The organism is Micromonospora cremea (genome assembly GCF_900143515.1).
Taxonomy (GTDB): domain Bacteria; phylum Actinomycetota; class Actinomycetes; order Mycobacteriales; family Micromonosporaceae; genus Micromonospora; species Micromonospora cremea.
Map to the genome: position 1 here is coordinate 1941405 of NZ_FSQT01000002.1, position 112443 is coordinate 2053847.

At 71.2% G+C, this 112443-nt stretch carries 110 protein-coding genes, 3 tRNA genes and 1 pseudogene (2 of these 114 running past the window's edge); 69 read left to right on the forward strand and 45 right to left on the reverse strand.

The window, feature by feature from the left end; translation table 11 throughout:
* The 4 genes from ltrA to BUS84_RS41320 form a co-directional block, all read left to right on the forward strand.
* Positions 1-1350 carry the 3' portion of a group II intron reverse transcriptase/maturase gene (gene ltrA / locus BUS84_RS22420; RefSeq protein WP_074315318.1) on the forward strand. It extends 108 nt beyond the left edge of the window, so the window shows 1350 of its 1458 coding nt (coding positions 109-1458); its start codon lies off the left edge, out of view; its stop codon occupies positions 1348-1350.
* 449 nt (positions 1351-1799) lie between these two features.
* On the forward strand, positions 1800-3167 hold the full coding sequence (locus BUS84_RS22425) for an FAD-dependent monooxygenase (RefSeq protein WP_074315320.1): 1368 nt from the start codon (positions 1800-1802) through the stop codon (positions 3165-3167).
* 199 nt (positions 3168-3366) lie between these two features.
* Positions 3367-3540 carry a tyrosine-type recombinase/integrase gene (locus BUS84_RS38695; protein WP_167627060.1) on the forward strand — a complete coding sequence of 58 codons (174 nt, stop codon included), beginning with the start codon at positions 3367-3369 and terminating at the stop codon, positions 3538-3540.
* Positions 3537-4166: a tyrosine-type recombinase/integrase gene (locus BUS84_RS41320; protein WP_074315322.1), complete on the forward strand. Its 630-nt coding sequence runs from the start codon at positions 3537-3539 to the stop codon at positions 4164-4166. Before BUS84_RS38695 ends, BUS84_RS41320 begins: the two co-directional genes overlap by 4 nt.
* A 222-nt stretch (positions 4167-4388) precedes the next feature.
* On the opposite strand, the gene BUS84_RS22440 is transcribed toward BUS84_RS41320, so the two are convergent.
* From BUS84_RS22440 to BUS84_RS22450, 3 genes are all read right to left on the reverse strand, one after another.
* The gene (locus BUS84_RS22440; RefSeq protein WP_074315324.1) at positions 4389-4664 is read right to left on the reverse strand and encodes a LuxR C-terminal-related transcriptional regulator; all 276 of its coding nucleotides are present in this window, start codon (positions 4662-4664) and stop codon (positions 4389-4391) included.
* 400 nt (positions 4665-5064) lie between these two features.
* Complete coding sequence (locus BUS84_RS22445) at positions 5065-5940, reverse strand: hypothetical protein (protein WP_143728482.1); 876 nt, start codon at positions 5938-5940, stop codon at positions 5065-5067.
* A 488-nt stretch (positions 5941-6428) separates the two neighbouring features.
* Positions 6429-6908, reverse strand: coding sequence for an LPXTG cell wall anchor domain-containing protein (locus BUS84_RS22450; protein ID WP_074315328.1), 480 nt, complete (start codon positions 6906-6908; stop codon positions 6429-6431).
* 658 nt (positions 6909-7566) lie between these two features.
* Here BUS84_RS22450 and BUS84_RS22455 point away from each other — a divergent pair.
* Together BUS84_RS22455 and BUS84_RS22460 are read left to right on the forward strand one after the other, a co-directional pair.
* A complete protein-coding gene (locus tag BUS84_RS22455) occupies positions 7567-11583 on the forward strand; it encodes a CHAT domain-containing protein (RefSeq protein WP_074315330.1) in 4017 nt (1338 codons plus the stop codon).
* Positions 11576-12049, forward strand: coding sequence for a hypothetical protein (locus BUS84_RS22460; protein ID WP_074315332.1), 474 nt, complete (start codon positions 11576-11578; stop codon positions 12047-12049). Before BUS84_RS22455 ends, BUS84_RS22460 begins: the two co-directional genes overlap by 8 nt.
* 269 nt (positions 12050-12318) lie before the next feature.
* On the opposite strand, the gene BUS84_RS22465 is transcribed toward BUS84_RS22460, so the two are convergent.
* Positions 12319-13416: an EVE domain-containing protein gene (locus tag BUS84_RS22465; RefSeq protein ID WP_074315334.1), complete on the reverse strand. Its 1098-nt coding sequence runs from the start codon at positions 13414-13416 to the stop codon at positions 12319-12321.
* A 427-nt stretch (positions 13417-13843) separates the two neighbouring features.
* Complete coding sequence (locus BUS84_RS22470; RefSeq protein WP_074315335.1) at positions 13844-14596, reverse strand: DUF4839 domain-containing protein; 753 nt, start codon at positions 14594-14596, stop codon at positions 13844-13846.
* A gap of 277 nt (positions 14597-14873) precedes the next feature.
* Here BUS84_RS22470 and BUS84_RS22475 point away from each other — a divergent pair, with 277 nt between their 5' ends.
* From BUS84_RS22475 to BUS84_RS22495, 4 genes are all read left to right on the forward strand, one after another.
* On the forward strand, positions 14874-17636 hold the full coding sequence (locus tag BUS84_RS22475) for a type I restriction endonuclease subunit R (protein ID WP_143728484.1): 2763 nt from the start codon (positions 14874-14876) through the stop codon (positions 17634-17636).
* Positions 17633-18901: a restriction endonuclease subunit S gene (locus BUS84_RS22485; RefSeq protein WP_074315339.1), complete on the forward strand. Its 1269-nt coding sequence runs from the start codon at positions 17633-17635 to the stop codon at positions 18899-18901. The genes BUS84_RS22475 and BUS84_RS22485 overlap by 4 nt, the downstream gene beginning before the upstream one ends.
* On the forward strand, positions 18894-20399 hold the full coding sequence (locus BUS84_RS22490; RefSeq protein ID WP_074315341.1) for a class I SAM-dependent DNA methyltransferase: 1506 nt from the start codon (positions 18894-18896) through the stop codon (positions 20397-20399). Before BUS84_RS22485 ends, BUS84_RS22490 begins: the two co-directional genes overlap by 8 nt.
* Before the next feature lie 978 nt (positions 20400-21377).
* Positions 21378-21779 carry a hypothetical protein gene (locus BUS84_RS22495; protein WP_143728485.1) on the forward strand — a complete coding sequence of 134 codons (402 nt, stop codon included), beginning with the start codon at positions 21378-21380 and terminating at the stop codon, positions 21777-21779.
* Between the two features lie 126 nt (positions 21780-21905).
* Here the strand turns inward: BUS84_RS22495 and BUS84_RS22500 are convergent, their stop codons facing one another.
* The 3 genes from BUS84_RS22500 to BUS84_RS22510 form a co-directional block, all read right to left on the reverse strand.
* Positions 21906-23051 (reverse strand): hypothetical protein, encoded by a 1146-nt coding sequence (locus tag BUS84_RS22500; protein ID WP_208869720.1) that lies wholly within the window; start codon positions 23049-23051, stop codon positions 21906-21908.
* Positions 23048-23353 carry a hypothetical protein gene (locus tag BUS84_RS22505; protein WP_143728486.1) on the reverse strand — a complete coding sequence of 102 codons (306 nt, stop codon included), beginning with the start codon at positions 23351-23353 and terminating at the stop codon, positions 23048-23050. Before BUS84_RS22505 ends, BUS84_RS22500 begins: the two co-directional genes overlap by 4 nt.
* An 87-nt stretch (positions 23354-23440) precedes the next feature.
* On the reverse strand, positions 23441-23644 hold the full coding sequence (locus tag BUS84_RS22510; RefSeq protein ID WP_074315346.1) for a helix-turn-helix domain-containing protein: 204 nt from the start codon (positions 23642-23644) through the stop codon (positions 23441-23443).
* A 160-nt stretch (positions 23645-23804) separates the two neighbouring features.
* Between BUS84_RS22510 and BUS84_RS22515 the strand changes: the two genes are divergently transcribed.
* On the forward strand, positions 23805-24404 hold the full coding sequence (locus tag BUS84_RS22515; protein WP_143728487.1) for a hypothetical protein: 600 nt from the start codon (positions 23805-23807) through the stop codon (positions 24402-24404).
* A complete protein-coding gene (locus BUS84_RS22520; protein ID WP_074315349.1) occupies positions 24401-25609 on the forward strand; it encodes a tyrosine-type recombinase/integrase in 1209 nt (402 codons plus the stop codon). Before BUS84_RS22515 ends, BUS84_RS22520 begins: the two co-directional genes overlap by 4 nt.
* Positions 25610-25711: 102 nt before the next feature.
* Here the strand turns inward: BUS84_RS22520 and BUS84_RS22525 are convergent.
* Both BUS84_RS22525 and BUS84_RS22530 read right to left on the reverse strand, forming a co-directional pair.
* A tRNA-Arg gene (locus BUS84_RS22525) sits at positions 25712-25784 on the reverse strand.
* 35 nt (positions 25785-25819) lie between these two features.
* A tRNA-Ser gene (locus BUS84_RS22530) sits at positions 25820-25910 on the reverse strand.
* 144 nt (positions 25911-26054) lie between these two features.
* On the opposite strand from BUS84_RS22530, the gene BUS84_RS22535 reads away from it, so the two are divergent.
* Positions 26055-27572: a hypothetical protein gene (locus BUS84_RS22535; protein WP_244298685.1), complete on the forward strand. Its 1518-nt coding sequence runs from the start codon at positions 26055-26057 to the stop codon at positions 27570-27572.
* On the opposite strand, the gene BUS84_RS22540 is transcribed toward BUS84_RS22535, so the two are convergent.
* Complete coding sequence (locus tag BUS84_RS22540) at positions 27559-28329, reverse strand: CPBP family intramembrane glutamic endopeptidase (RefSeq protein ID WP_074319016.1); 771 nt, start codon at positions 28327-28329, stop codon at positions 27559-27561. The two genes, BUS84_RS22535 and BUS84_RS22540, sit on opposite strands and share 14 nt — an antisense overlap.
* Positions 28330-28475: 146 nt before the next feature.
* On the opposite strand from BUS84_RS22540, the gene BUS84_RS22545 reads away from it, so the two are divergent.
* A complete protein-coding gene (locus BUS84_RS22545) occupies positions 28476-29591 on the forward strand; it encodes a globin domain-containing protein (RefSeq protein ID WP_074315350.1) in 1116 nt (371 codons plus the stop codon).
* A gap of 69 nt (positions 29592-29660) precedes the next feature.
* Here the strand turns inward: BUS84_RS22545 and BUS84_RS22550 are convergent, their stop codons facing one another.
* Positions 29661-31190 carry a peptide deformylase gene (locus BUS84_RS22550; protein WP_074315352.1) on the reverse strand — a complete coding sequence of 510 codons (1530 nt, stop codon included), beginning with the start codon at positions 31188-31190 and terminating at the stop codon, positions 29661-29663.
* Positions 31191-31517: 327 nt separating this feature from the next.
* Between BUS84_RS22550 and BUS84_RS22555 the strand changes: the two genes are divergently transcribed.
* The gene (locus BUS84_RS22555) at positions 31518-32300 is read left to right on the forward strand and encodes an IucA/IucC family C-terminal-domain containing protein (protein ID WP_074315354.1); all 783 of its coding nucleotides are present in this window, start codon (positions 31518-31520) and stop codon (positions 32298-32300) included.
* Between the two features lie 7 nt (positions 32301-32307).
* Here BUS84_RS22555 and BUS84_RS22560 read toward each other — a convergent pair whose 3' ends face one another.
* Positions 32308-34137 carry a DUF6311 domain-containing protein gene (locus BUS84_RS22560; protein WP_074315356.1) on the reverse strand — a complete coding sequence of 610 codons (1830 nt, stop codon included), beginning with the start codon at positions 34135-34137 and terminating at the stop codon, positions 32308-32310.
* A gap of 211 nt (positions 34138-34348) precedes the next feature.
* Here BUS84_RS22560 and BUS84_RS22565 point away from each other — a divergent pair, with 211 nt between their 5' ends.
* On the forward strand, positions 34349-35059 hold the full coding sequence (locus BUS84_RS22565; protein ID WP_074315357.1) for a class I SAM-dependent methyltransferase: 711 nt from the start codon (positions 34349-34351) through the stop codon (positions 35057-35059).
* Positions 35060-35212: 153 nt separating this feature from the next.
* On the opposite strand, the gene BUS84_RS22570 is transcribed toward BUS84_RS22565, so the two are convergent.
* Positions 35213-35755, reverse strand: a complete 543-nt coding sequence (locus BUS84_RS22570) for a YbhB/YbcL family Raf kinase inhibitor-like protein (RefSeq protein ID WP_074315358.1) — start codon at positions 35753-35755, stop codon at positions 35213-35215.
* Between the two features lie 139 nt (positions 35756-35894).
* Between BUS84_RS22570 and BUS84_RS38330 the strand changes: the two genes are divergently transcribed.
* Entirely contained in the window at positions 35895-36050 is a 156-nt protein-coding gene (locus BUS84_RS38330; RefSeq protein ID WP_158609835.1) for a hypothetical protein, read from the forward strand.
* 108 nt (positions 36051-36158) lie between these two features.
* Positions 36159-37403: a low temperature requirement protein A gene (locus tag BUS84_RS22575; RefSeq protein WP_143728488.1), complete on the forward strand. Its 1245-nt coding sequence runs from the start codon at positions 36159-36161 to the stop codon at positions 37401-37403.
* Here BUS84_RS22575 and BUS84_RS22580 read toward each other — a convergent pair.
* Both BUS84_RS22580 and BUS84_RS22585 read right to left on the reverse strand, forming a co-directional pair.
* Complete coding sequence (locus tag BUS84_RS22580; RefSeq protein ID WP_244298687.1) at positions 37390-38289, reverse strand: 2-hydroxyacid dehydrogenase; 900 nt, start codon at positions 38287-38289, stop codon at positions 37390-37392. The genes BUS84_RS22575 and BUS84_RS22580 overlap by 14 nt on opposite strands.
* A 108-nt stretch (positions 38290-38397) precedes the next feature.
* Positions 38398-38484 (reverse strand) — tRNA-Ser (locus tag BUS84_RS22585).
* Positions 38485-38666: 182 nt separating this feature from the next.
* On the opposite strand from BUS84_RS22585, the gene BUS84_RS22590 reads away from it, so the two are divergent.
* The gene (locus BUS84_RS22590) at positions 38667-39644 is read left to right on the forward strand and encodes an NAD(P)H-quinone oxidoreductase (protein WP_074315361.1); all 978 of its coding nucleotides are present in this window, start codon (positions 38667-38669) and stop codon (positions 39642-39644) included.
* Positions 39645-39674: 30 nt separating this feature from the next.
* Here BUS84_RS22590 and soxR read toward each other — a convergent pair whose 3' ends face one another.
* Entirely contained in the window at positions 39675-40133 is a 459-nt protein-coding gene (soxR, locus tag BUS84_RS22595; RefSeq protein WP_074315362.1) for a redox-sensitive transcriptional activator SoxR, read from the reverse strand.
* Positions 40134-40180: 47 nt separating this feature from the next.
* Between soxR and BUS84_RS22600 the strand changes: the two genes are divergently transcribed.
* Positions 40181-40888: a transketolase gene (locus BUS84_RS22600; RefSeq protein WP_074315363.1), complete on the forward strand. Its 708-nt coding sequence runs from the start codon at positions 40181-40183 to the stop codon at positions 40886-40888.
* A 2-nt stretch (positions 40889-40890) separates the two neighbouring features.
* On the forward strand, positions 40891-41793 hold the full coding sequence (locus BUS84_RS22605) for a transketolase family protein (RefSeq protein ID WP_074315364.1): 903 nt from the start codon (positions 40891-40893) through the stop codon (positions 41791-41793).
* Between the two features lie 4 nt (positions 41794-41797).
* Here the strand turns inward: BUS84_RS22605 and BUS84_RS22610 are convergent, their stop codons facing one another.
* The gene (locus tag BUS84_RS22610) at positions 41798-42502 is read right to left on the reverse strand and encodes a glycosyltransferase family 2 protein (protein ID WP_074319017.1); all 705 of its coding nucleotides are present in this window, start codon (positions 42500-42502) and stop codon (positions 41798-41800) included.
* A gap of 124 nt (positions 42503-42626) precedes the next feature.
* Here BUS84_RS22610 and BUS84_RS22615 point away from each other — a divergent pair, with 124 nt between their 5' ends.
* Positions 42627-44864 carry a phospholipid carrier-dependent glycosyltransferase gene (locus BUS84_RS22615; protein WP_244298688.1) on the forward strand — a complete coding sequence of 746 codons (2238 nt, stop codon included), beginning with the start codon at positions 42627-42629 and terminating at the stop codon, positions 44862-44864.
* A 209-nt stretch (positions 44865-45073) separates the two neighbouring features.
* Entirely contained in the window at positions 45074-46675 is a 1602-nt protein-coding gene (locus tag BUS84_RS22620) for a ricin-type beta-trefoil lectin domain protein (RefSeq protein ID WP_074315365.1), read from the forward strand.
* A 67-nt stretch (positions 46676-46742) separates the two neighbouring features.
* Here BUS84_RS22620 and BUS84_RS22625 read toward each other — a convergent pair whose 3' ends face one another.
* The 6 genes from BUS84_RS22625 to BUS84_RS22650 form a co-directional block, all read right to left on the reverse strand.
* Positions 46743-47348: a hypothetical protein gene (locus tag BUS84_RS22625; RefSeq protein ID WP_074315366.1), complete on the reverse strand. Its 606-nt coding sequence runs from the start codon at positions 47346-47348 to the stop codon at positions 46743-46745.
* Between the two features lie 56 nt (positions 47349-47404).
* The gene (locus BUS84_RS22630; protein ID WP_425293498.1) at positions 47405-48835 is read right to left on the reverse strand and encodes a sensor histidine kinase; all 1431 of its coding nucleotides are present in this window, start codon (positions 48833-48835) and stop codon (positions 47405-47407) included.
* 46 nt (positions 48836-48881) lie between these two features.
* Complete coding sequence (locus BUS84_RS22635; protein ID WP_074315370.1) at positions 48882-49574, reverse strand: response regulator transcription factor; 693 nt, start codon at positions 49572-49574, stop codon at positions 48882-48884.
* A gap of 103 nt (positions 49575-49677) precedes the next feature.
* Entirely contained in the window at positions 49678-50190 is a 513-nt protein-coding gene (locus BUS84_RS22640; protein ID WP_074319019.1) for a hypothetical protein, read from the reverse strand.
* Between the two features lie 123 nt (positions 50191-50313).
* Positions 50314-51315 (reverse strand): aminoglycoside phosphotransferase family protein, encoded by a 1002-nt coding sequence (locus BUS84_RS22645; RefSeq protein ID WP_074315372.1) that lies wholly within the window; start codon positions 51313-51315, stop codon positions 50314-50316.
* 69 nt (positions 51316-51384) lie between these two features.
* Complete coding sequence (locus BUS84_RS22650) at positions 51385-52557, reverse strand: thiolase family protein (RefSeq protein ID WP_074315374.1); 1173 nt, start codon at positions 52555-52557, stop codon at positions 51385-51387.
* Positions 52558-52687: 130 nt separating this feature from the next.
* Between BUS84_RS22650 and BUS84_RS22655 the strand changes: the two genes are divergently transcribed.
* On the forward strand, positions 52688-53116 hold the full coding sequence (locus tag BUS84_RS22655) for a PH domain-containing protein (RefSeq protein WP_074315376.1): 429 nt from the start codon (positions 52688-52690) through the stop codon (positions 53114-53116).
* A 50-nt stretch (positions 53117-53166) separates the two neighbouring features.
* Here the strand turns inward: BUS84_RS22655 and BUS84_RS22660 are convergent, their stop codons facing one another.
* Both BUS84_RS22660 and BUS84_RS22665 read right to left on the reverse strand, forming a co-directional pair.
* On the reverse strand, positions 53167-54081 hold the full coding sequence (locus BUS84_RS22660) for a rhomboid family intramembrane serine protease (RefSeq protein ID WP_074315378.1): 915 nt from the start codon (positions 54079-54081) through the stop codon (positions 53167-53169).
* 100 nt (positions 54082-54181) lie between these two features.
* Positions 54182-54712 (reverse strand): peptidylprolyl isomerase, encoded by a 531-nt coding sequence (locus BUS84_RS22665; RefSeq protein WP_074315380.1) that lies wholly within the window; start codon positions 54710-54712, stop codon positions 54182-54184.
* A gap of 84 nt (positions 54713-54796) precedes the next feature.
* On the opposite strand from BUS84_RS22665, the gene BUS84_RS22670 reads away from it, so the two are divergent.
* On the forward strand, positions 54797-55564 hold the full coding sequence (locus BUS84_RS22670) for a hypothetical protein (RefSeq protein ID WP_074315382.1): 768 nt from the start codon (positions 54797-54799) through the stop codon (positions 55562-55564).
* A gap of 96 nt (positions 55565-55660) precedes the next feature.
* On the opposite strand, the gene corA is transcribed toward BUS84_RS22670, so the two are convergent.
* From corA to BUS84_RS22690, 4 genes are all read right to left on the reverse strand, one after another.
* Positions 55661-56719, reverse strand: coding sequence for a magnesium/cobalt transporter CorA (gene corA / locus BUS84_RS22675; RefSeq protein WP_425293499.1), 1059 nt, complete (start codon positions 56717-56719; stop codon positions 55661-55663).
* 410 nt (positions 56720-57129) lie between these two features.
* Positions 57130-58224, reverse strand: a complete 1095-nt coding sequence (locus BUS84_RS22680; RefSeq protein WP_074315386.1) for an aminotransferase-like domain-containing protein — start codon at positions 58222-58224, stop codon at positions 57130-57132.
* 106 nt (positions 58225-58330) lie between these two features.
* The gene (locus BUS84_RS22685; RefSeq protein WP_074315388.1) at positions 58331-58789 is read right to left on the reverse strand and encodes an ester cyclase; all 459 of its coding nucleotides are present in this window, start codon (positions 58787-58789) and stop codon (positions 58331-58333) included.
* Positions 58790-58890: 101 nt separating this feature from the next.
* On the reverse strand, positions 58891-59283 hold the full coding sequence (locus BUS84_RS22690; protein WP_074315390.1) for a CBS domain-containing protein: 393 nt from the start codon (positions 59281-59283) through the stop codon (positions 58891-58893).
* Positions 59284-59397: 114 nt separating this feature from the next.
* Here BUS84_RS22690 and BUS84_RS22695 point away from each other — a divergent pair, with 114 nt between their 5' ends.
* The 5 genes from BUS84_RS22695 (at position 59398) to BUS84_RS22715 (ending at position 63174) form a co-directional block, all read left to right on the forward strand.
* Complete coding sequence (locus BUS84_RS22695) at positions 59398-59847, forward strand: NUDIX hydrolase (RefSeq protein ID WP_244298690.1); 450 nt, start codon at positions 59398-59400, stop codon at positions 59845-59847.
* Positions 59844-60611, forward strand: coding sequence for a hypothetical protein (locus tag BUS84_RS22700; protein WP_074315394.1), 768 nt, complete (start codon positions 59844-59846; stop codon positions 60609-60611). Before BUS84_RS22695 ends, BUS84_RS22700 begins: the two co-directional genes overlap by 4 nt.
* Before the next feature lie 79 nt (positions 60612-60690).
* A complete protein-coding gene (locus BUS84_RS22705; RefSeq protein ID WP_074315396.1) occupies positions 60691-61422 on the forward strand; it encodes a phosphocholine cytidylyltransferase family protein in 732 nt (243 codons plus the stop codon).
* Positions 61410-62477: an iron-containing alcohol dehydrogenase family protein gene (locus BUS84_RS22710; protein WP_074315397.1), complete on the forward strand. Its 1068-nt coding sequence runs from the start codon at positions 61410-61412 to the stop codon at positions 62475-62477. The genes BUS84_RS22705 and BUS84_RS22710 overlap by 13 nt, the downstream gene beginning before the upstream one ends.
* Positions 62452-63174 (forward strand): CDP-alcohol phosphatidyltransferase family protein, encoded by a 723-nt coding sequence (locus BUS84_RS22715; RefSeq protein WP_074315399.1) that lies wholly within the window; start codon positions 62452-62454, stop codon positions 63172-63174. Before BUS84_RS22710 ends, BUS84_RS22715 begins: the two co-directional genes overlap by 26 nt.
* Before the next feature lie 150 nt (positions 63175-63324).
* On the opposite strand, the gene BUS84_RS22720 is transcribed toward BUS84_RS22715, so the two are convergent.
* The gene (locus BUS84_RS22720; RefSeq protein ID WP_074315401.1) at positions 63325-64590 is read right to left on the reverse strand and encodes a glycosyltransferase; all 1266 of its coding nucleotides are present in this window, start codon (positions 64588-64590) and stop codon (positions 63325-63327) included.
* Between the two features lie 24 nt (positions 64591-64614).
* On the opposite strand from BUS84_RS22720, the gene BUS84_RS22725 reads away from it, so the two are divergent.
* The 4 genes from BUS84_RS22725 to BUS84_RS22740 all read left to right on the forward strand — a co-directional run bounded on the left by BUS84_RS22725 (position 64615) and on the right by BUS84_RS22740 (position 69433).
* The gene (locus tag BUS84_RS22725; protein WP_074315403.1) at positions 64615-65475 is read left to right on the forward strand and encodes an Fpg/Nei family DNA glycosylase; all 861 of its coding nucleotides are present in this window, start codon (positions 64615-64617) and stop codon (positions 65473-65475) included.
* A 264-nt stretch (positions 65476-65739) separates the two neighbouring features.
* Positions 65740-67311 carry a sugar transferase gene (locus BUS84_RS22730; RefSeq protein ID WP_074319020.1) on the forward strand — a complete coding sequence of 524 codons (1572 nt, stop codon included), beginning with the start codon at positions 65740-65742 and terminating at the stop codon, positions 67309-67311.
* A 39-nt stretch (positions 67312-67350) separates the two neighbouring features.
* Complete coding sequence (locus BUS84_RS22735; RefSeq protein WP_074315405.1) at positions 67351-68577, forward strand: sensor histidine kinase; 1227 nt, start codon at positions 67351-67353, stop codon at positions 68575-68577.
* 94 nt (positions 68578-68671) lie between these two features.
* Entirely contained in the window at positions 68672-69433 is a 762-nt protein-coding gene (locus BUS84_RS22740; RefSeq protein ID WP_074319021.1) for a LytR/AlgR family response regulator transcription factor, read from the forward strand.
* Between the two features lie 54 nt (positions 69434-69487).
* Here BUS84_RS22740 and BUS84_RS22745 read toward each other — a convergent pair whose 3' ends face one another.
* Positions 69488-70321 (reverse strand): hypothetical protein, encoded by an 834-nt coding sequence (locus tag BUS84_RS22745; protein WP_074315407.1) that lies wholly within the window; start codon positions 70319-70321, stop codon positions 69488-69490.
* A 15-nt stretch (positions 70322-70336) separates the two neighbouring features.
* Positions 70337-70828, reverse strand: coding sequence for a SigE family RNA polymerase sigma factor (locus tag BUS84_RS22750; protein WP_074315409.1), 492 nt, complete (start codon positions 70826-70828; stop codon positions 70337-70339).
* A 138-nt stretch (positions 70829-70966) separates the two neighbouring features.
* On the opposite strand from BUS84_RS22750, the gene BUS84_RS22755 reads away from it, so the two are divergent.
* The 3 genes from BUS84_RS22755 (at position 70967) to BUS84_RS22765 (ending at position 73517) form a co-directional block, all read left to right on the forward strand.
* Positions 70967-71617 (forward strand): DUF5701 family protein, encoded by a 651-nt coding sequence (locus BUS84_RS22755; protein WP_074315411.1) that lies wholly within the window; start codon positions 70967-70969, stop codon positions 71615-71617.
* Positions 71618-71757: 140 nt separating this feature from the next.
* Positions 71758-72438: a response regulator transcription factor gene (locus tag BUS84_RS22760; protein WP_074315413.1), complete on the forward strand. Its 681-nt coding sequence runs from the start codon at positions 71758-71760 to the stop codon at positions 72436-72438.
* On the forward strand, positions 72435-73517 hold the full coding sequence (locus tag BUS84_RS22765) for a HAMP domain-containing sensor histidine kinase (protein ID WP_074315415.1): 1083 nt from the start codon (positions 72435-72437) through the stop codon (positions 73515-73517). Before BUS84_RS22760 ends, BUS84_RS22765 begins: the two co-directional genes overlap by 4 nt.
* Here BUS84_RS22765 and BUS84_RS40115 read toward each other — a convergent pair.
* Complete coding sequence (locus BUS84_RS40115) at positions 73474-74262, reverse strand: hypothetical protein (RefSeq protein ID WP_244298691.1); 789 nt, start codon at positions 74260-74262, stop codon at positions 73474-73476. The genes BUS84_RS22765 and BUS84_RS40115 overlap by 44 nt on opposite strands.
* Before the next feature lie 16 nt (positions 74263-74278).
* On the opposite strand from BUS84_RS40115, the gene BUS84_RS40120 reads away from it, so the two are divergent.
* From BUS84_RS40120 to BUS84_RS22780, 3 genes are read left to right on the forward strand one after another with little or no spacing between them, the layout of a single operon-like run.
* The gene (locus tag BUS84_RS40120; protein WP_244298693.1) at positions 74279-75538 is read left to right on the forward strand and encodes a DUF4153 domain-containing protein; all 1260 of its coding nucleotides are present in this window, start codon (positions 74279-74281) and stop codon (positions 75536-75538) included.
* 44 nt (positions 75539-75582) lie between these two features.
* Entirely contained in the window at positions 75583-75996 is a 414-nt protein-coding gene (locus BUS84_RS22775) for a DUF485 domain-containing protein (RefSeq protein WP_244298694.1), read from the forward strand.
* Position 75997: 1 nt separating this feature from the next.
* Positions 75998-77638: a sodium/solute symporter gene (locus BUS84_RS22780; RefSeq protein WP_074315420.1), complete on the forward strand. Its 1641-nt coding sequence runs from the start codon at positions 75998-76000 to the stop codon at positions 77636-77638.
* Between the two features lie 59 nt (positions 77639-77697).
* Here BUS84_RS22780 and BUS84_RS38700 read toward each other — a convergent pair whose 3' ends face one another.
* On the reverse strand, positions 77698-78564 hold the full coding sequence (locus tag BUS84_RS38700) for a hypothetical protein (protein WP_074315421.1): 867 nt from the start codon (positions 78562-78564) through the stop codon (positions 77698-77700).
* Complete coding sequence (locus BUS84_RS22790; RefSeq protein ID WP_074319022.1) at positions 78557-79057, reverse strand: SigE family RNA polymerase sigma factor; 501 nt, start codon at positions 79055-79057, stop codon at positions 78557-78559. The genes BUS84_RS38700 and BUS84_RS22790 overlap by 8 nt, the downstream gene beginning before the upstream one ends.
* Positions 79058-79234: 177 nt before the next feature.
* Between BUS84_RS22790 and BUS84_RS22795 the strand changes: the two genes are divergently transcribed.
* The 16 genes and pseudogenes from BUS84_RS22795 (at position 79235) to BUS84_RS22865 (ending at position 94563) form a co-directional block, all read left to right on the forward strand.
* Positions 79235-79999, forward strand: coding sequence for an ABC transporter ATP-binding protein (locus BUS84_RS22795; protein WP_074315423.1), 765 nt, complete (start codon positions 79235-79237; stop codon positions 79997-79999).
* Complete coding sequence (locus BUS84_RS22800) at positions 79984-81678, forward strand: ABC transporter permease (protein ID WP_074315424.1); 1695 nt, start codon at positions 79984-79986, stop codon at positions 81676-81678. Before BUS84_RS22795 ends, BUS84_RS22800 begins: the two co-directional genes overlap by 16 nt.
* A gap of 235 nt (positions 81679-81913) precedes the next feature.
* Positions 81914-82009: pseudogene (locus BUS84_RS41325) on the forward strand (alpha/beta fold hydrolase); the annotation flags it as partial.
* Between the two features lie 79 nt (positions 82010-82088).
* Positions 82089-82688 carry an alpha/beta hydrolase gene (locus BUS84_RS22805; protein WP_244298696.1) on the forward strand — a complete coding sequence of 200 codons (600 nt, stop codon included), beginning with the start codon at positions 82089-82091 and terminating at the stop codon, positions 82686-82688.
* Complete coding sequence (locus BUS84_RS22810; protein ID WP_425293500.1) at positions 82579-83202, forward strand: flavin reductase family protein; 624 nt, start codon at positions 82579-82581, stop codon at positions 83200-83202. Before BUS84_RS22805 ends, BUS84_RS22810 begins: the two co-directional genes overlap by 110 nt.
* A gap of 185 nt (positions 83203-83387) precedes the next feature.
* The gene (locus BUS84_RS22815) at positions 83388-83753 is read left to right on the forward strand and encodes a DUF485 domain-containing protein (protein ID WP_074315426.1); all 366 of its coding nucleotides are present in this window, start codon (positions 83388-83390) and stop codon (positions 83751-83753) included.
* Entirely contained in the window at positions 83737-85422 is a 1686-nt protein-coding gene (locus BUS84_RS22820; protein WP_074319024.1) for a solute symporter family protein, read from the forward strand. Before BUS84_RS22815 ends, BUS84_RS22820 begins: the two co-directional genes overlap by 17 nt.
* A gap of 92 nt (positions 85423-85514) precedes the next feature.
* On the forward strand, positions 85515-86492 hold the full coding sequence (locus BUS84_RS22825) for an NAD-dependent epimerase/dehydratase family protein (protein WP_074315428.1): 978 nt from the start codon (positions 85515-85517) through the stop codon (positions 86490-86492).
* 76 nt (positions 86493-86568) lie between these two features.
* Positions 86569-87804: an LCP family protein gene (locus BUS84_RS22830; RefSeq protein ID WP_074315429.1), complete on the forward strand. Its 1236-nt coding sequence runs from the start codon at positions 86569-86571 to the stop codon at positions 87802-87804.
* Between the two features lie 301 nt (positions 87805-88105).
* Positions 88106-89266, forward strand: coding sequence for an LCP family protein (locus tag BUS84_RS22835; RefSeq protein WP_244298697.1), 1161 nt, complete (start codon positions 88106-88108; stop codon positions 89264-89266).
* A 253-nt stretch (positions 89267-89519) separates the two neighbouring features.
* On the forward strand, positions 89520-90437 hold the full coding sequence (locus BUS84_RS22840) for an LCP family protein (protein ID WP_483189035.1): 918 nt from the start codon (positions 89520-89522) through the stop codon (positions 90435-90437).
* A 58-nt stretch (positions 90438-90495) separates the two neighbouring features.
* Positions 90496-90831 (forward strand): rhodanese-like domain-containing protein, encoded by a 336-nt coding sequence (locus BUS84_RS22845; RefSeq protein WP_074315433.1) that lies wholly within the window; start codon positions 90496-90498, stop codon positions 90829-90831.
* 11 nt (positions 90832-90842) lie between these two features.
* The gene (locus tag BUS84_RS22850; protein WP_074315435.1) at positions 90843-91631 is read left to right on the forward strand and encodes a glycerophosphodiester phosphodiesterase; all 789 of its coding nucleotides are present in this window, start codon (positions 90843-90845) and stop codon (positions 91629-91631) included.
* Positions 91632-91687: 56 nt separating this feature from the next.
* Positions 91688-93142 (forward strand): PAS domain-containing sensor histidine kinase, encoded by a 1455-nt coding sequence (locus tag BUS84_RS22855; protein WP_074315437.1) that lies wholly within the window; start codon positions 91688-91690, stop codon positions 93140-93142.
* 55 nt (positions 93143-93197) lie between these two features.
* Positions 93198-93614, forward strand: coding sequence for an ATP-binding protein (locus BUS84_RS22860; protein WP_244298892.1), 417 nt, complete (start codon positions 93198-93200; stop codon positions 93612-93614).
* A gap of 61 nt (positions 93615-93675) precedes the next feature.
* On the forward strand, positions 93676-94563 hold the full coding sequence (locus BUS84_RS22865) for a DUF5926 family protein (protein ID WP_074315441.1): 888 nt from the start codon (positions 93676-93678) through the stop codon (positions 94561-94563).
* A gap of 15 nt (positions 94564-94578) precedes the next feature.
* On the opposite strand, the gene BUS84_RS22870 is transcribed toward BUS84_RS22865, so the two are convergent.
* Positions 94579-95796 carry an arginine deiminase gene (locus BUS84_RS22870; RefSeq protein ID WP_074315443.1) on the reverse strand — a complete coding sequence of 406 codons (1218 nt, stop codon included), beginning with the start codon at positions 95794-95796 and terminating at the stop codon, positions 94579-94581.
* Between the two features lie 163 nt (positions 95797-95959).
* Between BUS84_RS22870 and BUS84_RS22875 the strand changes: the two genes are divergently transcribed.
* The 5 genes from BUS84_RS22875 to pheA all read left to right on the forward strand — a co-directional run bounded on the left by BUS84_RS22875 (position 95960) and on the right by pheA (position 99472).
* On the forward strand, positions 95960-96700 hold the full coding sequence (locus BUS84_RS22875) for a hypothetical protein (protein ID WP_074319026.1): 741 nt from the start codon (positions 95960-95962) through the stop codon (positions 96698-96700).
* Between the two features lie 160 nt (positions 96701-96860).
* Positions 96861-97319: a hypothetical protein gene (locus tag BUS84_RS22880; protein WP_074315445.1), complete on the forward strand. Its 459-nt coding sequence runs from the start codon at positions 96861-96863 to the stop codon at positions 97317-97319.
* A gap of 75 nt (positions 97320-97394) precedes the next feature.
* A complete protein-coding gene (locus tag BUS84_RS22885; protein ID WP_074315447.1) occupies positions 97395-97784 on the forward strand; it encodes an ACT domain-containing protein in 390 nt (129 codons plus the stop codon).
* Between the two features lie 226 nt (positions 97785-98010).
* The gene (locus BUS84_RS22890; protein ID WP_425293501.1) at positions 98011-98505 is read left to right on the forward strand and encodes a hypothetical protein; all 495 of its coding nucleotides are present in this window, start codon (positions 98011-98013) and stop codon (positions 98503-98505) included.
* Positions 98506-98515: 10 nt separating this feature from the next.
* Complete coding sequence (pheA, locus tag BUS84_RS22895; protein ID WP_074315449.1) at positions 98516-99472, forward strand: prephenate dehydratase; 957 nt, start codon at positions 98516-98518, stop codon at positions 99470-99472.
* 48 nt (positions 99473-99520) lie between these two features.
* Here the strand turns inward: pheA and BUS84_RS22900 are convergent, their stop codons facing one another.
* From BUS84_RS22900 to BUS84_RS22910, 3 genes are all read right to left on the reverse strand, one after another.
* Complete coding sequence (locus BUS84_RS22900) at positions 99521-100243, reverse strand: AIM24 family protein (RefSeq protein ID WP_074315451.1); 723 nt, start codon at positions 100241-100243, stop codon at positions 99521-99523.
* Positions 100244-100357: 114 nt separating this feature from the next.
* Positions 100358-100705, reverse strand: a complete 348-nt coding sequence (locus BUS84_RS22905; RefSeq protein ID WP_208869721.1) for a metallopeptidase family protein — start codon at positions 100703-100705, stop codon at positions 100358-100360.
* Positions 100706-100854: 149 nt separating this feature from the next.
* On the reverse strand, positions 100855-101286 hold the full coding sequence (locus BUS84_RS22910; RefSeq protein WP_074315453.1) for an OsmC family protein: 432 nt from the start codon (positions 101284-101286) through the stop codon (positions 100855-100857).
* A 131-nt stretch (positions 101287-101417) separates the two neighbouring features.
* On the opposite strand from BUS84_RS22910, the gene BUS84_RS22915 reads away from it, so the two are divergent.
* The 3 genes from BUS84_RS22915 (at position 101418) to BUS84_RS22925 (ending at position 104006) form a co-directional block, all read left to right on the forward strand.
* Complete coding sequence (locus tag BUS84_RS22915; RefSeq protein ID WP_074315455.1) at positions 101418-102161, forward strand: hypothetical protein; 744 nt, start codon at positions 101418-101420, stop codon at positions 102159-102161.
* A 211-nt stretch (positions 102162-102372) separates the two neighbouring features.
* The gene (locus tag BUS84_RS22920) at positions 102373-103194 is read left to right on the forward strand and encodes an HAD family hydrolase (RefSeq protein WP_074315456.1); all 822 of its coding nucleotides are present in this window, start codon (positions 102373-102375) and stop codon (positions 103192-103194) included.
* A complete protein-coding gene (locus BUS84_RS22925; RefSeq protein WP_074315458.1) occupies positions 103194-104006 on the forward strand; it encodes an HAD family hydrolase in 813 nt (270 codons plus the stop codon). Before BUS84_RS22920 ends, BUS84_RS22925 begins: the two co-directional genes overlap by 1 nt.
* Positions 104007-104025: 19 nt before the next feature.
* Here the strand turns inward: BUS84_RS22925 and BUS84_RS22930 are convergent, their stop codons facing one another.
* Positions 104026-104628, reverse strand: coding sequence for a bacterial proteasome activator family protein (locus BUS84_RS22930; RefSeq protein WP_074315460.1), 603 nt, complete (start codon positions 104626-104628; stop codon positions 104026-104028).
* Between the two features lie 84 nt (positions 104629-104712).
* Here BUS84_RS22930 and BUS84_RS22935 point away from each other — a divergent pair, with 84 nt between their 5' ends.
* Together BUS84_RS22935 and BUS84_RS22940 are read left to right on the forward strand one after the other, a co-directional pair.
* Positions 104713-105510: an alpha/beta hydrolase family protein gene (locus BUS84_RS22935; protein ID WP_074315462.1), complete on the forward strand. Its 798-nt coding sequence runs from the start codon at positions 104713-104715 to the stop codon at positions 105508-105510.
* Positions 105511-105590: 80 nt separating this feature from the next.
* Positions 105591-106778 carry an ABC transporter substrate-binding protein gene (locus tag BUS84_RS22940; RefSeq protein ID WP_074315464.1) on the forward strand — a complete coding sequence of 396 codons (1188 nt, stop codon included), beginning with the start codon at positions 105591-105593 and terminating at the stop codon, positions 106776-106778.
* 76 nt (positions 106779-106854) lie between these two features.
* Here the strand turns inward: BUS84_RS22940 and ddaH are convergent, their stop codons facing one another.
* A complete protein-coding gene (ddaH, locus tag BUS84_RS22945; RefSeq protein ID WP_342198510.1) occupies positions 106855-107688 on the reverse strand; it encodes a dimethylargininase in 834 nt (277 codons plus the stop codon).
* Between the two features lie 59 nt (positions 107689-107747).
* On the opposite strand from ddaH, the gene BUS84_RS22950 reads away from it, so the two are divergent.
* Positions 107748-108206: an Lrp/AsnC family transcriptional regulator gene (locus tag BUS84_RS22950; protein ID WP_074315467.1), complete on the forward strand. Its 459-nt coding sequence runs from the start codon at positions 107748-107750 to the stop codon at positions 108204-108206.
* A gap of 267 nt (positions 108207-108473) precedes the next feature.
* Complete coding sequence (locus BUS84_RS22955; protein ID WP_074319029.1) at positions 108474-109430, forward strand: zinc-binding dehydrogenase; 957 nt, start codon at positions 108474-108476, stop codon at positions 109428-109430.
* 8 nt (positions 109431-109438) lie between these two features.
* Here BUS84_RS22955 and BUS84_RS22960 read toward each other — a convergent pair whose 3' ends face one another.
* From BUS84_RS22960 to mobA, 3 genes are all read right to left on the reverse strand, one after another.
* Positions 109439-110545, reverse strand: a complete 1107-nt coding sequence (locus BUS84_RS22960; protein ID WP_074315469.1) for a T3SS (YopN, CesT) and YbjN peptide-binding chaperone 1 — start codon at positions 110543-110545, stop codon at positions 109439-109441.
* Positions 110546-110717: 172 nt separating this feature from the next.
* On the reverse strand, positions 110718-110984 hold the full coding sequence (locus tag BUS84_RS22965; RefSeq protein ID WP_074319030.1) for a DUF6457 domain-containing protein: 267 nt from the start codon (positions 110982-110984) through the stop codon (positions 110718-110720).
* Positions 110981-111637: a molybdenum cofactor guanylyltransferase gene (gene mobA, locus BUS84_RS22970; protein WP_074315471.1), complete on the reverse strand. Its 657-nt coding sequence runs from the start codon at positions 111635-111637 to the stop codon at positions 110981-110983. The genes BUS84_RS22965 and mobA overlap by 4 nt, the downstream gene beginning before the upstream one ends.
* A 94-nt stretch (positions 111638-111731) precedes the next feature.
* On the opposite strand from mobA, the gene fdhD reads away from it, so the two are divergent.
* Positions 111732-112443 carry the 5' portion of a formate dehydrogenase accessory sulfurtransferase FdhD gene (fdhD, locus tag BUS84_RS22975; RefSeq protein ID WP_074315473.1) on the forward strand. It continues 143 nt past the right edge of the window, so only the first 712 of its 855 coding nucleotides appear in the window; the start codon lies at positions 111732-111734; its stop codon lies beyond the right edge, outside the window.

Here is a 112443-nt window from a genome sequence, read left to right on the forward strand (position 1 = left end):
GGCCGCCGGTTCGATGACCTGTTCAACCTCGTGCACGACCCGGCGACGCTGATCATGGCGTTCGACCGGGTCGCCGGTAACCGGGGCGCCCGCACTCCCGGCGTCGACGGCCTGACCGTCGATCACGTCGAGGAGTCGATCGGCGTCCCGGGTTTCCTGACCGACCTGCGTGCCCAGTTGAAGGCGGGCACGTTCCGGCCGCTGCCGGTGCGGGAACGCAAGATCCCGAAGCCCGGCGGGTCGGGCAAGGTCCGCAAGCTCGGTATTCCGACCGTGGCGGACCGGGTCGTGCAGGCGGCGTTGAAGCTGGTGCTGGAGCCGATCTTCGAGGCCGACTTCGAGCCGGTCTCCTACGGCTTCCGACCCCAGCGGCGGGCCCAGGACGCGATCGCCGACATCCACCTCTACGGCACCAACGGGTACCGGTGGGTGCTCGACGCGGACATCGAAGCATGCTTCGACTCCATCGACCACACCGCGTTGATGGACCGCGTCCGAGCGAGGATGAAGGACAAACGCGTGCTGGCGCTGGTGAAGGCGTTCCTCAAAGCCGGAGTGCTCACCGAGCTCGGTGACCGGAGGAACACCCACACCGGCACGCCGCAGGGCGGCATCCTGTCTCCGCTGCTGGCCAACATCGCGTTGTCGGTGCTCGACGAGCATCTGACGGCGCCATGGAAGCCAGGCGAGGCGATGTCGACCAGCGGTCGCCGTAACTACCGGCGCAGCCGTGGGTTGCCGACGTGGCGGCTGGTCCGTTACGCCGACGACTTCGTGGTCCTGGTCCACGGGACCGAGGACCACATGGCGGCGCTGCGCGAGGACGTCGCCGCTGTGCTCGCCCCGCTGGGTCTGCGCTTGTCGCCGGCCAAGACGCGGATCGTGCACATGAGCGACGGGTTCGACTTCCTCGGCTTCCACATCCGGTGGCGGCGCAAGCGAGGCTCGAACCGGTGGCACGTGTACACGTTCATCGCCCGGCGGCCGATCCGGTCGCTGAAGGCGAAGATCCGAGCACTGACCCGCAGGACATCACAGCAGGACCTGAGGTCCGTGCTGACCAGGCTCAACCAGGTCACGCACGGCTGGGCCACCTACTTCCGGCACGCCGTCGCCAAGCACACCTTCCACACCCTGGATCGGTTCGCCTGGCAACGGCTGATCAGGATGCTCATGCACCGGCACCGCTGGAACTGGAAGGCCGTCCGCAAACGGTTCACCATGCCGACCGGCAGGTGGCTACCCATCACCGCAGACGGGACCGAGCACCGGCCGATAGCGGCCATCTCCGTGACCCGCTACCGCCGACGCGCGATCCCCGGCCCCTGGCCTGCACCCGACAACGCCTGACGACAGCAACCGTGGAGAGCCCGTTGCGCGGAGACGCGCACGGCGGGTTCGGCGAGCGGCCTGGAGAAACGGACCAGCAGCAACGCGGGCACCGCGCTCCAGGCCGACTCAACTAGATTCCCAAGACCATGTCCATGCCGTCCGGCCGGTCCGCCTCGTCCTGGTCCTCAGACGCCCGGTAACTCGATCCGTTCCGGTCCGTCCGGCCCAGTTCGCCCCGGTGGCTCCCACGTGTGGCTCCCAGGCTGTCAGCTTAGGAATCGCACAGATCGGACTCTGGTACCGCGTTTCGCCGGGTCGGCACAGCCCCGGTTGGCCTGGTTCACTCTGAGGTCACACCAGCCTATGGCTCGTGGGTGGCCCGCCGGCTTGTGCAAACGGATCGGCAAGTGACTACTACACTCCCCAACCCCTTGCCCAACATGAGCGTTGGCAAAGAACATTGACCCATGGACGCGGATGTGGTGATTGCCGGATGTGGACCGGTCGGAGCGGTGCTCGCCGCACTGCTCGGCGACCGTGGCATCCGCGTCGTCGTTGTGGACCCGGCGTCCGACGCCCGGTCTGGGCCGCACGCCCACCCGCGGGCGGCGGTCCTCGACTCGCACGTGCAGCGGATCCTCCGCCGCATTGACGGCCTAGACGACTGGGACGAGTGGGCGACGCCGTTGCGCCGTTCGCAACTGCTCGGCCCCGATCGCCGCCCGCTGCTGACGCTTCGCCTGGCGGATGGCGTCCCGGCTGGCGTCATGCTCGACCAGCCCCGCCTGGAGCGGGCACTACGCGACCGACTGGCGCGGATGCCCACGGTGCACCTCCACACCGGTCGGTCGGTGACGGCGCTCGAGCAGTCGGGCGACATCGTCGCCGTCACGCTCGACGACGGCTCGACGCTGACCGCCTCGTGGCTCGTCGGCTGCGACGGGGCGTCGAGCACCGTGCGGGGCCTCATCGGGGCCTCCTATGACGGCGTCAGCTACCCGGAGCCGTGGCTGGTGGTCGACGCCCGCACCGATGAGCCCAACACTGGCGAGCCGACGTTCTCCCACGTGCTCGACCCGGCCCGGCCGATGGTGACGTTCGAGCGACCCGGCGTTCGGAGGTGGGAGTGGATGCTGCTGCCCGACGAGGACCCGGTCGGCATGGTGGCGCGGATTGACGAGCTAATCCAGCCATGGGCGGATCCCGCGGCGCTGCGGGTCGAGCGGGCCGCGGTGTTCACGTTCCATGCCCGTACGGCCTCGGCATGGCGCCGCGGCCGCGTGCTGCTCGCCGGCGACGCCGCGCACTCGATGCCGCCGTTCACCGGTCAGGGCCTCGGCGCCGGCCTACGCGATGTCGCGACCCTGTCCTGGCTGCTGGCCGACGCGCCCGGCGACGTGGACCGCTACGAGCGCGAGCGGCGGCCGGCCGTGGCGCGGATGACCCGCACGGCGTTACTCACCGGCCGGGTCATGCTCGGCCGCAACCGTTTCACGGCAGCCGCGCTGCGCGGGTTGGTGCGGACCGCAGGGATGCTCCCAGGCCTCGACGCGCGCGTAGCCAGGGCAGCCGCAGCGCCTGAGCGCCTCCCCGACGGCACCCGGCAGCTGCCCGATGCCCCGCTCGTCGTTGACGGCCGGCGCACCAACCTCGACGCGCTGCTGGGCAACCGGTGGGGCGTTATCTGCGGCGAGGCCGGCAGCCTCGACCCCGGCACCAGGGCGTGGCTCACCACGCACGGCGCCGTCTTCGCCGACGTGGATAGGTTTGCAAAAGGGCAAGCGACGATCGTGCGCCCCGACCGCTTCATCGCGACCACCGTCCCGTTCGCCTGAGGGGCATCGTCACCTCAGGTCGGAGTCCTGCGGGCCGTCGAGGACGGCGACGAAACCGTACGCCGGGTAGATCGTCCGCCGCCCATGACCGTGACTATGAACCACGATGCTCGGCTATTTCATCCTCGGACCGGGCGAGCAGCCACAGATCGCCTTCCTCGAGGGCTGACGATGCCGCTCGTCGCGCACGAGCCGTCAGGTGGACCAAGACATCGCCTCGATCGGCCTGGCCAACTTTCAGTTCCACGACCTGCGGCACACCGCAAACACCCTCGCCGCCGCCTCCGGGGCCAGCACACGGGAGCTGATGCACCGCACGGGACATGCCAGCATGCGCACTGTTGATCTACCAGCACGCTACCAGCGAGCGTGACCGCGAGATCGCCCGCGCAATGGAACGCCGCATCGCCGGAGAGGGCCGACGCCGACCGTGAATGGCACGCGGGTGGCACGCAAGATCCCACAAGGGGGAGAAGCGAAGGGCCCAGGTGCCGCGGTCATGCGGTCTACCTGGGCCTTCGTGGGTGGAGCGGGCGACGGGAATCGAACCCGCACCGTCAGTTTGGAAGAGCGTGCTCAAGCGGTCGCGATGTCCGAAACGCCTGCGGGCGGCGGCCGGCCCGTCGGCTTTCGGCGCTGTGTAGGCGTGCCGGGCTCGGGCACTGGCACCCGCACGAGCTCCGCCATTCCGGGGCCTCATTGAGGCTGGCTCAGGGCAACCCGCTGCACGTCGTTTCGGAAGTGCTCGGACACACTTCAATTGCGATCACGAAGGATGTGTACGGGCATTTGATGGAGGGCGACCGCCGCTCGGCTGCGGAGGCCATGTCCCGCGCGCTGTTCGGGCAGCGAGGCACCGTGGCTCCCAGCGTGGCTCCCATGTGCATCCAGGTGCTGACCTCGGCGGACGCGAAGAGCGCCCGACCCTGCCGTTCTGGCTGGTCGGGGGCTCTTTCCTGCTCTGTGCGCCCGAAGGGATTCGAACCCCTAACCTTCTGATCCGTAGGTCGAGGCGGGAGGCCCGCACTCTTTCGCCACGGCACGTTCTCGCAGGTCAAGGACGAGCGCGTATGTTGGCGGGCTTCAGCGATCGAGCGGCTCGCGCTACATCTTTTGCTACACGGCGATTCACATGGGACGACATGCGCAATCTCGTCCAGCTCGATGAAGCGTCGGGGAACCGGGTGCGTGGACGCGTCCGTGACCGTACTCGACGTGCCTTCAGGTCGGGCGGTGGACGTTGGCGTCTCGGGCGCGGGCTACGGCCTGGGCCCGGTGTTCGACGCCAGATTTGAGCAGCACGTTGGAGACGTGGTTCTGCACCGTCTTAGGGCTGATCTCACCGTGCTGCCCGGCGAGCACCCCGAGCGCATCGGCCGCGCCGGCGCCCAGAAGCACCCAGCCCACCGCCAGCCAGGCCGGGCTGCGGGTCAGCCACCAGCCCGCCCCGGCCAGCAGCAGCCCGTGGCTGACATTGCCGACGAGCTCCCAGTCCATCGCCCGGCCCGGCGGACAGGGTCAGAGCCGCGCTGGCCAGGGTGATGGCACGGCGGTGGCCACGGTGATCGCCGCGACCGGCAGCCGCCTGACGACACGCCCCCTGCCCGCGAGTGGCGTTGGTCTGTGACGGGCGGTACAGCCGGCGCAACCCGGACGGGCGGGCTGCGTTAGCACCTGGCGACCTGCTGGAGATCTCATCGGCGCTGCGGGTTTCTGGATCTACCGACGATGGCTCAGGCGCCCGCGTCGCTGACTTGGGAGCATGAATGCCCGGACAAGGTCGCCTAGCCGGACTTGTCACCCCCGTCCCAAGACTGATCTGTCTTGGAGGTCCTGGGATCGGGCAGACCGTGCGGGCGTACAAATCCGGCGCATGAATGTCGAGGGTGCTCGCGGGTCACTGGCGGCGGACGTATATGACGAGGCCGACGGCGAGGCCGACGGCGACGAGGCCGGCCAAGGCGACGAGGCCCACCCCGATCAGCAGAAGCGGTGAGAAGACGGCGTTCCTCACGACCGCCGCGGTGTTGGCGTCAGTGTCGTTGGCGGAGGTGTTGCCGCTGCCGACGGCGGTGGCGCTGGGCCTGCTGCCGACGGCGGTGGCGCTGGGCCTGCTGCTCGGCGTGGCGCTGGGCCTGCTGCTCGGCGTGGCGCTGGGCCTGCTGCTCGGCGTGGCGTCGGGCCTGGTGGTCGCGGCGTGCGGCCTGGTGGTAGCGGCGGGCTTGGGCGCCACCTCGGGTGGCGGTGGCCGGTTCGAGATGTGGATCTCACCACGCGCCGCCGGGTCCCCTCCCTCACAGTGCTGCTCGAACGTAGCGTCGAAGGTCTGCACATAGCCTCGGGGACCGAAAACCGCTTTGATGATGGTGAAGGAGCCGGTCAGCTCGTTGCATCCCCGCCCTTCGCCACTCAGGTCCAGGCCGGGGCCGGTCCCGTTGAACGGGTGCCGGTGCGCGGCGGTATAGGTGCGCGGGACGAGAACCTGCGTGCCCGGTGCGTCGAAGGTGAGGGTCCACCAGTCGCCGTTGTAGGCGTTGACCGAGATGCTGACCGTGCTACCGGTCGAGCTGGAGACGGTCAACGCGTCGCCGTTGCTGGTGGAGTACGAGTACGACTTACCTTGGCTGATGTAGTCACCGCTGTCCCCGTTGAAGCTTAGAGACCCGGTGGCCACTGTCTGTGCATGGGCCGTGCCGGCCACGAGTAGGCCACCAACGGCCGCCGTGAGCGACAGGGCAGCGGCCAGGACGCGCCGCCGCCATAGCATCTTCATGCTCTGCCTCCCCACGTGGATGACCGTGTTTTGTCGCGGGGTGCATGGCGTCGGCCAGTAGCCCGGCCTCGACCGGCACGGTCGGTGCGAGCGGCCTGTTCCCAGCTAGGGCTACGGAACCAACAACCTCTCGCCACCGGCACTTCCTCACCCCGACTAAACCGGCGCTGCGCACAGTCCAGCCGTCCGAATATGATCCAAACCAGCACTAGATCAGACACTCCGTCAAGACCTGGTGTCAAGGATCGTGTGAACCGCCCCGCATCTGGTGGAGTCAGACTGTGACCAGGGCTTGCTGGTCGGGGTGGTGGCGAGCGTAGAACATCGATTCGTACCGTCGACGAGGTGGGTGGTGAAGCGGATCGACGTGTATCCGGCATCCGAATGGTGGATCAGCCCCGTCTCGACGGCTACCAGCGCCAGTAGCCGGGTCCGGCAAACACGAACGCCCCCACCACCTCACGGCAGCGGGGGCGTTCCGGTGAAGGTCAGGCGTCGAAGCGGACCCGACGGCGGCGCGCCACCACCAGCGCCACGCCAGCCAGCACCGCGATCACACCGACGGCGCCGAGCGCAGTGGCGTTGACACCGGTGACGGGAAGGCCGCCGCCCGCGCCCGGCGCGGGGCTGGTGGTCGGCAGGGCGGTGTTCGGCTTGAGGGGGTTGGACTCGCAGCCAAACCCCGGCGTGCCCCTGTTGCCGTCCAGGCCCCACGGGTCGTTGTTGACGTCCACCAACGTGACCCGGTACTTCACGTCAGAGCAGTTAACCGTGCCGGGAGGGTTGGGGAAGTCGGCGCACAGGTTCTGCGTAGTGCCGGTGTAGACGTACGCCTCGCAGTCGCGCGGCTCCGCGGGCTGGATGGTCGGCGGGGTGGTCGGCGTCTTCGTCGGTTCGGCGCCCAGTCGCCGATGCGGTCGCGGGGCCGCACGGCGCGGGTAGAACGCGGCTGAGGCCCGGACCGCCAACGGTCCGGGACCCAGCGTGCGCCTGTCACTTCCGGTCGCCGTACTCCTCGCTGTGCCGCCGCGACCACTCATCCAACTCCGCGCGCGACATCTTCCGCGACAGAGTCTTCTCCGGGCCACGATCCGTCCTCCGTCTTCTTCCACGGCAGGGTCTGACCCGCCACATGCCCGGCCCGCTTGGAGCCCAGGGCCGGGAGATTCCACCCGGCGAGGCTTCGCCGGTGCTGCAGGAGACGTGGGAGATCGAGAACGGTTACGCGGTGAGCGGGACCGTCAACTGACACGATGACGACGCCGCTGCTGGGCTAAACGCGCTATGCATTGAGCCTGACGTGCGAGGCAACCGCGACGGACGCCGGCACCGTGAAGACCACGGTGAAGAACCGCCTGTAACCGCATCCAGCCCGGACAGGGAGCACCCCGCCCGCCCCTAAGGGTGGGCGGGGCCGCTTCATACTCGCCGTGATCGAAACCGCCCCGATATCAAGGACCACGCCCCTTGTGGGATCGCTCGGTAGATGTCGTCGGGTGGTCGTCATTGATCGGCGCCTGTTGAGGTCCATCCCGCGGCGCAGATGTTGGCCTGTCGGATTTCCTACCCCTCGCGGCCTGCCCAGGCTTGATCGGCCATCCTCTACTGACGGTGGGGAGGTTCACGATGGGTCTGCTGCTTGAGGCCGTGGATGTGCTGGATCGGTGGCGGTGGCGATGGCTGCTGACCGATGAGGCCACAGGGGCAGTGCTTGCCGACCACACGGTGGCGTTGCAGCCGGGTTCGGCGCAGGTGGAGGCGTTTGACGACCTGTACCGGCATTTGCGGTGGAACGCTGAGCTGGATCGGCGAGTGGCCTCGGAGGCGGAACTGGTCGAGCAGCTCGGGGCCTGGATCGGCCGAGTGGTGCTGGGCGAGACCATCGGCCGGGCCATCGTGGACGCCTCACCGGTGACCGTGCGGGTCGTCGTGCCGGATCGGTTGGGGTTCCTGGCGGTGCGGCCGTTGGAACTGGCGCATGTTGACGGCGTCGCGTTGGCCCGGCGGGGGGATGTGAGCCTGGTCTTCGACATCGGCTCCCAGAGCACAGCCAAGACTGAGATGGGTGGCCGGCTGAGAATGTTGGCGGTGTTTAGCCTGCCGACGCAGACCACGGCGCTGGCGTTGCGGCGGGAACGCTACGAGTTGACCCGGTTGGTGCGGACGCTCGCCGCCCGGCGGGGCCGGGCTGTGGAGTTGGAGGTGTTGCAGTACGGGGTCACCCGACAGGTGCTGGCACAGCGGATGACCGCCGCGGGTGGTCCCGACGTGCTGCACCTGTCCGGCCACGGCGGCGCCGGAGTCATCGCCTTGGAGCACCGCGACGGATCGGAGGACCAGGTCAACACCGACGAGCTGTTGGCTCTGCTGCGCCCGGGACGGGGTCGGGTAAAGCTGGCGGTGATGTCAGCGTGCCAGTCAGCGGCGGCGACCACCGCGGAGACGCTGCGGTGGCTGCGGCTGGATGAGGCCGCCGATGTAGCGCAGGAGCAGGCCGACGCCGAGGCAACAGCGATCGCGGGGCTGCGCCCGGTGATGGGAGTGGCCCGGCAGGTGGCCCAGCAACTGGGGTGTGCGGTGATCGCGATGCGGTATCCGGTGGTCGACGACTTCGCGGTGGCGTTGGCCGGCGAGCTGTACCGGGGCCTGTTCGAATGGGACCTGCCGGTCGACGCTGCGGTGCGCCGAGCAGTGCCCGCCGCCACCGGCGAACAGGCTTCGCCAGCGCGGCCGGCGGTGTCGATCGCCACCCCGGTGCTGCTCGGGGCGTCCGCCGCGGGGATGTCGCTGACCCCGCCGGCCGGGCCGGTCGTGGCCGACCCCGCCCGCACCCTGATGGCCGGATTCCCAAGCGAGCCGGTCCGGTTCGTGGGGCGGGTCGCGGCGATAGCCCGGGCCAGCGAGGCCCTGGCCCCCGACGGCGGGCGCAACGCGGTGTTGTTCCACGGCATGGCCGGGGCGGGCAAGACCGCCTGCGCGTTGGAGTTGGCCTACCGGCACCAGAACGCGTTCAGCGGGTTGGCGTTCTGGAAGGCCCCGGAACGCCCAGAAGAGTTCACGACGGCGCTGACCAGCCTGGCGCGGTCGCTGGAGGCCCAGCTGGAGCATCTGAACTTCACGATGCTGGACGCGCTTGGCGCACCGAAGGCGTTCGACCAGTTCCTGCCCCGGGTTACCGAGGTGCTGGAACAGACCGGTCTGTTGCTGGTGCTCGACAACCTGGAGACCCTGCTGACCGAGGCCGGGGGCTGGCGCGACCCGCGGTGGGGACGGCTGATCGCGGCGCTGACCGATCATGATGGGCTATCCAGGATGGTGTTGACCAGCCGCATCGTCCCGGCCGGCCTGGACACCCGTGTGCTGGTCGAACCGGTGCACGCCCTGTCCCGCGACGAGACGGTGCTGCTGGCCCGGGAACTGCCTCACTTGCGGGCACTCCTGCACGCCGACCCAAGCCCGACCCGGCAACCCGACACCGTCATCGCCGCCGACCGGGACCAGGTTCGGGCCGTGCTCAACCTGGTCCAGGGCCACCCGAAACTGCTGGAGCTGGCCGACGCCGCCGCCGCCGACCCGAATGCGCTAGCCCGACACCTGCACGCCGCGGGCACGAGCGGTGCCGGGCTGGCCGCGTTCTTCACCGCCGGGCACAGCAGCCTGGACCCGGAGGGGTTCCTGGCCACCCTGGCGCAGTGGACCACCACCATCCTCGACCTCCTGCTCGACCCGGCCCGGCTAGCCGCCCAACTGCTGTGCGGGATAGAGGATGACGATCGGTGGTCGTATGTCGTCGAAGGCAACTGGGCCGACCTGTGGCGGCGCTTGGAGCGTCCCGACCCCGCCCCCGACTGGCCCACGGTGCTGGCCCCCCTGGTCGACGCCGCACTGGTCGAGGTCGACCGATTCAGCGTCGAGCAGGGCGGAGACGAGGAAAAGCCCGGAGGCCGCGACCGGGCCGTTCGCTACCGCATCCACCCCGGCGTCGCCGAAACCATCCGCACCGCCACCCCCGCCAACATCGGCACCGCCATCGACGCAGAACTGGCCGCATTCTGGAACATCCTTGCGGACCAGGCACTGTACGGCGGCGGCGGAGAAAACAGCAGCATGGTGGTCAATGCAAGTCTGTCCGCCGCCCCATACGTGATCCGCCTACAGGACTTGGACCTGGCCGCCACCCTCCTCGAACGAGCCATCCTCCGAGACGATTCACCGGGCACCACGTTGACGGTCATCGCCCACCTGCGCCGCATCACCGCGACGGTCGCCGACCCAGACATCAATAGGCTCTTAGCCGGCGCGGTGGCACTGATTGACCGCGACGAGGGCGAACGGCTTCTCCGCGCCGCCCTCCGCGAGGCCGAGACCAGCGACAACCACCGCGCCGCCACCGTCGTTGCGGGGCAACTCGTGCACCTGCTCTGCGAAACCAGCCGGTTGGCGGAGGCCCTCGCCGTCACCGAAATCGCGGCAGAACACACCCGCCAGGCAGGGCTCGGCCGCTGGACCCAGCTCGGCGACGAATGCCAGCGGATCCAGATCGTGTACCTGATGGGCAAGGTTGAGCAGGCCCTGGCCGAGGCGCAACGGCTGCAGGCCGCGATGCGGCAGCTTCCCGATGAGCGGGCCCCCAACGACGCCACCCAACCCTTCAACGTCCGCGAAGCGATCCTCAACATTGGTGTCCTCGCCGCTCAGGACCTGGGTCGACATCAGGCTGCCCTCGACCTCAACGCCGAGAACGTCGCCAGCAAGCAGCGACGTGGCGCTGGCCTCCGCGAAATCGCCAGGAGCCAGTTCAACGGCTACCACTCGCTGATCGTGTTGGGTCGCCTCGACCAGGCCGAGAAGCTGCTGCTGTTCTGCCAACAGATATACGAAGACCAGAACGACATCAGGGGACTTGAGAAGGTACTGGCCGCTCGCGGCATCCTAGCCGCCCGCCAGGGTCGTCACGAGCAGGCCGTTACCCTCGACCAGGCGGCTTTGCGTTACGGCTACCTGCAACCCGACTCGCGCGAGATCGCTGGCGAACACTACAACCTCGCTGCCGATCTTGCCGCAACCGGCGCGAGGCCGGCGGAGCAACTGGCCCACCGCCTCGCCGGCGCCGTCCTTCTCCACCTGATCGGCGACAGCCACCGCCTAGCGAGCGCGGTCAGGGATCTAGCCCGAGACGTGTACCGCCTGGGCAACGTCAGCCTGCCTACCACCGTCGAGCAGGTAGCCCATCAGGTCGACCAGACCAAAGGCGTTCGGTTCAGCGATCTGATCACCACCCTGGCGCCCGACCCCCACACCGCCGACCAGGCCCTGACCGCCGTCATCGACGCCGCCCGCGCGCTGCCCGCCGACCAGGTGTTTGACATCGAATCCCAACTCGAACAGTGGGAACCGGTCCTAGCCGACCTCGTCGCCGCCGTCGCCGGTGACCAGAACGCCGCCGCCGCCCTCATCCAGAACCTCGACGAGTTCGCCGGAAGCACCGACTGGGCCAACCTGGCCGCGGCCCTGCGCCGGATCCTGGCCGGGGAACGCGACCCCGGCCATCTCCTGACCGACCTCGACCCGATCGACACCGCCATCACCCAACGCGCCCTCGCCGCCCTCGCCGCCGAACCAGGAACCCCCACTCATGAGTGAAGCCATTCGCACCCAGATCGACGCCCTCACCGACCAGGACGCCATCCGCGTCCTGGCCCTGCTCGTAGACCGCGCCGGCCACCTGCCCGATCCCACCCACCTGCGCCAAACCGAAGCCCAGCTCGACGACGCCGCGGCTAACCCCGACCCCACCGACGGCATCGACCTCAACGCGGACCCTGCCACCCCCGGCGACCTGGCCCGCGCCACCCTCACCTACCTCGCCCCCACCCACTCCGACACCATCAGCCGCGCCATCGTCCTTCCTACCGACACCACCCGCTTTGACCCCACCACCCTCGCCGTCGGCGCCCTCATCCTCATCGCCCTCCAAACCGAAGTCGACATCACCCGCACCGACAACGGTCGCTGGAAACTTCGCATCCACAAATACCGAATGCGCGACTCTACCCTCGGCAGTCTTCTGGGCAAACTCATTGCCTCCTACCGTCCGCCTGGGCAGTAGAATCGGTGGCGATGAGACCACAAGGGCGGACGCGTTGACGGCGTTGCTCTAGATAATGGATGGCATCCGTTGTTTCCATCGACTACGAGCGCGTACGGCAACCCGTACGCACGTTGCCAGATTAGAAAGACGGATCCGGGGCGCTTAGGCATTTCCGGGGTTGATCGAGATCCCTCAGTTGATGGACATCGCCCCGGTTGACAACCGCTTCGCTGAGTTCGCCGAGGCCCTCCGCTGTGTGAAGGGCTCATGGACGTCCGCTGCAAGGGCTACAGTTCGTCGGGCTCTAAGGATTCGGCTAGTTCATCGGTGATGTAGCTGAACCGCAGGTGCCGCCAACCCTTGTCGCCGCGTTGTTCCTCGTCTTCTAGTGCGCTGAAGGGAATGTAGCGGCAGATCGAGGAGAGCGGGCGGCGCATGCGCGCGAAGGTCGCTCGGTTGACTTGCTCCTTCACGCGGTCTCGCCGGTCGTCTGGAGCTACCAGGAAACACGAGATGTCGAGGTTGGGCTGTAGGGCTAAGAGGTCCGTCATGCGGAGGATGCCTGAGTAGATGGAGGTCGTCCGTTCCACCTCGAAGGCGGCTTGGACAGCGTCACGATCGAGCCACAGCACATCAATGTTCTGGATGATCCGCATGGCCTGCTTCACGAGCGGAAGGCGCAGGTGCTCCACCGTGCTGGGAAGCGATCCCAGTTCTCGTCCGCGCCACACTCGCCCGCGGTCGCTGGCGGGTATGAACACGTCATAGCCCATCGAGGCGCCCATGCGGGCGAGAAGATACTGCATATGCGTGTGCTCGGTGCCCGTTTCAGCCGCAACCTCGGCAGCGTCCTCGTCGTCCTTAGGAACCGTGACGACACCGTCATCAGTCTCGACAACCGTGACGCTGCTCAGGGCGGCCTTGGGAACCTCGCGGGTGATTGGATTCGCGATCGCATCCTCGATCGCACGGACAACGACCTCTCCGTCCGTGTCCGTCCAACGGGCCGGGCTTCCCCTGAAGGCCATGCCCCACCGGTCACGGCGCTCGAAGCTACGCGTGGCTTGCAGTTCTTCGAGCATTTCCGTGACCGGCACACCCGTCTCAGGGCTCAACTCGAGTTCAATCTCCACGGGAATTCTCACCGGATAGAGGCCCTGCGTCCAGATGCGGCCGCTCTCGTCCTCATCGAGGTAGGCAGGTCCGGTCACCTTCAGCACAGCAATCCACCGGTAGGCCCGTACGAGGTAGCACAGCAGCCGGTCACCGGGTTGGATACGTTGAGCCGTGTTCCAGCGGCGGGCGCTGAATCCGGACACCGTCCCGCCGGCATCCTTGAACTCGTGCCAGGTTTCAACGGTGAATAGGTTCAGCCAGTAGGTCATGCGTCTCCTTGTGGTGCCGTCCCGCCGGTGCCCTGGGTGCGACCCTAGTCCTTAGCTGGCTGACATGGCCCCCGGCGATGCCGCCAGCGCCGTTGTCGTTCGACGGTTCGGTCGACAGGGGTCGGGACCAGGTTTGGCCGTCCGTTCGGATGCCGGTGCTCGTCAAGAGAGTTTGGCGATCGAACATAAGGAACAGTGGGCGCGGGCGGGGGCATACGGCAACGTCGATAGGCCGCCGCGCCTCGTTGTCGCCGTCGTAGTGCTCGTGTGGGTCGTCAACGGCAACGACCTGAGCCAGGAGACCGCCCAGCGGAATGCCGCACCGCCCTCGAAGCGGGAAGCGAACCGGCGCTCGGACATCGCGGGCAGGAGACGTGGGAGATCGAGAACTGTGCACGCCGGTCCGTGATGATCCGACTCACGTCGCCTACCGAATTTCCGTAGAGACCGGCTCAAGGAAGAACAGGCACTGTTCCGGGTTGTATTCGGCAACCCGAGCAACGACGTGGAGAAGGTCGCCGGTACCTACGGAATCCGGGATGTTCGCGCCAGTGAGATGCAGGTCAGGGACGTTGACGTCTTCGAACTTGAACGCGGGCCCGACCGAAGATTTCGGGCCCTTATTTCCGGGATGGACGAGGATGTCGTAGCGAGTGTTGTAATCGCCGTGATTTAGCATCGATGCGATGGAACCGTTGAACTCGATGGTCCTGCCCTCGTACTTGGCCGCGAACGTTCCGATCGTCTCGCCGCAGTAGTCCGGCACCGCTAAGAGCGCCGCGAAATCCTTGCTGTTCTCGACCGTCAGGACCTGGTCCGCGTCGGACTCATCTGAAGCTGATTCTTCGGGCTTCGGCGTCGCCGAGGGCTTTCCGCTGGCCAGGACCGTCGTCTCGCTCGGCGACTTGGTCGGCTTGGGATCCTTGTCGTCTCCGCCTTGGAGCGTGCTGGCGATTCCGCCGACGATGGCCAGGAGCAGGACGACACCGGCCGCCAGGGCAATGGGTACCCACGGGACCTTCGGCTTCGGGCGGCGGAAGTTCAGCGTTGTCCGCAACGTCCCCTGGTTCTGGTCGACGAACTCCCAACCAGCCTTCTGCCACTTCGCGATCGACCTGGCCTCGGTGCCGCGGATTGCCTGCACGGACTTGAACTCGTACTGCACGCCGTCGTCAGCCATGTGGCCCCTAGACCCCCGAATCGGATTCATCGCTCATGGACTCCTCGGGAGGATAGGGGCTCAGCGAAGTTAGCGGGGGTCGAGGTGTCCTCGGGCTGGTCGGGTTGTGGCGCAGCGGGTTCGGACCCGCTGGTTGACGGGTTGCGCGAAGGTGAGCGGGGCGCTTCACACACTCACACGTCCTACCTTTTCCTCACGTCAATAGGACGATCGCGCCGAACCATGCTCATTCCGGGTATAGTCCGGATCTTGGTGCGGGCCCTACACTGCCCTGCACATGGACGAAATCGCGGGGAACCAGCGCCTGGCGGCGGAGCAGCGTGCGCGTGTGCTTATCGACCGCCAACTGAAGGATGCTGGCTGGGCAGTCCAGGACCAGAAGACGATGAACCTGTTCGCCGGTCCGGGCGTGGCGGTCCGCGAGGCGGTGATGGCCAACGGCCACGGCCGAGCCGACTACCTGCTCTACGTCGATCAGAAGACCGTCGGCGTGATCGAGGCGAAGCCCCAGGGCACGCCGCTGTCGGGGGTGGAGTGGCAGTCGGCCAAGTACGCCGATGGTTTAAGACCGGAGGTGCGGCGTAAGGCGCTGACCGTGGACGGTCGGCTGCCGTTCGTGTTCGAGGCAAGTGGGTCGGAGTGCCACTTCACCAACGGGTTTGACCCGCAACGGCGGGCCCGCCGGATCTTCGCGTTTCCCCAGCCGGGCACCCTGGCCCGCATCCTTAGGGATGCTGAGGCGGACCCGAAGCGGCCTACGTGGCGGGCAAAGGTGCGCAGTTTGCCGCCGCTGGACACCGCTCCGCTGCGGCCCGCCCAGATAACCGCGATTCAGGGTATTGAGCGGTCACTGGCCGAGCAGAGGTTCGACCGGTCGCTGGTGCAGATGGCCACCGGCGCCGGCAAAACCTATACCGCCGTGACTGAGTCCTACCGGCTGCTCAAGCACGGCGGATTCGCCCGGATCCTGTTCCTGGTTGATCGGAACAACCTCGCAGACCAGACCCTGGCCGAGTTCCAGAACTACCGCACCCCCGACGACGGACGCCGGTTCACCGAGCTGTACAACGTCGACAAACTCACCAGCACCGGCATGCTCCGCAGCTCCAGCGTCGTGATCTCCACCATTCAGCGGGTGTACCGGGTTCTGGCCGGCGACACCGCTCCCGAAGGCGACGACCCTGGGCTAGACGACTACGTGCCCGATGCCCCGGTCACCGTCGTCTACAACCGGGACCTCCCGCCGGAGGCGTTCGATCTGGTGATCGTCGACGAGGCGCACCGATCGATCTATGGCGTGTGGCGGGGCGTGCTGGATTACTTCGACGCGCACATCGCTGGCTTGACCGCCACGCCCGGCAAGCAGACGTTCGGCTTCTTCCGGCAGAACCTGGTCTCCGAGTACACCTACCCGCAGTCGGTCGCGGACCGCGTCAACGTCGACTTCGACCTGTACCGGATCAAGACCCAGATCAGCGAGCAGGGCTCCCGCATCGAGGCCGGCACGATCGTCCCGAAGGTTGACCGGCGCACTCGCGTGCAGCGCCTGGAAGAGCTCGACGAGGACCTGGAGTACACCAGCAAGCAGCTAGACCGGGCAGTCACCGCCAACTCGCAGATCCGGTTGGTGCTGGATACATTCCGCGACAAGCTATTCATCGACATCTTCCCCGGCCGCACCACTGTGCCGAAGACGCTGATCTTCTGCAAGGACGACGCCCACGCCGAGGAGGTCGTCACCACGGTGCGGGAGGTGTTCGGCAAGGGCAACGACTTTGCCGCGAAGATCACCTACAGCGCCAGGGACCCTAAGGGTCAGCTGCAGGCTTTCCGTACCTCAGCCAGCCTGCGCATCGCGGTGACCGTGGACATGATCGCCACCGGCACCGACGTCAAGCCCCTGGAGTGCGTGTTCTTCATGCGCGACGTGCGGTCGGCGTCGTACTTCGAGCAGATGAAGGGCCGCGGCGCACGCACAATCGCCCCCGCCGACTTCCAAGCGGTCACCCCGGACGCCACCGAGAAGACGCGGTTCGTCATCGTGGACGCGGTCGGGGTCACCGAGCACGACTTCGTCGACCCGCCGCTCAACCGCGAGAAGGGCGTCTCGCTCAAGCAACTGTTGGACAAGGCCGCGGCGCTGACCCTCACCGAGGCGGAAATCGCCACCCTCGCCTCCCGGCTGGCCGCGCTGGAACTCCAGCTCACCCCGGCCGAGCAGGCCGAACTCGACCAAGTCGCCGACACACCGGTCCGGGACATTGTTCGCGGCCTGGTCGACGCGGTCGATCCGGATACTCAGGCAAAGGCCGCCGCCGACGCCGTCGATCCGGCGGCCGCCGTGCAGAACTTGCTAAACGCGGCGGTGAAACCGCTGGCCGCCAATCCGAAATTACGGCAGCGGATCCTGGAGCTACGCCAGGCCCACGATCGGATCATCGACGAAGTCAGTGTCGACACCCTCGTGGACGCCTACGGCGTGGTAGACGCATCCCGCGCCCGCTCCATCGTCGAGTCGTGGCAGGCGTACCTCGATGTGCACCGCGACGAGATCACCGCGATCCAGTTGCTCACCGAGGCGCACGAGCGGCACATCTCATTCACGGACATTAAGGAGTTGGCCGACCGGATCGGCCGACCACCACGCAACTGGACCCCCGACCTGATCTGGTCTGCGTATGAAGCCCTTGACGCAAGCCGCGTTCGGCACAGCGACCGCCACACTCTGACAGATTTGGTGTCCCTGATCCGGTTCACCGTCGGAGAAGACGACCGGCTGGTGCCCTACACCGAGCGGGTCCGTGAGCGGTACGCTGCCTGGCTGCTCCAGCAGCAGCAGGCCGGAGTTATTTTCAGCGACGCAGAGAGATGGTGGCTGGACCGGATGGTCGAAGTTATCGCCGTGTCGGCGGGCATCAGCCCGGACGACCTGGACAACGCGCCCTTCACCGAACGCGGCGGCATCGACGGTGCCATCCGCGACCTCGGCCCCCGCGCCGCCACACTCATCGACCAGCTGAACACGGAGCTGACCGCGTGAGGCAGGTCCCTCAAGGCTGGCGCCTCGTCCGACTCGCGGAGGTCGCCGACACTGCGCTGGGAAAGATGCTCGATCGCGGCAAGCCGAAAGGGCTACCACAGGTCCCTTACTTACGGAACATGAACGTGCAGTGGGGACATGTCGACACCGAAGACATCAGCACCATGGAACTGGCCGACGACGAGCGTGAACGTTTCGCTGTCCAAGACGGGGATTTGCTGGCGTGCGAAGGTGGCGATATTGGTCGGGCCGCAATCTGGCGCGGCGGCAGCGGCTATATGGCATATCAAAAGGCCGTCCATCGAGTCCGCAGTAAAGGCGAGCTTCACCTTCCCTACCTTCGATACCTACTCGAGCTCTACAGTTGCAACGGAACCCTAAAGCGTTTTAGCACCGGCTCCACCATTGCCCACCTGCCGCAGCAGCGGTTTAGAGAACTACCCATACCATTGCCTCCACTCCACGAGCAGCGGCAGATCGTCGGTATCCTCGAAGACCACCTCTCTCGCCTCGACGCCGCTGACGAAGGGCTGGCTAAGGGTAACCGCCGTCTGAGGGCCATGCATAAGAGCGTGCTTGCCACCCTCATTCCCGAGGCGGACAGGTACCCGCAGTGTTGGAGGCGGGTGACGGTCGCCGATGCTGGGAAGATAGAACTCGGCAGGCAGCGTCACCCAGACTGGCATGTCGGGCCGAACATGAGGCCCTATCTCCGCGTTGCCAACGTGTTCGAGGATCGGCTTGATCTTCGGGACGTCAAGGAGATGCACTGGCCGGACGGCACCTTCGAGCGGTTCCGCCTCAGACCGGGTGACGTGCTACTGAACGAGGGCCAGAGCCCTGAGTTAATCGGTCGCCCAGCTCTTTACCGGGGAGAAGGCGGTGAGATTGCCTTTACCAACAGCATTCTCCGCTTTCAAGCTTGTGACCAAGTGCTTCCCGAGTTCGCGCTTCTAGTGTTCCGCCGACACATGCACACCGGTCGGTTCACGCGCGAGGCCCGAATTACGACCAACATCGGACACCTCTCAGCTGCTCGGCTCAAGGCAGTTGAATTCCCGATCCCGCCCCTTGACGAGCAGAACCGGCTGGTCGCGCTGGCCAAAGAGCAGCTGGAGAGCATCGCTCGCCTTCGCGGCGAAATCGGGGCATCCCGGAGACGATCGGCTGGTCTGCGGCAGGCGTTACTCGCCGCCGCATTCTCGGGCCGACCCACCGGACGGCCGAGTGAGTTGGAAACTGTTGAGGAGATGGCTCGTGTCTGACGCGCGGCGGCTGGTTGACAAGCTGTGGTCGTACTGCAACGTCCTTCGAGACGACGGCGTGGGCACGATTGAGTACACCGAGCAGTTGACGTACCTCCTGTTTTTGAAGATGGCGCATGAGCGGGAGACCCGCCCGCTCAAGCCGGAGCGGATCGTGCCGCCGCACTGCTCATGGCAGCGGCTGCTGGACGCCGACGGCGACGACCTGGAGGTCACCTACCGCCACATCCTTGAGGACCTCGCCAGGCAGCCCGGCACCCTTGGCACGATCTTCCGAAAGGCGCAGAACCGGATCCAGGACCCGGCCAAGCTCAAGCGGCTGATCGTCGATTTGATCGACAGGGAGAACTGGTCGGCCACCGGCACCGACATCAAGGGCGACGCTTATGAGGAGTTGTTGTCCAAGGGTGCCGAGGACATCAAGTCCGGCGCCGGCCAGTACTTCACGCCGCGTGCGCTGATTCAGGCGATGATCGACTCCGTCCGGCCGACCGTTCGGGATACCGTTACCGACCCGGCCGCAGGCACGGGCGGCTTCCTACTCGGCGCCCACGAATTCGCCTCCCGGCACGCCGAAACCCTGACGCCCAGCGAACGGGAGCACCTGCGCGACAGCTTCGTACACGGCGTCGAGCTTGTCGACGGCACCGCCCGGCTGGCGGCGATGAACCTGCTACTGCACGGCATCGGCACCCCGAACGGCGAGAGCTTGATCGAGGTCAAGGACGCACTTATTGCCGACCCCGGCCGCCGCTACTCGGTGGTGCTGTCCAACCCGCCGTTCGGCCGCAAGTCCTCCCTGACAATGGTGGGTGCAGACGGTCGCGAGTCCCGCGAGGAGCGGGAGATCGAGCGGCAGGACTTCGTGGTCACCACCGCGAACAAGCAGCTGAACTTCCTGCAGCACATCGCCACCATCCTCGACATCAACGGCCGGGCCGCGGTCGTCCTGCCCGACAACGTGCTGTTCGAGGGCGGCGCCGGTGAGACGCTGCGCCGGCGGATGCTGCGGGACTTCGACCTGCACACGATGCTGCGGCTGCCCACCGGGATCTTCTACGCCCAGGGCGTGAAGGCCAACGTGCTGTTCTTCGACAAGAAGCCAGCCGCCGAGCGCCCGTGGACCGACCGGCTGTGGATCTACGACCTCCGTACGAACCAGCACTTCACGCTGAAGCAGAGCCCATTGCGCCGCCACCACCTTGACGACTTCGTCTCGTGCTACGCACCGGGGAAGCCGCGTTCGGAGCGGGTGGAGACGGAACGGTTCAAGTCCTTCACGTACGACGAGCTGGTCAGCCGAGACAAGGTCAACCTCGACATCAGCTGGCTCCGGGACGAGTCACTGGAAAACATGGACAATCTCCCGGCGCCGGAGGTCATCGCACGGGAGATCGTCGAGGACCTGACCGCCGCGCTGGCCGAGTTCGAGGCTGTCGCGGCCGCTCTAGAGGCTTCCGGCACGCCGACGGAGGAGGCGGCCGACTCCATCACCTAGGGGCGAGGTCCCTGCGCCCAATTCCGGCTATCTCCCTGCCATCGATCCGGCCGCCGCGTGATGTAGACGTCGATGATGACGACGAGCGAGGCCGTCGCGACGCGCGTCCTGGTCAGTGCTGAGCACGACGTCGGTCGGCAGGGTGGGCCTGCGGTCGAGGTCGTGGGACTACCCCCTAGGGCACCGGGGGGAGATTCCCCGGCCCGACAGCGAGGGTCCGCTGTTGGCGCGTCGACCGTCGCCGATGCGCCCCCCACCCTTGCTCATCGCGTTCATTCGATGACGCAACGTGTAGAGCATCGTCGCTGTCCAGCGAATGATGCTCATCACTCTCTCGTCCGTTGGCGACGAATGATCTTTGTTGTCGCGCGCGTGTGTGTGCGTGCTGGTGCTCGGGGTCGGTGCAGTGGTGGTGGGTATGGCTGCGTGCCCGTGGTGATCTGGCTTCCCGTATGAGTGGTGTGCCAGCGGACCAGGGTGCGTGGGTGGGGCGTGCGTGGGTGGTGGTGGTCAAGCTGTCAGCGTGGCCCCGAGCGGGTCGCCGTGGTTGTGTGGTCCAAGCCACCACTGCCAGCCTGCCCCGTGGTCTACATCAAGAGCCCAAAGACTGAGCGTGCCCGGTGGATTCGATGGGCCCCCATCACGAACCCCACCCCAAAAAATTGGACCCCGTGTTTGAGGGGCACCCCCCTCTAAATTGTTCATGGGGGTGGGAGTTGCGTCGGCCCCTGATCGGCGTCGCGATCAGCTCGCCGACCGCAGCGTCCAGACCGATCGGATAGAACGCCTCCTGTTGGGCTGGCCGGCCGGCGCTGGGATCCGATGCCCGTGGAGAGGACGGAGAACAGGCCCGCCGCCGCGCCGCCGTTCACCCGACCGGAGCTGGAACGCCGACCCGGATCGGGCCGGGAAACCTCATGCCGGCACCGTACTCCCCGCGCGATCAATCGATGCGCCGCGCAGGCTACGGTGCCCACCATGAACCTCGGCTTCCGCCTCCCCGGTCCGTTCCGCGTCGGCATCAGCAGCAAGGGCCGCGTCAACGTGGGCGTCACCGTCGGCCCGTTCTCCGCCTCCGGCGGCCTCGGCGGCGGACAGCGCACCAACAAAGGCGTGTTCTTTCCCGTCGCCCTAGAGCAGTTCGTCGCGCAGGCGCAGGCGGAGGGCTTCAGCGTCCAGGTCACCCCGCACACGTCGGCGACCATCGAACGGCGGTGGAAGGCCGGCGTCGCGACGGTCATCCCTGGGCGGGGCGTGATGCTGCGGCAGACGATGTCGACGTGGCAGATCCTCGCCATGATCGGCGGAGTGGTTTTGGTGCTGCTGCTGTGCTGCGGGCCTGGTTACTACAGCATGGCCACTAGTCGCTCTACGTCCTGAGAGTCCGGTGATCACGCGATTCGCGTGATCACCCCGCCCGAGCGGCCCTGGGCGAGGACCGGATGTTCCCCGTTCCCCACACCTTAGGGGGAGGAACGAGGAACGGGGATCCTGGCCGCCTGTTCCTCATTCCTCGGGAACGTCTCGGGAACGGCGGGAACGCCATTCCTTCAAGGTGTCCATCGCTCGGGTGGTCCCCCACCTGAGCCGCTCCTTCACGTCGCTGACGCTCTTCGGCGGCGGGTCGAGCTTGTCCAGCTCGGCCAGGTCGGCGGCGCTGACGCCGACCGCCGCGGCGGCTTCGCCCAGTTTCGGCGCGGTGACCTTCCATCGGATCCGGTCGTCGCTGCTGTCCAGCTTGAACAGGCCGGCGCTCGGCTCTTTGCCTTCCGCTGGGCAGTGCCGGCGCAGTCCGCCATGCCGGTCCTTGTTGACGCTGAGGAACGCCGACCCGCCCCGGCCGGGCGTGAACTGCTCGTTGATGGTCACCCGGATCGAGACGCCGCCGACGGCGCGGCGCTTGGCGGCGGTGCCGGTCGGCCCGCTGGCCCGGCTCTCCGTGTTCTTCGGAAGGTGGTCGATGGCGAGCACGGCGGCGCCGGCCAGCGCGAGCGGCTTGAGCACGGCGGTGTGCGCGAGGGTGAAGTCGTCCGGGCTGTTGCTGTTGAGCCCCAGGAGTGGCAGCAGCTCGCCCACCGAGTCGGCCACCGCGACCGCCGGATGCCAGCCCTTCGCGTCCTTCACCACCGCCATCAGGTGCGCCTTGTCCGCCGGCTCGACGTACCGGAACAGCGCCGGGTCGCGCAGCGTCTCCTCCGGCACCTCCATGTCGAGGAACCGGGAGATCGTGGCCTGCGGCCCGTTGTGGTCGATGTCGACGAACAGCACCCGACGGCCGGCGGTCAGCGCCTCAGCGGCAGCGGCCTGAGCCACGAAGGTCTTTCCGCTCTCCGGGTCACCGAAGATGAGGTTGACCTGCCGGGCGTAGAAGATGGCGTTGCCGTCCTCCCGGCGCAGCACGACGGGTGCCGGCGGGTCAGGAAGGCCACCGTCGAGCAGCGCGGCAACGTCGAGGTAGAGGGCGTTCCCCTGTTCCCCACCCTCAGTGTCGGGAACGGGGAACGCCTCGCCCTTGGGCTGGACGGGCGCCTTGGCGGTGCGGACTGCGGCGGTAACCGCCCCGACGGGCAGCCCGACTACGTCCGCCGCGCCTGAGTGCGAGAACCCGGACTCGACCAGGCGCACCGCCTCATCCAGCTTGAAGCCGCTCACGCCACCCGCCCCAGCTCGCCGAACATTTGCCGCTCGACCACACCGAGGTCGGGTCGGTACCGTTGGCCCGCGAGCTGTACGGCTTCGCGCGGCCGGTCGATCGTGCGGACGAGCCAGCGGATCACGTCGCGCCGGTCGTACGGCTTCACGCCAACCGCGCGGATGATCTCTTCGGCGATGGCCCGTTCGGCGGCGGCGTGCCCGTCGGCGTAGCCCTGGGCGTAGCTCGCCTCGACCTCCCATTCGGTCTGGAGGTGCCAGGCCAACGGAGCGTTGACCTTCATCGTGGTCGTGGTGGCCATCGCACCCCCCGAGTCATGGCTCGCCAGGTGCAGCGGATGCAGAGGTGCGGTCGCGCGGCTGTTCTTCACCGGGGGATTGCCGGCGGATCAAGCGGCGTCGTCGGCGGTCGCGGCGTGTCGAAGGCGTTCGACGTACGCCTCCAGGGCGACGGCGGGGATGCGGCGAGCGCGGCCGATCGTGATGCTCTCCAGTTGTCCCGTCATGATCAGGTGGTAGAGGGTCGTCTTCCCGCAGTTCAGCCGCTTCGCGGCCCCGGCGGTGGTGTACAGCAGCGGAATCCCGACGTCCATAGGTGTTCAGCCCCTTCCTAGTGCGTAAGTCGGCTCACTCACGCGGTTACGTCGGTCACACTTATATACGACGATTCGGCGACCGCGCAAGTGTGCTGCCCTGCGCGGTTGGCTGCCGTTGACTTGTGCGCTGAGGCTGGCGGACCTTATCGTGGCCCGCATGTTCGACATGCTCTTCCTCACCTCGGGCGGCCCGCACTACTGGGCTGAGCTGCGACTGCCCGGCGACGCCCCCCCGCGCGTGCTCGCCAAGCTGGAACGGCGCGGCGACCGGTACGAGTGCACCCGGCTGATCATCGATGGCGAGCTGGACTCGCAGATGTTGCGCAAGATCCCGATGGCACGGATCGAAGCGATGGCGACGATGAAGGCCACCGAGGAATTCCTGCTGGCGGACATCCCACCCTCGGTTCGACCGTCGCTGCTTCAGCAGCCGGTGTTGCTCGACAACGAGTTCGGGGCCATCGATGACGTGCTGGATGTGCACCTCTCGCGCACGAAGGAGCTGGTCGGCTCGCAACCCTCCGGCGGCGCGACGGGTCACCGCCGGGAGACCCTGTCGAGGCCGGATGGCACGGACCCGGAGGGGTTCTCCCGGCGGGTCGCCGAGGCGTACGCCGAGGCTGCCAGTGCGACGAGAGCACCCGCCACAGTGCTCGCCGAGGAAGCCGACGTGCCGGTGACTACCGTTCACCGCTGGATCCGCGAGGCACGCCAGCGCGGCCTCCTGCCCCCGGCCCGGAAGGGACGCGCCGGATGACCACCAGCCGACTACCAAAGGGCGAAGGATCGGTCTACCAGCGCCAGTCGGACGGGAAGTGGTGCGCTTCGGTCACCCTGCCGTCCGGTCGCCGGAAGGTCGTCTACGGAGCCACCGAGCGCGAGGCGATGCAGAAGCGTCGGAAGCTGCTCGACGAAATCGAGCAGGGTCGGCCGGTGCCGCTCGGGCGTACGCCCACGCTGGCCGCGTACCTCACTCAGTGGCTCGACGCGCGCATCGCCGGAGACGTCGAGGCCGGGCACCTGGACGAGACCACGGCGGACAGCTACCGGCAGATGGTCGAGGGGCACATCCTGGAGACCGACATCGCCAAGGTGAAGATCAACGAGCTGTCGACCGACGACATCCGGGCGTGGCAGCGGCAGCGACTGAAGACGACCAGCAAGCGCGGCAGGCCGTTCTCGCCACGGACGGTCGGCATGGCGCAGGCCACGCTGCGCCGGGCGTTGAACGATGCGGTGGCGGACCGTCGGCTTGGGGAGAACGTTGCCAAGTACGTGAAGCTGCCCAAGGGGCAGAGCAAGCCCGCCGAGCCGCCGACCAAGGACGCGTTGACGAAGGTGTACGCCGAGATGGTGGCGGACCCGCTGCGCGTGTTGTGGCTCACCATGCTGGCGTTCGGCCCGCGTCGCGGCGAGGCGCTGGCGATGCGCTGGTCATTGACGGATCTCGACGCCGGGACGACGTCACTGCGCACGCAGATCCGGCGGGTGCGCGGCGAGAAAGATCCGGAGACGGGCAAGCGACGCGGTCGTCTGGTCGAGAAGGATCTCAAGACCGCCGAGTCACGGGCGACCTTGAGTCTGCCGCCGACGCTGGTCGACTTGCTCCGACAGCACCGCCGCCACCAGGTCGCCGACCGGCTGACTGCGAAGGTGTGGGCCGACCCGGACCTGGTGTTCACCACGTCGATCGGGACGGCGCTCGAACCGAGGAACGTGAACCGGGCGTGGTCGGCCCTCTGCGCCCGCGCCGGTGTCGAGGGGTTCCGGTTGCACGATCTGCGGCACCTCGCGGCGTCGCTGGCGCGCGAGGCGGGTGCCGACACCAAGGAGGTTCAGGCGATGCTGAGGCATACCCGGCACTCGACCACGGCCGATATCTACGTGCACGTCTTCGAGGAGGCGCGTCGGGGGACCGCCGACCGGATGGACACGGTTCTGCGGAAGCTGGGCGGCATGTAGCAGCGATAAGCTACATGCTCTGCTACATAACGATCTTTGCTGGTACATGAAAGAGCCCGGTTGACTGCCGTTGTGGCTGGTCAACCGGGCTCTTCAGCTCTGTGCGCCCGAAGGGACTCGAACCCCTAACCTTCTGATCCGTAGTCAGATGCTCTATCCATTGAGCTACGGGCGCAGGTGCTCAGCCAGTGTACACACCCGGCTTTCGCGCGGAGACTCCGGGATTCGAACCCGGGAGGGGCTTTAAGACCCCAACCGCATTAGCAGTGCGGCGCCATAGACCAGACTAGGCGAAGTCTCCCTGGTGGCCCGTAGACCACCGCGCCCGAGGATACAGGTCGCCACCCACCGGGAGCAAAGCGACTTCCGAGGTACGCCCACCGAGGCCGTCGCCCCCGTGTTTCCACGCTGTGCGCCGGCGTGATCGGGACTACGCTCCATCGATATGCAGGAGCAGCCGCCCGCCGAGCCGATCCGCCGAGAGCCTGCTGATCGCGCACGCCGGCGCCCCCCACGGCCGACCTTCACTGCGCCGACGGCCGTCGAGCAGTCCGTGGAGAAGGCGGCACCGGCGTCCGACCCGCCAGCAGCACCGGCCACCCCCGGCGCTCAGCGCCCTCGACGAGCCAGGCCCGCACCGGCGGTGCTCTTCCAGCCACCGGAGCCGGACCGCCCCCTGCCCCGCCAACCGCTCGCCGCGCCCACCGCCGCGGGCGGCGGCACGGCGGGCGTCAGCGAGCCCGGCCCGGCGGCGGGCGGAGACCAGCCGAGCCCACCGGTCAGTTCCGGCAAGGTCGACCAGCCAGCCAGTGCCGCGCCGACCGAGCCGGGCAGCGCTGCGGTTCAGGCGGATGAGCGAGCACCCGAGGGCGGCCCGCAGCAACCGGCCGGTCCGCCGCCTCGGACGCCGAAGGCCCGGGCCAGCCGCGCCACCCCGGCCCGCAAGGCCGCCCCCCGGAAGGCAGCCGGCACCTCGGCCGGGGAGGTGACCCCCACGACATCGCCAGGAGCTGACGTGACCCCGGCCACTCCGGCCGCCGCGCCCGCCACACGCACCGCGCGCTCGACCGCCGCGGCCCCAACCAGACGCACCGCGACCCCGAGCAAGCGAGCGGCGGGTGCGCGGAAGAGCGCGGCCCCGAAGCAGGCCGATTCCGCGCCGCAACAACCAGCGGAGCAGACCCCGGCCGAGCAGCCTGTGCCCGCGGTCGTGGCCGACCACCCGACCCCGAAGGCGCAGGAAGCAGTATCAGTCGGGGACGCCGAGCACCACTCTGCGTCGGCTCCGGTGCGTACCCCGGAATCGGAGCTGCGGGCGGTCACCGCGCAACTGCGCGACCATCCGGGCTTCGCGCCGGAGGTGCTGGCTCTCGCCGCGGTGCGGGCGCTCGGCCCCGGCGCGGCCGACTGGGCCGAGCGGCTGCGGGCCCGGTACCCGGACGCCCCGGCGGACGGCCTGGCCCGGCTGGCCACCCGGCGGTTCGTCCGCTCGGCGGGCGCGGGCGGCGCGGCCGCCGCACTGGCTGGGCTCTTCGCGCCGCTGGCCGAGCTGGCCTCGGTGCTCTGGACCCATTCGAACCTGGTGCTGCACCTGGCGGCGGCGTACGGCCGGGATCCCGCGCACCCCGACCGGGCTGTCGAGCTGCTGGTCCTCACCCAGGTGCACCCGGATCCGGAGAGCGCGCGTGCCGCGTTGGCGGCCGTCGGGACGGCGGACGACCCGGTCGAGGGGACGTGGCCGCGGGCGGCGGAGGCCGCGTGGCGGCTGGCCGCACCGCTCACGGCGCAGGCCGGTGGGTGGCTGGCGCTGCGGCTGGCGTCCCGACTGCTGCCGGGCGCGGCGGTGCTCGCCGCGGCGCTGGGCGACTCGGCGGCGGCCGATCGGCTCGCGGCGCGGGCCGTGGCCGCCTACCGGCCGTCGCCGGCGGACGTGGCGACGGGTCGACCGGTCAGAGCCAGCTGAACCAGTCCCGGGGCAGCATCGCGTAGCCGACGAAGGCGACCACGTCCAGCAGGGTGTGCGCGATGATCAGCGGCATCACCCGCCGGGTCCGCAGGTAGAAGTAGCTGAACACGACGCCCATCACCGCGTTGCCGACGAACGCGCCGAAGCCCTGGTACAGGTGGTACGAGCCGCGCAGCAGCGCGCTGGCCAAGATGATCGCGCCGAGCCGCCACTGGAGCTGACGCAGCCGGGTGACCAGGTAGCCGACCACGATCACCTCCTCCAGCACGGCGTTCTGCACGGCGGCGAGGATCAGCACCGGGACCGCCCACCAGACCGGCGGCAGCGAGGCCGGCACCAGCGTGGCGTTGAGGCCGAGCTGCGCCGCCACCCAGAACAGGGCCAGCCCGGGCAGGCCGATCAACGCGGCCAGGCCGGCGCCGCGCGCCAGGTCCTGGCCAGGTCGCCGGACGTCCAGGCCGAGGGTCCGCGCCGGGTCACCGGGATCACGGGTGAGCAGGTGTACGGCGAGCAGCACCGGCAGCAGCGCGAAGACGATGCCGAGCAGTTGGTACGTCAGGTCCAGCCAGGGTCTCGCTGACGCGGAGGTGTTCAGCGAGGCGGTCTGCTTGGAGAGCGGACCCTCGGCGGTCAACTTCGCGATGATCGAGACCACCGCGTAGACCGCGGACTGGCCGAGGGAGAGGCCGAGGACCAGCAGCGTCTCGGTCCCCAGCAGCCGGCGGGACACCGGGCGGGTCAGCTCAACGGTCACCGCACCACTCTGCCCGACCGACGACGCCGGTGGCACGGCCGACCGGCCGGCATGAACCGATCGCACATTCTGTGCGACCGGTGAGCACGCTCCGTGGAGATTCTATGGGCGCCCGATCCGCTGTCGTCTGGAGAAGGAGCGCCCCCGTGGACAACGTCGCGCGGTTGCTGAAAGAGAGCTGGACCCTCGTCGAGGAGGACCGGGACCGGCTGAGCAGCCACTTCTACGCCCGGCTCTTCCTGCTCGACCCCGCCCTGCGGCAGCTCTTCCCGGTGCAGATGACCGGCCAGGGCGACCGCCTGCTGGAAGCGATCATCACGGCGATCCACACCGTGGACGACCCGGAGAGTTTCGACGAGTTCCTCCGGGCACTGGGCCGCGACCACCGCAAGTACCACGTCGACGAGCAGCACTACGCGACGATGGGCGTCGCGCTGCTGGACGCGCTGCGCAGCACCGCCGGCGACGGCTGGAACCTGGAGTACGACCAGGCGTGGCGAGACTCGTACGCGGCCATCTCGGCGAAGATGATCGCCGGGGCGACGGCCGACGACAACCCGCCGTTCTGGCACGCCGAGGTGCTGACCCACGAGCGGTACGGCCCGGACACCGCCGTGCTGACCTGCCGGGCGTTGCAGCGTCCGCTGCCCTGGCGGGCCGGCCAGTACGTCAGCCTGGAGGTGCCGCGCCACCACCCTCGGGTGTGGCGGACGTACTCGGTGGCGAACGCCCCCAACGACGACAACGTGCTGGAGTTCCACGTGCGGTCGCCCGGGGCCGGCTGGGTGTCCGGTGCGCTGGTCCGCCGGGTGCGGCCAGGTGACCTGCTCCGGCTGGCGGCGCCGATGGGGTCGATGACCCTGGACCGGTCCTCGCAGCGGGACATCCTCTGCGTGGCCGGCGGCGTGGGGCTGGCGCCGATCAAGGCGCTGGTGGAGGAGTTGGCCGGCTACAACCGGACCCGCTGGGTGCACGTCTTCTACGGCGCCCGGCAGGCGGCGGATCTGTACGGCCTGGCCGGGTTGCAGAAGTTGGTCGCCGTACACCCGTGGCTGTCGGTCACCGCCGCGTGCAGCGAGGACCCGGACTTCGACGGCGAGCTGGGCGACATCCCGGACGTGGTGGCCCGGTACGGCCCGTGGACCACGCACGACTGCTACGTCTCCGGGTCGGCCCGGATGGTCCGGTCCACGCTGCGAGTGCTGGCCGCGGACGAGGTGCCGCCGCCGCACATCCGCTACGACACCTTCGGTGAGCTCTAGGCGTTCCTCCCCCCACACCGGGGCGCGTGCCCCTGCCCCCTGGGGCACGCGCCCCGGCCCCGCCCTGTGTCAGTAACGCCAGGGGTGCCCGGTCTCCCGGTACTCCTCCACCGGCACCAGCGGCACGCCGGGCGCCATCCGGTCCAGGTAGAGCCGGCCCTCCAGGTGGTCGATCTCGTGCGCGACCAGCCGGGCCATGCCGAACTCGAACGAGGTGATGATCCGGCTGCCGTCCCACTGGGCGTGCTCCACGTCCAGCCGCAGCGGTCGGGGCACGAGGCCACGGTGGTCGAAGAAGGAGAGGCAGCCCTCGTACTGCTCGTCGGTGTCCGGGTCGGCGTCGACCACCCGCGGGTTGAGCAGCACGACCGGCTCCGCCGACCGGTCGGGTGGCCGCACCACGGCCGCCGCCCGGCCGATGCCGAGCTGCGGGGCGGCGATACCGACCCCCTTGCTGAACGGATGCAGCTCGTCGAGCCGGGCCAGGGCCGTGCTGAGCCGGTCGACCACCTCTCGGGCCACCTGCTCCTCGGCGGGTAGGTCGAACGGGCGGCCGAGCTGGCGGAGCAGGTCGGCGCCGCGCTGGACGATGCCGAGGCCACGCATCCGGTCGCTGGGCCGGACCCGGGCCCCGCCGGGGCCGACGTCCGGGTCGGTGTCGGGGCGGGCCCGGAAACGCCACTGCATCCGGTAGCGGGCGTTCAGCGGTGGGTCGTCGGTCTGCCAGTCGAAGATCGCCCGGCCGTCCTCGTCGCGGCGCTGCGGCGCCGTTCGCAGCGGGCCCTCCTCCGCCGAGAGCGAGGTCTCCACGCCCCAGACCTGCGGGTCGAGCGCCGCCGGCAGGTCCAGGCGGACGGCGAGCTGTCGGGTGGGCAGCCGCACGGCTCGTTGGAACCAGGGACCCCACTTCTCCTGCCCGACGGAGTACGCGTACTCGATGGTGGCCCGGTCGCCGGGGTAGAGCGGGAAGCGTCGCTCACCGTTCTCGAAGAGCAGCCAGATCTCCTTGAACGCGTCCCGGTCGTGCTTGGCCCGCCAGTGCATCGGCTCCGGGTCACCGCCGCCGTCGTCCCGGCGGGCCTGTAGTTGCAGCTCGGCGAAGGTGAGCGGGTGCTCCCGGTGGTGCCGGTTGGAACGACCGGGATCGTTCGGGTAGCGGTCGACGGCGACCCGGACCAGGTAGCGGTTGATCGGCTCGGTGCCGGCGTTGTAGAGCTCGCGGTGGATGACACACCGGTAGGCGTTGTCGGTGTGGGTGAGGGTGGCCAGCTCCCGCTCCACGACGAGGCCGGTGCCGGGTGGCAGCCACTGGCCGGGCAGGTGCGGCTCGCGGTGCTGTTGACCGGCGCGGGCGTGCCGTAGCTCGTCGTACTCCCGGAAGCGCTGCCAGATCGCGCCACTGGCCTCCAGGACGGCCTCGGCGCGGCGGGCGAAGTCCTCGGTCGGGCGGTGCCGGCGCCCCTCGACGTGGCTGACGTAGGACGGGTCGAAGCCCATCAGGACGGCCAGTTGCTTCTTGGACAGCCCCCGCCCGGTCCGTTGCCGGGCGAGCTCGGCCGCGAAGGAGTCGGCAGCCCGTTCGAGGGGTGCGGTCGTCATCGGCTTCCTCGTGGCCGGGAGTATCAGTTTCACGTTCCGTGCCCGAACGCACACGCATCTGCCACCTTGCCGACACGTCGCTTGACAATCCACCGACCGCCGTCGATGCTGCGCCGGTGTTTTTCCGGGCCGTGGCCGGGTAGTACGCCGGGGCGCGGAGCGCTGCTCCCGCTGGGAGGAGAGTGATCCTGACCTCCCGATACGACTCAGGTGAGGCTTCCCTTAGACCTGCCCGTGTGGTTAGGCTAGCCTTAGCTCAGGACGCAGGGTCGTCCGCCGAGGTGCTCCTCGGTCACGCGGACGGGGGATGACACGGTGACAGCGGTGATGCCGAGGCGGGACGTGACCGCCACGCCGCTCGCCCCCGTCACCGCAGCTCTGCGTGCCATGTTCGGCACCGACGATCTACCCGGGCTCGCGCCGGGCCTGCTGGTCGACGACGAGTTCGGCTGGGCGCCCGCGACCACCCTGATCGACGGCAGCCGGCTGCCGGATCTGCTCCGCGCCGCCACACTGCGCTGGGGCGGCACCCCGCACGCCTGCGCCGCGCTGGCCTGGAAGTCGTACAGCTACTGGACGGCGCTGCCGGTCGTGCTCGGCTGGGCCTCGGCCCGGCGGGTGCCGCTGCTCGAGCCGTCCGACGTGCTGATCCACTTCGAGGACCACCGGCCGCTGCTCACCCTGGGTCTGCGCCGCAGCACCACCGTGGCGGTGCTGCCGGGTGACCCGCTGGCACTGGCCGGCCACCCGGCGGTGCGGGTCGTCGCCGGCGAAGCGGAGCTGCTGGCCGCGCTGCGCGCCTCGCTCCTGGACGCCCACCTGGCCCCGCTCATCGCGGCGATCCAGACGGAGGTTCGGGTCGGCACGCGGACGCTGCTCGGCTCGGTCGCCTCCGGCATCTCGCACGGCATCCTGCGGGCCGCGGACGGGCTGCCCGGCTCGACGGTGCAGACGATCGACACCCTGCTCGGCGCACTCGACCTGGCGGACCTGGTCGAGCTGGTGCCGGGGCCGACCGGTGAGCCGAGCGTGCAGCGGCGCACCTGCTGCCTCGCCTTCACCCTGCCCAGCCCGAAGGTCTGCCAGGGCTGCTGCGTCCGCCAGGCCTGAACGTCGCTCAGTCGGTCAACGGCCGCACGTCCCACACCCACACTCCGCCGGTGAAGATCGGCTGGATCCCGGTCAGCTCGGTCATCCCCCGGCGTAGTGCCGCCTCGTGCTCGTGCGGCCCGAGGATGACCACGCCGGCCTGCCAGTAGCGCAGGTCGTCGACTGCCTTCACCCGGCTCTGCGGGGTGATCGGCGGCACCGCTCCGGTGCGATGGATGGTGCCGAAGAAGTTGCTGGTGGGGCGGGGTGGTGCGGTGAACAGCGCGATCCGCGGCTTCTCGGCGTTCCGGCGGGTGTCGGGGCCGAGGAAGTAGCCGCGGGCCAACGGCATGTCCAGTCGGGTCGCCGCGGACCAGCGCAGCGGCTCGGCGTAGTTGGTGTCCGGCAGGGGCAGGGTCACCACACTGCGCCCGCCGGCCACGTACGGCCGCCAGACCCCACCGGTGACGAAGGCGGGAACCGGGTCGAGGCGGGTCACGGGCAGCGGGGTGGGCAGGATCGGCAGCAGGGCCATCGTGAGCACGGTGGCCGTGACGAAGCGGATCTGCCGGCCGGCGGCCGGCAGCGAACGGGCCAGCTCGCGCGCCCGCTCGGCGCCGTAGGCGAGCAGCAGCCCGATGATCGGGGTGATCGCCAACGCCCACCGGGTCGGCACCACCGAGTGCAGGATCGGCAGGTTTTCCAGCAGCGCCCAGGGCCCCGGCACGCCGGTGTCCCGGCCGGCGAACCGGATCACCCGGCCCAGTGAGAGCACCGCGAACAGCAGCCCGAGGGCGGCCAGCCCGAGCACGACGACCGAGCGGCGCAGCCACCAGACCAGGGCGATCACCAGCACCAGCAGCGGCCAGCCGAAGAAGCTGTTCTCCTCGGTCGGGTTCTTGGCCAGGTTCGTCGCCGTGCGCGGGCTGCCGGCGAGCGATTCCCGGGAGTACGCGACGAACGAGGCGAGGTCGCTGGAATAGCCGCGGATCAGTCGGGACAGCCCGGAGTACGCCCCCGGCCCGAAGAACTGGACGTAGAGCGGGTACGCCAGCAGCAGCCCCGCCACCCCGGCGGCGACGGCCAGACCGGCGAGGAAGGGCCGCGCCCGCGACCGCAGGTCCCGGCGGCCGAGGGCGAGCGCACCGACGATCACGCCCAGCCCGATCGCGGTCATCAGCAGGATCTCCAGGTTGAGGAAGGCCTGCCAGACGATCACCAACGCGAGAAGCACGCCGTTGCGCAGCCAGCGGCCCGGCTCGCCCAGGCGCAGCGTGCGCCAGATGATCAGTGGGACGACGAACTGCGACACGATGTTCGGGTGCGCATTGGCGTGCGACACCATGGCCGGCGCGAACGCGCAGAAGCCCGCGCCCAGCCACGCCGGCCCGCGGGCGCCGATCAGGACCCGGGAAAGCACGAAGTACCAGGCAGTGGCGGTGGCAATCATTCCGGCGGTGAGAAAGAGCAGGAATGCCGCGCGCGGCCCGAGGAGCACGGTGACCGGTGTCATTGGCAGCGAAATGGATAATACGGACGTATTCGCCATCAGATTGACGCCGTCCGGCACGTTCATCCGGTCGGAATGGAACGGATATGCGAAATGCGTGACGACCCGCGCACCGTGCGCCATCATCCATTCGAACTGCGACTGATCGGAGCGGTTGTCCCGTACGCCGCTGCCCGGCTCCAGCCAGAGCCGCCCGGTGACCCAGAAGCCGAGCACCACGAAGCTCAGTACGGCGGCCAGGTCGACCCACCTGCCGTTGCGTAGTGCGCGGGAGCGATCGCCGGCTCCCTCCACCGGCGACCCGGCGGGCGGGCCGTCTCCGGGCGCGTCCGATTCAGGAGTAGTCATGACAATTCATAGGGTAGTCAGCGTATGGCACTGCCGTGACATGTTTCGGGGTACTGCCGTACTATGTGCCGGGTTCGCCGACCGCCGATCACGTGCCCACCCCCGACCGCAATTCGGCCACCCCACTGCCCCGATTCTTCTGCCATCCGAGCGGATGATTCACTCTGTCGGTCCAGGCACGGGTCGAGTTCATATCGTGAGGAATCGACGCATGGCAGAAATCACTGGCGATCAGCGCGTCCAGTCCGAGGTGCTGGAAGGCCTGGCGACCGCTGTCAACCACCGTCGCTGGTTCGTCGAACTGGCGGTTCCGTACCTCGGTGACGACCCGATCGAGATCGGCAGCGGTCTCGGTGACTACGCGCTGGAATGGTCGCGGCGGCTCCCCCGGTTCACCGCCACCGAGGCCGATCCGGACCGGCTGGTGCAGCTCAAGGAGCGCCTCGCCGACCAGCCGAGCATCGACGTCCGGCAGATGCTGCTGCCGCACAACGATCGCGGCGACTACAGCGCCGCGGTCTCGTACAACGTGCTGGAGCACATCGAGGACCACGTGGGCGCGCTGCGCAGCATGCGCGACCTGGTCCGACCCGGCGGCGCCGTGATCATCATCGTGCCGGCGTTCCAGTTCGCCATGAGCCCGGCCGACATCGCCACCGGGCACGTCCGCCGCTACACGAAGAGGACGCTCGGAGCGGCGATGACCGAGGCCGGCCTGACCGTGGAGAAGATCCACTACGCCAACGCGCTGGGCCTGCTCGGCTACTTCATGGCCACCAAGGTCTTCCGGCTGATGCCGAAGGAGGGCCCGATGGTGAAGGTGTACGACACGATCGTCCTCCCCGCCACCAAGGCCGCCGAACAGCGCATCCGCCCCCCGTTCGGCCAGTCCGTCTTCGCCGTCGCCCGCGTCCCCGCCTAACCGCAGACCCCCAACCCGCCCCACCCACGCCCACCCCACCCCACCCCACCCCGCGATCTTGCACTTTCGCTCGTCGACATGCCCCTCATGCCGGGTATTTCGGGGCAGGAAGTGCAAGATCGCGCGGGTCTGCGGGGTGGGGCGGGGGAGCGGTTAGTCCTTGATTTGGTACGTCGGGCGGATCACCGCTCGGGCGAGGGTGTGGAACGTGAGGTTGAAGCCGACGTAGGCGGGGCTGGCGTCGGGGGTCAGGTCGAGACGGTCGACGTCCAGGGCGTGCACCGCGAAGACGTACCGGTGCGGGCGGTCACCGGGGGGCGGAGCGGCGCCGCCGTAGCCCTGCTCGCCGTAGTCGTTGCGGACCGAGAACGCTCCACCGAGATCCGCGCCCGCCGCGCCACCCGCGCCGCTGGGCAGCTGGGTGACGGCGAGCGGCACGTTCACCAGCACCCAGTGCCAGAAGCCGCTGCCGGTCGGCGCGTCGGGGTCGTAGCAGGTCACGGTGAAGCTCTTCGTCTCGGCGGGGAAGTCCGACCAGGTCAGCTGCGGGGAGACGCTGTCACCCCCCGTGCTGCCATGCGCGTGCCGGGCATCCATCGGCTCGCCGTTCTGCACGTCGTCACTGGTCAGCGTGAACGAGGGCACCGTCGGCAGCAGCTCGTACGGGTCCGGGGCGATCGGTCGTTCCAGGGTCATCGGGACGCGTCCTTCCGGTTTTCGCGGAGATTCCTGCCCCTTCTTACCCCTTCACGGCCTCTCCGACGACCGGAAAGCGGTAGTGCCGGGTCAACGGCGCTACCGTTGAGTCCGGGCCAACGCTCCACAGGGGGACCTCGTGGCCGGGATCTGGCGGGACTTCGTAGCAGCCGTCTTCACCGCGCTGCGCCGCCGGGACGAGCGGGCCATCGCCGAGGAGCGCCGGCGCGCGATCGAGCGGCTGGCCGACGAGACGATCCGGGAGAGCCGGCGGGCCACGGACCCACCGGAGTGACGGCGGCGAGGGGTACGGGACCAACTGCTGGCGCGTCTCTCCGCGACGAAAAGTCAGCCACCGGACTCCGCCGCGCCGCTCGGGTTGCCTGAATGCCGCGAGCGCGGCGTGGCGAGCGATGAAGATGAGGTGATGGGGCGGATCTTCCGGTCGCGGCCGGTGGTGACCGCAGAGACGCACCGAACGACGCTTTTCGAGATCTTCTTCGATCTGGTGTTCGTCTTCGGCTTCATCCGGGTCACCGAGTTCATGATCGCACGGCCCGCGCCGGTGACCCTGGTGCAGGGTTTCATCGTTCTCCTGCTGTTGTGGAACTCCTGGCTGGTGTATTCCTGGTTGGGAAACCAGGCCCGAATCGATGTCGGGCTGATCCGTGCCGGCGTCACCGTCGGGATGGCAGCCGTCTTCCTCGCCGCTCTCGTCATCCCCGACGTGTGGGAATCCGGACCGGGAGCGTTGGGACCCCGGCTGATCCTAGTAATGGCCTACATCGTGGTGCGAGTGATCCATCTGGTCCTCTACCACTGGGCAGCGGTGGGCAGTCCACGGCTGCTCAGGACCATTCGCGTGTACGCCCTCACCACCCCACTGTCCTGGGTCCCACTGGTCCTTGGTGCCGTGTTCGGCGGCACCGCGCAGATCCTGCTCTGGACGGCAGCGCTCGTGGTCGACATGGGCGGCGGGGTGGTCGCCTCCGTGCTGAGCGGATGGCCCGTGCGCAGCCCGGGCCACTTCACGGAGCGGCACAGCCTCGTGGTGATCATCGCGCTCGGCGAGTCCCTGATCTCGGTGGGCACCGGGGTCGGGGCGGAAATGATGATCCGTGGACCGGTCCTGGTGGCCGCGCTCCTCACGCTCGCGGCCACGGTCTGCCTGTACTGGCTCTACGCCCGGAGCGCGGCGGCCGCACGGCAGGCGCTGACCATGAATTTCGGCCTGCGACGGGATCAGGTGGCCGCCAACGCCTACACCGTTGCCCACTTCCCGCTGATCGCCGGCATCATCTACCTGGCGTTGGGGGTGGAGCAGGTGCTCGCCGGCCTGGCACATGACGAGTCCCACGGAACCGACGCCTTGAACTGGATCCCGGCCGTCGCCCTGTTCGGCGGGACGGCCCTCTACCTCGCGGGCAGGGCGACGTTCCTGAGTTTCAGCGTCCGGTCCGTGCGGCCGTGGCAATTCCTCGCCCCCGGCGTGGCACTGCTGTTACTTCCCGCCGGACGGTATCTGCCCGGTCTGACCGCTCTCGGCCTGCTCACCACGTTCCTCGTCGTTCTTGTCAGCTACGAGGCGGTGGCCGGACGCGGGCGAGGGCCCGGTGCCCGGTCGGACCCGGAACTCACGGCCCGATAACGACGTTCGCGAGCGGCTCGCCCGCCGCGTACCGCCGGACCTGGTCGACCAGCAGCCGGCGGGCCCGGGGCGCCAACGCGGCGGTCAGGCCACCGACGTGCGGGCTGATCAGGACGTTCGGTGCGGACCACAGCGGGTGGTCGGCGGGCAGCGGCTCGGGTTCGGTGACGTCCAGGGCGGCGTGCAGCCGGCCCGTGCTGAGCTCGGCGAGCAGCGCATCGGTGTCCACCACCCGCCCCCGTGACACGTTCACCAGCAGGGCGCCGTCGGCCATGCTGGCGAGGAAATCCTTGTTCACCAGGCCCTCGGTCTCCGGGGTCAGCGGCGTGGCCAGGATGACGACATCCGCTTGCGGCACCATCTCCGGAAGATCGGAAACTGGCCGTACGCCGGGGCGGGGGCTCCGAGCCACCCTGCTGATCTCCACCTCGAACCCAGCGAGCCGGCGCTCGATCGCGGCGCCGATCGAGCCGTACCCGACGATCAGCACCCGGGCGTCAGCCAGCCCGGTCGACCAACCCGAGACCCAGCGGCCCTCGCCCCCGGCCCGGACGAACTCCGGCAGCCGGCGCCGGGCGGCAAGGGTGAGCGCCACGGCCAGCTCGGCGGTGGCCGCGTCGTGCACGCCCCGGCCGTTGGCCAGAGTCAGGCCGGGCCGCAGGTACGGCAGGACATGGTCGTAACCGGCGGTCACGGTCTGGACCACCTTGAGCCGGGGCATCCGGGCGATCGGCTCGCAGAAGCGCGGATCGATGATCCCGTACGGAACCGCATAGAACTCGACGTCGTCCAGATTTTCGGGCACGGGTCGACTGCCGTCGTACAGCGCGACGTCCAGATCGCCAAGCTCGGCCAATGCGTCGGGGTGAGAGATCAAGTAGCGCACGGCCACAATCATGCTGGATCGCCCCGAGCGGGACCGCTCGCCATCCACAGACCCGTCCCCTGGCCGGCGTTTGCGCTGGTCAGGGGGCATTTAAGCTGTTCCGAGGGGCGGAGGGTGTGGGATTCGAACCCACGAAGACATCGCTGCCTTACCGGTTTTCAAGACCAGCGCCATCGGCCACTAGGCGAACCCTCCCGGGCCGCCACCCGGGGGTGCGCGGCCGTGCCTAGTCTGCCATGGCACCGGGCGCGCGGCCCGGCGTCCCTCCCCGACGGGGCGGCGCAGCGCCGGAACCAACGTCTGGCCGTCCACAGTGGTAATCGGGACGGGATCGGGTGCGCCTGCGGCCCGCAGTGTCATCGGGTAAGACTGAGCCCATGCGAGCCATCACCATTCCGCAGCCCGGTGGACCCGACGCGCTGATCTGGGCTGAGGTCCCCGATCCCGAGCCCGGCCCGGGCGAGGTGATCGTGGATGTGCGGGCCGCCGGGGTCAACCGCGCGGACCTGCTGCAACGGCAGGGGCACTACCCTCCGCCGCCCGGCGCACCTGAATACCTGGGGCTGGAGTGCTCCGGGGTGATCAGCGCGATCGGTCCGGAGGTGACCGGGTGGGCGATCGGCCAGCAGGTCTGCGCCCTTCTGGCCGGCGGCGGGTACGCCGAGCGGGTCGCGGTCCCCGCCGGGCAGTTGCTGCCGGTGCCGGCCGGCGTCGACCTGGTCGACGCTGCGGCGCTGCCCGAGGTGGCCTGCACCGTCTGGTCGAACCTGGTCCCGGTGGGCCGCCTGAACTCGGGCGACACGCTGCTGGTGCACGGCGGCGGCAGCGGGATCGGCACCTTCGCGATCCAGTTCGGGGCGGCCCTGGGCGCCACGATCCTGGCGACCGCTCGCGCGACCAAGCATTCCAGGCTGCGCGAACTGGGCGCGGCGCACACGATCGACTACCGGGAGCAGGACTTCGTCGAGGAGGCCCGGCGAGCCACCGACGGCCACGGCGTCGACGTCATCCTCGACATCATGGGTGCGGCCTACCTGGGCCGCAACGTCGCCGCGTTGGCCACCGGTGGCCGGCTGGTGGTGATCGGGCTACAGGGTGGACGCAAGGCCGAACTGGATCTCGGCGCTCTGCTGACCAAGCGAGCCAGCGTTCTGGCGACGAGCCTGCGCGCCCGGCCGCTCACCGAGAAGGCGGAGATCGTCCGGGGTGTACGGGACGAGGTGTGGCCGTTGATCGAGGCTGGCAGGATCCGGCCGGTGGTGGACCGGCGGCTGCCGATGACCGAGGCGGCCGAGGCGCACCGGCTGGTCGAGTCGAACGATCACGTTGGCAAGGTGCTGCTCACCGTCGGGTGACGCCGGGAACCGGGCGGGGCGGGGTGCGCGTCAGGCGGACGCGTCGGCCGCCGGGCGGGGCAGCATCAGGCGGGCGCCGGGTCCCTCGCCGCCGAGGGCGTCACCGGGGTTGTAGAGCGTGCAGCGCTGCAGGGACAGGCAGCCGCAGCCGATACAGCCGTCCAGGTCGTCGCGGAGCTTGGTGAGCAGCCGGATCTTCTCGTCCAGCCGACCCCGCCAGCTGGCGGAGAGCCGCGCCCAGTCCTGCGGGCTGGGCGTACGCGCCTCGGGCAGCGAGTCCAGCGCCGCGCGGATCTCGTCGAGCGAGACGCCGACCTGCTGGGAGATCCGGATGAAGGCGACCCGGCGCAGCTCGGCGCGGGCGTACCGGCGCTGGTTGCCGCCGGTACGGTCGGCGCGGATCAGACCGAGGCGCTCGTAGTAGCGCAGCGCCGACGGCGCCACGCCCGAGCGGACGGACAGCTCGCCGATGGTCAGTGAGTCCTGCATCACCCGGTCCTTGAGTTGAAGTGCCCTTCAACTCACAGGCTATCCAGATGACGATGACGACTGCCAACGCGGCCCTGCCGCCGGTGCCGGGGCCGGTGGCCGGCCCGCTGGAGCGGCTACGCGCCGGCCGGGAGTTCGGCGCCAACGTGTACTCGACCATCGACGTGCTCTGGGTGCTCTACCACCGCGTCCTGCGAATCACCCCGGAGACCGTCGACGATCCCGAGCGGGACCGGTTCCTGCTCTCCAAGGGGCACGCCGTGGCCGGCTACTACGCGGTGCTCGCCGCCAAGGGCTTCCTCCCCGCCGGCTGGCTCGACGACCAGGGCGGCCCGGCGAGCCGCCTCGGCGACCACCCGGACCGGACCCTGGTGCCGGGGGTGGAGATCGGCTCCGGCTCGCTCGGGCACGGCCTCGGCCTGGGCGTGGGCACCGCGCTCGGGCTGCGAGCCCAGGGCCTGCTCACTCCCCGGGTGTACGTGCTGCTCGGCGACGCCGAACTGGACGAGGGATCGAACCACGAGGCGATCGCGTACGCCGGTGCCACCGGTCTCGGCAGCCTGACCGCCGTGGTCGTCGACAACCACTCGGCCACCCACGGTTGGCCGGGCGGCGTGGCGTCCCGGTTCACGGTGAACGGCTGGACCGCTACCACCGTCGACGGGCACGACCACGAAGCGCTGCACACCGCCCTCACCGGCCAGCACAAGGACCGGCCGCACGTCGTCGTCGCGGTCGTCGAGACGGAGGAGTGACAATGCGGGACGTCTTCACCGATACCACCACGGAGTTGCTGACCGAGGATCCGCGTACCGCGCTGGTGCTCGCCGACATCTCCGCCGCCGCGTTCGCCCCGGCCGCCGCGCGGCATCCGGAGCGGGTGCTCAATGTCGGCATCCGGGAGCAACTGATGGTCGGGGTGGCCGGCGGGCTCGCCCTCACCGGCCTGCGGCCGATCGTGCACAGCTACGCGCCGTTCCTGGTCGAGCGGGCGTACGAGCAGCTCAAGTTGGACCTGGACCACCAGGACGCGACCGCGGTACTGGTCGGCGTCGGAGCCTCGTACGACCGCGCGGCAGCCGGCCGGACGCACCTGTCCCCGGCGGACGTGTCACTGATCGACACCCTGCACGGCTGGACGGTGCACGTCCCCGGCCACCCGGCCGAGGTGCCCGCGCTGCTGCGGGACGCGGTGGCTGGCGACGGCTCGGCGTACCTGCGGCTCTCGGTACTGCAGAACGACCGGCCACACGGCGGCGACGGCTCGCTCACCGTGGTGCGTGATGCCGGGCCTGGGGCCCCGCTGCTGGTGGCGGTCGGACCGGTGCTGGACGCGGCGCTGGCCGCGGTCGCCGACCTGCCGGTCACCGTGGCCTACACCCACCGGCCGCGACCGTTCGACACCGTCGGGCTGCGGGCACTGGCGGGAACCGAGGTGATCCTGGTCGAGCCGTACCTGGTCGGCACGTCCAGCCGGGTGGTGTCGGCGGCACTGGTGGACCGGCCACATCGGCTGCTGGCCCTCGGGGTGGGGAGGGAGGATCTGCGCCGTTACGGTTCGCCGGAGGACCACAACCGGTGGCACGAGCTGGACAGCGTCGGCCTGCGCCGTTCGGTCGACGCTTTCCTGACCGGGGCGCTGCTGGCTGCCGGCCGCTGAGCGGTCAGCGAGCCGGTGTGCTGGGGCGGCGGCGGGCGCGTTCCCGGCCGAGGATCCAGATCGCCTCGACGCCGTCCTTCCAGGTGATCTTCTTGCCCTCTTCCCGGCCACGCGCCCGGTAGCTGATCGGCACCTCGTACGGCCGGATCCGGCGGCGCAGCAGCTTGCCGGTCACCTCGGCCTCCATGCCGAAGCCGCGCGAGCGCACCTCGAGCGATCGGTAGAGCGCCACCGGCATCAGCTTGAAGCAGGTCTCCAGGTCGCCGATGTACGAGTTGAACAGCACGTTCGCCGCCATCGTGACGCCCTTGTTGCCCATCACGTACCAGAAGCTGTAGGCGCTGTGGCTGCCGAAGGTGCGATTGCCGTAAACCACCGTGGCCCGCCCGTCGAGCACCGGGTCGAGCAGCTTGGGGATGTCCTGTGGGTCGTACTCGAGGTCGGCGTCGAGGATGACCATGTAGTCGCCCTCGGCGCTGTCCACCGCCGTCTTGATGGCCGCGCCCTTGCCGGCGTTGCGCTGGTGAGTGATGACCCGCAGGCGGGCGTCGTCGGCGCGACCGAGGACCTCGCTGGTGCCGTCCCGGCTGCCGTCGTCGACCACGACCAACTCGATCTCGCAGGGATAGTCCACTGCCAATGCCTGTTTGAGGGCATCCGCGATGCGTTCTTCCTCGTTGTAAACCGGCATGAGGATCGAGAGCTTCACGGAAATCTCCACGGTGGCGACAATACGTCCGCCATAGCCTAACCTCTCTGGCCAGCCGAACGCCGGCCACCACCGCCGGGCAGTCGGCGTGGCGACTTCAGCCGGATGGTGTTTACTTCCCGCCATGTCGGCTGCCGGCTCCCTGCTCGCGGCGATTCCTGCCGCCGCGTTGCTCCTGCTCACCGTCGCGACGAGGCCTCGCGGGGTCGACGCGGTGGCACCGCTGCGGCTCGCGGTGGTGCGCGCCGCCCTGCTCACCGGGGCGTACGCGGTGCTCGTCGTCGAGTTGCTCGGCGCGCTGCACGCGCTCACCCGGCCGGCGTTCGTCGCCGCCTGGCTGCTCTTCCTGACCGCCGCCGCGACGGCCGCAGGGCTGCGGCGGCGCCCGGCGACCCGGCTCGCACAGCCACCCGCCGCGGCGCCCCGGCCGATCCCGGTCGGCGCCACCCTGCCCGCCGGCGCCGGCCCGGAGACGCCCGCCCCACTCGCCGACGGCGACCGAGCCGGGCGTGACCCCGCGCCCCGGCGGGTCGGTCGGACACCCGCCGGCCTGCTCGCCGTAGCGGTCGACGCCTGGCGTACGGCGGGTCGGGGCGAGCGGCTGCTCGCCGGCATGGTCGGCGGGTTGGTCCTGCTGGAGTTGCTGGTCGCGATACTGGCCGAGCCGAACAACTTCGACTCGCAGACGTACCACCTACCCAAGGTCGAGCACTGGGTGGCCCAGGGCGACCTTGGCTTCTGGGCCACGGCCATCCACCGGCAGGTGACCATCCCGCCCGGCGCCGAATATCTGCTGCTTCACCTGCGCCTGCTCACCGGTGGGGACCAACTGCACAACCTGGTGCAGTGGGCGGCCGGGGTGGGCTGCCTGCTGGTGGCCGCGCGGATCACCGCGCAGCTCGGCGGCGGCCGGCGGGCCCAGTTGATCACTGCGTTCGTACTGGCCAGCACGCCGATGGTGGTGCTTCAGGCGACGAGCACGCAGACCGACCTGGTCTGCGCGGCGTGGGTGGCCTGCGCGGCCACCCTAGTGCTGGACGGGCTGCGCCGCCGTACCGGCTGGGGCACCCTGCTCGCGCTCGGCGCGGCCACCGGCCTGACCGCGGTGACCAAGACCAGCGGCCTGATCGCGGTCGGCCCGCTGCTGGTGCTCTGGGGGTTGGCCCAGCTCCGGCTGACCCTGACCGCCGACCGGACACCGGCCGGCGCGACGGCGGTCGGTGGGGTGCGGCGGCCGCGGGCGGCCGGCGGCGTGGCCCGCACCGTCGGCGGTTCGGTGCTGATCCTGCTGGTCGCGGCGGTCGTGGTCGGACCGTTCCTGGCCCGGGTGACCGCCGAGTTCGGGCATCCGCTGGGGCCACCCCGGCTGCGCGAGTCGATCCCGATGGAGCGACACGATCCGCCGTCGATCCTGGTCAACGCGCTGCGGATCGGGCACACCGCGTTCGACACGCCGCTGGCGCCGCTGCGCCGCATGGGCGCCGAGGTGATCACCGGCGGGGCGGACGCGATCGGGGTCGACCCGCAGGACCGGGCGATCACCTTCGGCCGGGAGGTCTTTCCGGAGCCCGCCTGGTATCCGGACGAGGACCGGGTGGCGTTCCCGCTCGCCGGGGCGCTGGCGCTGATCGGCGTGGCGGTCGCGCTGATCCGGCCGCGCCGGATCGACCCGGGGCAGGCGGGGCCGTTGCGCGGGTACGCGGTGGTGGTGCTGGCCACCGTGCTGCTGCACACTTCGATGATCAAGTGGCAACCGTGGGGCAACCGGCTGCTGCTCTACGCCCTGGTGCTCGCCGTACCACTGGCCGGGCTCTGGGTGGACGCACTCCTCCGCCGCCACTGCAACCCGGCAGCCGGCTCGCAGCGCACGGCCCGGGCCGGGATGACCGGCCGGGGGCGGCGGTCGGTGGCCACGGTCGCGGCGGTCACCGTGCTGGCCACCTCGGCGCTGGCCGGGGTGCTCGCGCTGTCGTACGGCTTCCCACGCCGGCTCGTCGGCAGCGGATCGGTCTTCACCACCTCGGACTGGGACACCCGGTTCCTGCGTCGCCCACAGTGGGCCGACGAGTTCCGCTGGGCTGCGGCGGCGGTCCGCGACAGCGGTGCGCGCCGGATCGGGCTGGTGCAGCAGAACGACAACTGGGAGTACCCGTGGTGGCTGCTGCTGCGGCAGCCGGACGGACGCTCGCCGGACCTGGTGGCGTTGCAGTCGGTGCTACCGGAACGCCCACCGGCCGAGCCCACCTCGGTGGATGCGATCGTCTGCACCGGCAGCCAGCCGGCGTGCGCCAAGCTGGTCCCGGCCGGTTGGCGACTGGAGTTCCGCGGCTACGTCGGTTACGCGCTGCCGCCCGGCCGCTGACCCGGCGGATCGCACCGATCGCCGGGCGAGGACGGCGTCGGACGCACCGACAGACCCCCGGCCGCTGAGCGCGCCGCCCGGATCGTCCGATCCGGGCGGTTCTGCATCCCGCGCGCAAGGATCCGAAGCGCATTCACATCCACTGATTCGCACGTTACCGTCTGGTAACTCAATCGACGTCCCGCGATTGAGCCGAAAGGAGTGCGTCGATGCCTGCTACCCCCGCCAGGCCCGAACGCGCGACCCGACGACGGGCCCTCACCGTCGCCGTCGCCGTCGCCGCTCTCGTCCTGCCGATGCTCGCCGGACCGGCCGCCCCCGCCACCGCCGCCGACCGACCGGCCGTCCAACCACTCCCCGCCAACCTGGAGTCCATCCGGGCCGCCGAGGCGACCGCCCTCTACGGCAGCCCGGCAATCCGTCCGATCGACCAGCGCCGCACCGCGCTGATCACCATGGGTGACAGTGAGATCTCCGGTGAGGGGGTCGGCAACTACGTCCCCGGCACCCACCAGCCCGGCAACTGGTGCGACCGCTCGTACGACCAGGCGCTGTTTCGCACCGGCATCCCCTCGGACGCGCAGTACAACCTGGCCTGCTCCGGTGCCACCCCGTGGAACCTGATCGCCGGCGGCCCGACCCAGCACAACGAGCTGAACCAGGGCGACTACCTGGGGATCAAGGCGCGTAACACGCACGTGAAGCTGATCTGGGTGGTCGTCGGCGCGAACGGCGACGGCACGATCCAGTTCGGCCCGGTCGCCACCGACTGCGCGATCAGCCGGGTCTTCTTCCAGGGCCCCTGCTACCCGCGCTACACCGACCAGTGGACGATCCGCACCGACGGCAGTCGTCAGGCCGTGGTCGACGCGCTCACCGACATCCGGCAGACGATGACCAACGCCGGCTACCTGCGCTCGGACTACGAACTGGTGCTCATGTCGTACCCGAGCCCGGGCAGCCCGGACGTGGAGGACAACCCGGACTTCCCCGGCTGGTACTCCGGCGGTTGCCTGCTCTACCTGGCCGACGCGGCGTTCGCCCGGAACAAGGCCGTGCCGATGTTCGAGTCGGCGCTGCGCGCCGCGGCCACCCAGACCGGCACCCGCTACCTGGATGCCAGCCGGCTCTTCCACGGCCACGAGGTGTGCACCGACAACACCTCGGTCCGCGGCCTCTACATCGAGGTGGGGATCTGGGACGAGAACGCCGCCCGGCAGTCTTTCCACCCCAACGCCCGCGGCCACGGCATGTTCGCCCAGTGCATCACCCAGTTCTGGAACTCCGGGCAGGAGCGGGCCAGCTGCGTCGACCCGGCCAGCACCGGCAGCGGAGTGCTCTACCCGGGGTTGCTGGAGTTCAAGCAGCTGCGCAACCTGGCCACCGGCACCTGTGTCGACGGCAAGGGGTACGACTCCCGCAACGGCACCGTCCAGCAGCCGTACACCTGCCACGGTGGGCGTAACCAGGGCTTCTGGTACGACCCGGGCCGGCGGTCGCTGCACTCCGAGCTCTCCCACGACCGTTGCCTGGACATCGCGAACGGGTCGCTGACCTCCGGCACCGCGGTCAACATCTACGACTGCAACGGCACCGCCGCCCAGCAGTTCGTCTTCGCCGGCAACCAGATCAAGCCGGCCGGCGCCAGCAACCTCTGCGTGGCGTTCGACAACCCGTGGCTGGGCAGCCCCCGGCTGCGGTTGGCCGGCTGCTCCACCAGCACCCGGCAGCAGTGGTCGTACGAGCCCCGGACCGCCGCCAACCCGGTCGGCTACGGTCACGACGACTTCATCGGCTCCCGCGTCTACTGAGCAATGAAAGGAAGGGCCCCTTGTTGACGCCTGGCGTTGACAAGGGGCCCTTCCTCTCACTTGGCGCTTACTTGGTGCGGGGGATGAGAATGAGGCGGGCCACGCCCTTGTCGCCGTCCTTCGCACCGGCGACGCCGAGCGTCGTGCCGACCTTGACATCGCTCGGCTGCACGGTGGCACGGCGCTCGACGACCCGCAGGTCGTCGCCGAAGGTCCACGTCATGGTGAAGCCGTCGGTGGACTTCACGCTCATCGAGTCGCCGTCGATCGCGGTCACCTCGCCGCGCTGCACGGCGACGGTCTGCGTACCGCCGCCCTTGGTCTGCACCACGGCCTCACCGTGCAGGGTGTTCCTGTGCAGCAGCACCCGGGCCTGGCGGCGCTTGCGCCACTCCTCGCCGCGCTTCTGCCGGGTCTTCTCCTCCGCGCTGGGGGAAGCACCGGGCGTGGCCGACCCGCCGGGGGCCGGCGCGGCAACGGTCTGCACGTCCAGGTCGTTGGCGTCGAAGCCCATGGCGGCCAGTGCCTGGCCCTCCACTCCCATCGCCGCGGCGACCTCGACCGCGGCCTCCCGGGCGGGTTGGCTGGCCACCTCGGCCGCGCCGCAGCCGCTGACGCCGAGCGCGACCGCCGCGAGCAGTGACGTGGTGGCGGCGAATCCCCAACGTGGCATGACTCTCCCTCTCGTCCGTGGAGCCCTCAGCCTGCCCGGCGACGACGAGCGGAGCGTCAGGGCGATGTTCGGGTCTGGTAAGGATCACCGGGCAGCCGGACCGTGAATGCGGCACCGCCCTCCGGCGCGTGACCGGCGGCGATCTCCCCGCCCAGCCGGCGGACCAGCCCGGCGGCCAGTGCCAGCCCCAGCCCGCTGCCCACCTTGCGCACCCCCCGGTATCGCTGGTGCAGCGCACCCCGCTCGAACGCCACCGCCAGGTCGTCGTCGGTGAAGCCGGGCCCTCCGTCGCGGACCTCCAGCACGCCGCCGGCGGCCGGGTCCGCGCCGGCTGCCCGGACCGCGAGCACCACCGGCGCCCCCGGGGGTACGACCCGCAGCGCGTTCTCCAGCAGCCCGTCCACCACCTGTCGGATCCGCCCCGGGTCGGTGTACACCGGCACCGGCCCGCTGGGCGTCTCCAACCGGAACGGCACTCCGACCGCCGCGCAACGGCCCGACCAGGTCGCCTCGGCGTCGACGGCCAGCCGGGCCAGGTCCACCGGCACCGGTTCCAGCGGGAAGTCGGCGGCCTCCAGCCGGGCCAATGCCAGCAGGTCGCCGATCAACCGGTCCAGGTGCTGGGCCTCTGCCAGCATCGTCCGGCCGGTGCCAGCCGTCCCGTCCGCGTCGATCACGCCGTCGGCCAGCGCCTCGGCGTACCCCCGGATCGCGGTCAACGGGGTCCTCAGCTCGTGCGAGACGGAGAGCAGGAACTCCCGCTGCCGGCCCTCGCTGGTGGCCAGCGCGGCGGCCAACCCGTTCAACGCCTCGGCCAGGTCGGCGACCTCGTCCGGCGGCTCGACCGGCACCCGGACCGCGCGGTCCCCGGCGCGCAGACGGGCGGCGGCGGTGGCCGCGACACGAATCGGCCGGGCCAGCCAGCGGGCCAGCAGCAGCCCGGCCACCACGCCGGCGGCGAGCCCGGCCAGCAGCGGTAGCCACAGGCTGAGCAGCACCTGCTGCCACAGCCCGGTCGTCGAGGCGCGGGCGAGCACCACCCCGTTGCCGCCGGGCAGCGCCCTGCCCTCGACCAGTGCGCGCCTGCCGTTGACCGGGCGGCGGATCGACACGTTGCGGCCCTGCTCGATCCGCTGGACCACCCGGGGTGGCAGGCCCGGCCGGTCGACCGCCCCCCGCCGGATCAGGTACGCGTCGATGCCCTGGGCGCGCAGTTGCTGGATGAGCCGCTCCTCGTCGGCGGTACGACCCCGGTCCAGCCGGGTCCGCAGCACCTCGGCGGCGAGTCGGGCCTGGGCGGCGAGCGCCTCCTGATCGCGTCGCTCCGCGCCCCGGATCGCCAGCGGCACCGCGACGATCGCGGTGACCAGCACCGACACCAGCGCCACGGCACAGGTGACCAGCACGGCCCGGGTGGTCAGCGTCCGACCGAAACGGCCGCGCCGTGGCGCGGTCGGGGGGTGGGCGCCGACCACCGGCAGTGCCATGGTCGGCGACTCGGGTCGCGCCGTGGGCTGCTGCCGACCAGGATGGTCAGGCATCGGCCGCGTACCCCACGCCCCGATGGGTCCGGATCACGCTGGCCGGGCCGAGCTTCGCCCGCACCTGGGCGACGTGCACGTCGACCGTGCGGGTGCCGGCGTGTGCGGCGTAGCCCCACACGCCGGCCAACAACTCCTCCCGGGTGAAGACCCGCCCGGGCCGGGCCATCAGGTGGGCCAGCAGGTCGAACTCGGTGGAGGTGAGTTGCACCGGTGCGCCGGCGGCGGTGACCGTCCGACGGGCCGGGTCGAGCGTCACCGGACCGACGACGCGCGGCCGGTCCGTGCCCTCCGGCCCGCCGGCGGAGCGGCGCAGCACCGCGCGCACCCTGGCGACCAGTTCCCGGGGGCTGAACGGCTTGGTGACGTAGTCGTCGGCGCCCAACTCCAGGCCGACGATCCGGTCGACCTCGTCGTCCCGGGCGGTGAGAAAGATGACCGGGGTCCAGTCGCCGCCCTCGCGCAGCCGGCGGCAGATCTCCGTGCCGGGCAGCCCGGGCAGGGCGATGTCCAGGACGCAGGCCACCGGACGCAGCCGGCGGGCGGCGTCCAGGCCGGCCTCGCCGTCCCGTTCCAGGTGGACGCCGAACCCGTCGCGGGTGAGGTAGAGCCGGACCAGGTCGGCGATGGCCGGCTCGTCCTCGACCACGAGGACGAGCCCGCGGTGCGGCGGTTCGACGGTCACCGACCCATGATTGCCGACCCGGTGCGCTCGGCGCGATCGGCGCATGTTCGAGTTCGGTAAAGGCGGGGCGGAGCGCCGCCGCGAGCGGTCGGGCGGTGGGGCGTCAGCGCGCCACGGCGGGTCGGAACGCGCTGGGCCGCGCGGCGGCCGGCACCTCGCCGATGGTGGCGACGATCCGCTCGTGGGGCGTCCGCAGACGGGTCCGGAAGGCGTGGTTGAGCAGCGCGTCGAGCTGCCACACCCGCTTCGGGTGGGTGGTGTGGATCAGGAACCGCTCGCGGATCCCATCGATGGCGGTGGCGGCCAGCTCGACCGAGTGCAGCCGCGGGTCGGGGCTCCAGGTGACGTTGCTCAGCTCACGCAGCTCGGTGTTGAGATGCAGACGCAGCCGGTGCAGCAGCCGGGTCTGCTGGGTCACCACCAACCGACGATGGGTGAGCAGCAGCAGGTAGTCGCCGGTGACCGGGCGGTCCGGGCGGCTGCAGCGGGTGACCAGGATGGTGGCGTCACCGGAGCCGACACAGCGCCGGAAGACCGGCATGTGCCGGCTCAGGGTCTGCACGGCCAGGCCAGCCTCGGCGGCGGCCGGGAGGAACGTTCGGGAGAAGACGTCCATGACCTGCCCAACGACCTCCTCGACGAAGGTGACGTGGGTCACGTCGTTTTTTTGGAAGTTCCACGCGGCGCGTCGCACCGCCTGTCCGACTTCCAACCCGTATGGATCGTGGTCAGGAGTGGGTCAGAGCGGAGTCGGCTCGAACAGCTCGGCGAGCCAACCGGGGACCGCGTCGGCGTACTCGGCCCGCGCCGGATCGGCGGTGTCCAGAGCCCGCCGCCAGGAGAGCGACCGGCTGACCGCGCCCAGGTTCATCGCCAGGCCCGCGGCCTCGACCAGCGTCCGACGGTCGTACCGGTCGGTCCACGCCTCCAGGTACCCGTCGCGCAGCCGGGCCAGCCGGGCGTCGTCGGCAGCCAACTCGGTGGCGTACCGGATCGAGCGCAGGGTCACCAGCAGCGTGCCGAACGGGTGCGCCACCGAGGCGTCGCCCCAGTCGAAGTAGCGGTACCCGTCCGGGCCGGCGAAGACGTTTCCGTCGTGCAGGTCGTCGTGCTGCACGGTGGCCGGGATGCCGATGTCGGCGAGCCGGCGGCACCGCTCGGCGTACGCGGGCAACTCGGCCCGCAGCCGCTCGTACGTCTCCGGGCTGAGCCCGTCCTCATCGCCGATCCGCAGCGACTCCCGGTCGTCGAGCAGCTGGGCGAGTAGCCCGGCGAGCACCTCGGGGCGGTGGTCCGGCACGCCGAGGGCGATCAGTTCGTCGGCCCGGGGCGCGCTGGCCAGCTGGAGCGCGGCGTACCCGGGCAGCGCCCGCTCCCAGTGCGCCAGGTCCGGGTCCCGGCCCAGCACGTCCCGCAGCGACTCCCCGCCGTCGGGCAGCAGCGACCAGCCCCGGGCCGGGTCCACCGCGATCGGGGCGAGCACCCGCTCGGGCGCCAGCCCGGCCAGCGCCGCGATCAGGACGGCCTCGTGCACCGTGCCCGGGTTGTTGGCCTTGAACCAGACCGGCCCGCCGTCGGTGGGCACCCGCCACACCAGCGACCACGGGCGCACCCGCGGCTGCACAGGCCCCGTCACCCGCAGGCCCGCCCGGCTCAGCTGCGCGTCCACCCAGGAGCGGGCCCGCACCTGCCACTGCTCTCGGGACCAGTCGGGGGCGCGCTCACCGGCGGTCGTCGTCACAGTGCGCACCCTAGGCGGCGCGGCCGGGGCGGGGCGAGGCCTTTTCCCCCGGAACGACCGGGGCTGGAGTCAGAGCAGCTCGACGATGGTGGCGTTGGCCATGCCGCCGCCCTCGCACATGGTCTGCAGGCCGTAGCGGATCCCGTTGTCCCGCATGTGCTGGAGCATCGTGGTCATGATCCGGGCACCGGAACCACCGAGCGGATGGCCGAGGGCGATCGCCCCGCCGCGCGGGTTGAGCCGCTCCGGGTCCGCCTCGGTCTCCGCCAGCCAGGCCAGCGGCACCGGGGCGAACGCCTCGTTCACCTCGTACACCCCGATCTCCTCAATGCCCAGCCCCGCGCGGCGCAGCGCCTTCGCGGTGGCCGGGATGGGCGCGGTGAGCATGGTGACCGGGTCGTCGGCGGCGACCACGGCGGTGTGGATCCGGGCCAGCGGGCGGAGCCCGTGCCGGCTGGCCCACTCGCCGGTGGTGACCGCGAGGGCCGCTGCGCCGTCGGAGATCTGGGACGCGGAACCCGCGGTCACGACCCCGTCGGCGCGGAACGGGGTGGCCAGCTCGCCGAGCTTGTCCAGCGAGGTGTCCCGGCGGATGCCCTCATCGGCGGCGAACTTGCCGCCGTCGGCGAGCGGCACCGGCGCCAGTTCCGGGTCGAACGCGCCAGCGTCCTGCGCGGCGGCCGCCTTCTCGTGGCTGGCCAGCGCGAACTCGTCGAGCTGGGTACGCGAGAAGCGCCACCGCTGGGCGATCAGCTCGGCCCCGACCCCCTGGTTGAACGGCAGCGGCGCGTCGTCGGCGAAGCCCTCCACGCCCCGGTAGCGGGCCCGCAGCTGATCACTGAACGGCATGCCGCCGGCCACACTGGAGCCCATCGGCACCCGGGTCATCGACTCCACCCCACCGGCGACCACCAGATCGGCCTGGCCGGAGAGGACCGTCGCGGCGGCGAAGTGCAGCGCCTGTTGGCTGGAGCCGCACTGCCGGTCCAGCGTGGTGCCGGGCACGGTCTCGGGCCACCCGGCGGCGAGCACGCCGTTGCGGGCGATGTTCCAGGACTGCTCGCCAACCTGGGACACGCAGCCCCAGAAGACGTCGTCGACCTGCGCCGGGTCGAGCCCGGTGCGCTCGGCGAGGGCGCGCAGCACGTGCGCCGAAAGGTCGACCGGGTGGACGCCGGCGAGGCTGCCCTTGCGCCGCCCGACCGGAGTGCGTACCGCGCCGACGATGACCGCGTCACTCATGTTTACTCCCGGGTAACTTGGGCTGTCCCGATCCTACGTCGTCCGTGAACCGGTCGTCCGCCCCCGGTCCGGTCCGCCTACGCACGGGTGCCGGCGCGGCCCCCCGGGTGAACGCTGGCATGCTGGCCGGATGGATGCCCAAGCTTTCCCGGTCCGGCAGTGGCGGGTGCCGGCGGGCGTGCCACTGGCGAAGCTGGCCGGCGCGGTCGTCCTGGTGGCGCTCGGCCTGCTCCTCGCCGAAGGCGACCCGGTGCAGCTGACACTGATCGGGCTGGTCGTCGCCGGTCTGCTCGGCTGGGCGCTGCGCGACCTGCTGGCGCCCGTCCGACTCGCCCTCGACCCGGCCGGTGTGGTCGTCGCCCAGGGTTTCGCCGGCCGCCGGCTGCTGCCCTGGGCCACGGTCGAGCGGATCACCGTGGACCGTCGGCCCCGGCTCGGTCTGACCACCGAACTGCTGGAGATCGACGCCGGAGAGTCGCTGCACCTGTTCGGTCGGTACGACCTGGGGGCCACCCCGGACGAGGTGGCCGAGGCGCTGCGGGCCGCACGCCCTGCGTGATCTTGAGCCGCCCCGGCGTGCACGGCCGGCGCCGCCCGTGATCCGACCGGTCAGCCGGCGAGCAGCTGCGCGGTACGGAACAGGACCAGGCCGAGCAGGATCAGCAGGATGATCGCGCCACCGGCGACCTGCACCAGCGTGCGCCGACCGCGCGGCGCGTACGCGAGCACCAGGGCCATCGCCCCACCGACAACCAGGCCACCCAGGTGCCCCGGGATCGAGATGCCCGGCACGGTCAGCGTGAACACCAGGTTGATCACCAGGATCGGGATCACCTGGGAGATGTCCTGACCCAGCTTGCGCTCGATGATGATCAGCGCGGCGAAGAGGCCGAAGACCGCGGTGGACGCGCCAGCGGTGGCCGAGTTCTGGGCGCTGAACAGGTAGGCGGCGACGTTACCGCCGAGACCCGCGATCAGGTAGAGCGCGCCGAAACGCAGCGGCCCGAGGTTGGCCTCCAGCGACCGGCCGAGCACCCAGAGCGCCCACATGTTGAGCAGCAGGTGGATCACGCCGTAGTGCAGGAACATCGCGGTGACCAGCCGGTACCACTCGCCGTCGGCGACCCCACCGAGCGTGCCGTCGGGGAAGACCGCCAGCCCGAGCACCGAACCCCAGTTGGTCAGCGGTGTGCTGCCGCCCATCAGGCCACCGAAGCCGGAGCCGCCCACCGCCGCGTCCCCACCACGGTCGGAGGCGATGGAGAGCAGCATGAGCAGCACGTTCAGCGCGATCAGCGCCTTCGTGACGTAGCCGTGCCGGCCGGCGGTACCGCCACCGAAGGCGGTACGCGCCGGCCGGACGCTGCGACGTCCCTCGTTGACGCACTCCGGGCACTGGTGCCCGACGGACGCCTCCCGCATGCAGTCCGGGCAGATCGGCCGGTCGCAGCGGGAGCACCGGACGTAGGTCTCCCGACCGGGGTGCCGGTAGCAGACCGGGGTGGTCGGCGGAGACTCGCTCACCGTGCCGACCCTCCGTCCGCCACCGCGCGGTCCACCGGCGCCGGCCGGTGCGGTGCTCCGGAGCGCTCAATCATGCGAGCAAAGGTACCTCGCCTGTCGATCAGGCAGCGGACCGCTCGATCTCGACCCGCTCGATGACGACGTCCTGCAGCGGACGGTCGCTCGGGCCGGTCGGGGTGTTCGCGATCGCGTCGACGACCTTCACCGACTGCTCGTCGGCCACCTGGCCGAAGATGGTGTGCCGGTTGTTGAGGTGCGGCGTCGGGGACACGGTGATGAAGAACTGCGAACCGTTCGTGCCCGGTCCGGCGTTCGCCATCGCCAGCAGGTACGGCCGGTCGAAGCGCAGCTCCGGGTGGAACTCGTCGGCGAACTTGTAGCCCGGCCCGCCCCGACCGGTGCCGGTCGGGTCGCCCATCTGGACCATGAAGCCGCTGATCACCCGGTGCGAGATGGTGCCGTCGTAGTACGGACCGCTGCCCGGCTGACCGGTGCGCGGGTCGGTGTACTCCCGGTTGCCCTCGGCCAGGTCGATGAAGTTGCGAACCGTCTTCGGCGCGTGGTTGGGGAAGAGCTCCAGCCGGATCGGGCCAGCGTTGGTGTGCAAGGTGGCGTAGACAGCCTCGGCCACGGGTACTCCTCACTCGTTGGTCAGTTCCATGCGGATCCTCCCATGTGCCCGATCTGGCATCGCGGAGGCATCCGAAGGTGCAGGATGACGAAGGAACAACTCCCAGGAGGTGGGACCGTGTTTGGAATCGGGCGGCGTAAGTCCGAGGGGCAGCTGGCCAAGGCCGAGCTGAACCAGAGCATCAGCCACCTGGTGCAGGCAGCCAACCACGCCGCCAAGGGCGCGGGCGCGACGGTCGGTCCACGGGTCCAGATGGCCCGCGGCTACGTTGGGCCGGCTGCGGCGATAGTGCGCGACCGCGCCTCGACCGGCTGGGGGACGACACTCACCACGCTGGCACCGCTGGCCGCGGCGGCCCGTGACGGCGCCGCGCAGGCAGGGCCGCTGACCAGGAAGGCCAGGTCGAAGAACATGCGGATCACCGGCAAGAAGAAGCAGCCGCGCCGTCGCGGCTCGATGATGACCGGCCTGCTCGCGGCGGGTGCGATCGCCGGGCTGGCCGGCGCGGTCGCCCTGCGCCGCCGCCGCGAGCAGCAGGAGTGGGCCGAGTACGACCCGACCCGCACCCTGGAGCCGATGCACGACGAGGTGGATTCGATCGAGGTGCGGACCCCGTCCGCCACCAAGGGAAGCGACGGGTCCACGATGGCCGGGATGACCGGTGCCGGCAGTTCGGCGGTGGCCGGTGGCGACAGCGCCAGCACCACCGGTGTGACCAAGCCGACCGGCGTCCGCCCGACCGACAAGGTCCCTTCGGTCGCCGAGGGCGCCAAGGACACCTCCGGGCGTCCGGCCGACGACCTCACCAAGGCGCTGGGCAAGGACACCGCCCGCACCAACGGGCGCCGCTGACCGCAGGGTCACGGAAAAGCGCCGGCGAGGCGGGGAGCACCCCGCACCGCCGGCGCTTCCGCGTCCGACGTGTCCCGGCGCCGCCGGGCCGGCCGGTCAGAGCCAGCCGTTGCGGCGGAACCAGCGGTAGAGGGCCAACGAGACGCCCAGCATCAGCGCCAACACGGTCGGATAGCCGTACGTCATGTTCAGCTCGGGCATGTTGTCGAAGTTCATCCCCTCGACGCCCGCGATGGAGGTCCAGACCGCGGCGATGGCCGCCCATGCGGCGATCTTGCGCATGTCGTTGTTTTGGTCGACGGTGACCTGGGCCAGCCGCGCCTGAAGGATCGAGTTCAGCAGGTCGTCGTAGGAGTTCACCTGCTCGACGGTGCGGCTGAGGTGGTCCTGCACGTCCCGGAAGTAGCGCCGGATCTCCTTCGGCACCTCCCGATTGACCTGCGAGGTCAGCGTCATCAGCGGCCGCTGCAGCGGCACCACGGCCCGCTTGAACTCCACCAGCTCCCGCTTCATCTGGTAGATCCGCTGAATCCGCCCGTGGCCGTTACGGTCGAAAACCTCGGCCTCCAACACGTCGAGGTCGTCCTCGATCTGCTCGGCGACCTCCAGGTAGAGGTCGACCACCCGGTCGGTGATCGCGTACGCGACCGACCACGGGCCCTGGAGCAGCAGCTCCTGCTTGGTCTCCAGGTCGGCACGGACCGGGGAGAGCCGGGAGGCGTCGCCGTGCCGGACGCTGATCAGGAAGTTCGGGCCGATGAAGAGCATCACCTGGCCGGTCTCGACGACCTCAGAGTTCTCGTTCAGCTCGGCGTGCTCGCAGTACCGGGCGGTGCGCAGCACCAGGAAGCTGACGTCGCCGAACCGCTCCAGCTTCGGGCGCTGCTGGGCCTTCACCGCGTCCTCGACGGCCAGCTCGTGCAGCCCGTAGGTCTCCGCGATGGCGGTCATCTCGGCCAGTTCGGGCTGGTGCAGCCCGAGCCAGACGAAGCCGTGCTCCTCGCGGCGGGCCGCGGCCAGCGCATCCGCGTACGTCCAGTCGCCGGGTTGCCGCTTACCGTCGACGTAGAGCGCGCAGTCGACGACGCCGCTGCGCCCGGTGCCGGCCGGGGCCGGCGCGGGCGGCGAGCCGTCCGCGTTGAGGATCCGGGTCATCGCCCGGACCGGTGACGGCCACGCCCGGGGTCGCAGCACCCGAGCGGCGTGCGACGGTGTCGTCCCGCCCTGACCTGCCCGATCCGTCATCGCGACACCTCCCCGCGCTCGGCTGCGGATTGAGGCTACGCCGGTCGCGGCGGAGGGCAGGTGTGACGGCGGTCGCGTGGGGCGACGCCGGGCGGGCCGGGCCGCATTGGGGGTGCGGGGACGACACGGCCCACCCGGCGCCTGTGGGGGCGGGGGTTGTGCTGCACGCGTCACCGGGGGCGGGGGTGGCCCGGGAAACCGGGCGATGATCTCCACTACACCTGATGAGTGACGCTCGCAGCATTGTGGGCCGCCGGCCGCCCGGGCGGGAGTCCCGGGACGGCCGGCATCGTCGTTCTGTCGGAAACTTGACAGAAGGCTCAGCCGCGGACGGCCTCGACGGCCGCCGCGAGCCGGCGGACACCCTCGTCGATCCGATCGACGGTGACCGCCGAGAAGGCCAGCCGCAGGGCGTGCTGCCCGCCGTCCAGCATGAAGTCGCTCCCCTTGACCACGGCGACCCCGCGCTCGGCCGCCGCGGAGGCGAGCCGGTCGACCACCACGTCGTCCGGGAACTCCACCCAGAGGAAGTAGCCGCCGTCGGGCTCCACGAACCGCGCCTGCGGCAGGTGCCGGCGCAGCGACTCGGCGAGCACGCGGGCCCGCTCGCCCAGCGCCGCCCGGACGGTCTCGATCGAGCGGTCGATGTCGCCGGAGACACAGAACTGGTGCACGATCGCCTGGGACACCATGCCGGGCGAAATGTAGAGGCTGGTCGCGTTCTTGGCGATGTCGGCGATCAGATCCGCCGGGCCGACCAGGTACCCGACCCGCACGCCCGGGCAGACCGTCTTGGTGAAGCTCGACGCGTGCACCACCACGTTGCGGGTGTCCAGCGAGAGCATCGACGGCAGCGCCTCGCCGCGGAACCGGATGTCCGCGTACGGGTCGTCCTCGAAGATCGTGAACTCGTACTCGGCGGCCAGGTCGAGCAGCTCCCGGCGCTTCTCCAGCGAGAGCGTCATGCCGGCCGGGTTCTGGTAGTTCGGAATGACGTGCGCCAGCCGCGGCCGAACCCCGGACTCCAGCAGCTTGCGCAGCTCGGCGGTGTCCAGGCCGTCCGGCTGGACCGAGACGCCGTGCAGCTCGCTGCCCATCCGCTGAAGGTTGAGCAGCGTCCGGTCGTACGTCGGCCGCTCCACCACCACCGCGTCGCCGGGGCGGACCAGGTGGTCGAAGAGGAACGCGTCGGCCTGCAGCGACCCGTTGGTGACCAGCACCTGGTCGGCCTCGACCCCGTGCTTCTCGGCGATCCACCTACGCAGCGGAACGTAGCCGACGGAGGTGCCGTAGGCCGTGACCCCGGCTGGGTCGGCGTCGAAGGCGCGGACGGCGGCGGCCTTGAGCCCCTCGACATCGACGATGTCCAGCGAGGGAGCCCCACGGGCGAAGGAGATCAGCTGCTCGGCGGTCATGGATGTTGAGCGTACGGGCGGCAGCGGGGGACGCGCGGACGGCACGGCGATGTCCGCATCCTGAGCCACCGGGTCGGGTGACCCGACTCCACCGGTCGGCGTCAGATCAGACCGGAAGGGTGAGCGAGTCGTGGTGCGCTGCCCGGGAAAGGCCCTCCAGGTGCACGCCGAGCGCGTCGAGGAGCTGGCTCCAGTCGAAGTAGGACCGCCAGGCGACGATCCGGCCCCGGCGGGCCCGAACCACGTCGGCCACCTCCCAGCTCACCGTGCGGCCGGTGGGCGCGACGGTGCCGAACGGCGAGTGCAGCGTGCCGGCGTCGGTGCCGGTCAGGCGCAGCTCCACGGCCGCGCCACCGGCCGTGCGCACCGCACCCAGCGGGTCGACCCGCAGGTCCGGGAAGGCGCCGGTCCAGGTCCGTAGCAGCGCGGGCAGCTCGATCGGGCGGACCGTGACGCCCGGCATGGCGTAGAACGCCTCCGGGGCGTAGAGATCCGGCAGCCGGGCCACATCCCGACGCAGGAGCATGGCGTACTGCTGCTCGACCAAGCGCTCCGCGTCGCGCATCGGACCCTCCCCCACGGGCCACGGCGTCTCCTCGCCCGCAGGGAATCCCTACCCGTCGATCCGGCCGGCACACCTGCCCGGCGGAATCCCGGCGCCCCCGGTCAGGTCGCGGCGACCACCTGGCTCTCCGCCCAGACCCGCATGATGTCCCGGACCGAGATCACCCCGGCCACCTCACGGCCGTCCAGCACCACCAGGTGCCGGAACCCGCCCCGGGCCATCGCGGCGGCCGCCTCGGCCACCGTCCAGTCCGGGCCCGCGTAGACCACGTCCCAGGTCAGGTGAGCCCCGGTGCGTTCCACGTCGCAGTCCAGGCCGGCGCCGATGGCCTTCAACACGTCGCGTTCGGTCATGATCCCGATCCCCTCGGAGTCCGGGTCGATCACGACCGCCGACCCGACACCGCGGGCCGACATCATCCGGGCCGCCTGGCGGAGCGTGTGCTCCGGACCGACGACGAGGACCTGGCTGGACATCGCTTCCCGTACCTGCATCACGCATCACCCCTTTGGGACGGTGGCATCCGGTACCGACATGGTGGTCCGTGAATGTTCTCTGGACAAGACCGGGCATCGCCGTTGCACCGGCACGCTCGCTACTGTCGGACGGTGTCCACCGAGCCCCTGCGCTGCGCCGGCGCGCTGATCGTCGACCACGACGGCCGCATCTTCTTTCAGCGCCGCTCGCCGCACCGACGCCTCTTTCCCAACTGCTGGGACATCGTCGGCGGCCACCTGGAGCCGGGCGAGGAGGTCGACGAGGCACTCCGTCGGGAGATCACCGAGGAGACCGGCTGGACCCTCTCGCACGTCCTCGGTCAGGTCGGCGAGTACCACTACGTCGGCGACGACGGCCTCGCCCGGATCGAGCACGACTTCCTGGTCCGGGTGGACGGCGACCTGGACCACCCGACGCTGGAGGCCGGCAAGCACACCGAGTACCGCTGGCTGGCCGACCACGAGGTGACCGTGCTGGACGAGCACCGCGACGTCAACGACGGGCTGATCCGGCGGATCGCGGAGGAGGGCTTCGCCGTCCTGCGGTCGATCGGTCTGTGAACACCGTCGAGCTGGCGCCGCACCGGTTCGCCGGTCTGCTCGCCCCGGCCGTGGACCGGGCCTTCATCGCCGGCATGCTGGCCGGCCGGAACGGCGGTGGCGCCGAGCTGAGCCAGCGGTACGGCGGGCCGGCCGCCACCGGCTTCCTGGTGGAACTGCGCACCCGGCTGGCCGCACCCGGCGGCATGGTGGACGGGCCGGGGTTCGCGGCGATCACCCGGTACCGCGACCCGGTGGTCTGCCACCGGAGCGTGGACAAGCACGTGGCGCACGGCATGATCCACCGCCGCCCGGACGGCGGGCTCTCCGCCACCGACCGTGGTGCCGCCTTCCTCACCGAGCTGTACCAGGTGCACGCCGAGGTCACCGAGGAGCTGTGGACCGGGCAGGACGAGCGGGTGGCGCGGCTGGTGGCGGCGCTCGGCCGGTTGCTGGCGTACGCCCTGGTGCTGGCCGACGAGGAGGGGGACCGCGACGGTTCGGCATTCGCCGCGATGGCGCCCCCGTACGAACCGGACGGCACCCCGCCGGGCGTGCTGCTGCTCAACCGGCTCAGCACGATGCGCTACCACCGGGCCGACGCTCACGCCGACGCCTGGACCGCCGCCGGGCACACCGCCTCCAGCGTCGCCACCCTCCCGGCCGGCCCGGAGCGGCTCGCCATCGAGCTGGAGACCGACCGCCGGGCGGCCGGCCCGTACGCCGTGCTCAGCGCGGAGGAGCGGTTGACCATGCTCGCCGACCTGGCGGCGCTGCCGGGCTGACCCGGTTGGCCGGAGCGGCCCGTCCGCCCGGGGCTATCCTCCACCGGTGACGGGGAGCAGGACGAGGAAGGATGTCGGGATGATCGGGATGGTGCTCGCGGCCGGGGCAGGGCGCCGGCTGCGCCCGTACACCGACACTCTGCCCAAGGCGTTGGTGCCGGTGGACGGGGAGACCACGATCCTGGACATCGCGCTGGGCAACCTGGCCGAGGTCGAGCTCACCGAGGTCGTGATCGTGGTCGGCTACGCGGCGGACGCGGTCCGCGAGCGGCAGGCCGACCTGGAGAAGCGGTACGGGGTCACGCTCACCCTGGTGCACAACGACAAGGCCGAGGAGTGGAACAACGCCTACTCGCTCTGGCTGGCCCGCGAGTACTTCGCGCGCGGGGTGCTGCTGGTCAACGGGGACACCGTGCACCCGGTGAGCGTGGAGAAGACCCTGCTCGCCGAGCGTGGGCCGGGCATCCTGCTCGCCGTGGACACGCTCAAGCCGCTGGCCGAGGAGGAGATGAAGACCACCTTCGACGCCGCCGGCCAGCTCACCCGGATCACCAAGGTGATGGACCCGGGCGAGGCGTACGGGGAGTACATCGGCGCCACGCTGATCGAGCCGCAGGTCGCCGACGCGCTCGCCGACGCGCTGGAGGCCACCTGGCGGCGCGACCCGAACCTCTACTACGAGGACGGCTACCAGGAGTTCGCCGACCGGGGCGGCGAGGTGCGGGCGGCGCCGATCGGCGACGTGCCCTGGGTCGAGGTCGACAACCACGCCGACCTGGCCCGCGCGCGGGAGATCGCGTGCCGCTACTAGCCCGTAGCGTGCTGACTCCGCTCCACATCGACGTGCGGCGGGGCGCGGTGGCCGACCTCGGCGCGATCCTGGCGGACGGGCGAATCTCCGCCGGCGGCGACGTCGCGGTGGTCGTCGGGCCGGGCCAGGGTGCCCAGATCGCCGAGCTGATCCGACCGTCACTGCGGTCGGCCGACGTGTTCACCGTCGCCGGGGCGACTCTGGACGCCGCCGACGACCTGGGCGGCAAGCTGCGCGCCCGCTCGTACGACGCCGTGGTTGGCATCGGCGGTGGCAAGACCATAGACGTGGCGAAGTACGCGGCCACTCGGCGGGGCCTGCCGATGGTCTCGGTGGCCACCAGCCTGGCCAACGATGGCATCGCCTCCCCGGTGGCGAGCCTGATCACCGATGGAATCAAGGGTTCCTATGGGGTGCACATCCCGATCGCGGTGATCGTCGACCTGGACTTCGTGGACAGCGGTCCTGACCGGCACAACCGAGCCGGCATCGGCGATGTCATCAGCAACATCAGTGCTTTGGCGGACTGGGAACTCGCCCGCCGGGTACGCGGCGAGCCAGTCGACGGGCTGGCTGCGTCACTGGCCCGGGCGGGCGCGGAAGCGGTGCTGAACCACCCGGGCGACATGACCGATGACGCGTTCGTCACCGTGCTGGCCGAGGCGCTGATCTCCAGCGGCCTCGCCATGGCGGTCTGCGGCACCAGCCGCCCGTCCAGCGGCGGCTGCCACGAGATCATGCACGCGGTGGACGCGCTCTTCCCCGGCACCGCCTCGCATGGCGAGCTGGCCGGGCTGGGCGCGCTCTTCTGCACCTGGCTGCGCGGGGACCTGCGCCGCTTCGGGGAGATGTCGGCTTGTCTGTCCCGGCACGGGCTGCCCCGGCTTCCCGCCGAGGTGGGGCTGACCGACGACCAGTTCGTCGAGGCGGTGCAGTTCGCGCCGCGCACCCGTCCGGACCGGTACACGATCCTCGAGCACCTGGCGTTGTCGCCTACCGAGACGCGGGAGCGGCTGGCAGACTACGCCGGTGCAATCCGCGACCAGCTTGGCTGACCCCCGTCCCACCATCGCCGACTTCCACCGGGTGAACCGGGGCGGCGGCCTGTTCAGCGAGTCGATCAGCCAGTGGCTGGGCGCCGCCTTCGCGCTGGTCGCCCAGCGGCTGGGGCTGCGCCCGACCGCGCTGACCATCACCAACCTGGTGCTCGGGTTGGCCACCTCGGTCACCGTGGTGGCGCTCGCTGGCCCGGTCGCGGCCGGTGACGTGCCGGCCTGGGTGGTCGGCGTGCTCGCCCTGCTGGGCTGGCAGGTGGCGTACTCCCTGGACTGCGCGGACGGGCAACTGGCCCGGGTGACCGGCCAGGGCAGCGCGGCCGGCGCCCGGGTCGACGTGCTCTGCGACGTGGCCGCGCAGATCGCCCTGGTGGCGGCGCTGGCCGCCACGGCGGTGGCGCAGGAGCCGTCGACCCCGACCTGGCTGGTGGCGACCTTCGCCGGCACCTGGATGGTCAACCTGGTCACCTCGGTGATGCAGGCCGGCCCGAACGCGGCCAGCATGGTGACCTCGACCTCGCTGCCGGTCCGCCTGGCGAAGCTTGTCCGCGACTACGGCGCCGTGATCTTCGTGGCCGCCCTGGTGCTGGCCGTGGCCCCGGCGCTGGTCCTCTGGGTGATCGTCGCGTTCACCATCGTCAACGGCGGCTTCCTGCTCGCCAGCATCGCCTTCTCCGCCCGCGCCTCTGTCCGCTGACGCCCGCGCCCCGCGCACCCGCTCCGTGCCCGCGCGCCTCAAGATCCGAACAACTTCCCTAATGTAGGGGCCTCCGCCACGCGCGAGGCCCCTACATCCCTGATGTTGTGCAGATCTTGCCGGGCGGCGGGCGGCGGGCGGGGCGGCAGGTCAGGCGCGGTTGGTGGTGCGGGCCATGCCGGCGTAGATGTCGATGAGCTGCTTGGTGACCACGTCGGGGTGAAAGGTCCGCTCGTAGCGGGCGCGGGCGGCCGGGGCCAGCCCGGCGGCATTGGCCCGGGCCACCGGCAGGGCCGCGGCCAGTGCGGCCGGCTCCGGGGCAACCACCCAGCCGGCCTCGCCCACCTCGATCCCGGTCGGCATCGGCGACCCGCCGCCGGCGACGGCGGAGGCGACCTCGGCCGGCCCGGTGCCGGCGGGCTCGTGCGGAGCATCCGCCCCGACCAGGTACGGGATGCCACCCAACGCGGTGCCGAGCACCGGCCGGCCGCTGGCCATCGCCTCGATGATCACGGTCGGCAGCACGTCGTGCCACATCGCGGCTGCGATCACCACGGCGCTCGCCTCGACCGCCGCCCGCACTCCGGCCCGGTCGAGCTGACCGAGGTAGATCACGTCGGGCCGCTCGGCGGCGGCGGCCTCCACCAGCGGGCGCAACTCCCCGTCCCCGGCCATGCGCAGCGTGCCCAGTGCACCCACCGGATGCCGGCGCCAGGCGTCCAGCAGCAAGTCGACGCCCTTCTCCGGGCTCAGCCGGGCCATGAACAGGAAGCCGTCACCGAGCGGTGCCGGTCGACCCGGGTCCGGCACGGCGTTCGGCTTCACCACGATCCGTTCGTCCGGAATGCCGTAATCGCGCAGGTGGTCGGCGATCGCCGTGGTCAGCGCGATGTACCGGTCCACCGACCGCCACGTGCCCCGGTGCACGGCCAGGGTGGTCGCCATCAGCGCACTCTGCGCCGCCGAGTCGCGGTAGCAGCGGTGCTTGATGGCCGGCACCCCCAGCACTCGGCCCTTGCAGTCCTGACAGATCACGCCGTCGCGGAAGTAGATCCCCGAGGAGCAGACCTGCCGGTAGTTGTGCACCGTCTGCACCACCGGCACGCCGTGCCGGTGCGCGGTCCGCACCACCCAGGGCGAGAGCAGCGGGTACGGGTTGTGCAGGTGCAGCGCGTCCGGCCGGTGCTCGGTGAGCAGCCGGCTCAGGTCGTGCTGGGCCCGGGGGGCCCAGATGGGCGAGATCGGCAGGAGCGCCTTCGCCACCTTCGACATCGACGGGATCTCGTCCGAGCTGCGGATGAACGGCAGCACCTCGACGCCAGCGGCGGTGAGCTGAGCGATCTCCGAGTCGACGATCGTGTTCTCGCCGGAGGGCTGGGCTTCCCGGTACCGGTTGTGTGCCACCACGATTCTCACGGGAAAGAAGGCTACCGTTGGCTGGTGCCCGAACTACCGGAGGTTGAGGCGCTCGCAGGTTACCTGCGGCAGCGCGCGGTGGGGCGGCGTGTCGACCGGCTCGAGGTCGCCGCGATCAGCGCCCTGAAGACGTACGACCCGGCACCGACCGCGGTGGCCGGTCGGGCGGTGGTCGACGCCCGCCGGCACGGCAAGTTCCTCGACGTGCTCGTCGACGGCGACCTGCATCTGGTGGTCCACCTGGCCCGGGCGGGTTGGCTGCACTACCGGGAGGCGTTTCCGGCCACCACCCCGCTGCGCCCCGGCAAGGGCCCGATCGCGCTGCGGGTCCGCCTCGACGACGGCTCCGGGTTCGACCTCACCGAGGCCGGCACGCAGAAGAAGCTGGCCGCGTACCTGGTCACCGACCCGTCGGCGGTGCCCGGCGTGGCCAAACTGGGCCCGGACGCGCTCGCCGCGGACCTGCCCACCTTCACCGAACGGCTGCGCAGCCGGCGCGGGCAGGTCAAGGGGGTGCTGACCGATCAGGCGGTGCTGTCCGGCGTGGGCAACGCGTACTCCGACGAGATCCTGCACGCGGCGAAGCTGTCCCCGTTCGCCATCACCGACCGGCTCACCGACGACCAGCTGGCCACCCTGCACGCGGCCACCCGGCAGGTGCTCGGCGACGCCGTCCAGCGGTCCCTCGGGCAGCGGGCGGCGGAGCTGAAGGGCGAGAAACGCTCCGGGTTGAAGGTGCACGCCCGCACCGGCCTGCCCTGCCCGGTGTGCGGTGACACGGTGCGGGAGGTGTCGTTCGCCGACTCCAGCCTCCAGTACTGCCCGACGTGCCAGACCGGCGGCAAGCCGCTCGCTGACCGACGGTTGTCACGCCTCGTACGGTGAGTAATCCCACTCGGCGACTACGGAGTGGAATCGACCCGAGTGAGCAGAAGCTCCGGTCCATGGTTCCCGCCACACGTGCATCCATCGGTATAGTGGCCCGGTCCCCGGCTTCTGAAATGGTGCGGAGCCGGCCAGATCCCGCCGGCACCATCGGTCGCCAATCCTTTCCGGGGCCGCGACCGGTCGGAGCCCACGTGGGAGACTGGGACGGTGGGCGACCCGGGCCCTCACTGCGAGTGAGCGGCACGTGTCATGCGGGAGGACATGGGTGAGGTGACGGCAAGCCTCCAGCGCCCGGTATCCAACGAAGGCCGGAGCAGACTCGTGCGGCACGTCGACAGCTTCGAAATCCAGCCGCCGACGCCGCCGTCGCACAACGGCGTCCCCCGGTCGGCATGGGCCAGGGCGCGACGCCGTGTCTCCCGCTGGCACCGTCCCTACACGGCGATCCTGCTCGTGCTCGATTTCGGAGCGGCGGCGTTCGCCAGCTGGATCGCGATCCAGCTGTTCGACCAGGCGGCCTCCGGTTTCTCCGGCACCAAGCAGGACCCGACCTGGTTCCACACCGTCTCCTTCCTGCTGCTCCCGCTCGGCTGGGTGGTCATCCTCTGGAGCAACCGGGCCTATGACCGGCGATACCTGGGGCTCGGCCCGGACGAGTTCAAGCGGGTGATCCGGGCGTCGGTGACGGTTGCCGCGAGCGTCTCCTTCCTCGCCTTCGCCACGGTGACCCAGCTCTCCCGGTACACCGTCGGCACGGCCCTGGTCGGTGCCACGGTGCTGATCCTCTGGGGCCGTTTCGTGGCCCGCTGGGCGCTGCACTACATCCGCCGGCGGGCCGGCCAGGCCGCGCACCGGATGGTGCTGGTCGGCACCCTGCCGGAGTGCCTGGAGGTCTACGCGGCGGTCACCCGCAGCCCGAACGCCGGGCTGGTGCCGGTCGCCATCCACATCACCGACGGGTACGCCGCGGCACGGGGGATGCCGACCCCGGTGCCGGTGCACGCCGGCCGGGACGTGCTGGCCCTGGTCCGGGAGGTCGGCGGCGACACCATCGCGGTCTGCGGGTCGGCCAGCGCCGAGCCGGGCGAGCTGCGCCGGCTGGCCTGGCAGTTGGAAGGCTCCGGCGTCGACCTGGTGGTCGCCCCGCAGCTGACCGACATCGCCGGCCCCCGGGTGCACATCCGGCCGATCGAGGGTCTGCCGCTGCTGCACGTCGAGGAGCCAACCCTCTCCGGGCCGGCGCTGCTGGCCAAGAATCTGATGGACCGGGTCGCCGCCGGCCTCGGTCTGCTGCTGCTGATCCCGCTCTTCCTCTCCATCGCCGTGGCGATCCGGATCTCCGATCCCGGGCCGGTCTTCTTCCGCCAGCCCCGGGTGGGGCACGAGGGGCGCACGTTCCGGGTGTGGAAGTTCCGGACCATGTACGTCGACGCCGAGGATCGACTGGCCAGCCTGGTCGACCGGAACGAGACCGACGGCATGCTGTTCAAGATGAAGGAGGACCCGCGGGTCTTCCCGGTGGGCCGCTTCCTGCGGGCCTCCTCGCTGGACGAGCTGCCGCAGCTGATCAACGTGCTCTGGGGTGAGATGTCGCTGGTCGGGCCCCGCCCGTTGCCGGCCGACGACGGCGACTTCCTGGGCGACGTACGCCGCCGGCTGCTGGTCCGCCCCGGCATGACCGGCCTGTGGCAGGTCTCCGGCCGCTCCGACCTGTCCTGGGACGAGTCCGTCCGACTCGACCTCTACTACGTCGACAACTGGTCGCTGGCGTACGACCTGAGCATCCTGTGGCGCACCATCGGCGTGGTGCTCGCCCGCAAGGGCGCGTACTAAGGGGTTGGCTCGCCGGCCCGGAGGGGCCAGGATCGCTGCGTGGGTGGCAACCTTTCCGCCGTCGTCGGCGTCGTCTCACTGGTCACCGCGCTGACCGCGGCCCTGTTGGCGGTGCTGCGGCTGCGTGCCCGCCGGGGCATCGCCACCGCCACCCAGCGGGCCACCTACGAGGTGCTGCACACCGCCGGGCTGGCCGCCGAACCGCTGCGGGCGGGGCTGAGCGCGGCGGGCGCGGCGAAGGCCGTACGCCATCTGCGGGCCCTGGTCGGTGCGGTCGGGCTGGCGCTCACCGACGCCGACGAGGTGCTCGCCCTCGACGGACGCGGCGCGCACCACGGCGAGCAGCTGCTCGCGTCGGCCCGCCGGACGATGGAGACCGGGCGCTCGACGGTGCTCGGTGAATCCGAGCTGCACTGCGACCGGGTCGACTGCCCGATCCGGGGTGCGGTGGTCGCGCCGCTGCAGGGCGCGGACGGCCGGGTGGTCGGCGCGCTGGTGGCGATCGCCGACAGCCCCCCGGCACCCGGGCTGGTGCAGGCCACCCTGGAGACCGCGCACTGGGCCGGCAACCAGCTCGCCCTGGCGGAGCTGGACTCGTCGCGGGAGCGGCTCGCGCGAGCCGAGATCCGGGCGCTGCGGGCGCAGATCAGCCCACACTTCATCTACAACGCGCTGACCGCGATCGGCTCGTTCGTGCGCACCGATCCGGAGCGGGCCCGCGAGCTGATCCTGGAGTTCGCGGAGTTCACCCGGTACTCGTTCCGGGCGCACGGGGAGTTCACCACGCTGGCCGAGGAGCTGCGGTCGATCGACCGCTACCTGACCATCGAGCGGGCCCGGTTCGGCGACCGGTTGCAGGTGCGGTTGCAGATCGCGCCGGAGGTGCTGCCGGTGACGCTGCCGTTCCTCTGCCTGCAGCCGCTGGTGGAGAACGCGGTCCGGCACGGGTTGTCCCGCAAGCCGGGCACAGGCATGGTGAGCATCGAGGCCCGGGACGCGGGCGCCGAATGCCACATCACCGTGGAGGACGACGGGGTGGGAATGGATCCGACCACGCTGACCGCGGGCATCGCCGAGCTGGCCCGCAGCACCGGCGACCCGGGCGACGACACGGGCCAGCACGTCGGCCTCTCCAACGTCGACGAGCGGCTCCGGTCCGTCTTCGGGGACCGGTTCGGCCTGGTCGTCGAGACCGGGCTCGGCTCGGGCACCAGGGTGAGCATGCGGGTGCCGAAGTTCCACCCCGGCGTGCGGGCCGGATCGTGAGCGAGCGCAGGGTACGAACCCACGAGGCACCGGCGTGAACGAGCGAACCAGCAGGCACAGCAGCGACGCGCTCGCGTCGCCGCGAAGCGGTGGCGTGAGCACATCCGGTTTTCTCCGGGTACTGGCGGTGGACGACGAGCCACCCGCGCTCGACGAGCTGGCGTACCACCTGCGGGCCGACCCCCGGGTGGCCCGCCTGCACACGGCGGGGGACGCCACCGAGGCGCTGCGGCTGCTCCGCGACGGTGACGTGGACGTGGTCTTCCTGGACATCCGGATGCCCGGCCTGGACGGCATGGAGCTGGCCCGGGTGCTGCGCCGGTTCGCCCGGCCACCGGCGATCGTCTTCGTCACCGCGTACGACGACGGCGCGGTGGACGCCTTCGACCTGGGGGCCACCGACTACGTGCGCAAACCGGTCCGCGCCGAGCGGCTGGCCGAGTCGCTGCGCCGGGTGATCGGCTCGCGGGTGGTGCCGTCGCATCCGGCGGCGCTGGCCCGGGCCGAGGAGGACCCGACCATCCCGATCGAGTTGGCCGGCACCACCCGGATGCTGCCCCGGTCGGCGGTGCGCTGGGTGGAGGCCCAGGGCGACTACGCCCGGCTGCACACCGCGGAGGGGTCACACCTGGTGCGGGTCTCGCTGGCCACGCTCGCGGAGCGGTGGGCCGACGCCGGTTTCGTCCGGGTGCACCGGTCGTACCTGGTGCAGTTGAAGTTGATCGCGGAGCTGCGGTTGGTCAACTCCGGTTACGTGGTGGTGATCGACGGGACGGAGCTGCCGGTGAGCCGGCGGCACACCCGGGAGCTGAAGGACAAGCTGGTCCGTGCGGCGAAGCAGGACTGGAACCGGTGACCCCGGCTCCAGCCCCTCTCACCTTCGTCGGCTCCTCCCCCGCCTCGGCGGTCGTCAGGCCTTGACCTGGTCGGCGATGGCCAGGGCGATCGCCTTCAGCTGCTCCATGGACAGCGGAGCCTGCGGCTGCGCGGGAACCGCCGACTCGTCGACCCCGACCATGTTGAGCACGCCCGCCTGGAGCGCCCGGTTGCCGGGCAACTGGATCGCGATGAGGTGCTGCACGCTCTTCTGCCGCTTACCGGTCAGCGTCTCGATCTTCATCCGCGCGCCGCTCGGGGTCGTGCCCGCCTCGCACACCCTGCGGTAACGGCTGTCCTCCTGGATGCCCTGCGGCAGCTGGCACGGCCAGTGGAACCCGGCCGGTCCGGCGGACGCGTCGCGGTGCACGTCCGGGGTGATCGACACACTCAGGGAACCCTTGCGCCCCTGGTAGGAGATGCCGGAGGAGCTACCGACGAAGTCCGCGGTGCCCCGGTGGGTGAACTGTGGCGGCTGCCCGTCCGGCTTGCGAGGCTCGTCAAGGTAGTCCGGCATCCAGGTCCACGTCGCGCCGGGCGCTACCTTCCGGAGCGCCCGGTCCAGCTCCTGACTGAGGCGCTTGGCGGTGGCGTCGGCCGTCTCATCGGTGTCGAAGACCAGACGGAACCGGGTGTCCGTGGCGGGCGAGGAGGCAACGGCCTGCGGCGTGCCCGGCGCGGCACCGGGCTCCTGATCGCGTACGGCGACGCTGACGCCGCCGGCCACCGCCAGGGCCAGCACGGCGGCCAACGAGCCGCCGAGCCGCCGGGCGGCCCTGGCCCGCCGTTCCCGCCGGACGATGCCCTGGACATCGACCCGGGGCGGCGGGGGCGTACCGATCAACTCGTCGAACAGTTGGTGACTCATCTGGTGCCTCCCCGTTCAGTACTGACCGTTGACGGCGGTGCGCAGGTTCGCCAACCCGCGTGCGGACTGGCTCTTGACGGTGCCGGCGGAGATGCCGAGCATCCGGGCGGTCTCCTCGACCGAGTAGTCGAGGTAGAAGCGCAGGACGAGCACCGTCCGTTGCTTCGGGGCGAGCGAGCGCAGCAGTGCGGCGAGTCCGTCGCGATCGGTCACCGTCTCTGGCACGGCGCCGGCCACGTCCGGCACCACGGCCCACGACTGCTCCCGTTTGCTCCAGGGCCGACGCTGCTCGTCCAGCCAGGAGCGGGTCAGGACCCGCTGCGCGTACGCGTCGCGGTTCTCCGCCCGACGCACCGTGCGCCAGCTCCGGTAGAGCTTCGTCACCGTGACCGAGACGACGTCGTCGGCGGCGTGCCAGTCCTGACAGAGCAGGAACGCGCTCCGTCGCCAGCGGTCCATGCGGTCCGCGACGAAGTCGTGGAAGTCGTCCTCGTCGGCCCGCCTCACCGCGGTCTCTCCTGTCTGTTGACCATCACGGTCGTACGACGGTGCGGTCGCCCACGAGGGTTGCATCACGCAGCGGGAATAACCTGACCTTGTCGTACGTCGTACGGTACTCGGACGAACGACGAATGGAGCCCGCCCGTGTTCGACGCCGCCACCGAATTCGACCGCCAGCTCGACCGCCTGGTGGAGCTGGGATACCCGGCGCTCGCCGACCTGCCCGAGGGCGCCTTCCGCGACCTGGTCGCCCCGCTCCGCGCGGCGGCGATCGCGGGCTCGGCCGGGCTGCCCGCACCGACCGAGAGCCGGGTGCCGTTCCTGCTGGTCATCACCCGCGACCTGGCACCGGTCGAGCAGCGGCTGGCACTCACCACGCTGGCCGGCAAGCGCAAGCCCGGCTTCCTCGACCGGCACTACGGCGAGGACGACCTGCCGACGTTCGACCCGATCAAGGAACTGGAGGTGCCGGCGGGTCCGGCGTACCTGCTCTTCGACGTGGACCGCGGCGAGGAGACGCTGAACCTGGCCCCCGCGTCGGCGATGGAGGTGATCATCGGCCAGGACCGGCTGCCGCTCACCATCGACGAGGGGCTCGCCTTCATCACCCTGTATCCAGCGGCGCTGGCGAAGAACAAGTGCTTCTCGCTGGTCGGCTCGCGCTGCGGCGACAAGCGGGTGCCGGCGATCTGGATCAGCCAGGGCGCGCCGAAACTGGGCTGGTGCTGGTACGGCAACCCGCACACCTGGCTCGGCTCCGCCTCTGCCCGCCCGGAACGCGTCGGGCTGAAGTGAGGATGACGCCGGTGCGGGCTCTCCGGCGAGGCCCGCACCGGTGATGCCCACCGGGTTATCCACAGGGGTGACCTGTTCTCCACAGGTTGTTCACAACGCCACCCACTGATCTCCACGCCGGCTCCCTACAGTCAGGGCCCATGACGGAACGCCGGGTACTGGTGGTCGAGGACGAACGGACCATCGCCGAGTCGGTCGCCGCCCGACTCCGCGCCGAGGGATTCGCGGTGGAGATCGCTGCGGATGGCCCCAGCGCGGTCGAGCAGTTCCGGACCGGACAGCCGGATCTCGTCGTCCTCGACGTGATGCTGCCCGGCTTCGACGGCCTGGAGGTGTGCCGGCGGATCCAGGCCGTCCGGCCGGTGCCGGTGCTGATGCTCACCGCTCGGGACGACGAGACCGACCTGCTCGTGGGGCTCGCGGTCGGCGCGGACGACTACCTCACCAAACCGTTCTCGATGCGGGAGCTGGCCGCCCGGGTGCACGTCCTGCTGCGCCGGGTGGAGCGGGCGGCGGCCACCCCCGCTCCGCCCGCCATCCGCCTCGGCGACATCGAGATCAACGAGGCCGAGCGGCGGGTCCGCCGGGCCGGTGCGGACGTGCACCTCACGCCGACCGAGTTCGACCTGCTGGTCCACCTCGCCGGACGGCCCCGGGCGGTGCTCCCTCGGGAACGGCTGCTCGCCGACGTCTGGGGGTGGGCCGAGGGGAGCGGCACCCGCACCGTGGACAGCCACGTCAAGGCCCTGCGCCGGAAGCTGGGCGCCGACCTCATCCGCACCGTGCACGGTGTCGGCTACGCCCTGGAAGTGCCGTCATGACCGCCACCCTGCTCACCCGCCTGGACCGGGTGCTGGAGCTGCTGCCCCGCCCGCTGGACCCGGTGCGCTCCATCAAGCTGAAACTGGGCGTGCTGCTGGTCGCCTCCGGCGCGGCCGGGCTCGCCTACTTCTCGTACGGCATCGGCTGGCCACCACCGGTGACCTCCGCGACCGCCATCGCCGTGGCCCTGCTCACCTCGCAGGTGCTGGCCCACGGGATGACCTCGCCGCTGCGGGAGATGACGGCGGCCGCCGGGGCGATGGCCCGCGGCGACTACACCCGCCGGGTACGCGCCACGTCGCGGGACGAGGTCGGCGAGCTGGCCCAGGCGTTCAACAAGATGGCCGAGGACCTGCACGCCGCGGACCAGCGCCGACGCGAGCTGATCGCCAACGTCTCGCACGAGTTGCGCACGCCGATCACCGCGTTGCAGGGGGTGCTGGAGAACATGGTGGACGGGGTGGCCGCTCCCGAACCCGCGGCACTGCGCTCGGCGCTGGCCCAGACCGAGCGGCTCGGGCACCTCGTCGCCGACCTGCTCGACCTGTCCCGACTCGACGCCGGGGTGGTCCCGCTACGGCGGGTCCGTATGGACGTGGGGGACTTCCTCGACGAGGCGGTCGAGCACGCCACCGCGAGTGCGACCGGCGCGGGGCTGGACGTGCGCTTCCAGCTCCGCGAGCTGGCCGTGCCCCTGACCGTCCATGCCGACCCGTGGCGGCTGCACCAGGTGTTCGCGAATCTGCTGGACAACGCGGCGCGGCACAGCCCGCCCGGCGGCACGGTCCGGTTGAGCGCCGAGGAACACGCCGGCCAGCTCCGCTTCGAGGTGAGCGACGAGGGTCAGGGGATCCCCTCGGCGGAGCGCTCCCGGGTGTTCGAGCGGTTCACCCGCGGCGATCGGTCGGCCGGCGGCGGGACCGGACTGGGCCTGGCCATCGCCCGGTGGGTCGTCGAACTGCACGGCGGCCGGATCGGTGTCCTCGATCCGGCCGGACCGGCTCGGGGTGGCCACCCCGGCTGCCGCATCCAGGTCACCATCCCGATCGACGGGTCACCCCGAGAAGAGGCCGCATGACCAGCCCTGCCAGTACCCCCGTCCCGGCCGCCGGCCCGCAACCCACCGCTCCCGGACGGCCCGGCCAGCCCTGGTTCGGCCCCGGCCCGGCGCTCCCGCCGGTGGGCGGTCGATCCCAACCCTGGCCCCCGGCGCCGGCCAGGCCCCGGCCACCCTCGCTGCTCGAACGCCGCTGGCCCGGACCGCTCGGCGCCGCCCGCCCGGTGGTGCTGGCCGCGTTGGCGGCGGCGGCGGTCGTCGGCGCCTCGACGCTGCCGGTGGTTCGTCCGGGCGTCGGCTGGCTGGTGGCCGCGCTGGCCGCCACGGCCGCCCTCGTCACGGCCACCGTCGTTCGACCCGGCCCACCGCCGCCAGCGGCGGATGTTCCCGACCGAACCGCCTCCGCACCGGGCGGCCCGGCGACGTGGGCCATGAGCGCCGCGTCCGGCGTCGGCCCCGCGCCGGCCGCCGTGGCGGCGACGCCGACGACCGCCACGGCGCCGACGACCGCCGCGCCGGCCACGACCGCCGCTCCGCCTACGACGGCCCCGCCGCCAGCAGCCCCCGCGTCGTCCACGCCGACCGTCAGCCCCGGCCCGGCCACGAACTCCGGCCCGGCCACGACCGTCGCACCGCCCACGACCCCGATGACCAGCGCGGCCCCCACGACCAAGGCGATGCCCGCGACCAGCGCGACCCCCACGACCAGCGCGATGCCCGCGACCAGGGTGACCGCCGCGCCGGCCACCGCCCGTCCCGGTGCCACGGGGGCACCGGGGCGGGTGGCGAGGGCCGTCTGGGCCGCCGCGACCGTCGCGCTGGTCGCGGTCGGCTCGGTCCGGGCCGCCGGCTGGCTCTTCGCGCTCTGCCTGCTCGCCGCCGCGGTCACCGCGACGCTCGCGGTGACCGGCGGGCGAAGCCCGTTCGGGATGCTGGTGGCCGCGACGCTGCCGCCGGCCGCGACGGTACGGGCGCTCCCCTGGGCGGTACGCGGATTGCGCGGCACCCACCCGGCCGGTCCCGGGGTCGGGCGGATCCTGAGCAGCCTCGCCGTCTCGGCCGGGCTGCTGACGCTGTTCGGTCTGCTCTTCTCCTCGGCCGACGCGGTCTTCGCCGACCTGGTCGCGGGCCTGCTGCCCGACATCTCGGCGGGCGGTGTGATCGGCTGGCTCGCACGCCTGCTGCTGATCGGCGGGGGTCTGCTCGGCGGCGCGTACCTGGTCACCCGCCCGCCCAACCTGGACGGCCTGCGACCCGCGCCGACCCGACCGGCGCACCGGCTGGAGTGGGCCCTGCCGCTGGCGCTGCTCGACGCCCTGTTCGCCGCCTTCGTGCTGGTCCAGTTGACGGTGTTCTTCGGCGGCGCGGGGCACGTGCTCCGGACAGCCGGGCTCACCTACGCCCAGTACGCCCGTGGCGGCTTCTGGCAACTGCTCGCCGTCACCGCGCTCACCCTGCTTGTCATCGCGATCGCCGCCCGCCGGGCACCCAAGGCGACCCGGGTCGACCGGCTGCTGGTCCGCGCACTACTCGGCACACTCACCGTGCTCAGCCTGATCGTCGTCGCCTCCGCGCTCTACCGGATGCAGGTCTACGCCGACGCGTACGGCGCCACCCGACTGAGGCTCGTCGTGGCGACCGTCGAACTCTGGCTCGGGCTGCTCTTCGTCCTGGTCGGGGTGGCCGTGGCGCGTCTGCGGGCCGACTGGTTGCCCCGGCTGGTGATCGGCACGGCGGTGCTAGCGCTGCTCGGGTTGGCCCTGGTCAACCCGGATCGGCTGATCGCCGACCGGAACGTCGACCGGTATCTGGAGACCGGCCGGTTGGACGTCGGCTACCTCTCCCGGCTCTCCGCCGACGCGGTACCGGCACTGGATCGGCTGCCCGAGCCGCTGCGGGCGTGTGCGCTGCGGGAGATCGCCGACGAGCTGCCCCGGGACGGCCTCTGGGCGGCGAACCTGGGCCGGGAGCGGGCCCGGCGGGAACTGGACGCGACCCCGGCGGCCGGCGCCACGGACTGTCCCGGTCCGCTGCGCTGGTGAGCGCGACCGCTTGACATTCCGGCAGGGCGGGTGAGACTGCCGGGGTGGCCAAGCGACTCCCTGACGTGGGGCCCGGCGGTACGGCGCCGCCGCCCCGGCGGACCCGGATCGTGCTGGCCGACATCACCCGGCAGGACAGCCGCGCCGAGCGGACCCGCACCGAGCTTGCGCAGCAGACACAGGTCGGCGAGGCGCTGGTCCGCGGCCTGGTCCGGGCCCAGCTCGCGCTGGCGCTGCGGCTCTCACTCGTGGTGGCCATCGGGCTCGGCGGGCTGCCCTGGCTGTTCGCCATCGCGCCGTCGCTCGGCCGGACGACAGTCGCCGGCGTCAACCTGCCCTGGCTGCTGCTGGGTGTGGCGTCCTTCCCGTTCCTGATCGGGCTGGGCTGGGCGTACGTGCGACTGGCCGAGCGCAACGAGCAGGACTTCACCGACCTGGTGCAGCGGCCGGAGCGCTGAGGTGGGCAACGACTACGTGGTCCCGGCCATCGTCGCGGTCACCCTGGTCACCGTCGGGATCGGCTTCTACGGGCTGCGGCTGGCCCGGACCACCTCCGATTTCCTGGTCGCCTCCCGGGCGATCAGTCCGACCTGGAACGCCGCCGCCATCGGCGGGGAGTACCTGTCGGCGGCGAGCTTCCTCGGCATCGCCGGCCTGGTCCTCAAGTACGGCGTGGACGTGCTCTGGTATCCGGTCGGGTTCGCCGCCGGCTACCTGGCCCTGCTGCTCTTCGTGGCCGCGCCGCTGCGCCGCTCCGGCGCGTTCACCCTCCCCGACTTCTGTGAGCTGCGGTTGGGATCGCGCCGGCTGCGCATCCTGGCCACCGCCTTCGTGATCTTCATCGGGTGGCTCTACCTGGTGCCGCAACTCCAGGGCGCGGGGCTCACCCTGGCCACGGTGGCCGGCTCCCCGTACCCGCTCGGCGCCCTGCTGGTGGCGGCCGTGGTCACCGCGAACGTGGCGCTCGGCGGGATGCGGGCGATCACCTTCGTCCAGGCGTTCCAGTACTGGCTGAAACTGACCGCGCTCGCCGTACCGGCGATCTTTTTGGCGTTGCAGTGGCAGGCCGACGCCCGGCCGGCGGTGACCCCGCCCGACGGGCCGACGTTCCGGGCCGCGACCACCGTCGTGGTCGAGCACCGCGCGACCCTCACCCTGCCCGACGGCGCCGTCCGGGAGGTACGCCCCGGCGACGAGCTGACCTTCGCCGCGGGCGACCCGGTGCCGGAGGTGTCCGGGGTGGCCACCGACGCCGCGGACTGGCTGCTGCCCAGCGCCGCCGGCGACGACGACCGGGGCCTGTTCGCCACGTACTCGCTGATCCTGGCCACCTTCCTGGGCACCATGGGCCTGCCGCACGTGCTGGTCCGCTTCTACACCAATCCCGACGGCGCGGCGGCCCGCCGGACCACGCTGGTCGTGCTGGCCCTGGTCGGCGTCTTCTACCTGCTGCCCACCCTGTACGGGGTGCTCGGTCGGATCTACACCCCGCAGTTGCTGGTCAGTGGGCAGACCGACGCGGTGGTGGTGCTGCTGCCCGGCGCGGCCCTCGGCGACGGGCTGGTCGGGCGGCTGCTCGCCGCGCTGGTTTCGGCGGGCGCGTTCGCGGCATTCCTCTCCACCTCGTCCGGGCTGCTGACCAGCGTCGCCGGGGTGATCTCGACGGACGTGCTCGGCCGGGGCTCGGTGCGTGGCTTCCGGCTGGCCACGGTGATCGCCGGCGGCGTGCCGGCGGTGCTGGCGCTCAACGTCTCCGGGCTCGACGTGTCGCAGGTGGTCGGGCTCGCCTTCGCGGTCGCCGCGTCGAGCTTCTGCCCGCTGCTGGTGCTCGGCATCTGGTGGCGCGGGCTGACCGACCTGGGCGCTGCCGCCGGGGTGCTGGTCGGCGGTGGCGCCGCGATCGGCGCGGTGCTGGTCACCGTGGTCGGCCCGCCGCTGTCCGGTTGGCCGGCCACGCTCACCGCGCAGCCGGCCGCCTGGACGGTGCCCCTGGCCTTCACCGTGATGGTCGCGGTGTCGATGGCGACCCGCCGGCGGGCCCCCGCCGACGTCGCCGCCACCATGCTCCGCCTCCACACCCCCGAAGCCCTCCGCATGTAAGGAGGGGCACCTTACTAACGCCCGTGGTAGAGCAGGGTCCCCTGTCAACAACCCGCCGGTCAGCAGGCGTCCGTACCGGCGCAGAGCCGCTGCGCCACCGGGCGGGCGTACCGCCGAGCCTCCGCCGGGGTGGCGTCCATGTCGAGCATCACCTGTGCCACCAGGTCGCCCTGCCGTACGACGAGCCAGCGGCTCCGCTGGCCCTCGATGGTCGAGCCCACCAGCAGGGACTCGTCACCGGCGCCCAGCCCGTCGGCCAGGACCGACAGCGAGCTGCCCGCCCGATAGGGGGTGCAGCCGGTGAACAGCGCCCGCACCTGGTCCACCGCCGTGGGCGCACTGCCGCCCGAGTAGCGGGTGACCCGTTGGATCATGCTGTCGGTGGGCGAGTCGAACGACCGGGTCCGCTGGGCGATCCGCCTCACCGCCACCGACGACGGCACATCACGGCAGTAGATCGACACCGACTCCAGGCTCCAGTCGCCGTCGATGTCGCCCTCTGTCATCTTGAAGCCGACGGGCAGATCGGACAGCCGCAGCATGGCCTCAGCCGGGATCGCAGAATCGGTGGAACCGCTCGTCGGCCGGCCACTGGTCGTCGACGGGCTCGACGGCGGAGTGACGGGGGTGGTGCGGGTCGCCGGCGGCGGGGACGAGGTCGGGGACGGGGTCGGGGTGCCGGACGGCGGGGGTGTCGGGGTGGGTGATCCGGTGGCCGGCAGCACCGGTGTCGGCGCCGCATCCTGGCCACCGGCCAGCGCTACCGCACCGGTGGCCACCACGGCCACCGCCACCGCACCGGCGAGCATCGCCGCGACCCTCGTGTGACGGGTACGCCGCCGACCGCGCTCCCGCACCTGCTCGGTCGCGGCCCAGGTCAGGTGCTCGGTGTCGCGGTACAGGTTGCTGAAGAACTGATCAGGCATTGCTGACCTCCTCGGGGAGGGTGGTGCCGAGCAGGGGGGCCATGGCCTGGCGACCCCGGGCGAGCCGGGCCTTGACGGTGCCGACCGGTACACCGGTCTGCGTCGCGATGTCCGCGACCGAGAGGTCCGCCAGGTGGTACAGGACGATCGCCTCGCGCTGTTCGCGCGGCAGTCGACGTAACGCCCCGACCAGCGCGACGGTGTTCTCCGACGGTGGTCCCACCGCGGTGGCCGGGCCGTGCCGCCGATGGGCGGTGATCCCGTTGCGGATCTTCCGCCAGCGGTTCTGGAGAAGGCGGTGACTGACCACGCGCACCCACGCCTCCGGATCGTCGTACTCGCTGATGCGCTGCCAGCGCTGCCAGGCCCGCACGTATGCCTCCTGCGCGGCGTCCTGCGCCTCGTAGAGATCACCGCCGAGCGCATACAGCACGGTGACGACCCGGTGTCTTGTGGCTCGATAGAACTCCTCGAACCCCTCGTCTCTGTCCAACGTCCCCTCCCCGTTGTCGCTTCTGCCAATGTCACCCGCCAGCACGACGGCCGGTTGCATCGGTTTCGAATGGGCGGTTACCGCCAGCGGGACGTCCCGGACGTCCGTCCTGGGGATGACGGCGGGTCCGCCTGCCGCCGGAGCGCGGAAGTGGTGGCCGACGGATAACGTCGGCTCATGACTGGTGAGCAACCCGCGCTCGCGCTACGTGGCTTGGCGAAGCGGTTCGACGGCACGATTGCGGTGGCCGGCGTCGATCTGGACGTCCCCGCCGGCTCCTTCTACGGCCTGCTCGGCCCGAATGGCGCCGGCAAGACCACCACTCTGTCGATGGCGGTCGGGCTGTTGCGGCCCGATGCCGGTTCGGCCTGGGTGCTCGGGCACGACGTGTGGCGGGACCCGGTCGCGGCCAAGCGACTGCTCGGCGTGATGCCCGACGGGGTCCGGCTGTTCGACCGGCTGACCGGGGCGGAGCTGCTGGCGTACAACGGGTTGTTGCGCGGGGTGGATCCGGCGGTGGTCGACCAGCGGGCCGCGGAGCTGCTGGACGTGCTGGCGCTCGGCGACGCCGGCCGGACGCTGGTGGTGGACTACTCGGCGGGTATGAAGAAGAAGATCGGCCTGGCCTGCGCGCTGCTGCACGGCCCCCGGGTGCTGGTGCTGGACGAGCCGTTCGAGGCGGTCGACCCGGTCTCCGCCGCGCTGATCCGGGACATCCTGACCCGGTACGCGGCCGGCGGCGGCACGGTGGTCTTCTCCAGCCACGTGATGGAGGTCGTCGAGCGGCTCTGCTCGCACGTGGCGATTCTCGCCGGGGGCACCATCAAGCGGGTCGGCACGATCGAGGAGGTACGCGGCGACCGCTCGCTGGAGCAGGTCTTCGTCGAGGTGGTCGGCGGGCGTACCGCGACCGGCGAGGAGCTGTCGTGGCTCTCCCGGTGAGCACCGCCGCCGGGCCGGTCCGCGCCGTTTCCGCCCGGCACTTCCTGCGGCTGAAGCTGCGGGTGATGGGCAACAGCTTCCGGGGCCGGGGCTGGCGGATCGCGTTGTTCATCGGCAGTGCGCTGCTCGGGCTCTGGTTCGCCGCCAGCGGTTTCTTCCTCTTCGCCGTGCCGGGCACGACGGAGAACGGCCGGTACGCGCTGCTGGTCGCGGCGGGCGGTGGCGGGCTGCTGGTGCTCGGCTGGCTGCTGCTGCCGCTGGTCTTCTTCGGGGTCGACGAGACGCTGGACCCGGCCCGGTTCGCGCTGCTGCCGCTGCCGCGCCGCACGCTGGTCGTCGGCCTGTTCACCGCGGCCCTGGTCAGCGTGCCGGTGCTGACCGTGCTGATCGCGACATCCGGGCTGGTGCTCACCGCCTGGGCGCTGGGTGGCTGGTCCGCCGGCCTGGTGGCCGCCGTCGGCGTGGTCGCCGGGCTGCTGCTCTGCGTGGCCGCCAGCCGGGCGGTGACCAGCGCCTTCGCCAGCATGCTGCGGTCGCGTCGGGTGCGTGACCTGGCGGCCGTCCTGCTGGCGGTGGCCGCCGCGCTGCTCGGCCCGTTGCAGATCTTCGGCCTCGCCGCGCTGCGGGAGACGGACTGGGACCGGCTGACCGGGGTGGCGACCGTGATCGGCTGGACGCCGTTCGGCGCACCGTGGACCGCCGGCATCGACGTGGCCCAGGGGCGGGTCTGGGCCGCTCCGATCAAGCTGCTGATCACGGTGGTCGCGCTCGGTGCGCTGTTGGCCTGGTGGTCGCGGTCGCTGGAGTCGGCGATGGTGGGAGCGGTCAGCGCTGGCCCGACCCCGGTCCGGCGGGGCGCCATCGGTGGCCCGGTGGCCCAACTGTTTCCCCGGGTCACCGGCTGGTTCCGTCGGGACCGGTTCGGTGCGCTGGTCGCCCGGGAATCCCGCTACTGGTGGCGGGACGCCCGCCGCCGGGCCAATCTGATCACGGTCGCGGTGGTCGGCATCTTCGTGCCGGTGATGGTCAACCTCGGTGGCGCGGGCTTCGCGGCCGAGGGCGAGCAGGGCATGACGATGAGTGCCAATGACAGCTCGCCGGTCCTGGTCACCCTCTCCATGCTCTTCGTCGGTGTGCTCGCTTCGGTCACCCTGGCCAATCAGTTCGGCTTCGACGGCAGCGCGTACGCCGCGAACGTGGTGGCCGGGGTGCCCGGCCGGGTGGAGCTGCGCGCGCGGATGACGGCCTTCTCGTTGTACGTGATGCCGATGCTGACGGTCGTCGCGGTGGTGCTGTCGCTGGTGCTCGGCCATCCGAGCTGGATCGGGCTGACCGCTGGCAGCCTGGCCGCCACCTACGGTGCGGGGCTGGCGGTGAACAGCTTCGTCTCGGTGCTCGGGGCGTACTCGCTGCCGGAGACGAGCAACCCGTTCGCGATGAACACCGGCGCTGGCATGGCGAAGAGCCTGCTCACCCTGCTGGCCATGGTCGTCTCGGCGGTCGTCGCGGTGCCGATGGTGGTGGCCGCGGCGCTGCTCGATGACGCCTGGCTCTGGTTGGCCCTGCCGGTCGGCGTGGCGTACGGGTTGGGCGCGGCGCTGCTGGGCGCGTACCTGGCCGGCGACGTGCTGGACCGGCGGCAGCCGGAGCTGCTGGTCACGGTCACCCCGCGCCGCTGAGGCCGACCCGCTGACCTCGGCGCCGATCCGGTCGGCGAGGGCGTCCGGCGAACCCCGGCGAGCAGCCGCGACCGCCCGTTATGGTGCGATCAGCCGGAACCGGGGGGTCAACATGGGCGGGCGCACCCGCTACCGCAGCACGATCGTCGACGGACTCACGATCTTCTACCGGGAGTCCGGCGCACGGGATGCGCCGGTGCTGCTGCTCCTGCACGGCTTCCCATCCTCGTCGCGAATGTTCGAACCGCTGCTCGACCGGCTCGCCGACCAGTTCCGGCTGATCGCACCCGACTACCCGGGGTTCGGGCACAGCGACGCCCCGGCACCCGACAGCTTCCCGTACACGTTCGACCGGATCGCCGCCACGATGTCGCGCTTCGCCCGTCGGCGCCGAGCACTACCTGCTCTACATGCAGGACTACGGAGGCCCGGTGGGGTTCCGGATGGCCCTCGCCGATCCGGGTCGACTGAACGGGATCGTGGTGCAGAACGCCGTCGCCCACGACACGGGGCTGGGACCGCTCTGGGCGACCCGTCGTGCCTTCTGGCGGGACCGGGCCGGGCACGAGGCCGCGATTCGGGAGAACATCCTCTCGCTGGCGTCGATCCGTGTCCGGCACGTCGGCGACGATCCCGACCCCGAGCGGTACGACCCGGACCTGTGGGCCGACGAGCACGCCTTCCTCAGTCGCCCCGGCGAAATCGACATCCAGCTGGACCTGATGTACGACTACCGGACCAACGTCGCCTCGTACCCGTCCTGGCAGGAGTGGCTGCGCCGTACCCAGCCGCCGCTGCTGGTCGTCTGGGGCCGGTACGACACGTCCTTCGAGATCACCGAGCCGGCGGCGTACCGGTCCGACGTCCCGGAGGCGGAGGTGCACCTGCTCGACGGCGGGCATTTCGTGCTCGACACCCGGGCCGACGAGGCGGCCGCCCTGGTCCGGACCTTCGCGGGTCGGGTCCTCGGAGCGGGGCGGTGGGGTCACAATGTTTCACGTGAATCATGAGCCGGGCGCCGAGATCCACCACACCGACCCGTTCGCGGTGCCGACCGGGCAACGGTCGCCGGTCCGCCGGCTGCGTGGTCGGCTCGCCGCGCCGGTGACCCTCTGGACCGCACCGGGCCCGGCCGGGCTGACCGTCTCGTCCACTCTGGTCGCCGAGGGGGAGCCCGACCGGCTGCTCGGGCTGATCGACGCGGAGTCCGATCTCTGGGCGGCGATCGAGGAGGCGGGCCGGTTCGCGGTCGCGCCGCTCGGCCCGCCGCACCGGCAGCTCGCCGACCGGTTCGCCGGCCTCTTTCCCGCTCCCGGTGGGCTCTTCGCCACCGGGGCATGGACCGACACCCCGTACGGGCCGGTCCCGGCGGACGCCGGCGGATGGGTCGGCTGCCGACTGGACACCGCCCGCGAGTACGGCTGGGCGCTGCTGGTGGAGGCCACGATCGAGGCGGTCGACCTGGCCGAGGAGGCCAGCCCGCTGCTGCACTACCGCGGTCGCTACCACGAGCTGCCCGGCTGAGCGGAGGCCCCGACGGCCATCGCGTCGGCCGACCGGTCACCGGAGTGATCTGGGTCACTCGGCGCAGCCAGTCAACCGCTCGGCGCACTCGCCGACCGGCGTCGATCGCGGTCTTCCCCGGCGGGGAGCGCGCTCTTTACGGTGCGCGAAACTCCTCCAACGCCTGTGAAGGTGGTGATCCACAGATGTCCACGGAAACACCCGCGCCGACCGCTTCCCAGCCGGACAGATACCTGGCCGTACAACGGTCGGACGAGTTCGCCGGGCTGCGGCGCGCGCTGCGCGGCTTCGTCTTCCCGATGACCGTCGCGTTCTTCCTGTGGTACGCGCTCTACGTCATTCTCTCCGCGTACGCCCGGGACTTCATGGGCACGAAGCTGTTCGGCAGCAACATCAACGTCGCGCTGGTCTTCGGCCTGCTCCAGTTCGTCTCCACGTTCGTGATCGCCTGGCTCTACTCCCGCTACGCGGACCGGAAGATCGACCCGGTCGCCGACCGGATCCGCGCCGAGATCGGGGAGGTGACCCATGAACATGGTCCTCGCGGCTAATCCGCTCCTCGCGGCGGAGGCGGGCAGCCACACCGCCCGCAACCTGACCATCACGCTCTTCCTGGTCTTCGTGGCCGTGACCCTGGCCATCACGATCTGGGCCAGCCGGCAGACCAAGACGGCGACCGACTTCTACGCGGGCGGCCGGTCCTTCTCCGGCTTCCAGAACGGCATGGCGATCGGCGGCGACTACATGTCGGCCGCCTCGTTCCTCGGCATCGCCGGCATCATCGCGCTCTACGGCTACGACGGCTTCCTCTACTCCATCGGCTTCCTGGTCGCCTGGCTGGTGGCCCTGCTGCTGGTCGCGGAGTTGCTGCGCAACTCCGGCCGGTACACGATGGCCGACGTCCTGGCGTTCCGGATGCGCCAGCGTCCGGTGCGTACGGCGGCGGCGGTCTCCACCATCACGGTGTCGATCTTCTACCTGCTGGCCCAGATGGTCGGCGCCGGCGCGCTGGTGGCGCTGCTGCTCGGAATCCGGCCGGGGACGACCTTCCTCGGCATGGACGCGGCCACCGCCAAGGTGGCCACCATCATCATGGTCGGCGCTCTGATGATCATCTACGTCACCGTGGGCGGCATGAAGGGCACCACCTACGTGCAGATCGTCAAGGCGTTCCTGCTGATGGGCGGCGCGCTGGTGATGACCCTGCTGGTGCTGGCCAAGTACAAGTTCAACCTGTCGTCGCTGCTCGGTGACGCCGCCGCCTCGTCCGGCAAGGGCAGCGCGTTCCTGGAACCAGGGTTGCGGTACGGCGTCGAGGTCGCCGGCAACGCGACACAGACCTTCTACAACAAGGTCGACCTGCTCTCGCTCGGCATCGCCCTGGTGCTCGGCACCGCAGGCCTGCCGCACATCCTGATCCGCTTCTACACCGTGCCGACCGCGAAGGCGGCCCGTAAGAGCGTGCTCTGGGCGATCGGCATCATCGGCACTTTCTACCTGCTGACCCTGGCCCTCGGCTTCGGCGCCGCGGCACTGGTCGGCAGCGAGGCGATCACCGCCCAGGACAAGGCGGGCAACACGGCCGCGCCACAGCTGGCCGAGGCGCTCGGCATCGACTTCCTCGGCGGCGACCTGGGCGGCGCTGCCCTGCTGGCGATCATCGCGGCGGTCGCCTTCGCCACGATCCTGGCGGTGGTCGCCGGGTTGACCCTCGCCTCCTCGTCCAGCCTGGCGCACGACTTCTACGCCAACGTCATGAAGAGGGGTGAGGCGTCGGAGCGGCAGGAGGTACGGGTCGCCCGGATCGCCGCCCTGGTGATCGGCGCGGTCTCGATCGCCTTGTCGATCTTCGCGCAGAACCTGAACGTGGCGTTCCTGGTGGCGCTGGCGTTCGCGGTGGCCGCATCGGGCAACCTGCCGGCGATCCTCTACAGCCTGTTCTGGCGGCGGTTCAACACCTCCGGCGCGGTGTGGGCGATCTACGGCGGGCTGCTCTCGGCCGTACTGCTGGTGTTCTTCTCGCCGGTGGTCTCCGGGGCGGCGACGTCGATGTTCCCGGAGCACGACTGGCAGTGGTTCCCGCTGTCCAACCCGGGCATCCTCTCGATTCCGTTCGGCTTCCTGTGCGGCTGGATCGGCACGCTCGTCTCCAAGGAGCACGACGAGGACAAGTACGCGGAGCTGGAGGTCCGCGCCCTCACCGGCGCCGGCGCCCACTGACCGCGACACCTCGTCAAGAAGGGCCCCCTGTACAACGCCAGGCGTCAACAGGGGGCCCTTCCTCAATTCCGGGGGTCGGTAGGCTGACCGGCATGAAGGTTGCTGAGCGCTTCGGTTCCGGTCACCGCATTCTCGTCACCGGCGGCGCCGGTTTCGTTCCGTCGCACCTGGTGGACGCCCTGATCGCCCGGGGTTGCACGGTGGTGGCGCTGGACAACTTCGTCACCGGTTCCAAGGAGAACGTCGCCCACCTGCTGGACCGACCGACCTTCACCCTGATCGAGGCGGACATCTCCGACGGTCTGCCGACGCACCACCCGGCGCTGGCCGAGCGGTTCGACGCGATCCTGCATATGGCCTCGCCGGCCAGCCCCACCGACTTCGCCCAACTGCCGGTGGAGATCATGCGGGTCGGCTCGGTGGGCACCCTGCACCTGCTGGACCGCGCGGTAGCCGACGGCGCCCGGTTCCTGATGGCCTCCACCTCCGAGGCGTACGGGGACCCGAAGGAGCACCCGCAGCGCGAGACCTACTGGGGCAACGTCAACCCGATCGGGGTGCGCAGCGTCTACGACGAGGCGAAGCGCTTCTCCGAGGCGGCCACCATGGCGTACCACCGCTACCGCGGGCTCGACGCGGCGATCGTCCGGATCTTCAACACGTACGGCCCGCGGATGCGCCCGGACGACGGCCGGGCCATCCCGACCTTCATCTCCCAGGCGCTGCGCGGCGAGCCGATCACCGTGCACGGCACCGGCAACCAGACCCGGTCCATCTGTTTCGTCGAGGACCTGGTGCGCGGCATCCTGCTGCTGCTCGACTCGACCGAGACCGGCCCGATCAACTGCGGCACCGAGCACGAGCTCACCATGCGGCAACTGGCTGAGTTGATCGTGTCGCTCTCCGACAGCACCTCGGAAGTGACCTACATCACTCGAAGCTCGGATGACCCGGAGATGCGTCGCCCTGACCTGGCCCTCGCCCGCGAACTGCTCGGATATGAGCCGACCGTGGCGCCCGAAGACGGCCTGCGACGCACGATCGAGTACTTCCGGGCGCGGCTAGGGTAACCGGCCGGAGATCCACGGCCCTTCGCTGAGTGTCGCCTGAGGGCGGTAGTGGCTCGCCCTACGTACCCTGAGTTACATGTCAGCGACCTCGTCTGCCGGCGTTCCGCACCCGTACCTGCACCGCAGCGCCGGGCGCGCCTCCGTGCCCGGCCCCGACCGGGGCGTCTCCGGACGTGCCCGTCCGACCGAGGCACGCTGGTACCCGTCGCCCGACGAGGAGCAGCCCGGGCCGGGCGGCCCGGAGGGGCCGCGCGGGCCCGGTGGGCCGGGCGGACCGGGCGGTGCCGGTGGGCCGGGCCGGCGCGGCCCACGGCCGCGCTGGGGTCGGATCGGCCTGGTGGCCGGGGTCGCGGTGCTGGTGCTGGCGCTGCTCGGCGGCATCGGCGCCTGGCTGTACGCGCGCAACCTCGACGGCGACCTGGCCCGGACCGATCCGTTCTCGGAGATCACCGGTGGCCGGCCGGCCAAGACCGTCGACGGCGCGCTGAACATCCTGCTGGTCGGCAGCGACTCCCGGGACCCAGACGCGCCGGTCGACACGAAGAGCCAGTGGCGGGCCGACACGATCATCGTGATGCACATCCCGGCCGACCATCAGGAGGCGTACCTGGTCTCCATCCCTCGTGACCTCTACGTGCCGATCCCGCAGAGCGCCGGCGCGGACTGCGGCTCCGGCCAGCGCGCGAAGATCAATGCGGCGTTCGCGTTCGGCGGGCTGCCGCTCGCGGTCCGCACCGTGGAGTGCTTCACCGACGTCCGGATCGACCACGTGATGGCGATCGACTTCGCCGGCTTCAAGCAGGTCACCGACGCCCTCGGCGGGGTCGACCTGAAGGTGGAGCGGACCATCACCTCGATCCACAAGCCGTACCGGACGTTCACCAAGGGCACCAACCACATGGACGGCACGGAGGCGCTGGACTGGATCCGCCAGCGCAAGCAGTTCCCGGACGGGGACTTCGCCCGGATGCGGCACCAGCAGGAGTTCCTCCGGGCGCTGCTCGACAAGGCGGCGAGCACGGGCACGCTGGCGAACCCGAAGAAACTCAACGACTTCCTCCAGTCGGTGACCGCGGCCGCCACCGTCGACGAGGGTTTCTCGGTGACGGACATGGCGCTGCAGTTCCGCAACCTGCGCGGCCAGAACCTCACTTTCGTGACCAGCCCGAACGCGGGCAGCCAGACGATCAACGGCGAGTCGGTGGTGGTCTCCGACCGGGAGAAGGCGCTGGCGATGTACCGGGCCATGTCGGCGGACACCATGGCGGACTGGGTCAAGGCCAACCAGCCCAAGGGCACCGAGGGCGGCTGACCCGGCCGGACGGCCGGCGATGGCGGCACGGCCCGTGGCGACCGGGCCGGCTGTCCGAGAGGTGGCGGTCCGTTCGGGTTGTCGGTTGTCGACGATCGACCGATCCCAGCGAACTTGGCGTCCGGATTGACCCGGGATGAACTCGCCAAGTTGAATCGATGTACGTACAGTGGTGCCGCCCCCCTCCTGATCACGAGCTGGAGCACGTATGCCGGTTCAGGCCAGCCGTCGCCCTTCGTCTGCCGGGTCCGCCGCCCCCAGCGGCCGGATCGCCTCGTCCATACCGATCCAGCCGAGCCTCATGGGCGGCGGACCGGGTGGTCGCCCGCCCGGCGACGGTGGCCGGGCCGGTGGCGGACCGGCGAAGAAGCGCCCGAAGCGCAAGGACCCGCTCTGGGCCCGCCTGACGGTGATCTTCGGTGCCGTGCTGATGCTGAGCAGCGGAGTGGGCATCGTCGGCAGCAAGGTGCTGATCGGCCAGGCGACCGGGGACATCGCGCAGGGGAACCTGCTCGGTGACGCGAGCAAGTCCGACGCCGAGGGCGGGGCCAGCCTGGACGGCCCGATCGACATGCTGCTGCTCGGCGTGGACGCGCGGGAGCGCTGGGCCGCCGACAACGTGCGCTCGGACAGCATCATCATCCTGCACATTCCAGCCTCGCACGACCAGGCGTACCTGATCTCCATCCCCCGGGACACCCAGGCAGAGATCCCCGCCTTCCCGAAGAGCGGTTACACCGGTGGCACCGCGAAGATCAACGCTGCGTTCGAGGCCGGCGCCCGCAACGGCGGCGGCTGGGAGGGTGGCGCCCAGCTGATGGCTCAGACGATCAAGCGACTCACCGGCGTCAGCTTCGACGGCGCGGCGATCATCAACTTCGGTGGCTTCAAGAACGTCATCGACACCCTCGGTACGGTGCGGATCTGTGTGAGTCACGAGGTCAAGTCGAAGCACATGTCGTTCGTCGACGGCAAGCCGATGTGGAACGCCGACGCCAAGAAGACCGGCAAGCCGATGACCACGGTGGTGCACAAGAAGGGCTGCCGGGAGATGGAGGGCTGGGCGGCCCTGGACTACTCCCGGCAGCGCTACGGGCTGCCCGGTGGCGACTACGACCGGCAGCAGAACCAGCAGCAGCTGATCAAGGCGATGGCTCGTAAGGCGACCGACGGCGGCATGCTGACCAACCCGGCGAAGCTCCAGCAGCTGACCAAGGCGGCCGGCAAGGCTCTTGTGCTGGACACCGGCGGAGTGGCGATCGAGGACTTCGTCTTCACCATGCGCGGGGTGACCGCGAACGAGCTGACCATGCTCAAGACCAACAACGGCACCTTCAACGCCACCGGCAACGGCACCGAGGCCTTGAACGCAGAGACGATGGACATGTTCCGGGCGGTCAAGCAGGACAAGCTGGCCGAGTTCGTCTTCACCCACCCCGAGGTGATCTCCAACCGCAAGTGAGGCGGCGGCCGGTCGACGTCGTCCCGCGCGGCCGCCCGAAGGTCCCGGAAAGCCGGCAGCCGTCCCGTCACTCCCCGTAGCCTGACCTGAGCGGGTTTCACGTATCGGCTGCGGGGAGGCGGTCACGTCCAGGTCGGGGCCGAACGCAGCGGACCGGGCTGACGAGGCCGGAGCCGCCCGTCCGCGCCGCGCCCGTGGTTCGCGGATCCTGCTCGGCATCGGCCTGGCCCTCGTCCTGCTGGCCGGGCTCGCCGTGGTCGGGCTCAAGACGCTCACCCACCGGTACGACCGCGCGGTGGCCAAGGAGATGCTGCTCGACGTCGACGCCCGCACCGACCGGACCGACGTGGACGGGCCGCTCAACTACCTGCTGGTCGGCTCCGACCGCCGCCCCGGCGACAGCGGGCCGGACCAACGCTCGGACACCATCCTCATCGTGCACGTGCCGGCCGGGCACCGGGAGGCGTACCTGGTCTCCATCCCGCGTGACCTGCTGGTCGCCATCCCGCCGACGAACGGCTTCGGCGGCGGCCAGGACAAGATCAATGCGGCGTACGAGCACGGCGGCGGCGGGCAGGCCGGCACGCGGTTGCTCTCCGCCACCCTGGCCCGACTCACCGGGATCCGGTTCGACGGCGCCGCGCTGATCGACTTCTCCGGCTTCCGGAAGGTGATCGACCTTCTCGGGGGGGTGCAGATGTGCGTGGACACCGAGGTCCGCTCGATCCACACCAACCGGGTCTTCCCCACCGGCTGTCAGGAGATGAACGGAGCGGAGGCGCTGGACTACGTGCGGCAGCGCTACGGCCTGCCCGGCGGGGACTACGACCGGCAGCACCACCAGCAGCAACTGCTCCGGGCGATGCTGGACCGCGCCAGCCAGGCGGACCTGCGCAGCAACCCGGTCAAGCTGGACCAGGTGCTCCGGGCGGTCGGCGGCTCGTTGACCGTCGACACCAACGGCGTACCGGTGGAGGACCTGCTCCTCGCGCTGCGCTCGCTGCCGGCTGACGGGATGCGGGGCGTCCAGGTGCCCTCTTCCCCGCAGACCATCGGCGAGGTCTCGTACGTGGTGCTCGACAACGGCGGCAACGGGCTCTTCGAGGCGGTACGCGGTACCAGGGTGCCGGCCTGGGCGCAGGCCAACCCACGGTGGGTGACCCGGTTGTGATGGTGCCGACGGCCGGGTCGATGCCGATCCGGCCGATGAGGATCTAGTGTTGGTACCTGTGTTCGGACCCCAGGTTCCCACCGTGCCCGTGACCGAGATCGCCGACGACACCTACCTGCTGGATGTGCGGGAAGACGATGAGTGGGCGGCCGGCCACGCTCCCGGCGCCCACCACCTGCCGATGATGGAGCTGCCGAGGCGGCTGGCCGAAGTGCCGACCGACCGGGACGTGGCGGTCATCTGCCGCTCCGGCGGGCGCTCCGCCCAGGTCGTCGCCTACCTGGTGAACAACGGCTGGGAGCAGGTGCGCAACGCCGACGGCGGGATGCGCCAGTGGGCCGCCGTCGGCCGCCCGGTGGTCGACGCCAACGGGCAGCCCGGCCAGGTCATCTGAAGGCGGCCGGGATGGGCGGACCTCTGGTCTTCGCGCACCGCGGCGCCTCGTACGACCTTCCGGAACACACCCTCGCCGCCTACCTGCGTGCCCTCGATGAGGGCGCCGACGGTCTGGAGTGCGACGTCCGGCTGACCCGGGACGGGCATCTGGTCTGCGTGCACGACCGGCGACTGGACCGCACCAGCAACGGTCGCGGCCTGGTCAGCGCGCGGACGCTCGCCGAGCTGGAGATGCTGGACTTCGGCTCGTGGCATCCCGGCAGCGCCCCGAGCGGTGACGTACCGCCCGACGAGTCGCACACCCGGCTGCTGACCCTGGCCCGGCTGCTGGACGCGGTGCTGGCCGCCGGCCGCCCGGTCCGGTTGCTGGTGGAGACGAAGCACCCGTCCCGTTACGGCTCGAACGTGGAGCGGCGGCTGGTCAACCTGCTGCGCCGGTACGGGCTGGCCGACCCGGCGCCGGACGACCCGGTCCAGGTCACCGTCATGTCATTCTCCCCGCTGGCGGTGCGACGGGTCCGCGAGCTGGCCCCGACGCTGCCCACGGTGCTGTTGCTGGAGGTGCTGCCGCGCTGGCTCTCCCTGGGCCGGCTGCCGTTCGGCGCCCGCATCGCCGGGCCGGGCATCGGCCTGGTCCGGGCTCGCCCGCAACTGCTGCCCGCGCTGCGTGCGGCCGGCAACGAGGTGTACGTCTGGACGGTCAACGACCCGGCGGACCTGGAGCTGGTCCTGGCCGCCGGGGTGGACGGGATCATCACCGATCGGCCCGCGCACGCCCTGGCCCGGCTAGATCGCTGACCGGCACCGACCGGGCAGGGGTGCCGAAATCCGGGTCGGCGGGGCAGACTCGGCACATGCCGGAGCGTATCGACTTCCCCGCTCTCATCGCCGGCCACACCGTCGTGATCGAGATGATCAACTCTGGCGACGCCGGCCTGCCGGTCCTCACCCAGCTGCTACGGGTGGCCCAGCCGGCGCTCGGCGCGGCCGGCATGGCGTTCGCCGAGTTCGGCCCGACCGGTGGCCGGGTGATCGCCGCGACGGGGGCGGCGGAGTGGATCCTCGGCCGCCCGCTGGGGGCCGACGACCCGGACACTGTCTGCCTGCTCTCCGGCGCCCGGGTCCGCCAGGCCCGGGTCGCCCACCTCAGCGGCAAGCTCGCCGACGAGCTGGCCGGCTGCGGCCTGCGACGGATGGCGGTCTCCCGGGCCGAGATCGGCGGTCACATCGTCGGCAGCCTGCACGCGCTCTACCGGAGCGACGAGGAGCCGAGCGCCGAGCAGCAGGGGGTGGTCGCCTACCTCGCCTCCTGCATAGCGCACATGTACGGCGACCAGACCGGGTTGCCCGTGCACGGCGACGGGCCGGTGGTGGCGGCACTCGCCGACGGGCTGGCCGTGGTCGACCGGGACGGGCACGTCCGACTCTGGAACCCGGCCGCCGCCCAGGTCACCGGCCGGACGGCCGAGCAGGCTCTGAGCCGTCCGCTGCCGTTTCCACTGCCGCCGTCCGGCCAGGTCCGCGACCACCGTCTGCCGGACGGGCGCTGGCTGCGGATCACCTCCGGCGAGCTGCCCGGCCCGGGCACGCTGCGGGTGGTCACCTTCCGCGACATCACCGACCAGCAGCGCCGGGACCACGACCGCGAGCTGTTCGTCGCGGTGACCAGCCATGAGCTGCGCACCCCGGTCACCGTGATCAAGGGGTACGCGGACACCCTCACCGACCACTGGGATTCGTTGATCGAGTCCGACCGGAGGCAGGCCGCCCGGGTGATCGGGCAGCGCGCCAACGAGCTGGCCCGGCTGGTCGACCGACTGCTCTCCTCGGCCGCCGAGGCGGGGCCGGGGGACGACCCGCCCACCCCGTTCGACCTCGGCGAGGCGCTGCGCGCCGCGGTCGTCGACCTGCCGGCGGAGCTGCGCCGCCGACTGGTGCTCCGCCTCCCGGCCGACCTGCCCAAGGCCCTCGGCCACCGGCCCAGCCTGGTCACCGTGCTGACCGAGCTGACGACCAACGCCGGCAAGTACTCGGCCCCGAACGCGCCGATCGAGATCACCGCCGCGGTCGATGGTCAGCTGGTCGCGTTCCGGGTCAGCGACCGGGGCATCGGCATCCGCCCGGAGCACGTGGAGCGGGCGTTCGATCGGTTCTGGCAGGGCGAGTCCGGCGACCGGCGCGGCTACCCGGGAGCGGGGCTCGGACTCTATCTCGTCCGCCGGATCGTTGAACAGCAGAATGGATGGGTATCCCTACGTCCGAGGGCCGGCGGCGGTACGGTCGCAGAGGTGCGGCTGCCGCGCGGTTGACCGGCGGTGGCGTGACGTGGAGGCGACGGTGGCAGCGAAGGAACGGGCATGGTGCGTGGTGGTCCCCCACCATCCCACCGGGGCACGGCTGGCCCGGCACCGGCTCGCCGACGACCTGGCGGACGTCGTACCCCCGACGCTCCTCGCGGACCTGATCGCGGTGCTCGCCGAGCTGGTGGGCAACGCGGTGCGGCACGCCCGACCGCTGCCCGGCGGGGTGGTCCGGGTGGCCTGGCGGTTGCGGCCCTCCGCCGACGGTCCGCGGATCCAGCTGCGGGTGACCGATGGCGGCGCGGGCACCGGGCCACGGATCCGGACGGCCAACCCCGACGCGGCGGATGGCCGAGGGCTGCACATCGTGGCCGGCCTGGCCACCCGGTGGGGCGTCGAGCGGGACGGTCTGGGCCAGCGCGTCTGGGCGGAGTTCGAACCGGCCCCGGCACCCCGGCCCGACCTGGTGCCGGCGGGCTGAGCGACGTCTCGGGGCGGGTCCCGCCCACGACGAGCCGGTCGGGCCTCTAGGCTGTGACGCCGTGAGCAAGCGTCGAAAGAGCCAGCGCGTCGCCGCGGACACCGCCCCCCGTCGGGACAAGGTGCGAGACATCTTCGTGCCCCGACCGTTCGAGGGGTTGGTCGACGAGCCCGAATGGATCGCGCTGCGCGAGCTGGTGCCCGCCGCGTCCGCGCCGCTGCGACTGGCGCCCACCCTTGTCGAGGAGTTCGGGGACCGGCCGGTCACGTTGGCCACGGTGCTGCCGATGGCCGCCCCGGCCATCACCAAGCCGGATGGCCGGGTGCTGATCGGTCTGCAACGACACCAGCAGTCCGGCGACGTCTCCCGGGACCTGGCCGAGGCGCTGCTCTGCGCGCTGCGGACCGAGCCGGGCGGCCAGGTGGCCGTACCGCCGCTGCCCGGCCCCGGCCCCCGGCTGCAGGACGTCCTGGTGGACGGCCCACTGGAGATCACCATGCACGACGGGTTCGAGTTCTGGCTCGACCCCGGCGCCACGGACGACCCGACCGTGCAGGCGTCGCTGGAGCGGGCGAACGCGGCCATCTACCCGACGGTGCGGCTGACCGCGGCGAAGGCCGCGTACTGGTGCCAGGTCCCGGAGAAGGCGCACGTGCGCTGGGTGCTGCCGGACGAGGAGGACAGCGCCCTCGACGCGCTGGCCCGGCTCGGCGCGGCTGGCACACTGCCGCTCGGCGAGCAGACCCGGTTCGCCGGCATGTTCCGCGCGCACGGTCGGCTGGTGCCGGTCTGGGACCTGCCGGAGGAGACTCCGGCGGCCGACTGGGAGGACCCGGTGGCGCAGTTCGCCAAGCGGTACGCCGAGGCGCTCGCCGCCACCGACCCGCTGGACGCCGCCGGCCGGCGGGCCCGTCAGGGGCTGCTCGGTCGCCAGCTCACCCTCCGCTGAGCGCGGCCGGCCCGTTCACCCGGCGACGGGCAGCGGGTCGCGGGTGATCGGGCAGGACATGCAGCGCGGGCCGCCCCGGCCGGAGCCCAGCTCCGAGCCGGCGATCGGGATCACCTCGATGCCGGCCCGCTCCAGCTGGGCGTTGGTCTCGGTGTTGCGCTCGTAGCCGACGCAGAGCCGGGGTGCCAGGGCGAGGGTGTTGTTGCCGTCGTCCCACTGCTCGCGTTCCGCCGTGACCGGGTCGAGCCCGGTGTCGATGACCCGGAGCTGGTCGAGGTCCATCGCGTCAGCGGCGGCCCGCAGGAAGGGCGCGGGTCCGTCCACCCGCGGGTCCTCGCCGTCCGCGCCAGCGATCACGGTGTACGCGGAGAGCGTGCTGGCGACGTTGGGATACATCAGCACGGCGTCCACGTCGACCATCGTGCAGACGGTGTCCAGGTGCATGGTGGCGCGCTCCTGGGCGATCGGCACCACCAGGATGGTGTGGGCCAGCCCGGCGGCGAAGACCTGCCGGCCGAGGCGTTCCGCACCGGCCGGGGTGGTCCGCTCACCCACCCCGACCGCGAGCACCCCGGGGGCGACCAGCAGCACGTCCCCGCCCTCCAGGTGCTCAAGGTGCGGGCTGTAGACGAACTCGGTGCCGGCGAAGCGCGGGTGATGGCGGTAGATGGCGTCGGTGAGGGTGGTCTCCCGGCGGCGGGCCGGCATGGCCAGGCTGGTCACTCCGACCCGGTCGCCGATCCACAGCGACGAGTCGCGGGTGAAGAGCAGGTTGGGCAGCGGGTCGATGACGAAGTCGTGCCGGTCCATCAGGGTGTAGACCAGGCCGCCCGGCCGTTCCGAGCTGATCCGCAGTTCCTCGTGCGCCAGCCCGGCGATGAGCACGTCGGCCAGCGCGACCGGGTCCAGGTAGGAGAGGTGGTCGGCGACCCGGGCGCGCAGGGTGTCGCCGAGCCGGCGCGAGCGCAGCACCTGCTCGGTGAGTTCGGCCCGGGCGTCCGCGACGGCCAGCGTCTCGGCCAGCAGGGTGGCCAGGTAGAGCACCTCGACGCCGCGCTCGCGCAGCGCGGCGGCGAACGCGTCGTGTTCCTCCTGGGCGCGGCCGACCCAGGGGATCGCGTCGAACAGGAGTGAGTCGTTGTTGCGGGGGGTGAGCCGGGCCAGTTCCGGGCCGGGCCGGTGCAGCAGTACGGTGCCGAGCCGGCCGACTTCGCTGTCGACGTAGTGGGTCACCCTCGCAGCGTAGGGCAGGGTTTGGCGGCATCCGAGAAAAGAACTGTGGATGAATATGGCATTCATCCACAGTCACTCCGGCGTTCCGGCTTGCCGAACACGGGGAGTGTCAACGTAGGGTAGTGGGGACATAACTTCGAGGGACCTTTTGCCGGAGGTCGCGATGACTGTCTTTCCCGCACGACGAGCCGTACCGCCCGCCCGGGCACTGCCGCCCGTCGCGGTGCCCCATCCCCGCGTCGAGTCGCCGGGTGCTCTCGCACCCGTCCGTCCGACACCGCTCGAATGGGCCCGCCGTCGTCGGGCCGAGCGGGGCGCCCGGAGGCTGGAGGCGGCCGGAGCACGGGCCCTGGGCCAGCTCGACCATCTCGGGCCTGCCTGGCACGTCATCGAGTGGCCCCGCACCGACGTGGCCGACGTCCTGCTCGACCGTGGCCAGGACGAGCGCGCCGGGTTCCTCGCCATCGGGCCGAGCGGCCTGTTCGCGGTGACCATCGCCGACCACGGCCGGGCCCGCGTGCTCGTCGCGGGGGACGTCGTGCAGATCAACGGCAAGCGACCGCCGTACGTGGCGGAGGCCCGCCGGGACGCCAAGCGGGCCAGCAAGGCCCTCTCCGCCGCGGTGCAGCTGCCCGTGCCGGTGACGCCGGTGCTGACCTTCGTCGGCTCCGGCGTGATCAGCGTCTACGGCCTGCCGAAGGACTGTCTGATGGCCACGCACCGGGAGCTGGACCGGCTCCTCGTGGCCGGCGGCAGCCGGATCAGCCCCGCCACGGCCGAGAAGCTGTCCCGGGTCGCGCAGCACCCCGGCACCTGGCTGAACGGCACCTACCGTCCAACCGCCGACTACCGGTGGTATGACGAGGGCCGAACGGCCGCTGACAAGCCGGCCAACCGCCGGTAACGTCACCGGCGACGCCACGCGGCTCCGGTCCCCCGTCCAATCCACCGGCTCCCGCGCCGTCGCTGGCCGCCCCGGCTCAGGCAGTGCGGCCCGGTGCGCTCGGTGGTTCCGTCGGCGACCCGCTAGCGTGGACAGTCCGTCGGTGTACATAGGAGGCTCGGTGGCCCACGTCGAACTCTCGCTCTCGGAAGTGTTCGTGCCGACGGCGCGGGCCTCGACAGAGCCGGAGTCCGACAACTTCGGCCAGTGGTCCTCGACGGTCAGCCGGGCCGATGAGCCGTGCCTGCTGATCGACGCCGAAACCCGGGTGATTGCGATTTCCACGGCCGGCTGCGAGCTGCTCTGCCTGGGCGAGCCGGACGATCTGATCGGGCGGCCGCTGCTCGATGGCGGGCTGCGCCTGCTCGACTTCACCGCCAACCGGGGCGAGCTGACCGAGGCCGAGATCGACAAGATCCCGCCCCTGCTGGCGCTCTCGTCCGGCCGGCTCGCCCGCGGTCTGCTCCGGGTGCAGGCGGCCTCGGCGGACAGCTCCGACGCGACCGTCGACGCGATCTCCACCCCGGTGCTCGCCGACGGCGCCGTAGCCGGCTCGCTCACCTTTTTCTCCGAGGTCTGACCTGCGACGGAGTGTGTCGTTCGCCGCACGCGGCGATGCTGGGACGGGTCGGCACCGAGGCCGTAAGGTGCCCTCATGCTCGATATCGCTCTGCTGCCAGGGGAGTACGCCGTGTGCCGGTTGGCCGCCGGCTCCACCCTGCCGCACGCGTTGTCGAGCGGGCTGGGCCACGCCGACGTGGTCACCGTGAGCTGGACCGCCGACGGGATCTCGGTGATCTGCCCGACCGAGCGGGCCCCCGCGCAGGCCGTCGTGGAGACCGTCTGGCGCTGCCTGCGGGTCGCCAGCCCGGTGGACGTGCCCGGCACCAACACCCTGGCCGCGCTTGTCGACCCGCTCGCGGAGGCCCGGGTCAGCGTGGTCACGTTCTCCACCTTCGATACCGACTACCTGCTGGTGCCGGCCGTGCGGTTGACCGAGGGCACGGCCGCGCTGGAGCGTGCCGGGCACCGCATCCTCGGCTGAGCTTCACCCGGCCGGCCGCTCCCCCTACGATGGGCTCGGCCACCCCGGCCACGACGACGTTCTCCGATGTCCCGAGGATCGGCCCGTGCCGTTCACCCCGCCCCGCCGCGCGTCCACCCCACCGCGGGCGACGACCCACGCCCTACCGGCGACCCCCGATCCGGCGGCTGTCCGCGACCCGGTGGCGAGCCGCGCGCTACCCACGACCCGGGTCCTGCGGGCGGCGATCGCGCTGCTCGCCATCGGGGTGCTGACGGGCTGCGGCGCCCCACCCGGGTTGCGGCAGCCGTCCGACGCGCCGACCGGAACCGGAGCCCCGACGACACCCGGCCCGACCGGCACCCCCAGCGCCGCGCCCGTCACCCCGCCGGTCGGCACCGCGACGGCCACCCCGGACGCCGGACTGGTCGCGACGGCCTGCCGGAACGGGCCGACCGGGCAGCGGGTGGTGCAACTGCTGCGCGGTCGGGCCGGCGTGCTTCCGGACAGCGTCCGCGTCCGGGTCCGCACCGGGCCACTCTGCGCCGCCGACTGGCAGTTCACCGTGCTGGAGGTGACCGGGCACGAGGAACTCCAGGTCGTCACCCGGGGTCGGGCCGCCGCGCCGGTGCTGGTCACCGCCGGCACCGACGTGTGCACCATCGAGGTACGGGCCGCCGGTCCGGTTGGGATCCGGGCGCTCGCCTGCGACGCCGGGCCGGTCGTCGGGCCGGGTGCGTAGGCTGGTCGGCATGCCAGGAACACCGCCGACGCGCTTCGTTTACCTCGGCCCGGAGGGCACCTTCGCCGAGCAGGCGCTGCGCACCGTCCCCGCCGCCGAGCGCGGCAACCGTACGCCCGCCCGCAGCGTCGGCGAGGCGCTGGACAGCGTTCGGGCCGGGGACGCCGACGCCGCGCTGGTGCCGCTGGAAAACTCGATCGGCGGCGCGGTCGGTGTCACCCTCGACGAGATGGCCGAGGGCGAGCCGCTGGTGATCACCCGGGAGGTGATCCTGCCGGTGGAGTTCGTGCTCGGTGCCCGGCCGGGCACCCCCCTGACCTCGGTCCGCACCGTGGCGGCCCACCCGCAGGCGTCCACCCAGTGCCGGGGCTGGCTGCGCGACCACCTGCCCGACGCGGTGGTGGTCGACGTGCTCTCCAACGGTGCGGCCGCCGCCGGCGCCGGGGCGGGCGAGTACGACGCCGCGATCTGCGCGCCGATCGGCGCGGCCCGACACCGCCTCGCGGTGCTCGCCGACAAGATCGCCGACCATCCCGACGCGGTGACCCGGTTCGCGCTCGTCTCCCGTCCCGGGCCGCCCCCGCCGCCGACCGGCGACGACCTCACCTCACTCGCGGTCTACATCGCCCACGACCGGGTCGGCGCGCTGTTGTCGGTGCTGATGGAGCTGGCCGTGCGGGGAGTCAACCTGACCCGGATCGAGTCCCGCCCGACCGGCGAGGCGCTGGGCCGGTACGTCTTCTTCCTGGACTGCACGGGGCACGTGGCCGACGTGCGGCTCGGCGAGGCGTTGCAGGGCCTACGTCGGGTCTGCGCCGACGTCCGCTTCCTGGGCTCGTACCCCCGGCACCGTTGGGCCGAGGCGGCGGGCGAACGGCCGGTGCCGGCGCCGGCCGGCCTCTCCGACGTCGACTACGCCGACGCGGCGGCCTGGCTGGCCCGGCTGCGCAGCGGCGAATTGAGCTGACCGGACGGCGCCGGCGCACCCGGGACCGGGAGCGCCGGCACCTCGTGGTCAGCTCAGCAGACCGCCGAGCAGGCCACCCTCCTGCTGCTGCGTGCCGCTACCCATGATCGGCGGCTCCTCGGAAGGCTGTACGACCACGAAGCCCTGGCCGGCGAAGCTCATCGTGAAGGACTCGCCGGTGCGACGGCCGAGGAGCGTGCCGAGGCCGAGCTGCTCGGCCCGGTGGTAGCCGGTCTGGAGGTTGGCCGACCAGCAGACCGCGGCCTGTGGGTCGACGTACGTCGGGGCGTCCACGTTCAGCACCACCGGCGTGCCCCTGGTGGTGATGGCGATCCGGCCGTAGCCGGTGAACACGCAGTTGAACAGGCCGGACGACGAAGCCATCCCGGCGCCGCCGACCATCCTGATGTCGTACTGGAGGGTGGAGTCGAAGGCGAGCACGCTGGAGCCGTTGATGGAGAGCGAGTCGCCCGGCTCCAGGTCGATGATGTGCACGTCCTTGGCCAGCTCGGCGAGGAAGACGTCCCCCTGGCCGGAGACCTTCATGAGCGGGACGCCCTCGCCGGTGAGCTTCTGCTTGAGGAACTTGCCGAGCCCGCCCGAGCCAAGCGCCTGGAACTGCACCTGCCCCTGGTAGGCGACCATCGACCCGACCCGGGCCATCGCCTCGCCGTTGAGCTCGATCTTCAACATCTTGGAGTTCTGCAGCCGCATGCCGGGCTGTGCGGACTCCTTCTCCAGATTCTCCGCGGAGAACAGCTCGCTGCGCATGAAAGGTGCCTCCTGAAAAGGTCGCGGTCGCTGCACCGACGGTAGGCGACCAGGGCAACCACGGGCCATCAGCCGAGTGGCGCGGCGGGTCGGGCGGGTGGCGACCGGCGGGGCTCAGCCCCAGCCCAGCGCGTGCAGACGCGCGTCGTCGATGCCGAAGTGGTGGGCGATCTCGTGCACCACGGTCACCGCCACCTCGTCGACGACGTCCTCGTCGTTGTCGCAGATCCGCAGGATCGGGCGGCGGTAGATGAGGATCCGGTCCGGCAGAACGCCCGAGTAGTCCCAGCCCCGGTCGGTGAGCGCGTGCCCCTCGTATAGGCCCAGCAGGTCGGGCTCGCCCGGCGGGGGGTCGTCCTCGACCAGGATCACCACGTTGCTCATCAGGCCGAGCAGTTCCTCGGGCACCTCGTCGAGGGCGTCGCCGACCAGCTCCTCGAAGCGTTCGCGAGTCATCTCCACCGGCACCCCACCCATTCTGCCCGACCCCGTGCCGGCCGACGGGTCACGATGAGCGGCCCTGGCGGGATCCGCGCGTTCACGGAGAGAGCGGCCGCCCGGGAGCGGGCGGAGACCCTGTCCGTGAACGTGCGGCGTGCGGGTCGGTCGGCTCAGGAGGCCAGGCGGGCGGTGAGGGTGATCTCGGCGCCCGGCGACAGCAGACGGGAGATCGGGCAGTTGGCCTTGGCGGCCTCGGCGAGCTTCTGGAACTCCGCGTCGTCGATGCCCGGCACCTGGCCGACGGTCTCCAGGTCGATCCGGGTCACGGTCATCCCGGTGTCGGTCTTGTCCAGGTGGACCTTGGCGGTGGTCTCGACCGAGGTGGGCGTCGAGCCGGCGTCGGCGAGAGCCTTCGAGAACGCCATCGAGAAGCAGGCGGAGTGCGCGGCGGCGATCAGCTCCTCGGGGTTGGTGCCCTCGCCCTCTTCGAAGCGCGACTTGAAGGAGTATTTGCCCGACAGGCCGCCCTTACCGGTGCGGACGGTGCCCGACCCCTCGGTGAGATTGCCCTGCCATTGTGCGGAAGCGGTACGGATAGGCATGACCAGAACGCTAGCGGAAAGGCGGCCGGCGAGCGACCGGCCTGCGCCCATGCCCGCCCTGCGATTCCGGTCACCACCCGCCGGCTGTGCCATGATTCGACGCAGGCCCGTGACCGGCGGAAGGATGGCCGATGTCCGAGGAGCTGCCGATCCCCCGGCAAGGCGACCGGTCGGATGCCCCGGCCGTGTTGGAGTGGGGTGCCGACGATCCGAGCCGGCCGCGCCGGTTCGGCCGATCCCTGGCCGGTTTCACCCGCGACCCCCGGGTGCCTCTGCTGCTCGCCGGGCTCGGCGCGGTGGCCGGGGTCGCCTCGCTGGTCGGGGAGTGGCTCGTGATGACCCTGCCGAACAGCGGCCCGGAGGGAAACACGACGATCGAGGTGCCCGTCGGGATTTCCGAGGTTGGCGGCCTGGGCGTCGGTTACCTGGTCGGGCTGCTCGGCCTGGTCTGCGCCGTCGCGCTGGCGTTGCGGGGCACGGCGGCCGTCCGGCCGAACGCCCGGGTGGCCGGGCTCACCCTCACCGGTGCACTGCTGGCGCTGCTGGCCGCTGCCACGGGCACGCTCGACGACCCCGGTCAGCGCAGCGTCTACTTCTCCCCGCAGGACGGTTTCGAGGTCGAGTACGGTCGCGGCCTGGTGATGGCGTTCGTCGCCTGCGTGCTGCTCGGTCTCGCGCTGCGGCTGGCAGCGGCCGCTCCGATCGGCGCACCGGCCGGGCCGATGGAGGACGACCGGGCCGGGGACGATGCGGCGGGATGGGGCTGGCGCCGCCGTCGGGACCGCGATCCCGTCGACGAGGACGACCTGCCCGCGCCGGCCGACCTGACCGTCGCCCCGGCCGTCCCGTTCGCCCGCCCCGAACCCCCGGCCTGAGCCGCGCCGGAGGCGCGATCGGGTGCTCTGCTCGCACCGTCTGACCTGCGATCCATGGACACCGGCAGGGCCCCGCGCGTTGGCGTCCGATTCGCCGGGAAGCCATGGTTGGGACCTGTTCCGCGAGGTACGGTTGCTGCCCGCCGTCACGCCGGGTCTCGGCCCCAGTACCGCATGGCAGGCTGCGACGGCGGCGGGCGAAGGAGGAACGATGACCCGCCCGGGACTACCCAAGCTGATCGCGACCGACCTTGACGGGACGTTGGTTCGCAGCGACGACACCGTTTCCGCGTACACCCATGGGGTGCTCGACCGGGTGCGGGCCGCCGGCATTCCGGTGGTCGGCGCGACCGGGCGCGGACCGCGGCTGACCGAGCTGACCCGCAACGACATCCGGGCCGCCGACTTCCTGGTGATGGCCGGCGGCGGGTGGGTGGTCGACCAGAGCGACCCGACCGGCCCGGTGGTGCTCCGTGAGGAGCGACTGGCCGGCGAGGTGCTGGCCCGGCTGCTCGCCGAGCTGGAGGCCGAGGTCGGTCCGCTGACCGTCATGGTCGAGGCGTCCGACGAGCACGACGCCCCGCTCTGGGGCGACTACCACGCGAGCTGGCCCTACCCGGACAGGTTCGAGGCGCGTACCCGCGCGGAATGCCTCTCCGGTGATGTGATCAAGGCCTTCGCCCGGACCGGCGACCACCACGTGGACGAACTGCTGGCCGTGGCCCGCCGGATCGTTCCGCCGCAGGTCGCCACACTCACCCAGGCCGGACTCGGCTTCATCGAGATCTGCCCGCCCGGGGTGGACAAGGCGACGGGGCTGACCGTGGTCGCGCAGACCCTCGGGGTCGACCCCGCCGACGTGCTGGTCTTCGGTGACATGCCCAACGACCTGCCGATGTTCGAGTGGGCCGGCTGGTCCCGGGTGGCGGTGGCCAACGCGCACCCCGCCGTCCGTGCCGCCGCCGACGAGGTGACCCTGCGCAACGACGACGACGGAGTGGCGGTGTACCTGGACCGACTACTGTCCCGGTGATGGGAGAGACACCCCGGCTCATCGCCACCGACATCGACGGCACGTTGATCCGCGACGACCACACGGTCAGCGCGCGCACCGCCAGCGTGCTCGCCCGGATTTCCGGGCAGGGCACACCGGTCGTGCTGGTCACCGGCCGTCCGGTCCGCTGGCTGAAGCTGGTGTACGACCAGCTGGCCGAGCCGCTGCCGGCGGTCTGCGCCAACGGCGCCGTGGTCTACGACCCGGTACGCGACGAGGTGCTGCGCGCCGACCCGCTCGCCCCGCAGCACCTGGCCGAGGTGGCCGAGCGGCTGCGTGCCGAGGTCCCCGGCATCGCCTTCGCCGTGGAGATCCTGGACAGCCGGGAGATGCGCCACGAGGGGCGGTACCCGCTGCGCTGGGACGCCGACCACGAGGCGATCCGCCTGGTACGGACGCCGGAGGAGCTGCTGTCCGTACCGGCGGTGAAGCTGCTCGTGCGGGCCGGCGAACAGGACCCGGACGCCTTCGTCGAACTGGTCGCCGCGGCGGTGGCCGGCCTGGCCGAGGCGACGCACTCGTCGAACTCCGGGCTGGTGGAGATCTCCGCGGCCGGGGTGACCAAGGCGGCCGGGCTCGACTGGTACTGCGACCGGCTCGGCGTGGCGGCGGCGGATGTGCTGGCCTTCGGCGACATGCCCAACGACGTACCCATGCTGAGCTGGGCCGGGCGTGGCGTGGCGGTGGCCAACGCGCACCGCGCCGTCCTGGCGGTCGCCGACGAGGTGACGGCGGCGAACACCGAGGACGGCGTGGCGGCGTACCTGGAGAAGATCTTCGGGGTGGGCTGACCGGGCCGGAGCCCGACGGTCAGAGGTACTGGCCGGTGTTGTGCCCCTCGCCACCGGCCGGCTGGCCGACGCCCGGCATCCCCGGCACGATCCCCCCGGGACCGCTGGGCAGCGCCTGCCGGCCGCCGCGCATCTGCTCCAGCTGGACCCGGGCGGCCATCTGCTGGGCGACCAGGGCCGCCTGGATGCCGTGGAACAGGCCCTCCAGCCAACCGACGAGCTGGGCGTGCGCGATCCGCAGCTCGCTCTCGCTCGGGGCCTGGTCCTCGGTGAAGGGCAGCGAGATCCGCTCCAACTCGTCGCGCAGCTCGGGCGCGAGGCCGTCCTTGAGCTCGACGATGGACCGCTCGTGGATCTCGCGCATCCGGTTGCGGCTGGCGTCGTCCAGTGGGGCGGCCTTGACCTCCTCCAGCAACTGCTTGATCATGCTGCCGATCCGCATCACCTTGGCCGGCTGCTCGACCAGGCGGGTCGGGTCCTCGCCCTGCCCCTCCTCGGTCTGCACCGTGCCGATCGGCCGGCCGTCCGGGCCGACCACCACCACGGTGCCGGAGTGGCCGGAGTCGTCGCGGTCGGGCTCGTCGTTCTGTGCAGCGGAGTGCGCTTCGGTCATGGGGTCCATCTTTACCCAGCGGGCGCAACCCATGCCGCCCGGGACCGACTCCCGGGCCCGAACCACCCGGGCGGGGCGCGCTACCGTCGCGCCATGCCTGCCGACCCGCGCGCCGTGCTGACCCGGCCCGCCCCGGAGCCCGATCGGACCGTGGCGTACGGCGACCACCCCGACCAGGTGGCCGACCTACGGCAGCCGGCCGGCGCCGGCCCGGCGCGACCGCTGGTCGTGGTGGTGCACGGCGGCTTCTGGCGGGCCGAGTACGACCGGCGCCACACCGGGCCGCTGGCGGCCGCGCTCGCCTCCGCCGGCCACCCGGTCGCGCAGCTGGAGTACCGGCGCACCGGGCAGCCGGGCGGCGGCTGGCCGGGCACCATGACCGACGTGCTGACCGGGGTCGCCGAGCTGCCCGCGCTGGCCGCCGAGGCGCTGCCCGGCCGCGTGACCCGGGCCGCCCCGATCCTGATCGGTCACTCCGCCGGGGGCCACCTGGCGCTGTACGCGGCGGCCACCGCACCCGCGACGGTGGGCGGCGTGCTCGCCCTGGCACCGGTGGCCGACCTGGCCGAGGCGTACCGGCAGGATCTGGACTCGGGCGCGGTGGCCGCGCTGCTCGGCGGCGGCCCGGCGCAGGTGCCGGACCGGTACGCGGCGACCGATCCACGGTCGTTGGTACCGACTCGGACACGGACAGTAGTGATGCATGGCTCGGCGGACCAGCAGGTGCCGGTGACGATGAGCCGGGACTTCGTCGCAACGGCACGTGCCGCAGGATCCGATATCTCCCTTGTCGAGCTGCCCGGATGCGAGCATTTCGGGCTGATCGACCCGGAGTCCCCGACCTGGCCCCAGGTCCTCGTTATGTTGCGGTCCCTGCACGATGATCACTAGCCATTGACGCAGCGTCGCGGAGCAGGTAGAACGCCGGAGGGGCGGCGTTCTGCCCTGCAACGCTTTTGGGAAGGAACTCGGTGTCGCAGATGAATCGCAGGCGGGCGCTCCAGCTGTTGGCCGCGCTCGGTACGACCGGATTCGCCGCCGCGTGCGGCTCCGACACCGACGACCAGTCGACCGCCGACCGGGGCCCAATCAAGATCGGTCTGATCACGCCGCAGGCCGGCGGCTTCAAGAGCATCGGTGACGACATCACCAACGGCTTCCAGCTCTTCCTCGACCTGCACGGCCAGCGGCTGGGCGGGCACCCGGTGGAGCTGCTGACCGCCGACGAGGGTGAGACCGCCAAGACCGGCAAGGCCGCCGTCGACGACCTGCTCAAGCAGGGCGTGCTGGCGCTCACCGGCGTGGTCAACTCGGCGGTGATGGTCGGCATCCGGGACACCGTCGAGCAGGCCCGCGTCCCGCTGATCGGCTCCAACGCCTCGCCGAGCAGCCTGCAGAGCGTCTTCTACATCTGGCGGACGTCCTACGTGCTGGACGAGGCCGGCCGTGCGCTGGGCCGCTACCTGCGCGACCAGCTGCCGTCGAACGGCCGCATCGCGATCATCATGCCGGAGAACGTCGGCAGCCCGGACGTGGTGCGGGGCTTCCGGCAGGAGTTCGGCGCCAGCGACCCGCGGATCGGCGACCCGGTGACCAACACCAACCCCACCCCCAACCCCGGGAAGAACACGTACGTCGCGGACATCCGCAGGGCGCTGACCAAGAAGCCGACGGCGGTCGTCTGCTTCTACGCCGGCACGGCGGCGGTGGAGTTCATCAAGCAGCTGCGTGACCAGTTCTCCGGGCCGGTGTACGCACCCGGCTTCCTCACCGAGGGCGCCGTGCTGGAGAGCATGGACAAGGACGCGCTCGGCATCCAGACCGCGCTGAACTACTCGGCCGACCTGAACAACACGTCCAACCGGGTCTTCGCCTCGGCCTACCGCAAGAAGTATCAGGTCACGCCGACCACCTACGCGATGGCGTCGTATGACGCGGCGCAGGTGCTCGACCAGGCGATCCAGCTGACCGGCGGATCACCCACCCCCCAGCAGGTCAACCTGGCGCTGGGCAAGATCGGCCAGATCGACAGCCCGCGCGGCATCTGGCAGTTCAACCAGCCGCGCACCCCGCAGCAGAAGTGGTACCTGCGCGAGGTACAGCGCGACGGTCAGGTCATGTCGAACGTGCTGATCAACGAGCTGGCCACGCTGGGCTGAGCGCCCACCAGGAGCAAGGTCAGGGGCCGGTCTCCCGAAAGGGAGGCCGGCCCCCGACGTACGCGGCGGTTTCCGGTCAGTGCCGGAGTTCGGCGATGCAGCACTTCACGCTGCCGCCGCCCTTCTTCAGCTCGGCCAAATCGACCGGGACCGGGGTATAGCCGGCGGCCTTGAGCTTGCCGGCCAACCGGGTGGCCTCACTGTTGAGCACCACGTTCGCGCCGTCGCTGACCAGGTTGAGCCCGAAGGCCATCGCGTCCTCGTCGTCGGCGATCACCGCGTCCGGGAAGAGCTGGGTGAGCACCCGCTGGCTGGCCGCGGAGAAGGCGCCGGGGAAGTAGACGATGTTCGAGTCGTCGATGGAGGCGAGCGCCACGTCCAGGTGGTAGAAGCGGGGGTCGATCAGGCGCAGCGACACCACCGGCCGGCCCAGCGCCTCCTGCGCCTCGGCGTGCGCCGGGATCTCGGTGCGGAAGCCGTGCCCGGCCAGGATGAGCCCGCCGTGCGCCTCCGGCACGTACGCGAAGTCACCCTCGCCCTCGTTGGTCTCGCTCGGGGCGATGAACCGCCAGGCCTGCGACTCGTAGAAGGCATGGTGCAGGGCGGCCTCGGCGGCCCGCTGCTCATGCTTGAACCGCGCGCCGTAGACGCTGCCGTCCACCACGAAGGCGCCGTTGGCGGCGTACACCATGTCGGGCAGGCCACGCTCGGGGGTGAGCAGATGCACCTCGTGGCCGAGGCCGACCAGCGTGTCGCGCAGCCGGTCCCACTGCTTGACGGCCAGTTCCCGGTCGACCGGGGTGGTCACGTCCATCCACGGATTGATCGCGTACTCCACCGCGAAGTGCTCGGGCGAGCACATGAGATATGTCCGCTTTCGCGGGACTCGCTGCTGGTTCACGTTCACCAAGAGTAGGTACCGTTGAACTTTGGTAACAGCCACAACCATTGCTTCCCAGAGGCGGAACGTTGCAGATAGACGCGGTAGACCAGCGGATCATTGCGTTGCTCGTCGCCGACGCCCGCGCGTCGTACGCCGACATCGGCACCCGGGTGTCACTCTCCGCCCCGGCGGTCAAGCGCCGGGTCGACAGATTGCGCGCCACCGGCGTGATCAGGGGATTCACGGCGGTGGTTGATCCGGCGGCCGTCGGCTGGACCACCGAGGCGTTCGTCGAGCTGTTCTGTGCCGGCCGAACCACCCCGGCACAGATCGGTGTGGCGGCCCGCCGGCACCCGGAAGTGGTCGGCGCGTACACCGTCTCCGGCGAGGCGGACGCACTGGTGCACCTGCGCGCCGCCGACATCGCCCACCTGGAGGCGGCGCTGGAGCGGCTACGCGCCGAGTCCTTCGTGACCTCCACCCGCAGCACCATCGTGCTCTCCCGGCTGGTCGAATCCCCCGGCGTCGGCCCCTCCACCCGCTGACCGGACCCGCTCGGCCGCTCACGGCTGCCCGGGTCGGAGATCTGGAACGGGACGATCGATGGGAACGGGAACGACTGGGGCCCCGTCCAACCGCGGTGGCCCCTTCCCAACCGCCGGCCACCGCAGCTTGACCCTCCCTCCCCGGCGGGTGGGGCCTGGTTCTCGGGGTTTCCGGGCCCCACCCGCCCTTGACCTCAAGCCCGGTTGAGCAGATGAACTGACGGCACAGTGGTGGGCACGACGCCCACCGTGGCCGAGGGGGATTCCATGCGGGCGGTCTGGTTACGTGAATTCGGCGGGCCCGAGGTGCTCGTGCCCAGCCCGGCACCCGACCCGACGCCCGGCCCCGGCCAGGTGCTGATCGACGTCGCGTACGCGAACATCACCTTCGTCGAGACGCAGCAGCGCTCCGGTCGCCCCGGGCCGTTCCGGGTCACCCCACCGCTGATTCCCGGCAACGGCGTCGGCGGGGTGATCGCCGCCGTCGGGCCGGACGTCGACCCCGGGCTGACCGGGCGGCGAGTGGTCAGCGCCACGGGCGGCTCCGGCGGATACGCCGAACGAGCGGCGGTGGAGGCGTCCGCGCCGATCGAGGTCCCGGCCGGGCTGGCGCTGGACGCGGCGGTCGCGCTGCTGGCCGACGGACGTACCGCCACGATGCTGATCGAGGCGGTCGGCGTCCGCCCTGGAGACCGGGTGCTGGTGGAGGCCGCGGCGGGCGGGGTGGGCAGCCTGCTCGTGCAGCTCGCGGCCCAGGCCGGTGCGCGGGTGATCGGCGTGGCCGGCGGGCCACGCAAGGTGGACCTGCTGCCCGGACTGGGTGCCGATCTGGCGGTCGACTACCGCGCGCCGGGCTGGGCCGACCGGATCCGGGACGCGGTGGGTGGGATCGACGTGGTGCTCGACGGTGTCGGCGGGCCGGTCGCCCAGACGGCGTTCGAGCTGCTGGCCCCGGGTGGCCGCATGGTCAGCTTCGGGCTGGCCAGCGGCCAGTGGTCACCGGTGTCCGCGGAGGCCGCCACCGCACGGCAGGTCACGCTGGTCCGGCCGGACGTGCCGCCCGCGCGGCTGCGGGCGTACACCGGTCGGGCGCTGGCGGAGGCGGCGGCCGGCCGGCTGCGGCCACTGATCGGGCAGCGTTTCCCGCTGGAGCGGGCCGCCGACGCGCACGCCGCCATCGAGGCCCGCTCGACGGTCGGCAAGACCCTGCTGGACGTCTCCTGAAACCGGGCTCAGAGGTACATGCCGGTGCGGTGCTCGGACTCGTCGCGGCGGACCGGCTTGTCGCCCTCGCCAAAGAACCGCTTGCCGCCGAACTCGCCGTGCAGCCGGTCGTCCAGCTCGTCGGCGAGCCCCGTCATCACCTGCACGGCCAGCATGAGGTGGGTGGCCTGGAAGTTGCGGCCGAAGACCGGGATGGACGCCCAGACCGTGTCGTCGGCGCAGTAGAGGCGGCCGATCGGCATCCGATTGGTCAGCTCGGAGAGCTTGACGTAGAGCCGCTCGGTCGGCTCCACCTCGGTGAGCACCGGAGAGAAGACGTCCACCAGAGGCGGGTTGTCCCGCACCCGGACGAAGACCATCGCCGAACCGGCGCGGATGGTGATGTCGCCATCCGAGTCGATCTGCAACCGGTCGGTGTCGGACTTCAGCATGGTGGAGACCACGGTGCGGACCCGCTCCGCCAGGTCGAGCACGTCGTCCCGCTCGACCTGCGCGGCGGCCGCCTCGGCCAGTGCCTCCTCCAGGTCGGCCTCGACGTCGGCGTCCGGACCGAACTCGCTGCGCGCGGTGCCCAGCGCCTCCACGGTCAACGGCTCGCCCTCGGCGTCGTGCACCAGGTAGACGAGGAACGCCGGGTGCGGGGCGCCGTAGACGTCGCGCAGCGTCCGGGAGAGCAGCGCCGCGATCCGGGTCGCCTCCGCCGTCGTGCCGTCCAAGCCGAAGGAGCCGCCGGAGCCGGCCACCACCCCGGGCGGGGACCAACCGAGCGCGACCATGTCCGCCACGGCGGCGCGATCCAGCCGGTAGCCCGCCGGCAGGGCGGCGTTACCGACCGCCCGGGCGGAGAGCCCGCCGTCGCCGGCCACGTCGACGCTGATCGAATAGACGGCGTCCCCGGTCCCGGAGGCGGTGGGGTCCAGGGTCAGCTCGAGGTGCGCGCCGGCGGGAAGCTCCCGCAGCCGGACGGCGAGCGCGCGGGCGAACTCCCGCCACGCCTCCGTCACCTTGGCCCGCAGATCCGTGGTGCTCGGCTCGTCGAGCAGGATCGATTCCGCCGGCTCGGCCGTACCGCCGGGCAGCTCATTGTTCGGCGCCGAGGGGTGGTCAGCCGTCATGATCGCCTCCGTCCGTCACGATCACCCTACCCACGCCGTCCGGACGTCGAATCAGCCCGGACCGGGATCGGACAACCGCACGGCCCGGCACGAATCCGCGACGGTTCTCATCCGTGCGGAGGCTGCCTGGTCCGGGCGCTCCGCAGCCCCCGCCCCGATGGTCGCCCGGCGGTCAGACCGCCGACGGATCGGCGGGATCGGCACCCAACTCGACCGGCCACGTGGCCGCGAGAGCGCTGAGCCGGGCGGCGGCGTCCGCCGGGTCGGCGCCCCGGCCCACCGCCAGCCCCAGCAGGTACGCGGAGACCGGCGCACCCGGTCGCAACACCTGGTGGGCGACGTCGCGGGCCAGGTCCAGCACCACCGGCACGGGCACCTGGGCCGGGCCCAGGTCCAGCTCGGCACAGGCCGCCGTCACCCAGTCGTCCATCACCGTCATCGCGCCCACTCCTCCGCCCGGCGTACGTCCTCGTCAGTGTCGCAGTCGAACCAGGGCGGCGGGCCGTCACCGGACCAGGGCACCTCGCGCACGACGAGGCCGGCCAGCAGCGCCCGGACCGGAGCCCCGGCGAGGCTGCCGCCCCGCTCGGCCGTCAGCCGGTCCAGCCCGGCACGCAGCGCGGCAACCCGCCACACCCCGCAGAGCGACTGCCGCCGCCCATCCGCGTCGACGAAGCACGCCCCGTCGGGTAGCCGCTCCGGCCCGACGTCGCTGGAGCCGCTCGCCGAGGCGGCCGGTCCGGTGTGGCGGAGCGGGGCCAGATGGCTCAGCAGCTCGTCGATCGCGGCGCGGGTGAGCAGCGGCAGGTCGGCGGCGAGCAGCGCGACCAGGTTCGTCGCCGGGTCGAGCAGCGCCAGCCCGGCCGCCGCCGCGGTGACCGGTCCCCCGCCGGGCGGATCCTCGCGGGTCACCCGTACGCCGGGCGGAACTACACCTGCCGGACCGACCAGCACCCGCGGCGCGGCATCGGCGACGGCGGCCAGCACCCGGTCGCGCATCGACCGGCCGCCGACCGGGAGCGCCGGCTTGTCCACGCCGCCCATCCGTCGGGCGGCCCCACCGGCGAGCACCACCGCGGCGTACGTCCCCATCCGGCCACGGTAGCCGTGCTGGCATCCGGTCGGCGGCCGGCGCCAATGCCCGGTGGCCGTGCGGGCGTACCGACGCGGGGTGCAGGATGGCGGGATGGGACGGGCGACTGACCGACGGGGCGTACTCCGGATCGACCTGGACGCGGCGGCCGACGGGCGCGGGCCCGTGCGCCGTCCGGACAGCCTGGCGGTGGAGGAGCCGCTGGAGATCCGGGTGGGCCCGGCCGGGCCGGGCCGGCGGCGGCCGCTCGCGGTCACCATGCGCACCCCCGGGGACGATTTGGACCTGGCCATCGGTTTCCTACTGACCGAGGGGCTGATCCGGTCGACCGACGACGTGCAGACCGCGCAGCTCTGCGCCGGCGCGGAGACGCCGAACACGTACAACGTGGTGGACGTGGTGCTCGCCCCCGGGGTGCCGGAGCCCACCACCGACCCGTCCCGGAACTTCTACACGACCAGCTCCTGCGGGGTCTGCGGCAAGGCCAGCATCGACGCGGTCCGCACCCGTTCGCTGTTCCCGGTGGCGGCGGACCCGCTCACCGTGCCGGCCGCCCTGCTCGCCGAGCTGCCGGACCGGCTGCGCGCCGGCCAGCGCGGCTTCGACCGGACCGGTGGGCTCCACGCTGCGGGGCTGTTCACGCCCACCGGGGAGCTGGTGGTGCTCCGGGAGGACGTGGGCCGACACAACGCCGTGGACAAGGTGATCGGCTGGGCGGTGCGGGAACGGCGGCTGCCGCTGGCCGGGCACCTGCTGCTGGTCTCCGGCCGGGCCAGCTTCGAACTGACCCAGAAGGCGTGGATGG

Coding starts and splice junctions, on each gene's coding strand:
- BUS84_RS22425 (WP_074315320.1), top strand. CDS start 1,800: ATGGACGCGGATGTGGTGATTGCCGGATGTGGACCGGTCGGAGCGGTG.
- BUS84_RS22440 (WP_074315324.1), bottom strand. CDS start 4,664: ATGGACTGGGAGCTCGTCGGCAATGTCAGCCACGGGCTGCTGCTGGCC.
- BUS84_RS22445 (WP_143728482.1), bottom strand. CDS start 5,940: ATGAAGATGCTATGGCGGCGGCGCGTCCTGGCCGCTGCCCTGTCGCTC.
- BUS84_RS22455 (WP_074315330.1), top strand. CDS start 7,567: ATGGGTCTGCTGCTTGAGGCCGTGGATGTGCTGGATCGGTGGCGGTGG.
- BUS84_RS22460 (WP_074315332.1), top strand. CDS start 11,576: ATGAGTGAAGCCATTCGCACCCAGATCGACGCCCTCACCGACCAGGAC.
- BUS84_RS22465 (WP_074315334.1), bottom strand. CDS start 13,416: ATGACCTACTGGCTGAACCTATTCACCGTTGAAACCTGGCACGAGTTC.
- BUS84_RS22470 (WP_074315335.1), bottom strand. CDS start 14,596: ATGGCTGACGACGGCGTGCAGTACGAGTTCAAGTCCGTGCAGGCAATC.
- BUS84_RS22475 (WP_143728484.1), top strand. CDS start 14,874: ATGGACGAAATCGCGGGGAACCAGCGCCTGGCGGCGGAGCAGCGTGCG.
- BUS84_RS22495 (WP_143728485.1), top strand. CDS start 21,378: ATGAACCTCGGCTTCCGCCTCCCCGGTCCGTTCCGCGTCGGCATCAGC.
- BUS84_RS22505 (WP_143728486.1), bottom strand. CDS start 23,353: ATGGCCACCACGACCACGATGAAGGTCAACGCTCCGTTGGCCTGGCAC.
- BUS84_RS22510 (WP_074315346.1), bottom strand. CDS start 23,644: ATGGACGTCGGGATTCCGCTGCTGTACACCACCGCCGGGGCCGCGAAG.
- BUS84_RS22515 (WP_143728487.1), top strand. CDS start 23,805: ATGTTCGACATGCTCTTCCTCACCTCGGGCGGCCCGCACTACTGGGCT.
- BUS84_RS22520 (WP_074315349.1), top strand. CDS start 24,401: ATGACCACCAGCCGACTACCAAAGGGCGAAGGATCGGTCTACCAGCGC.
- BUS84_RS22535 (WP_244298685.1), top strand. CDS start 26,055: ATGCAGGAGCAGCCGCCCGCCGAGCCGATCCGCCGAGAGCCTGCTGAT.
- BUS84_RS22550 (WP_074315352.1), bottom strand. CDS start 31,190: ATGACGACCGCACCCCTCGAACGGGCTGCCGACTCCTTCGCGGCCGAG.
- BUS84_RS22555 (WP_074315354.1), top strand. CDS start 31,518: ATGCCGAGGCGGGACGTGACCGCCACGCCGCTCGCCCCCGTCACCGCA.
- BUS84_RS22560 (WP_074315356.1), bottom strand. CDS start 34,137: ATGACTACTCCTGAATCGGACGCGCCCGGAGACGGCCCGCCCGCCGGG.
- BUS84_RS22565 (WP_074315357.1), top strand. CDS start 34,349: ATGGCAGAAATCACTGGCGATCAGCGCGTCCAGTCCGAGGTGCTGGAA.
- BUS84_RS22570 (WP_074315358.1), bottom strand. CDS start 35,755: ATGACCCTGGAACGACCGATCGCCCCGGACCCGTACGAGCTGCTGCCG.
- BUS84_RS22590 (WP_074315361.1), top strand. CDS start 38,667: ATGCGAGCCATCACCATTCCGCAGCCCGGTGGACCCGACGCGCTGATC.
- soxR (WP_074315362.1), bottom strand. CDS start 40,133: ATGCAGGACTCACTGACCATCGGCGAGCTGTCCGTCCGCTCGGGCGTG.
- BUS84_RS22600 (WP_074315363.1), top strand. CDS start 40,181: ATGACGATGACGACTGCCAACGCGGCCCTGCCGCCGGTGCCGGGGCCG.
- BUS84_RS22605 (WP_074315364.1), top strand. CDS start 40,891: ATGCGGGACGTCTTCACCGATACCACCACGGAGTTGCTGACCGAGGAT.
- BUS84_RS22615 (WP_244298688.1), top strand. CDS start 42,627: ATGTCGGCTGCCGGCTCCCTGCTCGCGGCGATTCCTGCCGCCGCGTTG.
- BUS84_RS22620 (WP_074315365.1), top strand. CDS start 45,074: ATGCCTGCTACCCCCGCCAGGCCCGAACGCGCGACCCGACGACGGGCC.
- BUS84_RS22625 (WP_074315366.1), bottom strand. CDS start 47,348: ATGCCACGTTGGGGATTCGCCGCCACCACGTCACTGCTCGCGGCGGTC.
- BUS84_RS22630 (WP_425293498.1), bottom strand. CDS start 48,835: ATGGCACTGCCGGTGGTCGGCGCCCACCCCCCGACCGCGCCACGGCGC.
- BUS84_RS22640 (WP_074319019.1), bottom strand. CDS start 50,190: ATGGACGTCTTCTCCCGAACGTTCCTCCCGGCCGCCGCCGAGGCTGGC.
- BUS84_RS22650 (WP_074315374.1), bottom strand. CDS start 52,557: ATGAGTGACGCGGTCATCGTCGGCGCGGTACGCACTCCGGTCGGGCGG.
- BUS84_RS22655 (WP_074315376.1), top strand. CDS start 52,688: ATGGATGCCCAAGCTTTCCCGGTCCGGCAGTGGCGGGTGCCGGCGGGC.
- BUS84_RS22670 (WP_074315382.1), top strand. CDS start 54,797: ATGACGAAGGAACAACTCCCAGGAGGTGGGACCGTGTTTGGAATCGGG.
- corA (WP_425293499.1), bottom strand. CDS start 56,719: ATGACCCGGATCCTCAACGCGGACGGCTCGCCGCCCGCGCCGGCCCCG.
- BUS84_RS22680 (WP_074315386.1), bottom strand. CDS start 58,224: ATGACCGCCGAGCAGCTGATCTCCTTCGCCCGTGGGGCTCCCTCGCTG.
- BUS84_RS22685 (WP_074315388.1), bottom strand. CDS start 58,789: ATGCGCGACGCGGAGCGCTTGGTCGAGCAGCAGTACGCCATGCTCCTG.
- BUS84_RS22690 (WP_074315390.1), bottom strand. CDS start 59,283: ATGCAGGTACGGGAAGCGATGTCCAGCCAGGTCCTCGTCGTCGGTCCG.
- BUS84_RS22705 (WP_074315396.1), top strand. CDS start 60,691: ATGATCGGGATGGTGCTCGCGGCCGGGGCAGGGCGCCGGCTGCGCCCG.
- BUS84_RS22730 (WP_074319020.1), top strand. CDS start 65,740: ATGGGTGAGGTGACGGCAAGCCTCCAGCGCCCGGTATCCAACGAAGGC.
- BUS84_RS22745 (WP_074315407.1), bottom strand. CDS start 70,321: ATGAGTCACCAACTGTTCGACGAGTTGATCGGTACGCCCCCGCCGCCC.
- BUS84_RS22760 (WP_074315413.1), top strand. CDS start 71,758: ATGACGGAACGCCGGGTACTGGTGGTCGAGGACGAACGGACCATCGCC.
- BUS84_RS22765 (WP_074315415.1), top strand. CDS start 72,435: ATGACCGCCACCCTGCTCACCCGCCTGGACCGGGTGCTGGAGCTGCTG.
- BUS84_RS38700 (WP_074315421.1), bottom strand. CDS start 78,564: ATGCCTGATCAGTTCTTCAGCAACCTGTACCGCGACACCGAGCACCTG.
- BUS84_RS22795 (WP_074315423.1), top strand. CDS start 79,235: ATGACTGGTGAGCAACCCGCGCTCGCGCTACGTGGCTTGGCGAAGCGG.
- BUS84_RS22805 (WP_244298696.1), top strand. CDS start 82,089: ATGCAGGACTACGGAGGCCCGGTGGGGTTCCGGATGGCCCTCGCCGAT.
- BUS84_RS22815 (WP_074315426.1), top strand. CDS start 83,388: ATGTCCACGGAAACACCCGCGCCGACCGCTTCCCAGCCGGACAGATAC.
- BUS84_RS22820 (WP_074319024.1), top strand. CDS start 83,737: ATGGTCCTCGCGGCTAATCCGCTCCTCGCGGCGGAGGCGGGCAGCCAC.
- BUS84_RS22825 (WP_074315428.1), top strand. CDS start 85,515: ATGAAGGTTGCTGAGCGCTTCGGTTCCGGTCACCGCATTCTCGTCACC.
- BUS84_RS22830 (WP_074315429.1), top strand. CDS start 86,569: ATGTCAGCGACCTCGTCTGCCGGCGTTCCGCACCCGTACCTGCACCGC.
- BUS84_RS22835 (WP_244298697.1), top strand. CDS start 88,106: ATGGGCGGCGGACCGGGTGGTCGCCCGCCCGGCGACGGTGGCCGGGCC.
- BUS84_RS22850 (WP_074315435.1), top strand. CDS start 90,843: ATGGGCGGACCTCTGGTCTTCGCGCACCGCGGCGCCTCGTACGACCTT.
- BUS84_RS22855 (WP_074315437.1), top strand. CDS start 91,688: ATGCCGGAGCGTATCGACTTCCCCGCTCTCATCGCCGGCCACACCGTC.
- BUS84_RS22875 (WP_074319026.1), top strand. CDS start 95,960: ATGACTGTCTTTCCCGCACGACGAGCCGTACCGCCCGCCCGGGCACTG.
- BUS84_RS22885 (WP_074315447.1), top strand. CDS start 97,395: ATGCTCGATATCGCTCTGCTGCCAGGGGAGTACGCCGTGTGCCGGTTG.
- pheA (WP_074315449.1), top strand. CDS start 98,516: ATGCCAGGAACACCGCCGACGCGCTTCGTTTACCTCGGCCCGGAGGGC.
- BUS84_RS22900 (WP_074315451.1), bottom strand. CDS start 100,243: ATGCGCAGCGAGCTGTTCTCCGCGGAGAATCTGGAGAAGGAGTCCGCA.
- BUS84_RS22910 (WP_074315453.1), bottom strand. CDS start 101,286: ATGCCTATCCGTACCGCTTCCGCACAATGGCAGGGCAATCTCACCGAG.
- BUS84_RS22915 (WP_074315455.1), top strand. CDS start 101,418: ATGTCCGAGGAGCTGCCGATCCCCCGGCAAGGCGACCGGTCGGATGCC.
- BUS84_RS22920 (WP_074315456.1), top strand. CDS start 102,373: ATGACCCGCCCGGGACTACCCAAGCTGATCGCGACCGACCTTGACGGG.
- BUS84_RS22925 (WP_074315458.1), top strand. CDS start 103,194: ATGGGAGAGACACCCCGGCTCATCGCCACCGACATCGACGGCACGTTG.
- BUS84_RS22930 (WP_074315460.1), bottom strand. CDS start 104,628: ATGGACCCCATGACCGAAGCGCACTCCGCTGCACAGAACGACGAGCCC.
- BUS84_RS22935 (WP_074315462.1), top strand. CDS start 104,713: ATGCCTGCCGACCCGCGCGCCGTGCTGACCCGGCCCGCCCCGGAGCCC.
- BUS84_RS22955 (WP_074319029.1), top strand. CDS start 108,474: ATGCGGGCGGTCTGGTTACGTGAATTCGGCGGGCCCGAGGTGCTCGTG.
- BUS84_RS22960 (WP_074315469.1), bottom strand. CDS start 110,545: ATGACGGCTGACCACCCCTCGGCGCCGAACAATGAGCTGCCCGGCGGT.
- BUS84_RS22965 (WP_074319030.1), bottom strand. CDS start 110,984: ATGACGGTGATGGACGACTGGGTGACGGCGGCCTGTGCCGAGCTGGAC.
- mobA (WP_074315471.1), bottom strand. CDS start 111,637: ATGGGGACGTACGCCGCGGTGGTGCTCGCCGGTGGGGCCGCCCGACGG.